The following is a 115,343-nucleotide window of genomic DNA, read 5'->3' on the forward strand; positions in this document are numbered from 1 at the left end:
GGCTACCTAACCCCAGCCGAGTACGCTCGGCAGTGCACCCATCAAATGGAAACCGGCGACTCACAGAACGTCCGGACCGAATGAAGGGGGCGGCTCAGAACCTGATGGCCGAGGCCGCCCGGCAGACCACCGGCTACAGGTTCGCCTCCACCGAAGACCGGGAAGCGATCGTCGGCCTCGTGGTCGACGCCGCCGAGTCCGTGTCGCTGCGGCTGACCCCGCCCGAGCTCGCTTCGAGCCCCGCGGCGTTCCGCCGCCCGGATGGCACATCAGTGTTCCGGCCGAAGCACTCGGCCGTGTTCTCCTCCGAGGTTCTGCTGGCGGCCGAAGACCGCCTCCTCGAGCGCGCCCGCACCACTACCGGCCCGACCGTGCCGTTGGCGACGGTAGAGCGGATCACGGCCCGGCCCGACCGGGAGGGCCGCACCCTCGGCCCGGACCAGGCGGACGCGTTGGCGAGGATCGCGCTGTCAGGCCGGATGATCGACGTGCTCGTAGGGCCGGCCGGGGCTGGGAAGACGACGGCGATGAACGCGCTGCGCCGAGCGTGGGAGCACGAGCACGGCCGAGGCTCTGTCGTCGGCCTCGCTCCGTCCGCGGTCGCGGCGCACGTCCTCGCCGACGACCTCGGGATTGCCGCCGAGAACACGGCGAAGTGGCTGGACACCCACGACCGCACCGGGGCCACGTTCCGCCGGGGGCAGCTCGTCATCGTCGATGAGGCGTCGATGGCCGGCACCCTCGCCCTCGACCGCATCACCGCCCTCGCCACCGCGGCCGGGGCGAAGACGTTGGTCGTCGGGGACTACGCTCAGCTCCAGTTGCCGACCGCGGCCGGCGCCTACGCGATGCTCGTCCACGACCGGGATGACGCCCCCGAGCTCACCGCCGTGCACCGCCTCGCCCACGCCTGGGAGAAGACTGCCTCCCTCGGCCTGCGCCACGGCGACACCAGCGTCATCAACGCCTACGCGGACCACGGCCGCATCGCCGAAGGCGACAGCGAGGCGATGGTCGAAGTCGCCTACCGGGCGTGGCGCGCCGACACGCTGGCCGGGCGGGCGGCGGTGCTCGTGGCCGACTCCAACGAAGCCGTGCTCGCCCTCAACCGGCGAGCCCGCGCCGAGCTGATCCTTGACGGCATCGTGAACGCCCTCCGCGAAGTCGAACTGCACGACGGCACCCGCGCCGCCGCCGGGGACACCGTCATCACCCGACACAACGACCGGCGCCTGCGCTCCGGGCGTGGCTGGGTCAGCAACAGCAACAGGTGGACGGTCACCGACGTCCGCGACGACGACTCCCTCGCCCTCCGCCGTGCTGGCCGGAAGCGAGGTGGCTCCGTCGTGATCCCGGCCGACTACGCGGCCGAGCATCTGGAGCTCGGCTACGCCGTCACGTCGCATTTTCGGAGAAGTATGAACGGTCTGGACGCCTGGGGGTCAAGAGGTCGTGGGTTCAAATCCCGCTAGCCCGACCACGTCGACGAAGCCGGAGTTCAGCAGTTCGGGGCTCCGGCTTCGTCGTACCCGGCGCGGAGCAGCCTGGTCCGCCACTCTCCGTCGGTCGGGCGGGGCGGTTCAGGACGCGAACAGCACGTGCGTGTCCGGCACGACGGCCCGGCCGCCAAGGGCCGTGAGCTCCAGCAGGCAGGCCGCGCCCACCACCTCCGCGCCCCGCGCCTCGATGAGCCGTCGGCCGGCGGCGAGGGTGCCGCCCGTGGCGAGGACGTCGTCGAGCAGGAGCACCCGTGACCCGGCCCGCAGGTCTTCCGACACCTCGATGCTCGCGTTCCCGTACTCCAGCGTGTAGTCCGCACGGGCCGCGGGAGCCGGGAGGCGCCCGGCCTTGCGCAGCGGCACGAGGCCGGTGCCGGTCAGGACGGCGGCCGCCCCGGCGAGCAGGAACCCGCGGGCCTCGAGGCCGGCCACGAGGTCGAACCGCCCCTCGAACGGCGCCACCAGGGCTTCGACGCACGCCCTCAGGGCGCGGGCGTCCGCGAGCAGGGGCGTGATGTCCTGGAAGGCCACGCCCGGGCTGGGATGGTCGGGGACCACGCGGATGAGGGAGCGGGCACGGGCGATCTCGGAGGTGACGGACACGGCCTCCACTCTAGGACGGACGCCGCGCGGGCAGCGGATGTGATCGGCGTCACCGGGCAGGGAGTTTGCCCTGACTCCCTCGGAGGAGGACAGTGGATCGGTGGAAAATCCCCAGAATCCTCTCGCGGGCCGCGTGCCCGACGTCGAGCCGCCCGCCCGCGTGGCGGCGTCGACGGCCACCCGTCCCGACGACGCCACCCCCGACTGGCGCGGCCGCCCGTTCCTCGGCCAGCCCGGCCCGCTGGCGAACCTGTTCTCCGTGGAGCTGTGGGAGCGCTTCTCCTTCTACGGCATGCAGGCCATGCTCGTGTACTACATGTCCTGGACCGCCGCGGAGGGCGGCCTCGGGATCGACCCGGCCGTGGCCACGGGCATCGTCGGCGCCTACGGCGGCATGGTGTACGTGTTCTGCATCCTCGGCGGCTGGGTCGCCGACCGCCTGCTCGGCTCCGAGCGCACCATGTTCATCAGCGCCGTCGGGATCATGTTCGGCCACATCGCGCTGGCCCTCGTCCCGGGTGTCCCGGGCCTGGCCCTCGGCCTCGTGCTCGTCGCCGTCGGCTCGGGCGGCCTCAAGGCCAACGCCACGAACCTCGTCGGCTCCCTGTACTCCCGCGAGGACCCCAAGCGCGACGCCGGCTTCTCCATCTTCTACATGGGCGTGAACATCGGCGCCCTCTTCGGCCCGCTGCTGACCGGCCTGGCGCGGGACACGCTGGGCTTCCACGTCGGCTTCGGCCTCGCCGCCGCCGGCATGGCCATCGGCCTGGCGCAGTACGCCCTGACCCGCAAGAACCTGCCCACGGACGTGCACCGGGTCCCGGATCCGCTGCCGCGGTCGCAGTACGGCCGCTGGGGCCTGATCGGCCTGGGGATGGTCGCCGTCGTCGTGGTCCTGTTCCTCACGGGCGTCGTCACCCTGGGCAACCTCTCCGACGCCGTCGTCGTGCTCGCCGCCGTCGCGGCCATCGCGATCTTCGCCGTCCTGCTGACCTCCACGAAGGTCACGGAGGAGGAGCGCTCGCGCGTGAAGGCGTTCATCCCGCTGTTCATCGGCACGTCCGTGTTCTTCGCCCTCTTCCAGCAGCAGTTCACCGTGATCGCGCTGTACTCCGAGCACCGCCTCGACCGGAACCTGTTCGGCTGGCTCATGCCCATGGAGTGGGTCAACTCCATCAACCCGATCTTCATCATCGTGTTCGCCCCGGTGTTCGCCGCGCTGTGGACCAAGCTGGGCGCCCGCCAGCCCGCCACCCCGGTGAAGTTCGGCATCGGCATCGTCCTGATCGGCATCGCCTTCCTGCTGTTCATCCCGGTGGCCGACGTCGTCGCCGTGCCGCTGCTGTGGCTGACGCTGATCCTCTTCGTCTGCACCATGGGCGAGCTGCTCGTCTCCCCGGTGGGCCTCTCCCTGGCCACCAAGGTCGCCCCGCGCAGCTACCCGGTGATGATGGTGTCGCTGTACAACCTGTCCGTCGCCCTGGGCACGGCCCTGGCAGGCTCCCTGGCCGGCTCCTACTCGGAGCAGAACGAGGTGGGCTACTTCGGCATGATCGGTGCGGTCACCCTGGGCGTGGGCCTGCTCGTGCTGGCCATCGCCAAGCCGGTGCGTCGCGGCATGCGCGGCGTGCTCTGAGCGCGCCAGTGGCGCGAATCACGCGCCGCTCGGTAGTCTGCGAGACGACGTCATCACTCCCGACCACACAAAGGACGCGCACTCCATGAGCTCCATCCCCGAAGGCCTGAAGTACTCCGCCGAGCACGAGTGGATCGCCGAGGCCGGTGCCGCCGGCACGGTCCGCGTGGGCATCACCGACTTCGCCCAGGATGCGCTGGGTGACGTCGTCTACGTGGACCTGCCGGAGGTCGGCACCGAGGTCACCGCGGGCACCGCGGTGGGCGAGGTCGAGTCCACGAAGTCCGTCTCGGACATCTACGCCCCGGTCTCCGGCACCGTGGCCGCCGTCAACGACGAGCTCGACGGCGAGCCCGGCCTGGTCAACTCTGCCCCCTACGAGGGCGGCTGGCTGTTCGAGATCACCCTCGCGGACGAGGCCCAGCTCGAGGGCCTCATGGACGCCGAGGGCTACGCCTCGCACACCAGCTGAGCCCCGTCCGCCGTCGCCCCGTCGCTGGCCGGCGGGGCGACGGCGTCCCCTTCGTCTCTCCATCCGGCGCCGCGGCGCCGGCCCCCGCACAGGAGCACCCCATGAACCAGCCCGGACGTGAACCGGACCTGTCCACCTCCGCCATCAACCTCACCGAGCTGGCGCCGCTGGTCTCGGCGGACCTCACCCGCGAGGAGTCGGACGCGATCCGCGCCCTCCCGGCCGGTTCCGCGCTGCTGCTCGCCCACGAGGGCCCGGACCAGTCCGCCCGCTTCCTGCTGGACGAGGACGTGGTCTCCGTGGGGCGCCACCCGGACGCGGACATCTTCCTCGACGACGTCACGGTCTCCCGTCGTCACGCGGAGTTCCGGGCCGAGGACGGCGGCCATCGGCTCGTGGACCTGAACTCCCTCAACGGCACCTTCGTGAACCACGACCGCGTGGACGAGATCCTGCTGCGCTCCGGGATGCACGTGCAGATCGGCAAATACCGGCTCACGTACTACGCCGCACCGGCGCGGGGCTGAGCCGTCATCCCCGTGACCGATCCGCGCCCGCGACCCGACGCCGTCCCCGCCGCCCGCCCTGCGGGCCGGCTGGGCATCGGCGAGGTCGTGGCCGCCCTCGAAGCCGAATTCCCCGGCGTCACCGCGTCCAAGGTGCGCTTCCTGGAGGACCGCGGCCTCGTCCTGCCCGAGCGGACTCCCGCCGGCTACCGGCGCTTCCGGCCCGGGGACGTGGACCGGCTCCGGTTCGTCCTCGCCCTGCAGCGCGACCACTTCCTGCCGCTCAAGGTCATCGCCGACCACCTGGCCGCGCTGGACCGCGGCGAACGCCCCACCGGCCTGCCCGGAACCGCGGCGGTCCCGGCGTCCTCGGACGCGGAGCGGCTCGGCCGCGAGGTCGCCGGGGGTCGCCGGTCGTGGACCCGCGCCGAGCTCGCCGCCGAATCCGGTGCGGGCGAGGAGCTGCTGGCCGAGCTGGATCAGTACTCGCTCCTGCCCGTCGATCCCGACGGCGGCTACCCGAGCCACGCGATGGACGTGGCCCGGGCCGCCGTCGTGCTCGCGGGCCACGGCCTGGAGCCCCGGCACCTCCGCCCGCTGCGGGCCGCGGCCGACCGCGAACTGGGCCTGGTGGAGCGCGCCGTCGCCCCGCTGCAGGCCCGCCGCGACGCCGGCACCCGCCCCCGCGTGGCCCGCTCGGCACGCGAGATCGCGCAGGCCAGCCTGCGGCTGCATGCGGCCCTCGTGGCCGTGGGACTGGAGCAGTGGGATGACTGAGCCGCGCCCCGTGCCCGCCGACGACGCCGGCGACGTGCCGCTCTCCGTGCTCGGCGTGCGTGTCGAGCTGCCCGAACAGCACCACGTGATCCTGCTGGTGGATCCGCCCGGCCGCACGATGGTCCCGCTGTGGGTGGGCGCGCCCGAGGCCGCCGCCGCCGCGCTCGCGCTCGAGGGCGTCCGCGCGCCCCGGCCCCTCACCCATGAGCTGCTCCTGGCCGCCGTCGACGCCCTGGGCGCCGAGGTCGTGCGGGTGCGCCTCACCGAGGTCCGGGACGAGGTCGTGCACGCCGAGCTCGTGCTCTCCACGGGCGCCCGGGTCGACGCCCGCGCGTCGGACGCCGTCGTGGTCGCCCTGCGCGCCGACGCCCCCGTGCTGGGCAGCCCCGCCGTGCTCGCGGACGCCGGCATGCCGGCGCGGACGGGGGAGGAGGACGCCGGCCAGGAGCGCGCCGTCGAGGACTTCCGCGACTTCCTGGACACCGTGCGCCCCGAGGACTTCGCCTGAGCGGAGCCGGCGCGACACGGCGCGGCCTCGCCGCCGGCTTCGTTGACCGCCCCCGGACCCGCGCGTACCTTCGAGGGGAAGAGGGCCCCGCCACCCGGGGCGCCTCCGTCGCCCTCCCCACGGTCACCGGGGAGCGCCGCCACGGTCACCGGCGGCACACGACGGTCGCGTCCCCCTCCCCGCACCGGGGGCCCCGCACCAGGAGGTTCCCCGTGACACCCACTGCAGGTCCTGGCCGGCCCCCCGCGCTCGGCACCCAGGGCACGCTCTTCGACGAGGGCGCGACCCGGGGCGACGACGTCGGCTTCCGCGGTCCCACCGCGTGCAAGGCCGCCGGCATCACCTATCGCCAGCTCGACTACTGGGCCCGCACGGACCTCGTGGTCCCCACGGTCCGCAGCGCCTCCGGCTCCGGCTCCCAGCGGCTCTACTCGTTCCGCGACATCCTCGTCCTCAAGGTCGTCAAGCGCCTCCTGGACACCGGCGTCTCGCTCCAGCAGATCCGCACCGCCGTGGGCCACCTGCGCGAGCGGGGTGTCGAGGACCTGGCGCAGATCACCCTGATGAGCGACGGCGCCTCGGTGTACGAGTGCACCTCGGCGGACGAGGTCGTGGACCTCGTCCAGGGCGGCCAGGGCGTCTTCGGGATCGCCGTCGGCCGCGTGTGGCGCGAGGTCGAGGGCAGCCTCGCCGAGCTGCCCCGCGAGAGCGTGGTCGGCGCCCCCGAGCCGGGGGACGAGCTGGCCGGGCGGCGTCGGGCCCGCCGCTCCGCCTGATCCTCCACCCCGGGGCGCCCCGGAGGGCCGAGTCAGTCATCTTTCGTCTCGCAGCGGTGACTGTGCGCGACATGAGGCGGAACTCCGGCGCGGTGTGACACACTCCCAACCATGACCGCACCTGTCGAGAACTTCACCCCTCCAGAGGACGCGGCCGGGTCGACCGGAGCCGGCGCCGTCTTCTCCAAGGTCTTGGTGGCCAACCGCGGCGAGATCGCCGTCCGCGCCTTCCGCGCCTGCTACGAGCTGGGCGCCCGCACCGTCGCCGTCTTCCCCTACGAGGACCGCAATTCGATCCACCGCCAGAAGGCGGACGAGGCCTACCGCATCGGCGAGGAGGGCCACCCCGTGCGCGCCTACCTCGACGTGGACGAGATCATCCGCGTGGCGAAGGACGCCGGGGCCGACGCGATCTACCCGGGCTACGGCTTCCTGTCGGAGAACGCCGGCCTGGCCCGTGCCGCGGCTGAGAACGGGATCACCTTCGTCGGCCCGCCCGCCGACGTCCTCGAGCTGACCGGCAACAAGGTCGAGGCCCTGCGCGCGGCCAAGCGTGCGGGCATCCCCACCCTGGCCTCCTCGGACCCGAGCGCCGACGTCGAGTGGCTCCTGGAGCAGGCCGAGGAGATCGGCTTCCCCATCTTCGTCAAGGCCGTCGCCGGCGGCGGCGGCCGCGGCATGCGCCGCGTCGAGCGCCGCGAGGACCTGCGCGGCTCCCTCGAGGCCGCGATGCGCGAGGCGGACACCGCCTTCGGCGACCCCACCGTGTTCCTCGAGCAGGCCGTCCTGCGGCCGCGGCACATCGAGGTGCAGATCCTCGCCGACGGCGAGGGCAACGTCGTGCACCTCTTCGAGCGGGACTGCTCGCTCCAGCGCCGCCACCAGAAGGTCATCGAGATGGCCCCGGCCCCGAACCTGGACGAGGAGATCCGGCAGGCCCTGCACCGGGACGCCGTCGCCTTCGCCAAGGAGATGGGGTACGTCAACGCGGGCACCGTCGAGTTCCTCGTGGACACGGCGGGCGAGCGTGCGGGCCAGCACGTGTTCATCGAGATGAACCCCCGCATCCAGGTGGAGCACACCGTGACCGAGGAGGTCACGGACGTGGACCTGGTGGGCGCGCAGCTGCGCATCGCCGCCGGCGCCACCCTGCCCGAGCTGGGCATCACCCAGGACGCCCTCCAGGTCCGCGGCTTCGCCATCCAGTGCCGCATCACCACCGAGGACCCGGCCAACGGCTTCCGCCCGGACACCGGCACCATCACCGCCTACCGCTCGGCCGGCGGCTCCGGTGTGCGCCTCGACGGCGGCACCATCTACGCCGGTGCGGAGATCAGCCCCCACTTCGACTCCATGCTGGTCAAGCTCACCTGCCGCGGACGCGACTACGCCACGGCCGTGCGCCGCGTGCGCCGCGCCCTGGCCGAGTTCCGCGTGCGCGGCGTGGCCACCAACATCCCGTTCCTGATGAACGTGATGGACGACCCGCAGTTCGTCAGCGGCGACGTCGCCACGGACTTCATCGACAAGCACCCCGAGCTGGCCACGGTGAACCGCTCCCAGGACCGCGGCTCCAAGGCCCTGCAGTACCTCGTGGACGTCACGGTCAACCAGCCGCACGGCCCGCGCATCGAGGGCATCGACCCCCGCGACCGCCTCCCGGAGCACCCGGGCGACAAGCACCAGGAGCCGGACCGCTCGCCCTTCGACGGCCCGAGCCGGAACGAGGACGCGGCGCCCCCGCACGGCTGGCGTCAGGTGCTGCTGGAGCAGGGCCCCGAGGGCTTCGCCCGCACCCTGCGCGAACAGACCGCGCTGGCCGTCACGGACACCACGTTCCGCGACGCCCACCAGTCCCTGCTGGCCACCCGCGTCCGCACGCGCGACCTGCTGGCCGCCGCGCCCGCCGTCGCGCACACCCTGCCGGGGCTGCTCTCCGTGGAGGCCTGGGGCGGGGCGACGTACGACGTCGCGCTGCGCTTCCTCCACGAGGACCCGTGGCAGCGCCTCGAGCTGCTGCGCGCGGAGCTGCCGAACATCCCGATCCAGATGCTGCTGCGCGGCCGCAACACGGTGGGCTACACGCCGTACCCCACCGAGGTGACGGACGCGTTCGTGGCCGAGGCCGCGGCGTCCGGCGTCGACGTGTTCCGCATCTTCGACGCCCTCAACGACGTCGAGCAGATCACCCCGGCCATCGAGGCGGTGCGTGCCACGGGCACCGCCGTGGCCGAGGCGGCCCTGTGCTACACGGGCAACATGACGGACCCGAAGGAGACGCTCTACACGCTCGACTACTACCTGGGCCTCGCCCGCCGGATGGTCGACGCCGGCGCCCACGTCCTGGCGATCAAGGACATGGCGGGCCTGCTGCGGCCCGCCGCCGCGCGCGAGCTCGTCACCGCCCTGCGCGCCGAGTTCGACCTGCCCGTGCACCTGCACACGCACGACACCGCCGGCGGCCAGCTGGCCACCCTGCTCGCGGCGGCGGAGGCCGGCGTGGACGCCGTCGACGCGGCCACCGCGTCCATGGCGGGCACCACGAGCCAGGTGCCGCTGTCCGCCCTGGTCGCGGCGCTCGAGCACACCGAGCGGGACACCGGTCTCGGCCTCGAGGCCGCCACCGCGATGGAGCCCTACTGGGAGTCCGTCCGCTCGGCGTACGCGCCCTTCGAGGCGGGGCTGCCCGCCCCGACCGGCCGCGTGTACCACCACGAGATCCCGGGGGGCCAGCTGTCCAACCTGCGCACGCAGGCGATCGCGCTCGGCCTGGGGGAGCGGTTCGAGGCCATCGAGTCGATGTACGCCGCGGCCGACGACCTGCTCGGCCACCTCGTCAAGGTCACCCCGTCCTCCAAGGTGGTGGGCGACCTGGCGCTCCAGCTGGTCGGTTCCGGCGTGGACCCGAAGGAGTTCGCGGAGCGTCCGCAGGAGTTCGACATCCCGGACTCCGTGATCGGCTTCCTGCGCGGCGAGCTCGGCGACCCGCCCGGCGGCTGGCCGGAGCCCTTCCGGACCAAGGCCCTCCAGGGTCGCCGCGAGGGCGCGGGCATGGTGGAGATCTCCGCGGAGGACTCGACCGCCCTCGCCGAGGCCGGACAGACCCGCCGCGCGGTGCTGAACCGCCTGCTCTTCCCCGGCCCCACGAAGGAGTTCGAGGCGCACCGCGAGGAGTTCGGGGACACCGTCACCCTGCACACCCGCGACTTCCTCTACGGCCTCGTCCCCGGGCGTGAGCACGTCATCTCGCTCGGACGCGGTGTCCGGCTGCTCGCCACCCTCATGTCCGTCTCCGAGCCGGACGAGAAGGGCATGCGCACGGTGATGGTCACCCTGAACGGCCAGCTGCGCCAGATGACCGTCCGGGACCGCTCGATCGAGTCCACCGTGCGGACCGCGGAGAAGGCGGACCCCGGCACCCCCGGCCACGTCGCCGCCCCGTTCGCGGGCTCGGTCACCGTCCAGGTGGCCGAGGGCGACGCCGTCGAGGTCGGCCAGGCGGTGGCCACGATCGAGGCGATGAAGATGGAGGCCGCGATCACGGCCCAGGCCGCGGGCACCGTGCGCCGCGTGGTCACGGAGGGCGTCACGCCCGTCAACGGCGGAGACCTGCTGCTCGTGATCGAGTGAGCCCCGCGTGAGCCCGCCGCCGGCGGGCCGCCCCACGGGCCCGGACGCCACCGCGTCCGGGCCCGTGCCTATCCTGGGAGGCATGGCCACCTCTGCGGAACACCACGACCTGCTCATCATCGGCTCCGGATCGGGGAACTCCCTGATCAGCGAACACTGGAAGGGCCGGAGCGTCGTGATCGCCGACTCCGGCACGTTCGGCGGCACCTGCCTGAACGTCGGCTGCATCCCCACCAAGATGTACGCCTACCCGGCCGGCCTGGCCGCGCTGCCCCCCGAGGCCCGGAGCCTCGGGGTGGGGCTGGAGTTCACGGGCGCCGACTTCCCGGCCATCCGGGACCGCATCTTCACGCGCATCGACGGCATCAGCCGGGACGGGCTGCGCTACCGCCGGGACGATCTGGACTACACGAGCGTGATCCAGGAGGAGGTGCGCTTCGTCGGTCCCCGCCGCGTGCGCACCGCCTCGGGCCGGGAGATCACGGCGGACCAGGTGGTGGTCGCCGCGGGGTCGCGGCCCACCCTCCCGGAGATCCCGGGCCTGGACCTGCCGTCGGTGCACACCTCGGACACCGTGATGCGACTGGATCGGCTGCCGCGGCGGCTGCTCGTGGTGGGCGGCGGGTTCATCGCCTGCGAGTTCGCCTCCGTCTTCGCCGGGCTGGGGACCGAGGTCGTCCAGGTCAACCGCGGCCACCGGCTGCTCAAGCAGCACGACATGTCCGTGTCCACGACGTTCACGAAGATCGCTGCCCGACGGTGGGACCTGCGCACGGGGTGGACCCCGGCCGGGATCGAACCGGTCGAGGACGCCGAGCGGGCCGCGGACGGCTGGGTCCGGGTGCGCCTGGATCGCGCGGAGGGCCAGGAGCAGACCGGCATCGTGGAGGAGGCCATCGAGGCGGACACGGTGCTGATCGCGGTCGGCCGGACGCCGAACACGGACCGCCTCGACCCCGCCGCCGCGGGACTGGACGTCACCGACGACGGCGTCCTGGCCAGCGACGAGCATCAGCGCGCACTCTCCGACGGTGCTCCGGTGGAGGGGGTCTACGTGCTCGGGGACGTCGCCAACACGTGGCAGCTCAAGCACGTAGCCAATCACGAGGCCCGCGTCGTCGCGCACAACCTGGAGCATCCGGACGATCTCCGCGCCAACACGCTCGGCCCCGTGCCGGCGGCCGTGTTCACCCATCCGCAGGTGGCCTCCGTCGGTCTCACGGTGGAGCAGGCGCTCGCCGACTACGGCGCGGACGCGATCACGGTGAAGACCCAGTCCTTCGGGGACGTCGCCTACGGCTGGGCCATGGAGGACACCGAGGGCGTGTGCACCGTCGTCGCGGAGAAGGCCACGGGACGGATCCTGGGCGGGCACATCCTGGGGCACGAGGCCGCGAACCTCATCCAGCCGCTCGTGACCGGCATGGCGTTCGGCATCGACGCCCACCGGCTCGCGCGGGGCCAGTACTGGCCCCACCCGGCCCTCACCGAGGTCGTCGAGAACGCGCTGCTGGGCCTGGACGTGCCGGACTCCGGTCTGCTCTGACCGGAACCGCGGGGACGACGACGCCCGGCCGCGGGGCCGGGCGCCGTCGTCGAGGGGGCGTTCAGTTGTGCGGGGCGGGCTCCCCGTAGATGTCCGCGATCTGCGCGGCGAAGTCCTTCATGATCGCCGACCGGCGCATCTTCAGGGACGGGGTCACATGGCCCTCCTCCAGGGAGAAGTCGCGGTCGAGGATGCGGAACTCCCGGATCCCCTCGGCGCGCGAGACCAGGCTGTTGGCCTTGTCCACGGCCTCCTGGATGTGGCGGCGCACCGCGTCCTCGCGTGCGGCCGCAGCGACGTCGAGGTCCTTCGGCAGCCCGTTCGCGGCGAGCCACGCGGGCAGGGTGTCGGTGTCGAGGGTGACGATCGCCGCGATGAAGGGCTTGCCGTCGCCGACCACCATCACCTGGGAGACGAGCGCGTCGCTGCGGATCGCGTCCTCGAGCATCGCCGGTGCCACGTTCTTGCCGCCGGCCGTCACCAGCAGCTCCTTCTTGCGGCCGGTGATCGTGAGGAAGCCGTCGTCGTCCAGGGCCCCGAGGTCGCCGGTGCGGAACCAGCCGTCCTCGAAGGCCTCCTCGTTCGCCTCCGGCCGGTTGTGGTAGCCGCGCATCAGCGAGGTGCCGCGCGTGAGGATCTCGCCGTCCTCGGCGATCCGCACCTGGTTGCCGCCGAGGGGGTGTCCGACCGTGCCGATCTTCAGCCGGTCCGGCCGGCCCACGGTGATGGGGGCCGTCGTCTCGGTGAGGCCGTAGCCCTCGAGGATGGTCACGCCCACGCCGCGGAAGAAGTGCGCCAGGTCGGGGGAGAGGGGGCCGCCGCCGGAGACCGCGTACGCCAGCCGGCCGCCCATGGCCGTCCGGATCCGGCGGTAGATCAGCGCGGAGTAGAACGCGCGCTGCAGTCGCAGGGGCGCCGTCATCTGGCCCGAGTCCAGCGCCCGGGACCAGCGGATCGCCACGTCCGCGCCACGGCGGAAGATCTTCTCCTTGCCGCCGCTCTGGGCGTTGAGCAGCGCCGCGTTGTAGATCTTCTCGAACACGCGCGGCACGGCCAGCACGAAGCTCGGCTGGAAGGTCTGCAGCGAGACCGAGAGCCGCTTGATGTCCGAGACGTGCCCGCAGCGTGCGCCCGCAGCGACGGTGAGCACCGAGACGAAGCGCGCGAACACGTGCGCCAGGGGGATGAACAGCACGGTGGAGGTGTCCTGGCGGACGACGTCGCCGAGCGAGGAGGACAGGGTCTGGTTGACGAGCTCCGCGAAGTTCTCGTGCGTGAGCTCGCAGCCCTTGGGCCGGCCCGTGGTGCCGGAGGTGTAGATGATGGTCGCCAGGTCGGCCAGGCCGGCGGAGGACCGGCGCGTCTCGAGCTCCTCATCGGTGACATCCGCGCCCAGGGCGACGAGCGCCTCGAGGCCGGAGCCGGGGGCGCCGTCGGCCGGGTCCATCGTCCACAGGCCGATCAGCTCCGGCAGGCCCTCGCGCTGCACCGCGTCCCGCACCGTCTTGGCGAGGTCCTCGTTCCCGGTCACGACGGCGCGCACGGCCGAGTCCTCGATGATCCAGGACACCTGGCTGACGGAGGAGGTCTCGTACACGGGCACGGTGACCGCGCCGGCGTACCAGATGGCGAAGTCGACCAGTGTCCACTCCAGGCGGGTGGAGGCCAGGAGACCGACCGTCTCCCCGGGCTGGATCCCGGCGGCGATGAGCCCCTTGGCCAGGGCCCGCACGCGCTCGCGGGCGTCCCGGGCGGAGACGTCCGTCCACTGATCCTGCGCGTCCGCCACCGCGAAGAGGCCGTGGTCGGGACGCTCCGTGGCCTGGCGTTCCAGGAAATCCGTGATGTTCGCCTCCGGGGACAGGCGGGGCTGGTACGGCTCGCTGATCTCGTGCATGGGACTCCTCGGGCGTTGGGTCGGTCCCGCCGACCGGTGGTCGGCAGAACGGAAGTAAGTGTGAGTCGTGTCACGCACACTCTACAACCGGGAGCGTCAGGGTCTGGGCGCGACTCAGTGCGTCGTCATGGCGGCGACCGCGGTCCGGCCGTGGTCGATCAGCAGCGGCAGGTCGTGGTCGAGCGTGGCCACGTGGCGGCTGCGGGGCAGTCCCACCACCTCCACGGGGGCGTGGCGCAGGCCCCGCACCAGGGTCCGGTGGCTCGAGGCGGGCACGACGGCGTCGCGGGCGGACCGGTAGACCGTCACGGGAGCGGTGATCCGCGGCAGGGCGCGGCGGGCGGCCCGCTGGATGCGGCCGACGGCGGCGACGCCGGCCATCGGCGTGCGGGGGTAGGCGCGCTCGCGCGCCGTCGGGTCCGCGATGTCGTCCGCGATCGGGGCGACCGTGGGGACGAACGGGGCCAGCAGCGGGGCGAAGGGGGCGAGCGGGCTGGCGAAGCGCAGCGCGGGGTTCACCACGAGCACCCCGGCCACGGGTCGGTGGGCGGCGGCGTCGAGCGCGAGGGCGCCGCCCATCGAGATGCCCGCCATGACCACGCGGCCGTGTCGGGCGAGCTCGAGGTCCACGACGGCCCGGACGGCGGCGCGGATCTCGTCCGCACCGGTGGCGGCGAGGTCCTCCCACCGGGTGCCGTGCCCCGGCAGCAGGGGCACGCTCACGGGGGAGCTGCCTGCCGCGAGCCCCTCGGCCCAGGCGCGGACGGAGGCCGGAGTCGAGGTGAACCCGTGCAGGAGCACGACGCAGTGGTCGCGCCGGGCGGGAGCGGCGGGCATGAGACGCAGGGGCAGGTCTTCGGGGGCGACGGCGACGGGGCGGGGCATGGTGCCAGGGTAAGGCAGGCGGACCGTACGATGGGCAGGCACCCGACCGCCCCGACCGGAAGGCCCTCGTGTCCACGTTCTACTGGTCCGCCAAGACGTTCGCCGTGGCTCCGGCCACCCGCCTGCTGTTCCGCCCCTGGGTGAAGGGCCTCGGGAACGTGCCGGCCGAGGGCCCGGCGATCCTGGCCAGCAACCACCTGTCCGTCTCGGACTCGGTGTTCATGCCGGCCATGCTCGACCGCCAGGTGCACTTCCTGGCCAAGCACGAGTACTTCACCGGCCCGGGCGTGAAGGGCTGGGTCACCCGCCGGTTCTTCGAGGCCGCGAACCAGCTGCCCATGGACCGCTCCGGCGGAGAGGCGTCCCTGCGCTCGCTGGACGCGGGCCTCGCGGCGCTGCGGGAGGGCCGGCTGCTCGGGATCTACCCGGAGGGCACCCGCAGCCCGGACGGGCGGCTGCATCGCGGCAAGATCGGCGTGGCCAAGCTCGCGCTGGCCTCGGGCGCGCCCGTGGTGCCCATCGCGATGATCGGCACGGACCGGGTCCAGCCGATCGGCCGCACGCTGCCGCGGATCCGGCGCCTGGGCATGATCTTCGGTGAGCCGCTGGACTTCTCCGACCGTGCCGAGGCCGTCGGCGACCCCCGGGTGCTGCGGGAGGTGACGGACGAGATCATGGAGGCCATCCGGCGCCTGTCGGGCCAGGAATACGTGGACACCTACGCGGCGGACGTGAAGGCGGGCCGTACGGCCGCTCCGCCGCGCGCCCGCGACTGAGCGGGGCCCGCGCGTCGTCATCCGGGGACGCCCAGACCGGGGCGCGGCTCGCGGCCCCTAGCCTGGTGTGCATGACTGAAGACCCCCGCGAGAAGATCCTGGCCTTCGGCACCGCCATCTCGGAGGGCGCCGCCGACATCCCCGGCCTGGACCACTGGCGCTCGCTGCCGATCGCACAGGCGCCGTCCTGGGCGGACGAGGCCGACCACCGCGCCGCCGTCGCCGAGCTGAGCGCCCTGCCCCCGCTCGTCTTCGCGGGCGAGGTCGACCTGCTGCGCGCCCGTCTGGCCGACGTCGCCCAGGGCCGCGCGTTCCTCCTGCAGGGCGGCGACTGCGCCGAGACGTTCGCCGGGTCCACCGCCAACCGGATCAGCGCCCGGGTGAAGACCATCCTGCAGATGGCCGCAGTGCTGACCTACGGCGCCTCCATGCCGGTCGTGAAGATGGGCCGGATCGCCGGCCAGTTCGCCAAGCCGCGGTCCTCGGACACGGAGACCCGCGACGGCGTCACGCTGCCCAGCTTCCGCGGCGAGATCGTGAACGGCTACGAGTTCACCGAGCAGGCCCGCCGGCACGACGCCCGGCGGATGGTGCAGGCGTACCACACCTCCGCCTCCACCCTGAATCTGGTCCGCGCCTTCACCCAGGGCGGCTTCGCCGATCTGCGCAGTGTGCACCAGTGGAACCAGGGCTTCATGGCCAACCCGGCCTACGCCCAGTACGAGGAGATGGCCGCCGAGATCGACCGCGCGGTCCGTTTCATGAACGCCGCGGGCGTGGACTTCGAGGCCATGCGCCGCACCGAGTTCTACTCGGCCCACGAGGCGCTCCTGCTCGACTACGAACGCGCCCTGACCCGCGTGGACTCGCGCAGCGGCGACCCCTACGCCACGAGCGCCCACTTCCTGTGGATCGGCGAGCGCACCCGCCAGGTGGACGGCGCCCACGTCGACTTCCTCTCCCGGGTCCGCAACCCGATCGGCGTGAAGCTCGGCCCGACCACCACGGTCGCGGACGCGCTCGAGCTCGCCGAGCGGCTGGACCCGGAGCGCGAGCCGGGCCGCCTGACCTTCATCACCCGCATGGGTGCGGAGCGGATCCGGGACGTGCTCCCCGGCATCGTCGAGGGCGTCCGGGACGCGGGGCTGGAGCCGGTGTGGGTCACCGACCCCATGCACGGCAACACCGTGACCGCGGCCAACGGCTACAAGACCCGCCGGTTCGAGGACGTGATGGACGAGGTCAGCGGCTTCTTCGAGGTGCACCGCGAGCTCGGCACGCACCCGGGCGGCATGCACGTCGAGCTGACCGGCGACGACGTCGCCGAGTGCCTGGGCGGCTCCGACCCGATCAACGAGGCCGACTTCGACGCCCGCTACGAGACGCTGTGCGACCCGCGGCTGAACCACCAGCAGTCCCTGGAGATGGCGTTCAAGGTCACCGAGGCCCTCTCCCACCCCGAGCGCCGCGCGCCGCGGGCCTGACCGCGCGGCCGGGCACGCCCCGGCTCAGCCGACCCAGACGTGGACCGCGGTGCCCTCGGGCAGGGCGGTCCCGGCGGCGGGGGACTGGTGCAGGACCCGGGACTCGCCCCGGCCGGAGAGCGGCAGCGGCAGGCGATGCACGCGGGCGTCCCAGCCGTCGTCCGCCAGCGTCGTGCCCGCCATCTCCGGATCCTGCCCGGTCACGTCCGGCACCGGGCGCACGGCGCGGCCTTCGGAGAGCACCACGCGGACCGCGGTGCCCGGCGTCGCCTGCTCGCCGGGGGCCGGGTGCTGCTCGATCACGGCCCCGGCCGGCACTGCGGGATCGGTGCGGCGCTCCGCGACCTCCACGGTGAATCGGGCGTCCCGGGCCACGCCGTGGGCCCGCCGGATCACGACGCCGGTCAGGTCCGGCACCGGCACCGGCGCGGGGCCGGCGGAGACGGTGAGCTCGACGGGGGTGCCGCGCCCCGCCGGCTCCCCGGCCGCGGGCGAGCTGGCGACGACCGTGCCCTCCGTGCGGAGTTCGTCGTGCCGGGCCGTGACCGCCGCGGTGAAACCCGCGGCGGTCAGCCGTTCCTCCGCCGCCTCCCGGGCCAGCCCGTCGAGGTCGGGGACCACCGCCACACCTCCGACTCCGAGGCCGCCGGAGCCCAGCGTCCAGCCCAGCAGCAGGGCGACGCCGGTGAGCAGCAGGGTCACGGCCGCGCCGATCGCGGCGGTCCGGCCGGTGCCCTGGCCGAGGTCGAGCGCGGGGCGGCGGGCCGCCCGACGCAGCCGCCGCTGGGAGCTGCGCCCCGGATGCCGGTCCGCCGGAGCGGGGTCGAGCCCGAGCGGGCCGATCGGCTCCGCCGGGCGCGCGGCGGGCCGCGGGTCGCCCCCGTGCGTCGCCACACGGGTGTCGATGACGTCGGTCATGTCCTCGTCGAGGGCGGACTCGGCCAGGGCGGGGAGCACGCGCGTCGCGTGGTGGTCGCCGGCGTCGAGGACCCGGGTCTCCAGGTTCCCGTCCGGGGCTGCGTCCTCGAGGCCATCGGCGGCGGGGTCGGCCGGCGCCGGGTCCGCGCCCGGGCCCTCGGCGGGGCTGCGGTCCGGTTCGTCGGGGTCCAGGCCCGCCGCCACGGCCTCGATGCGGTGCAGGAGCTCGCCGGCACCGGCGGGCCGGTCGACCGGGTCCGGCTCGGTGCACCACAGCACGAGGTCGTCGAGGTCCTCGGGGAGCCCGGGGTGCAGCGTGGACGGCACGGGGACCCGCTCGTGGACGTGTCGGTAGGCGACCTGCAGCGCGGTCGCCGCGGTGTACGGCTGGCGGCCCGTGAGCAGCTCGAACAGGATGATGCCCACGGCGTACACGTCGGAGCGGGCGTCGGCGGGCGCCCCGGCGATGTGCTCGGGGGCGAGGTAGGCGGGCGTGCCCACGACGGCCTGCCCGGCCATGGTGTGGGCCGTGGCGGCGCGGGACAGGCCGAAGTCCGCGACCGTCACCCGGCCGTCGTCGCGGACGAGCACGTTCTCGGGCTTCACGTCCCGGTGCACCAGCCCGGCGCGGTGCGCGGCGGCCAGGCCGTCGACGAGCGGACGCAGGAACCGCAGCGCCTCCCGGGGTGAGAGCGGGGCCCGGTCCCGGATGACGGTGCGCAGCGTGCGGCCGGGCACGTGCTCCATCACGAGGTAGGCCAGCACGTCGCCGTCCTCGGCCTCGGTGTGGCCCTGGTCCAGGACCGCGACGACGTGCGGATGGGACAGCCGCGCCGCCGTCTTGGCCTCCTGCTCGAATCGGCCGACGAGGACGGGGTCCTCCGCCAGGTGCGGGTGCATGACCTTGAGCGCCACCTGGCGGTCGAGACGCTCGTCCACGGCCAGGTAGACGGTGGACATGCCGCCCCGGGCCAGCCGCTCGACGACCCGGTAGCGGCCGTCGACGATGTCCCCCACGAGGGGGTCCCGGCGTGCGCTGCTCATCGTCCCAGGGTAGGACAGGCGGCGGACCCCCTCGGGGCGGTCCGCCGCCGGCGGATCAGAACATCGCCATCGCGGCGCGCACCTTGGCCACGTAGTCCCGTGCCTCCGGGTTCAGGCCGCTGTCCAGCACTCCGCCGAGGCCCTGGTAGTAGGCCCCGATGCCCTGGTCGAGGGTGGGGGTGCGGTCCTGCACGTACTTGATGAACGCGACGCCGGCCACCGCGTTGTCGTAGGGGTCCAGCAGGTTCAGCTCGCGGCCCACCAGCTCCGAGGCGAACTCGCCCGTGATCGGGATGACCTGCATCGCCCCCACGGCGTTGCCGGGGGAGACCGAGGCCATGCGGAAGCGGGACTCGGTGTACGCGTGGCCCAGGGCCAGGCGGGGGTCCACGCCCATCCGCTCGGCGGTCTCGCGGACGATCTGCTGCATCTGCTCGGGGGTGGGCTGCGGGACGGAGCGCAGCAGGCGCAGGTTCTCGTTCGCCGAGGCCGTCACGTGCGGCGCGTAGGTGCGCCCGAGGAAGGTGTCGCCGACCGCCTGGACGGCCGAGACCGGCTCCACCTCGAGGGTGCCGTCGGAGATCACGAGCACGTCGCCGGGATGCAGCGTCGAGGCCCGCGTCAGGCCGTTGAGCTCGCGCAGACGGGGGATGGAGACCTCGAACCGCTGGGAGATCCTCCAGAGGGAGTCGCCGGAGACCACGGTGTACCGGACCGTCCCGCCGGCCGCCGCCGGGGCCGTCGACGCCGGCGCGGAGGCCGGGGTCGTGGCCGGGGTGGTCGACGTGGGGGCCTTCGGCGCGGGGCCCGTGCGCTGCGTGGTCAGGACCATGCCCGGGTGGAGCATGCTCGACGCGCTCATGCCGTTGAAGCGCTGCAGCTGCTCGGCGGAGACGCCGGTGCGGCGGGCGATGATCCACCACCCGTCGTTCGGCTGCACCGTGTAGGTCCCGGCGGCCGGGGCCGGGGCCGCCGCGCCGGTCAAGCGGAGCTCGTCACCCGGGTAGAGCACGGTCTCCAGGCCCAGGCCGTTGAACCGCAGCAGGTCGGCGACGGAGACGCCGCGGGCGGCCGAGATCCGGGTGAGGGTATCGCCCGGGCGCACGGTGTGCACCGCCGCCTCCTGGGCGTGGGCCTGGGCGGGCAGACCGGTGAGCAGCAGCAGGGGCACCGCACCGCCGGTCAGGGCGGAGCGCAGTCGGCGGGAGCGGACGGGGGTGTGGGACACGGCAGACCTCGGCATCGGATCGGACGGATGGAACACGACGGGGAAGTGACGGGTGGGACCCATGGCCCCCGCGGTCGACCGACGACGTCGGCGCCCGGCCGTGGAGCCTCGGCGATGTTATCGGAATGTGATCTTCGTGACCGTACTGAGATCTATGCCGTCCGAGGCACGGCGGGCCGGGCCCGTCGGCGGCCGCGTAGGCTGGCGCCCGTGAGCACCACTTCCTCCGACACCCCGGTCCCCGCTGACGCGATCCCCGCCGAGCTCGACGCCCTCGTGGGCGAGTGGCTCTCCGTGCCCGACGTGGCGGAGCACCTCGACCAGCGCGTGACCCGCGTCCACAACCTCGTGCATGATCGCCGCCTGCTGGCCGTGCGTCGTCCCGAGCCCGCGGTGCGGTCCGTGCCGGCCCTGTTCCTCACCGAGACCGGCGTGCTCGACTCCCTGCAGGGCACGCTCGTGCTGCTGGCCGACGCCGGCTTCTCCGACGAGGAGGCCCTCCGTTGGCTGTTCACCGAGGACGAGTCGTTGCCCGGCCGGCCCATCGACGCGCTCCGGGACGGCCGGAAGACCGAGATCCGGCGTCGCGCCCAGGCCCTGGCCTGGTGAGCCGGCCCCGCGGGCGGCCTTAGCCCGCGGGGTCCGTGCCGCTCAGTGGCGGCGCGACGTGTAGGCGTCGATCAGCTGCGTGAGCTCGGCGCTGACGTCCTCGGGGACGCCGTGCGCGAGCAGGCCCGCCACGGCCCCGGCCGCCTCGTGCGAGAGCGCCGCGACCCGCTCTTCGACGGCCCGGCGCGCGCCGCACGCCTCGAGGACGCCCTGCCAGTGGGCCACCCGGTCCGCACCGAGGTCCGGGTCGCCGAGGTCCGCGTCGAGCGCGGCGGCCTCGTCCGGGGCGAGCAGCTCGACGGCGCGGGCGATGAGCACGGTCTGCTTGCCCTCCCGCAGGTCGTCGCCCGCGGGCTTGCCCGTGGTCGCCGGGTCGCCGAACACGCCGAGCAGATCGTCCCGGTACTGGAAGGCCACGCCGAACGGCAGCGACACCCGGGCGAACGCGGTCACCAGCCCGTCGTCCGCCCCCGCCAGCAGCCCCCCGAGGGCGAGCGGGTGCACCGCCGAATAGCGCGCCGACTTGTGCTCCACCACCGCCTCGGCGGCCGCCTCGGCCTCGCGGGCATCGCGCGCCGCCGGGGCCATCTCGGCCACCACGTCGAGGTACTGACCCGCCATCACGCCGAAGCGCATCCGCTCGAGCTCGGCCCGCGCCCGGTCCTCCCGGGGGGTGCCGGCGAGGACGCGCGCGAAGGCCGTCTCGCTCATCCCCAGGGCGACGTCGCCGGCGAGGATCGCGGCGGAGACGCCGAAGTGCTCCGCGGCGTGGCGCCAGCCCGCCTCCCGGTGGAGGGACTCGAAGCGGCGGTGCACGCTGGGCATCCCGCGGCGGGTGTCCGAGCGGTCCAGGATGTCGTCGTGGATCAGCGCCGCGGCCTGGAACAGCTCGAACGCCGCCCCCGCCTCGGCGATGCGGGGGTCCTCCGCCTCGCCACCGGCCGCCCGCCAGCCGAGCCAGGCCAGGACGGCGCGCAGGCGCTTGCCGCCCGCGGTCAGGTCCGCGATCGCGTCCACGAGGGGCGCGGTCAGCGGGTGGACGTCCCGGGCGAGGTCCCGGTGCTCCGCCAGCAGGCGGTCGAGGGCGTCGGCGACGGCGGCGCGGAAGCGGTCCTGGTCGGCGGGACGGGGGCGGGGGACGGCGACGTCGGCGGGCATGGCCCCACCCTAGCCGCGCCGCGCGACGGATCGCCCGTCCCGATAGGCTCGGTCCATGTCCGAGACCGCGCCCGCTGCACCCCGCGATGAGGCGACGATCCTCCACGTGGACATGGACGCGTTCTTCCTGTCCGTCGAGCTGCGCGAACGGCCCGACCTCGAGGGGCGTCCCGCCGCCGTCGCCGCCCCGAGCGGCCGGTCCGTGGTGCTCTCCGCCTCGTACGCGGCGCGGGCCTACGGGGTCCGCTCGGCGATGCCCCTGGCGCACGCCCGCGCCCTGTGCCCGCCCCTCGTGGTCATCCCGCCGCGCCAGCAGCTCTACCGGGCCGTCTCCGCCGAGGTGATGGCCGTGCTCGCGGACGTGACCCCCGTGATGGAGCAGCTCAGCGTGGACGAGGCGTTCCTCGACGTCGCCGGCGCCCGCCGCCGGCTCGGCCCGCCCGAGCACATCGGCCACCTGATCCGGGAGCGCGTCCGCTCCGCGCTGGGGCTGCCGTGCACCGTGGGCGGCTCGGCCGTGAAGTTCGTGGCCAAGACGGCGTCCACCGCGGCCAAGCCCGACGGCCTGCTGATCGTGCCGCCGCAGCGCACCCTGGACTTCCTCCATCCGCTGCCCGTGGGCCGGCTGTGGGGCGTGGGCCCCAAGGCGGCCGAGCGGCTCGCCCGGCGGGGGGTGGCGACCATCGGTGACCTCGCCCGGGTGGACCCCGCGCGGCTGGAGGCGTCGTTCGGGGCCGCCGGCCGGGAGTGGGCGTCGCTCGCCCGGGGCATCGACCCGCGCCCCGTCGCCCCGCGCCCGGCGGCCCGCAGCATCGGGGCGGACCACACCTTCGACGTCGACCCCGTCGACGTCGCGGGCGTCGACCCGGAGGTCCTGCGCCTGTGCCACCGGGTCGCGGCCCGGCTGCGTGCGGAGCAGGTCACCGCCGGCGCGGTCACAGTCCGCCTCAAGGCGCCGGACGGGTCGGTCCGCAGCCGCACCGCCCGCCTCGCCCGGCCGACCGCCACGGGCCACGACCTCCTCGGCCCGGCGCGGCGGCTCGTCCGCGAGCTGCACGCCGAACGGCCGCATCCGGTCCGGCTCGTGGGCGTGCGCGCCGAGCGCCTCGGGGACGAGGCCGATCAGCCCCCGGCCCAGGAGGCGCTCTTCGGCGGTCCCGCCTGGGGGACGGAGGGCGAGGCGTCGGAGGCGGGCGACTGGGCCGGTGCCGAGGCCGCCCTGGACGCCGTCGCCCGGCGCTTCCCGACGGCGGCCGTGCGGCCGGCGTCGCTGCTGGGTCGCCGCGAGGCCCGCGCCGACGCCCGCCGGGACGCGCCGCGGCCGGGCCCCGGAGGCCCGGACCGGGAGTGAGGGGTTCCGGGGCCGGCGACGTCGCCACCTGGCTGGGGTGGGGCGGCAGGTCCTATCCTGGAGGGCAAGTCGGACGCGCGGGCGTCCCCTCCCGGTCCCGGAGGTGTCGGAGGCCGCGTTCGAAGGAGTCGCCATGCCCCTCTCAGAGCATGAGCAGCGGATGCTGGACCAGCTGGAGCAGCAGCTGCGCACCGAGGACCCCCGGCTGGCCACCCAGATGGCGGACACGGGGCGGCATCGGCTGCCCGTGGGCCGCGTGGTGGCCGGGGCCGTCCTCGCAGTGGTCGGGCTGCTCGTCGTGGTCCTCGGGGTCGCCAACCACGCGATCCTCCTGGGCGTGCTCGGCGTCGTCGTCATCGGGGCAGGCATCTTCCTGCTGACCACGCGGCCGCGCGCCGTCGCCTCCGGGCCGGTGGCCCGACGGTCGGGCGCACCGCGGCGGCAGGGGGGTGGCGACTTCATGGGCCGCCTCGAGCGGCGCTGGGACGAGCGGCGCGCCCGAGGCGACTGAGCGCCTGGCCCGCCGGGCCCCCACCCTCCTCCACTCCAGGCCCCGATCCGCTCCGGATCGGGGCCTTTCCGCTGCCCGAGGCCCCGTCGTCGCCGCGGCCCTCCACCGGGGGCCCACCGGTCCTCCGCTTCCCTCCACGGCGACGCCGGCCCCGGGACCCGCGGGATGGTGCGCCGGACGCGGGGGGCCTCGACACGCCCGTGGCGCCGGGACCCGCGTTCCTGGGTTGATGGTGGAGGGAAGTGGGGTAATGTGGAGGGAAGGAGAGAGCATGGGTCCCGACCTTGGTCGGGAGGGACCGCTCGACGAGTCAGGGGGTGTGCCGTGTTCTTGGGCACGTACACCCCCCGGCTCGACGAGAAGTCCCGGCTGATCCTCCCCGCCAAGTTCCGCGAGGAGCTGGCGGAGGGGCTGGTCCTGACCCGGGGTCAGGAGCGCTGCATCTACGTGTTCGCCGCTCGTGAGTTCGAGCGGGTCCACGAGCAGATGAGGTCGGCTCCACTGTCCTCCCGCCAGGCCCGTGACTACATCCGCGTCTTCCTCTCGGGGGCGTCGGACGAGGTCCCGGACAAGCAGGGTCGGGTGACCGTGCCGGCGCCGCTGCGGCAGTACGCGGGGCTGGACCGGGACGTGACCGTGATCGGCGCGGGGACGCGAGTGGAGATCTGGGACTCGGAGTCCTGGAACACCTACCTCGCCGAGCAGGAAGCCGCCTTCTCCGAGACCGACGAGGACGTCCTGCCCGGCGTCTTCTGACCGTGACCACCCGACCTCGAGCGAGACCTCCAGCCGACGCCGCCGCACCTGACCCGTCTTCCCCTGGGCCAGGCGCGGCGGCGGACGGATGGGGATCCCGCCCGAGGTCCGCCAGGACCGCGATGTGAGCAGGAGGTCGAGAGTGGACGCAGGCCAGCCGCGCCCCGAGGACCGCCACCTGCCCGTGATGCGGGACCGCGTCGTCGACCTCCTCGCCCCCGCCGTCCAGGCCGCGCTCGAGGCCGGCCGCACGCCCGTCGCCGTCGACGGCACGCTGGGCATGGGCGGGCACACCGAGGCCCTGCTGACCCGGTTCCCCCACCTGCGCGTCATCGGCATCGACCGCGACGTCCACGCCCAGGCCATGGCCGCCGAGCGCCTCGGCCCCCTCGCCGACCGTCTGATCCCCTTCCACGGCACCTACGACCGGGTGCCCGAGGCCATGGCCGCCGCGGGCGTCACGAAGGTCGACGCCGCGCTCTACGACCTCGGCGTGTCCTCCTATCAGCTGGACGACCGGGAACGCGGCTTCGCCTACTCCTACGACGCTCCGCTGGACATGCGCATGGACGACACCGCCGAGCGCTCCGCCGCGACGCTCGTGGCGGAGCTGGACGAGCAGGAGCTGCGCCGCATCATCCGTCGCGACGGCGAGGAGCGCTTCGCCGGCCCCATCGCACGGGCCATCGTCCGAGCCCGCGACGAGGCCCCCATCGAGACCACCGGCCGCCTCGTCGAGGTGATCCGCTCGGCCGTCCCCGTCGCCGCGGGGGCCACCGGCGGGCACCCGGCCAAGCGCACCTTCCAGGCGCTGCGCATCGCCGTGAACGAGGAGCTCGACATCCTCGACGCCGCCGTGCCCGCCATCCTCGACGCCCTCCACGTGGGCGGCCGCCTCGTGGTGATGAGCTACCACTCCCTCGAGGACCGGATCACGAAGCGGCACCTGAGCGCGTGGGCCACGTCCACGGCGCCCCCGGGGTTCCCGGTGGTGCTGGAGGAGCACGAACCCGTGGTGCGGGTGCTCACCCGCGGCACCGAGAAGCCCACCGAAGAAGAAATCTCAGAGAACCGTCGCGCCTCCTCCGCGAAAGTGCGTGCGGTTGAGAAGATCAGGACGTCCAGGACCACGGCATGACGCTGCACGAGGAGATGAGCATGGCCGCACACGCACGGATCGCAGAGTCGCTGCGCCCCGGGTCGACCCCCGTCGCCCCCGCGCGGCCGGCTCCGCAGGAGCGCACGCCGCTCTCGGTGGTGCCCGCCCCGCTGCCCCGATCCCGCTCCGGCGTGACCGTGCTGTGCGTCCTCGTGGTGCTCGCCGCGCTCGCGGCGGTCCTCGTCATGAACATCACCATGTCCAACCGGCAGTACGCCCTCCTGGACCTGCGCCAGGAGCAGCAGGCCGTCACCGAGACCAATGAGCGGCTGGCCGAGCAGGTGGGCCACCTCGAGGCGCCGCAGAACCTGGCCGCGCGCGCCGACGCCCTCGGGATGGTCGCCCCCGCCGGCACCGCCTCCGTGGACGCGGGCACGGGCCAGTTCGGCGGCGAGGCCCAGGCGGCCCAGGACGGCGACATCTCCGCCACCTACGTCGCGCCGCCGGCGGACGCGGACGCGGTCCGCCAGGGGGCGTCCGACGACGGCCAGGACGAGATCGAGGGACCGCGCACCTTCAGCGGCGCGGACGCCTCCGCCGCCGCCGACCAGGACGCCGCCGACCGTTGATCGACCGTCCCGCCTCGCACCTTCCCCGCGGCGGATCGACGGTCGGGCCCGCTCCCGGGCACCCTGCCGTGCGCACCCGCATCCTGCTGCTGCTCGTCTTCGTCCTGCTCGGCGGGCTCGCGCTGCGGCTCGTCTACGTGCAGGGCATCGACCCCACGGGGCAGGCCGCGGCGGCCATGGATCAGCGCCTGACCCACCAGGAGACCCTGCCGCAACGCGGGTCCATCCTGGACCGTGACGGCGACGTGCTGGCCGCCAGCGTGCGCCGATACGACATCGTCGTGGACCAGCGCCTCGTCAAGGACTTCAACGAATGGGACCGCGAGGCCCGGGAGACCGTGCTCGTGGACGTGGACTCCCGCCTGGCCAGCCTGGCCGCGGTGCTCGGCATGACGGAGGAGGAGGTGCGCGAGGCCACCATCGGCTCCCGCCCGTACGCCGTGGTGCGTCGCTCCGTGACCCCGGAGGTCCGGGACAAGGCCATGGCGCTCAACGTGCCGGGCCTGCTCTCCGAGGCGGTGGACCGCCGCACCTACCCGAACGGGTCGGTCGCCGGCAGCATCATCGGCTTCATGGGCGGTGACGGCACCGCCCTCGAAGGCCTCGAGCTCAGCCAGGACGACGTCATGACCGGCACCCCGGGCACCCGCACGTTCGAGGTGGGCGCGGACGGCATCCGCATCCCCAACGCCCCGCTCGAGGAGGTTCCGGCCGTGGACGGCGCCGACCTGCGCCTGACCGTGGACAAGGACGCCCAGTGGTTCGCGCAGGAGACCCTCGGCGCCCTCGCCGCCGAGTACGACGCGGAGTGGGCGAACGCCGTCGTGATGGACGTGAAGACGGGCGACGTGATCGTCATGGCGGACTCCACCACGGTGGACCCCGCCGACCCCGACGCCACCGAGGGGAACTTCCGCACCTCCACCGTGATGAGCACGCCGTACGAGCCGGGCTCCACCGGCAAGGCACTGCCGATCGCGGCCGCCGTCGACGCCGGGAAGGTCACCGCCACGGACGGCTTCACCGTCCCCAGCAGCCAGGACTTCGACGGGCAGACCATCCGGGACTTCTCCCCGCACCCGACGTTCGACATGACCGCCGCGGGCATCTACGCGCGCTCCTACAACACGGGCACGGTGCAGATCGCCGAGAAGATCACGGACGAGCAGCGCTACGAGTACATGCGCTCCTTCGGGGTCGGCCAGCCCATCGACCTCGGCCTGCCGCAGCAGGCGGGCAGCGTCCTCGTCCCGCCCGAACAGTGGGACGGCCGCCAGCGCCTGACCACGGCCTTCGGCCAGGGCTACACCCAGACCACCCTGCACACCGCCCAGATGTACCAGGCCCTCGCCAACGGCGGCATGCTGATCCCGGCCCGGCTGATCGACGCCACGGTGGACGGCGACGGCGCGGAGAAGCGCTGGGAGTCGTCCGCCGAGCCCCACCGCGTGGTCTCCGAGGAGACGGCGGCGCAGATGCTCCGCATGATGGAGACCGTCGTGACGCAGGGCACCAGCAAGGCGGCCGCGATCCCCGGGTATCGCGTGGGCGGCAAGTCCTCCACCGCCGAGGCCGCGAGCGACACCGGCAAGTACGACGGCTACAACTTCGGCTTCACCGCCGTCGCCCCGCTCGACGACCCCCGCTTCGTGGTGTCCGTGTCCATGCATCGGCCGCCGTCGAAGCAGGGCTCCCGGGACGTGTCCATCGCGGCCGCCACGATCATGGAGTACATGCTCCGCCAGGCGGACGTGCCCGCCACCGGAGCCGAGCCGAACGACTACCGCGTCTTCGTGGACGATCCGCAGGACCGGCCGTGGTGACCCACGCCTCCAGCCCCGAGCACCCCAGGAGCACCCCCATGACCACCCCGAGCGACCCCCCTGCTCCGCTGACCCCGGCCCAGCAGGACGCCGCCTTCCGGCCCTCCGACACCCCCGCCACGCCCTGGCCCGTCCTCGCGCAGGCGCTGGCCGAGGCGGGGATCGCGGCCCATGTCCACGGCGCGGCCCCGGCCGACGGCGTCACGGGGGTCAGCCTCGACTCGCGTGTCGTGCGCCCGGGCGACCTCTACGTCGCCGTTCCGGGGGCGCACGCCCACGGTGCCGCGTTCGCGGCCACGGCGCTGGAGGCCGGCGCCGTCGGCGTCCTGACGGACGCGGCGGGCCGCGCGCTCCTGGCGGGGCAGGGCCTGGTCGACGCCCCGGTGCTCGAGGTCGACGCCGTGCGCACCGCCGCCGGCACCGTGGCGGCCCGCGTCTACGGCGGCGGGCGCGACGCCCGCCCGCGCCTGGTCGGCGTGACCGGCACCAACGGCAAGACCACCACGAGCTTCCTCGCCGCCGCCCTGCTCGAGGCCCTGGGGCGCCGGTCGGGCATCGTGGGCACGATCCTGATCCGCGCGGGGGAGCGGGAGGTCCCCTCCACGCTCACCACGCCCGAGGCCACCCAGCTGCACGCCCTCATGGCGCTCATGCGCGAGGAGGAGGTGGACACCGCCGTCATGGAGGTCTCCTCCCACGCCGTGGCGTACCAGCGGATCGCCGGCCTGCGCTACGCGGTGGCCGGGTTCACCAACCTGACCCAGGACCACCTGGACATGCACGGCTCGATGCAGGAGTACTTCGCGGCCAAGGCCGGTCTGTTCGACCCCGCCCGCACCGACCACGCCGTCATCACGCTCGACGGCGGCGAGGGGCCCCGCTGGGGCGTCGCCATGGCCCGGGCCGCCGGCGCTCCCGTCACCACGCTCGCCCTCGGGCCGGCCGCGCCGACGCCGGGCGCCCTGGCCGAGCACGACCCCGGCCTCCGGGCGGACTGGGAGGTCGCCGAGCTCGCGCCGGACGGCCTCGGCCACCGCTTCACGCTGCGCCACGCGGCCACGGGCCGGGAGCTGCGGGCCTCCGTCGGTCTGCCGGGCCGCTTCAACGTGGCCAACGCGGCCCTCGCGGTCCTGCTCGTGCTGCACGCCGTGGGGGAGGAGCACCTGGACGCGCTCGCCGCCGTCCTGGACGTGCCCGCGGGCGAGGGCCCGCTGGCCGCCGCCGTCCCGGGACGGATGGAGGTCGTGGGCCGCGAGCCGGACGCCGTCGTCGACTTCGCGCACAACCCGGACGGCATGGTCCAGGCGCTGCGCTCCCTCGCCGACGCCCGGGCGGCGGCCGGGACGCGCGGGCGCACCCTGATCGTGTTCGGCTCCGCCGGTGACCGTGACCGTGACAAGCGGCCCGTGATGGGCGCGATCGCGGCCCGGGCGGCGGATGTGGTGATCGTCACCGACGACACCCCCCACACGGAGGACCCGGCCCCGATCCGTGCCCACATCCTCGCCGGCGCCCGCGCCGAGGCCGACCGCATCGCGCGGGAGGAGCGCCGCACGGTCGTGATCGAGGAGGTGGCCGACCGTGCCGCGGCCATCCGCCGCGCCGTGGAGCTGGCGGGGCCGCAGGACGGCATCCTCCTGGCCGGCCGCGGACACGAGACCACGATGGACTACGACGGCGAGCTCGTCCCGCTGGACGATCGGGTGGCCCTCCGCGAGGCCCTGGCCGCCCGTGTCGCGGCGGCCTCCGCCTCGGGCTCCGGCCCCGCCCGCGAGGGTAAGGTCATCGAGTCATGATCGCTCTCACCGCAGCCCAGATCGCCGAGGCCGTGTCCGGCACGCTCTCGGCCACCCTCGACCCCGCCGCCGTGCTGGTGCACGTCACCCCCGACTCGCGGGAGGTCACCGCCGAGGGCACGCTCTACGTGGCGAAGCCGGGGGAGCGCGCCGACGGCCACGACTTCATCGACGCCGCGCTGGGCGCCGGCGCCGCCGCCGTGCTCGCCGAGCGCGCCACGCACGCCCCCGACGGCGCCGCGCACCCGGCGATCATCGTGGAGGACGCCGTGCTCGCGATGGGCGCGCTCGCCCGGGAGGTCGTGCGCCGCGTCCGGGAGCACTCCCCGACCACCGTCATCGGCATCACCGGCTCGGCCGGCAAGACCACCACGAAGGACCTGCTCGCCGCCCTGCTGGCCACCCAGGGCCCCACCGTCGCACCGGTCGGCTCGTACAACGGCGAGGTCGGCGTGCCGCTCACGGTGTTCCGGGCGGAGCCGGACACGCGCTTCCTCGTGGTCGAGATGGGCGCGGACCACGTCGGCAACATCGCGTACCTCTGCGACATCGTGCGCCCGGACATCGGCGTCGTGCTCATGGTGGGCACCGCCCATGCGGGCAGCTTCGGCGGCGTGGCGAACATCGCGCGCACCAAGGGCGAGCTCGTGGAGGCCCTCGGCCCCGAGGGCGTCGCCGTCCTCAACCTCGACGACGAGCGTGTCGCCGGCATGGCGGCGCGGACCGCCGCCCCGATCACCTGGTTCACCGCGGACGAGCGGGGCGTCGCCCGCGCGGCCGAGGACGTGTCCGCCGGCCGCGCGTCAGGCCTCGTCGCCGCACGGGACGTGCGCGCCGACGACCAGGAGCGCCCCGTCTTCGACCTGCAGGTCGGGACGGATGGGGCCGCCGTGCGGCATCCGGTCGCCTCCGGACTGACCGGCCTGCACCACGTGCACAACGTGCTGGCCGCCGCGGCGGCCGCCCACGCCGCCGGCATGGACCCGGCCGAGATCGCCCGTGGTCTCGACGGGCTCGGGCCCGCCAGCCGCTTCCGGATGGAGCGCACCGACCGCGCGGACGGCGTCACGATCATCAACGACGCGTACAACGCCAACCCCGAGTCCATGCGCGCCGCGCTGCGGACGCTGGCCACCCTCGGCCGCTCCAGCGGCCGCCGCACCTGGGCCGTCCTGGGGGAGATGCTCGAACTCGGCGATGCCCGCGTCCGTGAGCACACCCTCGTGGGCGAGTCCGTGGTGCGCCTGAACATCGCCCAGCTGCTGGTGGTGGGCGCCGGGGCCCGGCCGCTCTACATCGGCGCCCTCAACGAGGGCAGCTGGGGCGAGGAGGCGCACTTCGTCGACGACGCCGCGCAGGCCGAGGCGTTCCTCGCCGAGCACCTGCGCCCCGGCGACCTCGTCCTCGTCAAGTCCTCCAACGGCGTCGGGCTCGCGGCCCTCGGCGAGCGCCTCGCCACGGCCGACGCCGTCGCCGCCCCCTCCGCCTCCCCGAAGGAGTCCCGACCGTGATCGGACTGCTCATCGGCGGCGTGCTCGGCCTGGTCCTCTCGGCCGCCGGCACCCCGCTGTTCATCCGGTTCCTCGTCAAGCGCGGATACGGCCAGTTCGTCCGCGACGACGGCCCGACCACCCACAAGACCAAGCGCGGCACGCCCACGATGGGCGGCGCGGTCATCATCGGGTCCCTCGTGCTGGCGTATCTGATCACCCACGGGCTGCTCGCGGTGCTCGGCGTCGACTTCGGCGGGCCCACGGCCTCCGGCCTCATCCTGTTGCTGCTCACCGTGGGCATGGCCTTCGTCGGGTTCGTGGACGACTTCACGAAGATCACGAAGCAGCGCTCGCTCGGCCTGACGCCGCGCGGCAAGATCATCCTCCAGGCCCTGATCGGCACCGCCTTCGCCGTCCTCGCCCTGAACTTCCCGGACGAGCGGGGCCTGACCCCCGCCTCGACGGCGATCTCCTTCGCCCGGGACGTCCCGTGGCTCGACCTGGCCTTCGCCGGACCCGCGATCGGCGTCATCCTGTTCGTGATCTGGTCGAACCTCATCACCACCGCCACCACGAACGCCGTGAACCTCACGGACGGCCTCGACGGGCTCGCCACGGGCGCCACCGCCATGATCACGGGCGCCTACGTCCTGATGTCGCTCTTCCAGGCGAGCCAGTCGTGCGCGCTCGAGGGCACACGCGGCTGCTACGAGGTCCGCGACCCCATGGACCTCGCCCTGCTCGCGGCGATCCTCACGGGCAGCCTGCTGGGCTTCCTCTGGTGGAACACCTCCCCGGCCAAGATCTTCATGGGGGACACCGGCTCCCTGGGCCTGGGCGGCGCCCTGGCCGGCTTCGCGATCTTCACGCGCACCGAGATCCTGGTGGCCGTGCTGGCCGGCCTCATGGTCGCGATCACCCTCTCCGTCATCATCCAGGTGGGCTGGTTCAAGGTCTCCGGCGGCAAGCGCGTGTTCCTCATGGCGCCGCTGCAGCACCACTTCGAGCTCAAGGGCTGGGCCGAGGTGACCGTCGTGGTCCGCTTCTGGCTGCTGTCCCTGATGTGCGTCACCGTGGGGCTCGCGATCTTCTACGGCGACTGGCTCATCCGCCAGGGCGGCCTCGCGGGGGTGACCCCGTGACCGGCCCCGCGTCCGACGCCGCGCCCGCACCGGTGCGCCGGCCCCGCGCCGACACCGCCCGCACCGCCGACCTCACGTCCTGGGACGCCCCGGGGTGGGCCGGCCTGCGCGTCGTCGTCACGGGCCTGGGCGTCACCGGCTTCTCCGTGGCCGACACCCTGGCCGAGCTGGGCGCCGCCGTCGTGGTGGTGGACGGCGACGACGGCCCCGAGAACCGGGCGCGCGCCGAGACCCTGCGGATCGTGGGGGTCCGCGAGGTCCTGCTCGACCGGGCGGCCACGCAGGCGCTGCCCGAGGTCGACGGCGCCGCCGCGGACCTCGTCGTGACCTCCCCGGGCTGGCGTCCGGACCAGCCGCTGCTGATGGCCGCCCACGCGGCGGGCCTGCCGATCTGGTCCGACGTCGAGCTGGCCTGGCGGCTGCGCGAGCGCGCCGGCCGGAAGACCGCCGACTGGGTGTGCCTGACGGGCACGAACGGCAAGACGACCACCGTGACGATGGTCGAGGCCATCCTGCGGGCGGACGGCCGTCGGGCGGTGGCCTGCGGCAACGTCGGCACCCCCGTGCTCGACGCGATCCGCGACCCGGAGGGCTTCGACGTGCTCGCCCTCGAGCTCTCCAGCTTCCAGCTGCACTGGACGCACGGACTGGCGCCGGCGTCATCGGCGGTGCTGAACCTGGCCGAGGACCACGTGGACTGGCACGGCTCGATGGACGAGTACGCCGCCGCCAAGGGCAAGGTGTATGCGAACACGCGGGTGGCCTGCGTGTTCAACGAGCAGGACCCGCTGACCCGCACCCTCGTGGAACGCGCGGACGTCCAGGAGGGCTGCCGCGCGATCGGCTTCACCACGGACACCCCGGGCCTGTCCGACATCGGCGTCGTGGACGGGATCCTCGTGGACCGTGCGTTCCTGGACAACCGGCGTCACGAGGCGATCGCCCTGGCCGAGCGCGCCGACCTGGGCCCGGTGGCGCCGCGCCACACCATGGCCAACGCGGCCGCCGCGGCGGCGCTGACCCGGGCCGTCGGGGTGAGCCCCGCGGCCGTGGCCGAGGGCCTGCGCGCCTACGACCGCGGCGAGCACCGCATCCAGCTCGTGGCCACCTCCCGCGACGTCATGTGGGTCAACGACTCCAAGGCGACGAACCCGCACGCCGCGGACGCGTCGCTGGCGGCGTTCAGCTCCGTGGTGTGGCTGGCCGGCGGCCTGCCCAAGGGCGTGACCTATCACGAGCTGGTGGCCGCGCACGCCGACCGGCTCCGCGCGGTGGTGCTCCTGGGCAGGGACACCTCGGCCCTGCGCGCGGCCCTGGCCGCGCACGCCCCCGAGGTCCCCGTCCACGCCCCCCTCACCGCGGCCGACGGCACCGGCCCCGCCGACGGTGCGGCCGTGATGGCCGAGGCGGTGCGCGTGGCCGACGGCCTGGCCCGCCCCGGCGACACCGTGCTCATGGCGCCCGCCGCGGCGTCGATGGACCAGTTCCGCTCCTACGCGGCCCGCGGCGAGGCGTTCATCGAGGCCGTCGCCGGGCTGATGCGCGAGCACGGCTGGGACGTGCACGACGACGCCGCGCCCGACGCCGACTGACCCGCCGCCCACCCGACCGTCTCGCTTCCCCCGTGAGGAGGGCCATGTCCCCGATCGAGCTCCGCCCGGTGCGCTCCGGCGCGGACGACGACGCCCCCGAGCACCGGGAGCGGCTCCTGCGCCGGATGTGGCGGGTCCTCGAGGGTCGCCGCGCCCTCGACCTGTCGGTCCTGCTCATCAGCGGCTGCACCGCCCTGCTCACGGTGCTGGGCCTCGTGATGGTGCTCTCCTCGTCCTCCGTCGAGGCGATCGGCACCGGCGGCGGCTCGTACGCTCTGTTCCTGCGCCAGACCGCCTGGGCGGTGGCGGGCGTGGCGGCCCTGCTCGTGTTCTCGCGCCTGCCGGTGCGCGTCTTCAAGGCGCTCGCCTGGCCGGCGTTCGGCGTGGCCGTGATCCTGCTCGCGCTGGTCGCGTTTTCCCCGCTCGGGGTCACCGTGGGCGGCAATCGCAACTGGCTCGGCATCGGCGGGTTCCGGATGCAGCCCTCCGAGGCCGCCAAGCTCGCCCTGGCCCTGTGGGCGGCGGCGGTCCTGGAGCGCAAGCACCGCCTTGTCACCCAGGTGCGGCACGCGCTGATCCCGGTGCTGCCCGGCGGCCTGTTGCTGCTGGTCCTGGTGATGGCGGGCAGCGACCTCGGGACCGCGATCATCCTCGCGCTCGTGCTGGCCACGGTGCTGTACGTGGCCGGCACCCACTGGGGGGTCTTCCTCACCTTCCTGGCGCTGAGCGTGCTGAGCATCCTGGCCCTGACCCTCCTCGCCCCGCACCGCATGGTCCGGGTGCAGGCCTGGCTGGGGGACTGCTCCGACGCCACCGACCCCTGCTTCCAGCCGGCGCACGGGATGTACGCCCTGGCCTCGGGCGGCTGGTGGGGCGCGGGCCTCGGCCAGTCCCGCCAGAAGTGGAGCTACATCCCGGAGGCCGAGAACGACTTCATCTTCACCATCCTCGGCGAGGAGCTCGGGCTCGTGGGCACGCTGGTGGTGCTGCTGGCCTACCTCGGCCTGGCGATCGGCATCTACCGCGTCGCCGCCGGGACCACGTCCACGTTCATCCGCCTGTCCACGTGGGGGATCCTGGCCTGGCTGGTGGGCCAGGCGTCCGTCAACATCGCGATGGTCTCCGGGATCATCCCCGTGGTGGGCGTCCCGCTGCCCTTCATCTCCTATGGTGGTTCCGCGCTCACCCTGTCCTTGAGCGCGGTCGGCATCGTGCTGGCCTTCGCCCGCCACGAGCGTCGCCGTGCCGCGCAGCCGGACGCCCGCCCGCAGGCGGAGGAGCCGGACACCGACCCCCTCCCCGTGATCCCCACCCCCGTCCTCCAGGAGCCCCGATGACGCAGACCTCTCATCCCTCCGGACCCCTGCGGGTGGTGCTGGCCGGCGGCGGCACCGCCGGCCACATCTCCCCGATGCTCGCGATCGCCCGCGCCCTGGAGGATGACGGCGGCGGCCCCGTCGAGTGCACCATGGTCGGCACCGCCTCCGGCATGGAGACGCGTCTCGTCCCCGAGGCGGGCTACGAGCTCGACCTGATCGACCGGGTCCCGATGCCGCGCCGCCCGTCGATGGACGTCGTCCGCTTCCCGGCCCGCATGCGCGCCGCGGTCGCCACGGCGGCCCGGATCCTGCGGGACCGGCGCGCCGACGTCGTCGTGGGCGTGGGCGGCTACGTCGCCACCCCCGTGTACCTCGCCGCGTTCCGGGCCGGTGTGCCCGTGGTGGTCCACGAGGCCAACGCCCGCCCCGGCCTGGCCAACCGCATCGGCGCCCTGCGGGCCACGCACGTCGGCACCGCCCTGCCGGACACCCGCCTCCGCGGCGCCCGCTGGGTGGGCATGCCGATGCGCCCCGAGATCTCCGGCCTGGACCGGGCGGCCGCCGGCCGTGCCGCCCGTGAGGCCCTCGGCCTCGACCCGGACCGGACCACCGTCGTGGTGACCGGCGGCAGCTCGGGTGCGCTGGCCGTGAACCGCACCGTGCGCGCCGCGCTGGGCGACCTCCTCGACGCCGGTCTGCAGGTCTTCCACCTGACCGGGCGGGACAAGGCCCTCACCGAGGACGACGGCAGCCTCCTGGTCCGGGACGGCTACGTCCAGCGGGAGTACCTGGCGGGCATGGAGCAGGCCTACGCCGCCGCCGACCTGATCGTCGCCCGCTCGGGCGCCGGCACGGTCTGCGAGGTGTCCGCGGTCGGCCTGCCCGCCGTCTACGTCCCCCTGCCCATCGGCAACGGCGAGCAGGCGCTCAACGCCCGCCCCGTGGTGGAGGCGGAGGGTGCGCTGCTCGTCCGCGACGACGCCTTCGGGCGCGCGTGGGTGCAGCGTCAGCTGATCCCGCTGGCGACCGACCCCGAGCGTCTGGCGCGCATGGGGGAGGCGGCCGCCCGCTTCGGCGTCCGGGACGCGGACGTCACCATGGCCGGCCTCGTGCGCTCGGCCGCCCAGGAAGGAGCCCGGCGATGAGCCGCGACGAGAGCACCCGTCCCGCGGCCGAGGGCCGCTTCGCCGACCTGGGCCGCGTGCACCTGCTGGGGATCGGCGGCGTGGGCGTGTCGGGGGTCGCCCGCATCCTCCAGGAGCAGGGCGTCGCGGTGTCCGGCTCCGACGCGAAGGACCTGCCCGTAATGCGCGAGCTCGCCGCGGGCGGCGCCCGGATCACGGTCGGCTACGACGCCGCGCACCTCGGCCGGGACGTCACCACGGTGATCGCCTCCTCGATCGCCGGGCCGGGCAACCCGGAGCACGACGCCGCCGTGGCACGCGGACTGCGCGTGCTGCACCGTTCCGAGGGCCTCGCCCTGGCCATGCGCGGCCACCGGGTGCTGGCCGTCGCCGGCACGCACGGGAAGACCACCACGTCCTCCATGGCCGCCATGGCCTTCTCCGACGCCGGCTGGGACCCCACGTTCGCCGTCGGCGCCGCCGTCGCCGGGCTCGGCACCAACGCCCGGGCGGGCCGGGGCGAGTGGTTCATCGCGGAGGCCGACGAGTCCGACGGCACCCTGGTGAACTACCCGAGCACGATCGGGATCGTCACGACCGTGGAGGCCGACCACCTGGACCACTACGGGACCGAGGAGGCGGTGCACCAGGTCTTCCGGGACTTCGCGGGCGGGCTGCCAGCCGCCGCCCAGGGCGGGGTCCTCGTGGCCTGCCTCGACGACGCCGGCGCGGCGGAGCTCGCCGCGTGGGCCCGTGACAACGCGGCCGCCGACGTCGTGACCTACGGCACGGCGCCCCGCGACGGCGTGGTGCCGGACCTGCTGGTCACCGACCTCGCGGTGGAGCCGGGCGAGACCGGAGTGGGCCAGCGCGCCACGTTCCGGATGGCGGACGGGCCGGAGCGCACCCTGCACCTGCAGGTGCCCGGCCGGCACAACGCGCTGAACGCCGCCGCCGTGGTCCTGGCCGCCGTCCGGGCGGGCATGGCCTTCGAGGCCGCCGTGCGGGGCGTCGAGGCCTTCCGGGGCACGGCCCGCCGATTCGAGTTCCGTGGCGCCGCGCGCGGCGTGCGGGTCTTCGACGACTACGCGCACCATCCCACGGAGGTGGCCGCCGCGGTCTCCGCCGGCCGTGCCGTGGCCGGTGACGCCCGCGTGCACGTCCTGTTCCAGCCCCACCTGTTCTCCCGCACCCGGGACTTCGCCGCCGAGTTCGCCGCCGCCCTCTCCGGGGCGGACGTGGTGCGCGTGCTGCCCGTGTACGCGGCCCGGGAGGAGCCGATGCCCGGCGTCGACTCGTCCCTCATCGCCTCCCGCCTCACCACGGGTGCCGCCGAGGACCGTGTCGTCGCCGAGGACCGCGCCGAGGCGGTGCGCTCGCTCGCGGCGGGCGCCACGGCCGGCGACGTCGTCCTGACGATGGGCGCGGGGGACGTCACCGCCCTGGGTCCGGACCTGCTGGCCGAGCTCGGCCGGGACGCGGCGCCCGGCGTCGCCCACCCGTGAGGCGCGGCCGCGGGACGCCGCCGCCGGCCGGAACCGACGCCTCCACCGTCGTCCAGTTCCCGGGCCGCACCGCGCGCCGGCGCCGCGCCACCCGCTGGGGTGTGGCGGCCGCGGTGCTCGCGGTGCTGGGCGCCCTGGGCTCGGTCGTGTTCTTCTCGCCCGTGCTCGCGGTGGACCGCGTCGAGGTCACCGGCACCCGCCACGTCTCCGCCACCGACGTCCAGGAGCGCCTGGAGCCCGTGTACGGCGTGCCGCTGTCCCGCGTCGGCGCCGGCCGCGTGCGCGAGCTGGTCGGCGGTCTGCCCGGGGTGGCCGAGGTCCAGACCGTGCCCCGCCTGCCCACCGGCCTGGAGGTCGTGGTCCGGGAGCACGAGGCGCGGGCCCGGCGGGACGGCGACGACGGCGTGCAGCTGCTGCTCGCGGACGGCACCGTCCTGACGGGAGTGCCGGAGGAGCGGCTCGAGGGGGAGGACCTCCCCGCGTTCTCGGAGGAGCTGGCGCACCGGGCGCAGGAGGAGCGCGCCGAGGTGGCCGAGGTGCTGGCCGCGCTGCCGGAGTCCGTGGCCGATCGTGTCGAGACCGCGGACTCTCGGGGCCCGGGCCAGGTCCGTCTGGCGCTCGAGGGCGGGGTGACCCTGGTCTGGGGCGACGCGCAGGACGCCGGTCTCAAGGGGTCCGTGGCCGAGGCGTTCCTGGCGGACGAGCGGCACGGATCCGCGGCGGGCGGCGTCGCCGAGATCGACGTCTCCGTGCCCACGCGGCCGATCACGCGCTGAACCGGGGCCACAGGAGTCTCCAGTAGAACGTGAAGGTGAAGGTCGGGGCGCGGGACCTCGTGCGAGTCGGGGGGTCCTCACCGCGGCTGCTGGTCCTTCGAGTCTCACGTGAAAGTTGATGTTGAGGCCGTCTTTTCCGCGTGGACACGCCGTTTTCTTTTGCACGTGACGCGGGCCTCCCAGTACGGTGGACCCGAACGCGCGCGAGGCTCGCTTCACGCTGTGCTTGAAGGTGTCCACCCCGGGTGGCCGCCGATCACCGGGGCGATGTGCCTCGCGCTGACCTCTCGAGATCTCGAACAAAGGGAACCAACACCGTGGCTGCACCCCAGAACTACCTGGCCGTCATCAAGGTCGTCGGCATCGGCGGCGGCGGCGTGAACGCCGTGAACCGCATGATCGAGGTGGGGCTCCGCGGCGTGGAGTTCATCGCCATCAACACGGACGCCCAGGCGCTGCTGATGTCGGACGCGGACGTGAAGCTGGACGTGGGCCGCGAGCTCACCCGTGGACTCGGCGCGGGCGCGAACCCCGAGGTCGGCCGCCAGGCCGCCGAGGACCACGCGGAGGAGATCGAGGAGGTCCTGCGGGGCGCGGACATGGTGTTCGTGACCGCGGGCGAGGGCGGCGGCACCGGCACCGGCGGAGCGCCCGTCGTGGCCCGCATCGCGCGCTCGCTCGGCGCCCTGACCATCGGCGTCGTGACCCGTCCGTTCACGTTCGAGGGCCGCCGTCGCGCCGGCTCCGCCGAGGCGGGCATCGACGCCCTGCGGGACGAGGTCGACACCCTCATCGTGATCCCGAACGACCGCCTGCTGTCCATCTCGGACCGCAACGTCTCGGTCATGGACGCCTTCCGTCAGGCGGACCAGGTGCTCCTCTCCGGCGTCCAGGGCATCACCGACCTGATCACCACCCCGGGCCTGATCAACCTCGACTTCGCGGACGTGAAGTCCGTGATGCAGGGCGCGGGCTCCGCGCTCATGGGCATCGGCCACGCGCAGGGCGAGGACCGCGCCGTCAAGGCGGCCGAGCTGGCGATCGCCTCGCCGCTGCTCGAGGCCTCCATCGACGGCGCGTACGGCGTGCTGCTCTCCATCCAGGGCGGCTCCGACCTCGGCCTCTTCGAGATCAACGAGGCCGCGCGACTGGTCCAGGAGGTCGCCCACCCGGAGGCCAACATCATCTTCGGCGCGGTCATCGACGACGCCCTCGGCGACGAGGTGCGCGTGACCGTGATCGCCGCGGGCTTCGACAAGGTGGACGTCACCTCCGCCCCGGCCGCCCCGCAGGCCGCGCAGCAGCAGCAGGCGGCCCCGCAGCGGGCCGCGGCCCCCGCGCAGCCGCAGCCCGTCCCCGCCCAGCCGCAGCCGGCCGCCCCGGCCCCGCCGCAGCAGGCCGAGCGCCCCGCCGTGCGCGGCACCGTGCCGCTGGCCCCGCAGGAGCAGCAGCCGCGCCGCCAGCAGGACCTGCCCACCGTGGTGGAGCCGGACCTCGGCGCCGGGTCCTCGGACCTGGACGTCCCGGACTTCCTCAAGTGACGGCCGCGGAGGGGCCGGCCGGGACCACACGGGTCCCCGCCGGCCCCTTCGTGCACCGCGAGACCGTCCGCACCGCGACGGGCGCCGTGCACGTCGCCTGGACCTCCGTGGCCGCCGGCAACCTCGCGCTGCACGTGGTCCCGCCGGACGAGGCCGAGGGGCTCGCTCGCGTCAGCGCCGCCCGTCGCGCCCTGGAGCGCGTGATGGGGGTCCCCGAGGGCGCCACGCTCTATCTGGACCAGGTGCACTCGGCCGACGTCGTGTGGGCGGACGGGCCCGGGCGCGGCGGTGCCCCGGCCCCCGTGGCCGACGCCGCCGTGAGCCGCGACGGGTCCCGGCCGCTGGCCGTCATGGTGGCCGACTGCCTCCCCGTGGTCCTCGTCGACGAGACGACCGGCGCGACCGCCGTGGCCCACGCCGGGCGACGCGGGCTGCTGGAGGGCGTCCTGGAGGCGACCGTCGATCGGCTGCTCTCCCTGCGTCCGGAGGCCGACCGGGCCGGTCCCGGCCTGCGCGCCTGGATCGGCCCCGGCGTGTGCGGCCGCTGCTACGAGGTGCCCGCGGCCATGCGCGACGACGCCGCCGCCCGCCTCCCGGCGACCGCCGCCACCACGTCCTGGGGCACCCCCGCCCTCGACCTGCCCGCCGGCGCCGCGGAGGTCCTCCGTGCCCGCGGGGTGGCCGCCGCGACGATCGACGTGTGCACGCGGGAGGACGAGCGCCTGTTCTCGCACCGTCGGGCGCCCGGTGAGGGCCGGTTCGCCGGCCTCGTCTGGCGCGCCGACCCCGACGCCACCACCCCGAGAGGAGACGCATGACCGCCCCCGCCACCGCCGGGCCGACCCCGACGGACCCCCGCGCCCGGGAGATCGCCGACGCGCTCGCCGCGGTGCACTCCCGCATCGCCGACGCCGCGCGGGACGCCGGGCGCGAGGCGGAGCCCGCGCTCGTCGTCGTGACCAAGACCCACCCCGCCGAGGACGTCGTGCGCCTCACCGCGCTCGGCGTGACCGACGTGGGGGAGAACCGCGACCAGGAGGCCCGGCCCAAGGCCGAGGCCGTCGCTGCGGCCCTGGGGGCGGACGCCCCGCGCTGGCACTTCGTGGGCCAGCTGCAGACCAACAAGGCCAAGTACGTGGTGCGCTACGCGTCCGTGGTGGAGTCGGTGGACCGACCCGAACTGGCCGAGGCGCTCTCGCGGGCGCTCGTGCTGCGGCGCGAGCGCGAGCCCGAGGCCGCGATCCCCGACCTGGAGTGCCTCGTGCAGGTGGATGTCGACGACCGCGCCGACGAGGACCGTCCCGAGGGGATCGGCCCGCGCGGCGGCGCCCGCCCCGAGGACGTCCCCGCCCTCGCGGCCGTCGTCGCCGGCCTGCCGGGCCTGCGGCTGGGCGGGCTGATGTGCGTGGCACCGCGCGGCCTGGACCCGGAGGACGCGTTCCGCCGGCTCGCCGCTCTCGGCGGGCGCGTGCGGCAGACGCATCCGGAGGCCACCGCGCTGTCCATGGGGATGAGCGCGGACCTCGAGGCGGCCGTGCGCGCAGGGGCGACACAGGTGCGCATCGGCTCCGACGTTCTGGGGGCCCGGGACGCGGTGGGCTAACGTTGACCCCGCGCGTCCCGGCGGGACGCGACAGGACCGTGCGGACGCATGCGCACCGACGACGAACGACGGCGGCCCCCGGGGCCGGAGGACGTGGTGAAGGAAGACTCATGGCTGGTGCCCTGAAGAAGACGATGATCTACCTCGGCCTGGCCGACGGCGACGAGTACGACGAGCAGCCCCGTGCCACCGAGCGGGAGGCCGCGACCCGACACGAGGTCGTCGAGGCGCGACGCCCCGCGGAGCCGGACACCGACCCCCACATGGAGGCCGTCCGCCCCGCTGCGGTCCGCGATCCCGAGCCGGCCGAGCGGCCGGAGCCCGTGATCCCGTCCGGCTCCACCGCGGCCGAACCCGTCGAACCCCGGCGTCCGGCGCGTCCCGAGCCGGTCGACCCGGGCTACCGGGCCCCGGTGACCCCCATCAAGCGAGCCGCAGCGTCGTCTGCCGAAGGAGCCTCCGTGCACACCCTGTCCACCGTCCACCCCCGCTCCTACAACGACGCGAAGGCGATCGGCGAGGCCTTCCGCTCCGGCGTCCCCGTGATCATGAACGTGACCGACCTCGGTGAGAACGAGGCCAAGCGCCTCGTGGACTTCGCGGCCGGCCTCGTCTTCGGCCTGCACGGCTCGATCTCCCGCATCACCAGCAAGGTGTTCCTGCTGACCCCGGCCACCGTGGACGTCGTCGGCGCCGAGCAGGGCGAGTCCGGCGCGGTCGACTCCCCGTTCGACGGCGACTGAGGCGCCCATGCAGCTGCTCCTCGCCCTCGCCTACCTCGCCCTGACGGTGGTGCTCGCGGCGCTGACCGTGCGGATCGTCCTGGACGTCACGCAGTCGTTCGCCCGCCACTGGCGCCCCACCGGGGCGGCCCTCGTGCTGGCCAGCGGCGTGTACGGGGCCACCGACCCGTTGCTGCGCCCCGTGCGTCGTGCCGTGCCGCCGGTGAACCTGGGCGGCATCGGCCTGGACGTGGCCTTCCTCATCGTGTTCCTCGGCGTCGTCCTGCTGCGGGTCCTGGTGCTGAGCCTGGCCGGCGTGGCCTGACCCGCGGCCCGGGGCGGCTGTCGGCCCCGGTGGTAGTCTTCGCGGCAGGATCGGCGCCGCCCCTCACCGGCGCGCCGGCCGTCGACGCGCCGGGCCGCCCGGCCGTCCCCGAGCACCGAGCAGAGAGCGAGACGGTTCCATGGCGCTGTCCTGGGAAGACGTGGTCAACAAGCAGTTCCAGCCCACGAAGTTCCGCGAGGGCTACGACCAGACCGAGGTGGATGACTTCCTCGACGAGATCGTGGCGGAGTTCAAGCGCCTGATCGCCCTCAACGAGCAGCTCGAGTCCGAGAACGCGGAGCTGCGCGCCGGCGGCGCCGCCCCGGCCGCCGGCCCCGCTGCGGACACCCCGCAGGCCGCCGCGACGCCGGCCTCCGTCGAGGAGGCGGCCCCGGCCGCCGCCCCCGAGTCCGCCGACGCGGCCGCGACCTCCGCCGCCGGCGTCCTGGCCATGGCCCAGCGGCTGCACGACGAGCACGTCGCCGCGGGCGAGCAGCGCAGCACCGAGCTCGTGGCCGAGGCCGAGGCCACCGCGGCCCGGCTCGTCAGCGACGCCGAGGAGCAGAAGGCCCGCACCCTCGAGGCCCTGGCCGAGGAGAAGGCCGGTCTGGAGGGCGAGGTCGAACAGCTGCGCAGCTTCGAGACCGACTACCGCAGCCGCCTCACCTCCTACATCGAGGGCCAGCTGCGGGAGATCCGCGCCCAGAAGCGCGTCGAGCCCCCCACGCCCACGGCGTGAGTCGTGCCGTCGACGCCGCGCCGGCCCCGCGATCCCCTCGCGCGGGCCGGCGAGCCGTGCTCACCGCCCTCATCGTGGCGGTGCTGGCCTACGCCCTCGACCAGCTGACCAAGTACGCGGTCGAGAGCACGATGCAGCTGGGGGACTCCGTCACGGTGATCCCCGGGGTGCTGCGCTGGCACTACATCCTGAACCCGGGCGCGGCCTTCTCCATCGGCGAGGACCACACCTGGGTGTTCACCGTCATCCAAGCCGTGGTGGCGGTGGCCGCCCTCGTCGGGATCGCCCGCGTGCGCTCGACGCCGTGGGCCCTGGCGTTGGGCGGGCTCGCCGGCGGCGTGCTCGGCAACCTCACGGACCGGCTGTTCCGGCCCCCGGCGTTCGGGCGCGGCCACGTGGTCGACATGATCTCCGTGCCGCACTTCGCGATCTTCAACGTGGCGGACTCGTTCATCGTCTGCTCCGTCATCGGCGTCGCCCTGCTCGTGATGACCGGCCGCCGCCTGGACGGCACACGGGAGGCGTGAGGACATGGGCATGAGACCGGGACTGACCGAGCGGCTCGAGGTCACCGAGGCCGAGGCGGGCCGGCGGGTCGACGCGGTGCTCGCCGACGCGTTCGGCGTCTCCCGCTCGCTGCTGGCGGACTGGTTCACCCGGGGCCTGGTGCGGGCCGAGTCGCGCTCCGGCCGCCGGGACCGCGTCCTGGCCAAGTCCGCGAAGGCCGTGGCGGGGGAGACCCTCGCCGTCGACGTCCCCGACGACCCCGACCCCCTGGAAGTGAGGGCAGAGCGCGTGGACGCGCTGAGCATCCTGTACGAGGACGAGGACCTGGTGGCCGTGGACAAGCCCACCGGCGTGGCCGCACACCCCTCGCCCGGCTGGGTCGGGCCCACCGTGGTGGGCGCCCTGGCCGCCCTCGGCTACGACATCACCACCTCGGGCGCCCCCGAGCGCCAGGGGATCGTGCACCGGCTCGACGTCGGCACCACCGGGGTCATGGTCGTGGCCAAGACCGAGCGCGCCTACACGGCCATGAAGGACCAGTTCCGCGAGCGCGTGCCGGAGAAGGTCTACCACGCCGTGGTCCAGGGCATCCCGGACCCGCTGAGCGGCACCGTGGACGCGCCCATCGGGCGGCATCCCGGCCATCACTGGAAGTTCGCGGTGCTCGAGGACGGCCGGCCGTCCGTGACCCACTACGAGACGCTCGAGGTGTTCGGCCGGGCCACCCTGCTCGAGGTCCACCTGGAGACCGGGCGCACCCACCAGATCCGCGTGCACACCTCGGCGCTGCGCCACCCGTGCGTCGGCGACCTCACGTACGGGGCGGATCCGCGCCTGGCGGCCGAGCTCGGGCTGACCCGCCAGTGGCTGCACGCCCACCGGCTGGCGTTCCCGCACCCGGTCACGGGGGAGCCGGTGACGATCACCTCCCCGTATCCGGAGGACCTCGCCCACGCCCTGGCGGCGCTGCGCGGCGACGAGGACTGAGCCTGCACCGTCGACGTGACCCCCGTCCCGGTCCGGCCCCGCCGCCCGGGCACCACGAGTAGGCTGGTGCGGCCCCGCTGTCCTCCCCGTCGAAAGGCCCACCCCGCATGACCGTGTCCGCCGACGCCCGCGCCGACGCCGTGAAGGACGGCGGCTTCGTCCACCTGCACACGCACACCGAGTACTCCATGCTCGACGGCGCCGCGAAGCTGGACGACCTGTTCGCCGAGGCTCAGCGGCTGGGCATGGACTCGCTGGCCATCACGGACCACGGCTACCTCTTCGGCGCCTACGACTTCTGGTCCAAGGCGAAGGCGGCGGGCGTCAAGCCGATCATCGGGCTCGAGGCCTACGTGGCCCCCGGGCATCAGCACCGCACGGACAAGGAGAAGACCCGCTGGGGCGAGCCCCACCAGCGGGGGGACGACGTGTCCGGCGGCGGTGCGTACACGCACATGACGCTGCTGAGCGAGACCACCGAGGGGATGCACAACCTGTTCCGGATGGGCTCGATCGCCTCGCTGGACTCGGTGTACGCCAAGTGGCCGCGGCTGGACCGGGAGCTGCTGAGCCAGTACTCGAAGGGCCTGATCGCCACCACGGGCTGCCCCTCCGGCGAGGTGCAGACGCGCCTGCGCCTGGGCCAGTACCGGGAGGCGATGCAGGCGGCCTCGGACTTCCGGGACATCTTCGGCAAGGACAACTACTACTGCGAGATCATGCACCACGGCCTCGACATCGAGCGCCGGGTGATGACGGACCTGCGCCGGCTCGCCAAGGACCTGGGCCTGCCGTTCGTGGCCACGAACGACCTGCACTACACCCACGAGCACGACGCCAAGGCGCACGAGGCGCTGCTGGCCCTGCAGTCGGGCTCGAAGCTCAACGAGCCCAGCTACGACCAGGGCGGCTCCCGCTTCGCGTTCTCCGGCACCGAGTACTACCTGAAGTCCCCGCGGCAGATGCGCGAGCTCTTCGCGGAGCTGCCCGAGGCCTGCGACAACACGCTGCTCATCGCCGAGCGGTGCGAGGTCGAGTTCGACACGAAGGCCAACTACATGCCGGTCTTCCCCACGCCGGAGGGCGAGGACGAGACCAGCTGGCTCATCAAGGAGGTCGCCTCCGGTCTGGCCTACCGCTACCCGGACGGCGTGCCGGACCACGTGCGCAAGCAGGCGGACTACGAGCTGGACGTCATCATCTCGATGGGCTTCCCCGGGTACTTCCTCGTCGTGGCCGACTTCATCAACTGGGCCAAGGAGAACGGCATCCGGGTGGGCCCGGGCCGTGGCTCGGGCGCCGGATCGATGGTGGCGTACGCGCTGCGCATCACGGACCTGGACCCGCTCAAGCACGGGCTGATCTTCGAGCGGTTCCTCAACCCGGACCGCGTGTCCATGCCCGACTTCGACGTCGACTTCGACGACCGCCGTCGCTCCGAGGTGATCGACTACGTCACCCGCAAGTACGGCGACGAGCGCGTCACCATGATCGTCACGTACGGCACCATCAAGACCAAGCAGGCCCTGAAGGACTCGGCCCGCGTGATGGACCAGCCGTTCTCGATGGGCGAGTCCCTCACCAAGGCGCTGCCGCCGGCGGTGATGGCCAAGGACATCCCGCTCAAGGACATCGAGGACCCCGCGGCCCCGCGCTACGGGGAGGCCGCGCCCTTCCGCGAGCTGATCGCCACGGACCCGGTGGCGAAGGAGGTCTTCGAGACCGCCAAGGGTCTCGAGGGTCTGAAGCGGCAGTGGGGCGTGCACGCGGCCGGCGTGATCATGTCCTCGGTGCCGGTGATCGACGTCATCCCGATCATGCGTCGTCTCCAGGACGGCCAGGTCATCACCCAGTTCGACTACCCGATGGCGGAGTCCCTGGGCCTGATCAAGATGGACTTCCTGGGGCTGCGCAACCTCACGATCATCTCGGACGCGCTCGAGAACGTGAAGGCGAACCAGGGCGTGGACCTGGACCTGGAGACCCTCGACGTGGACGACCCGGCGGCCTACGAGCTGCTGGCCCGCGGCGACACCCTCGGCGTGTTCCAGCTCGACGGCGGCCCCATGCGCTCGCTGCTGAAGATGATGCGCCCGGACAACTTCGAGGACATCTCGGCGACCATCGCCCTGTACCGCCCCGGCCCCATGGGCGCGAACTCGCACACCAACTACGCGCTGCGCAAGAACGGGCAGCAGGAGATCACCCCGATCCACCCGGAGCTGGAGGAGCCGCTGCGGGAGATCCTGGACACCACCTACGGCCTGATCGTGTATCAGGAGCAGGTCATGGCGATCGCCCAGAAGGTGGCGGGCTACTCGCTCGGCCAGGCCGACATCCTGCGCCGCGCGATGGGCAAGAAGAAGAAGTCGGAGCTGGACAAGCAGTACGAGGCGTTCCACCAGGGCATGCTGGACCGCGGCTACTCGGAGGCCGCGGTGAAGGCCCTGTGGGACATCCTGCTGCCCTTCTCGGACTACGCGTTCAACAAGGCGCACTCGGCCGCCTACGGCCTGGTCTCCTACTGGACGGCCTACCTCAAGGCGCACTACCCGGCGGAGTACATGGCGGCGCTGCTCACCTCGGTGGGCGACGACAAGGACAAGCTGGCCATGTACCTCAACGAGTGCCGCCACATGGGCATCACGGTGCTGCCCCCGGACGTGAACGAGTCCCACCTGACCTTCACCCCCGTCGGCCGGGACATCCGCTTCGGCATGGGCGCCGTCCGCAACGTGGGCGCCAACGTGGTCAAGGGCATGGTCCAGGCGCGCGAGGACAAGGGCTCGTACACGGGCTTCGGCGACTTCCTGGCGAAGGTGCCGCTCGTGGTGTGCAACAAGCGCACCATCGAGTCCATGATCAAGGCCGGCGCCTTCGACTCCCTCGGCTACGCCCGCCGCGCCCTGCTGGCCGTGCACGAGGAGGCCGTGGACGCCACCGTGGCGCAGAAGCGCAAGGAGGATCACGGCGAGTTCACCTTCGACCTGTTCGCGCTCGGCGGCGGCGACGAGGACGACTCCGACGCCGCGGACGGCGTCGCCGTCCCGGACCTGCCGGAGTGGGCCAAGAAGGAGAAGCTCGCGTTCGAGCGCGAGATGCTGGGCCTGTACGTGTCCGACCATCCGCTGCAGGGCCTCGACGGCGTCCTGGCCCAGCACGCCGACGTCCAGATCACCCGCGTGCTCGACGACGACGGGCCCGCGGACGGCGCGATCGTCACCATCGCGGGCCTGGTCACCACGCTCGAGCGCCGCATCGCCAAGTCCTCGGGCAACGCGTACGCGCGCTGCGAGATCGAGGACCTCGGCGGCTCGATGGACGTCATGTTCTTCGGCCAGGTGTACGCGCCCATCGCGATGATGCTGGCCGAGGACCTCGTCGTCGCCGTCAAGGGCAGGGTGCAGCGCCGGGACGACGGGTCGGTGTCCCTGTCGGCGATGGAGCTGACCATCCCGGAGCTCTCGGACGGCCCCGGCGGCCCCGTGCGGATCACGCTGCCCGCGTTCAAGGCCACGGAGCAGGTCATGGGCCAGCTGGCGGACGTGCTGCGCACCCACGAGGGCTCCTCGGAGGTGCGGCTGTCCCTGGTGGGCCAGCGTGCCACGCAGGAGTTCCAGCTGGGCCCGCAGTTCCGGGTGAGCCCGAACCCGGCGCTGTTCGGGGACCTCAAGATCCTGCTGGGTCCGGCCTGCCTCGGCTGAGCGGACGTAGCATGGGAGTGCCCCGCCCAGGAGGAGAGAGCTGATGCACTGCCCGTTCTGCCGTCATGAGGACTCGCGCGTGGTCGACTCGCGCTCCCTCGACGACGGCTCCGCCATCCGTCGGCGTCGGCAGTGTCAGGCCTGCGGGAAGCGGTTCACCACCATGGAGACCACCGCCCTGACCGTCGTCAAGCGCTCCGGGGTGGCGGAGCCGTTCGACCGCTCCAAGGTGATCAACGGCGTCCGGAAGGCGTGCCAGGGGCGGCCGGTGACGAGCGACGACCTGGCCATGCTCGCCCAGGAGGTCGAGGAGACGGTCCGTGCCACGGGCAACGCCGAGGTGGACGCCCACGACGTCGGCCTGGCCATCCTCGATCCGCTGCGCCGTCTCGACCAGGTGGCCTTCCTGCGCTTCGCCTCCGTCTACCGGGACTTCGAGTCCCTCGACGACTTCGAGGAGGCCATCGCGGAGCTCCGGGCCGGTGACGGGGACGACCGCGGCCGTCCCGCCGTGCAGCCGCGGCTGTTCACCCGCTGACCTGGGCCGATGCGACGGCGCGGCCGGGATCGACGCTGCAGTGGTGCGCACGGCCTCCAGGCGCTACAGTGATCCCCGGGTCGACCTCGGTCGGCCCGGCAAGACTGCCGAGGGCGGTTCCGGAGGGGAAGCCGGAACCGCCCTCGGTGTCTGCGCCCTCAGTTGCCGTCGGCGAGCGAGCCGTGCGCGGCCAGGGCGGCGCCCACGATGCCCGCGTTGTTCTGCAGCTGGGCCGGGACGATCGGGGTGCGCAGGCGCAGCAGCGGCAGGTAGTCGTCCGGCCGCTTGGAGATGCCGCCGCCGACGATGAACAGGTCGGGCGAGAAGATCCGCTCCACGTGGGAGAAGAAGCGCTGCAGTCGCTCGGCGTACTCGGCCCAGCTGAGCTGATCGCGCTCCCGGGCCTTCGCGGAGGCCCGCGACTCGGCCATCACGCCGTCGAGCTCCAGGGATCCGACCTCGAAGTTCGGGACGAGCACGCCGTCGTGGATCATCGCGCCGCCGATGCCGGTGCCGAGCGTGATCACGTGCACCAGGCCGCGCACGCCCCGCCCGGCCCCGTAGCGGGCCTCCGCGAGGCCGGCCGCGTCGGCGTCGTTGACCACGGTCACGGGGCGGCGCAGGTGCTCCTCGAACGTGCCGCGCAGATCGGTGCCGATCCACGAGTGGTCGATGTTGTTCGCGGACAGGCACACCCCGTCCTTGACGATCGAGGGGAAGCACACGCCCAGCGGGGCGGAGGGCTTCGGCGCCTTCTCGCGCCCGTCGAGCTCGGCGGTGATGGCCGCCAGGGTCGCCGCCACGGGCTCGGGCATGGCCGGCTGCGGCGTGGGGATGCGGAAGCGGTCCCCGCGCAGGGTGCCGGCCTTCGGCCCCGACCCGAGGCGGACCAGGCCGCCCTTCATGCCGGTCCCCCCGACGTCGATGCCGATCGTCGTGGGGTACTTGGAGGAGCGCTGGGCGGTGCTGGTGTGCGTCGTCACGGCCCCCAGCTTAGTGCCGGGTCACGGCAGCGTGAGAATCTCCGCGCCGTCGTCCGTGACCACGATCGTGTGCTCGAACTGCGCGGTGCGACGGCGGTCGCGGGTCACCACGGTCCAGCCGTCGTCCCACTGGTCCCACTCGATCGTGCCGAGGGTGAGCATCGGCTCGATGGTGAACACCATGCCGGGCACGAGCAGGCGGTCGTGGGCCGGGGCCGCGTCGTAGTGGGGGATCACGAGGCCGGAGTGGAAGTCCACGCCCACGCCGTGGCCGATGAAGTCGCGCACCACGCCGTAGCCGAAGCGCTTGGCGTAGGACTCGATGGCGCGGCCGATCACGTTGACCTGACGGCCGGGCTTCACGGCGCGGATGCCGCGGCGCAGGGCCTCCTCGGTGCGCTCGACGAGCAGCCGGGACTCCTCGTCCACGTCGCCGACCAGGTAGGTGCGGTTGTGGTCCCCGTGGACGCCGTCCAGGTACGCGGTGATGTCCAGGTTGACGATGTCCCCGTCCTCCAGGACGGTGCCGTCCGGGATGCCGTGGCAGATGACCTCGTTGATCGAGGTGCAGATGGACCGCGGGAAGCCGCGGTAGCCCAGGCAGGACGGGTAGGCGCCGCGCTCCACGAGGAAGGCGTGCGCGATCCGGTCCAGCTCGTCCGTGGTGACGCCCGGGCGGATGTGGGCGGCGGTGTGCTCCATGGCCTGCGCGGCCAGGCGGCCGGCGGCGCGGATCCGCTCGACGCCGGTGGCGTCGTAGACGTCCGAGGCGTTGCCCTCGTCCGGGGTGGCCCTGCCGACGTACTCGGGGCGCGGGATCGCGGCCGGCACGGGCGGGGCGGGGGACGGGGCCCCGGGCGTCAGAGTGCCGACGGGGGCGAGCGACCCGGGCTCCGGTGCGGTGGGGCCCGCGGGGCGGGGACCGTTGTGGCTGGACGGGGCGGCGGGGTTCTGACGCTGGGACATGTCCTCCAGCCTATCGGCCCGGCTACTGTGGCCCCCATGACCGAGACGAGCGAGTTCTGGTACAACGTCAACACGCATCAGGTGGAGGTGGGCGCCCAGTCGGACTGGTCCCAGCTGCTGGGCCCGTTCGGCACCCGTGAGGAGGCCCAGGCCGCGATGGACCGCGTGCGGGCGAACAACGAGGCCGCCGACGCCGAGGACGCGCGCGACGACGACTGGGACAGCCGTCCCGTCGACGACGCCTCCTGACCGCGGCACCGGACGACACCGGGCCCCCGTCCCTCGGGACGGGGGCCCGGTCGTCTCAGGGGGCGGGTTCAGCCCTCGAAGCCGTGCTCCGGGGCCGGGAACGCGCCGTCGAGCACGTCCGCGCGATAGGCCCGGACCGCCTCACCCACGACCTCGTGCAGGCGGGCGTACTGACGGACGAACCGGGGCACCCGTCCCTCGCGTAGACCGAGCATGTCCTGCCACACGAGCACCTGGCCCGTGGTGCCCGGGCCCGCGCCGATGCCCACGGTGGGCACCCGCAGTGCGGCGTCGACGGCGGCGGCGACGTCCGAGGGGACCATCTCCATCAGGACGGCGAACGCCCCCGCGGCCTCGAGGGCCTGGGCCGACACGGTCATCCGCTCGGCCGCCCCCGCGCCGCGGCCCTGCACCCGGTAGCCGCCGAGCACGTGCTCGGACTGCGGGGTGAAGCCGATGTGGGCCATGACCGCGACGCCGGCGGCCGTCATCGCGGCCACGTGCTCGGCGAAGCGCTCGTCGCCCTCCACCTTGACGGCGTGCGCGCCGGACTCCTTCACGAGGCGGACGGCCGACTCGACGGCCTGCCGCGGGGAGGCCTCGTACGAGCCGAAGGGCAGGTCCGCGACCACGAGGGCACGCTCGGCACCGCGCACCACGGCCTGGGTGAACAGGATCATCTGGTCCAGGGTGACCGGCAGGGTGGTCGGGTGGCCCAGCATGGTGTTGCCCACCGAGTCGCCCACGAGCAGCACCTCGACGCCGGCCTCGTCGAACAGGGCCGCCGTCATCGCGTCGTAGGTGGTGAGCATCGCGAAGCGCCGGCCCTCGTCCTTGGCCCGCTGCAGGTGGACCGTCCGGTACCGGGACGGGGCGGGCGGACCGTAGGGGGCGGTGTCGTCAGGCTGCCGGGGGGACTGGGGAGCAGACATGGGCCGGAGTCTACGCGGCGCGTCTAGAGTGGCGGCATGGATCGACAGCAGGACTACGTGCTCCGCACCATCGAGGACCGGGACGTCAGGTTCGTCCGGCTCTGGTTCACGGACGTGATCGGCACCCTGAAGTCGGTGGCCCTGTCTCCGGCCGAGGTGGAGAACGCCTTCACGGAGGGCCTGGGCTTCGACGGCTCCTCGATCGACGGATACACCCGCATCTCCGAGTCGGACATGCTGCTGCAGCCCGACCCCTCGACCTTCCAGATCCTGCCGTGGCGCGGCGACCAGGGACAGAGCTCCCGGATGTTCTGCGACGTGCTCACCCCGGACGGCCGCCCCGCCCCCGCCGACCCGCGGCACGTGCTGCGCCGCGTGCTGGACCGGGCCGCCGACCGGGGCTTCACGTGCTTCACCCACCCGGAGATCGAGTTCTACCTCCTGCAGTCGGACCAGCCCGGCCCGGACGGGGAGCCGGTGCCCGTGGACCGCGCGGGCTACTTCGACAACGTGCCCGGCTCCGACGCGGCCGACTTCCGCCGCGACGCCGTCAGCCTCCTCGAGGGGATGGGCATCTCCGTCGAGTTCAGCCACCACGAGAACGGCCCCGGCCAGAACGAGATCGACCTGCGCGCGGCGGACGCGCTCACGACGGCGGACAACGTGATGACGTTCCGGACCGTCGTCAAGGAGGTCGCCGCCGCCCAGGGCACCTACGCCACGTTCATGCCCAAGCCGTTCTCCCACCACCCGGGCTCCGGCATGCACACCCACTTCTCCCTCTTCGAGGGTGACGCGAACGCGTTCTACGACCCCGCGGACGAGTTCCGGCTCTCCGTCACGGGCCGCCGGTTCATCGCGGGCCTGCTGCGCCACTCCGTGGAGATCACCGCGGTGACCCACCAGTTCGTGAACTCCTACAAGCGCCTCTGGGGCGGGGGAGAGGCCCCGTCGTACACCTCGTGGGGGCACAACAACCGCTCCGCCCTCGTGCGCGTGCCCCTGTACAAGCCGGACAAGGCCGGCTCGGCCCGCATCGAGTACCGCGGCATCGACGCCTCGGCCAACCCGTACCTCGCCTACGCCCTGCTGATCGCGGCCGGGCTCAAGGGCATCGAGGAGGGCTACGAGCTGCCCGAGTCCGCCGCCGAGGACATCAGCGCGCTGACCACCCACGAGCGGCGCGTGCTCGGCCACGTCCCCCTGCCCGGCACCCTGCACGACGCCCTGCGCGCCGCCGAGGAGTCCGAGTTCGTGGCATCCGTTCTGGGCGAGCACGTCTTCGACGCCCTGCTGCGCAACAAGCGCCAGGAGTGGGACGACTACCGGGTGGAGGTCACGCCGTACGAGCTGCGGCGCTACCTCTCCGGCCTCTGAGGCGCCGGCCGTGTCCGCCCTGCCCGACGCGGCGACCGCCGACGCCCCGGACCGCCGCACCCTCGCGCACGCCGGCGTCGCCGACGCCGGCCGCGTGCAGACGCTGCTCACCTCGCCCGAGTTCGAGGGCGTGGACGTGCGTCCCCTTGTCGAGCTCCTCGGCCACGCCGCCGATCCCGACCGGGCCCTGCTGCTGTGGGTGCGCCTGGCCGAGCGCGAGCCCCGCGTCCACCACGCCCTCCGGGACCCCGAGACGACGGCCCGCCTGCTGCGGCTGCTCGGCGCCTCCGAGGCCCTCGGCGAGTTCCTCATCCGCCGTCCCGAGCAACTGGACCTCGTCCTCGACCCGGACGCGGCCGCCGCCACCGCACCCGCCCTCGCCCAGCCCGACCCGACCGCCGGCGAGCCCTGGGGTGATGCGTCCGCCGCCCTGCGCCGCCTGCTCCTGGACTCGGTGGACGCCGACCCGGACGCCGACCGCCCCCTCGCGGCCGTCACCGGCAAGGACGCCGCCGTCGCCTTGCGCCGCGCCTACCGCCGCCAGCTGGCCGCGATCGCCCTGCGCGACCTCGACTCCGCCGAGCCCACGGCGGCCATGCCCTCGGTGGGCCGCTGGCTCGCGGACCTGGCCGGCGCCGCCGTGGACGCGGCGCTCGCCGTCTCACGGGCCGTCCTCACCGAGCGGGAGGGCCCCGTGGTGGACCGCGTGGACCTCGCCGTGATCGGCATGGGCAAGTGCGGCGCCGGCGAACTCAACTACGTCTCAGACGTGGACGTCGTGTTCGCCCACGCCGTCCGCGAGGCCGCGGACGGCGCGGACCCCGACGCCGAGGTCCCGGACGGGCCGCGCGCCGCCGCGCTCGCGGCCGAGCTGGCCGCGGGCATCGGCCGCGTGATCCAGGGCGCGGCCCCCGAGCCGGGACTGTGGGAAGTCGACGCCAACCTGCGTCCCGAGGGCAAGGACGGCGCCCTGAGCCGCACCGTGGAGTCCCACGCCGAGTACTACCGCCGCTGGGCCCACGGCTGGGAGTTCCAGGCCCTGCTCAAGGCCCGCCCCATCGCGGGCTCGCCACAGCTCGGCGAGCGCTACATCGCGGAAATCTGGCCCCGGGTGTGGGAGTCCTCCGCGCGCGACGGGTTCGTCGAGTCCGTCCGGGCCATGCGCGCCCGGGTCCTGGACACCCTCGCCCCCGCGGAGCGCGAGCGGGAGATCAAGCTCGGGCCCGGCGGCCTGCGCGACGTCGAGTTCACGGCCCAGCTGCTCCAGCTCGTGCACGGCCGTGCGGACGAGTCGCTGCGGGTGCGCGGCACGCTCGACGCGGTGCGGGCGCTGCACGCCGCCTCCTACGTCACCACGCGAGACGCGCGGGCGTTCGACGAGCACTACCGGTGGCTGCGCACCCTCGAGCACCGCATCCAGCTCGTGCACCTGCGGCGCACCCACCTGATGCCGGTCAAGGAAGAGGCCCGCCGCGTCGTCGCCCGGTCGATGCGCGGCGCCGCCGACCGGGGCCCCGCCACCGGCGAGGACCTCCAGGCCGAGTTCACGCGCGTGCGCCGCGCCGTGCGCGGTCTCCACGAGACCGTGTTCTACCGGCCGCTGCTGTCGACGACGGCCGCCCTGTCCGCCGAGGACGTGCGGCTGTCCGCGGAGGCCGTCCGCGACCGCCTGGCGGCGCTGGGCTACCGCGACCCGCAGGGCGCCCTGCGGCACATCGAGGCCCTCACGCAGGGCGTCTCGCGCCGGGCCGCGGTCCAGCGGCAGCTGCTGCCGGCCATGCTCGGCTGGTTCGCGCGGGGCGCCGACCCCGACGGCGGCCTGCTCGCCTTCCGCCGGCTCTCCGAGTCGCTGGGCGGCACGGCCTGGTATCTGCGGATGCTCCGCGACTCCTCGGACGCCGCCCGGCGGCTGTGCCTGGTCCTGTCCGGCTCCCGGTTCGTGGGGGACCTGCTCGAGCACTCGCCCGAGGCCGTGGCCTGGGTGGGGGACGACCGGGAGCTCGACCCCCGGGGCGCCATACAGCTCTGGCGCCAGGTCGACGCGCGGCTCGACCGCCGCGTGGCCGCGGAGGAGGCCCCCGCGGCCGTGCGCCATGTGCGGCAGGTGCGCCGCAGCGAGACCCTGCGCGTGGCCCTGGCGGACATCTCGGGGCTGCTGGACCTCGAGGCCGTCACCGGGGCCCTGTCGGACATCGACCAGATCACCGTCGTCGGCGCCCTGCGCGTGGCCTCGCGCGCCGTCGTCGGGGACGCCGACCCGCTCACCGACGTGCTCGTGGTGGCCATGGGCCGCCAGGGCGGCCGGGAGATCACCTACGGCTCGGACCTGGACGCCCTGTTCGTGCACCGGCCACGCCCCGGCGTCGACGAGGGGCGGGCGCGCGAGCAGGCCGAGGAGGTCGTGCGGACGCTGATGTCCCTGCTGCACCGCCCCGCGACCCCGCCGCTGCCCGGCGAGCGGCCGCTCGAGGTGGACGCCGACCTGCGCCCCGAGGGGCGCCAGGGGCCGCTCGTGCGCACCCTGGACTCGTACCGGGAGTACTACGGGCGCTGGGCGGAGATGTGGGAGCGTCAGGCGCTGCTGCGCGCCCGGCCCCTGGCCGGCGACGACGACCTGGCCACCGACTTCCGGCGGTGGGCCGACGGGGTCCGCTACGCCGGGGACCTGACCACCGCGGACGCGCGGGAGATCCGGCGCATCAAGGCCCGTGTGGAGGCCGAGCGCCTGCCCCGCGGCGCGGACCCCTCCCGGCACGTCAAGCTCGGCCGCGGCGGGCTCTCGGACGTGGAGTGGCTGGTGCAGTCCCTGCAGCTGCGCCACGCGGGAGAGGTCGAGGACCTGCGGGTCACCGGCACGCTGCCGGCCCTGCGGGCGATCGCCCGGCACGGGCTGCTGCCCGAGGCCGAGGTCGCCGTGCTGGAGGAGGCGTGGCTGCTGGCCACCCGGATCCGCGCCGCCCTGCTGCTGTGGACGGGCAAGGTCTCGGACGTGCTGCCCACGAACATGCGCGACCTCGAGGCCGTGGCCCGCCTCAGCGGGGTGGGCACGGCCGGCGGGGAGCTCGAGGAGCGCTACCTGCGGGTGACCCGCCTGGCCCGTCAGGTGTTCGAGACCCGGTTCTACGGGCTCTGAACGACGCCGGCCCGCCACCTCGACGGGGTGGCGGGCCGGCCGTGCTCCGGTGTCGCGAGCGCCGGCTCAGGCGCGCACGACGTGCTCCCCGAGCAGCTCCAGGGTGCGTCGCCGCACGCCGGCGTCCTGGGCCGCCGTCGTGATGATCAGCTCGTCCGCCTGGACCCGCGCCGCGAAGTCGTGCAGCCACGCCGCCGTCGTCGGGCCGGTGCCCACGGCCGTGCACTCGAGCATCCCGAGCACCTGCTGACCGGCGGGGGAGTGCAGCAGCATCTCGACCTCGTCGTCGGTGAGGGTGCGGCCCCGGCCGAGCATCATCCGGATGCGCGCCCGCTGCGCGGCCTGCCACTCCCGCTCGGCCACCTCCTCGGTGTCCGCGGCGATCACGTTGGCCGCCGCGATGAAGTGCGGCTCCGCGAGGGCCTCGGAGGGCTCGAAGTGCTCCCGGTACAGGCGCGCCGCATGCTCGAGCATCTGCGGTGCGAAGTGGCTCGCGAACGCGTAGCCCAGGCCGAGCTGCGCGGCCAGCTGGGCGCCGAACGCCGAGGAGCCGAGGATGTACAGCGGCACGTTGGTGCCCTTGCCGGGGTAGGCGTCGATGCCGGGGATCAGGCTCTGGCCGGTGAGGTAGCCCTGCAGCTCGAGCACGTCCTGCGGGAAGCGCTCGGCCGCCGACGGATCCCGGCGCAGCGCCTGCAGCGTCCGCTGGTCGGTGCCGGGGGCGCGACCCAGGCCCAGGTCGATGCGGCCGGGGTGCAGCTCGGCCAGGGTGCCGAACTGCTCGGCGATCACCAGCGGCGAGTGGTTGGGCAGCATGACGCCGCCGGAGCCGAGGCGGATCGAGTCGGTGTGCGCGGCCACGTGCGCGATGAGTACGGCCGTGGCGGAGGAGGCGATGGAGGGCATGTTGTGGTGCTCCGCGTACCAGACGCGCCGGAAGCCGGCGGCCTCGGCGACGCGGGCCTGCTCCACGGATTCGGCGAAGGCTTCGCCCATCGGGGCGCCGTCGCGGACGAGGGCGAGGTCCAGCAGGGACAGCGGCAGGGGGGTGGGGGCGGTGTGCTCGGTCATGGTGCTCCTGGTCTGCGGGCCGCCCGGCCGGGCGGAGGTCTCCACAGATCCAGCGCCCACCGGCCCCGGACTATTCCGCGGCCGGGCACGACGACGGCCGCCCGCCTCCGGCGTGGGAGACGAACGGCCGTCGTCGGGGCCGCGGCGGGCGGATCAGACCGAGTAGTACAGCTCGAACTCGTAGGGGTTCGGGCGCAGGGCCAGCGGGGCGATCTCCATCTCGCGCTTGTACGCGATCCAGGTCTCGATCAGCTCCTCGGTGAACACGTCGCCGGCCAGGAGGAACTCGTGGTCCTCCTCGAGGGCGTTCAGGGCCTCGTCCAGGGTGGCGGGTGCCTTCTGGATGTCGGCGGCCTCCTCGGCCGGCAGCTCGTAGAGGTCCTTGTCGATCGGCTCGGCCGGCTCGATGCGGTTGCGGATGCCGTCCAGGCCGGCCATCAGCTGCGCGGCGAACGCGAGGTACGGGTTGCCCGAGGCGTCCGGGGCGCGGAACTCGATGCGCTTGGCCTTCGGGTTGGAGCCGGTGATCGGGATGCGGATGCCCGCCGAGCGGTTGCCCTGCGAGTAAACCATGTTCACGGGGGCCTCGAAGCCCGGCACCAGGCGGCGGTAGGAGTTCACCGTGGGGTTGGTGAAGGCCAGGACCGCGGAGGCGTGCTTCAGCAGGCCGCCGATGTACCAGCGGGCGGTGTCCGAGAGGTTCGCGTAGCCCTTCTCGTCGAAGAACAGCGGCTCGCCGCCGTTCCACAGGGACTGGTGGCAGTGCATGCCGGAGCCGTTGTCGCCGAAGACGGGCTTGGGCATGAAGGTCGCGGACTTGCCGAACATGTTGGCGACGTTCTTGACGACGTACTTGAACTTCTGCAGGTCGTCCGCCGAGTGGGTCAGCGTGTTGAAGCGGTAGTTGATCTCCGCCTGGCCCGCGGCGCCCACCTCGTGGTGGGAGCGCTCTACCTCGAGGCCGACCTCGGCCAGGACCGAGCAGATCTCGTCGCGCAGGTCGGCCTGCTTGTCCGTGGGGGAGACGGGGAAGTAGCCGCCCTTGAGGCCGGTCTTGTGGCTCAGGTTGCCGCCCTCGTCCTCGCGGGAGGCGTTCCACCAGGCCTCGTCCGAGTCCACGGCGTAGAACGAGCCGCGGGGGGAGGACTCGTAGCGGACGTCCTCGAAGATGAAGAACTCGGCCTCGGGGGCGAAGAACGCCGTGTCGGCGATGCCGGAGGAGCTCAGGTAGGCCTCCGCGCGCTGGGCCACGCCGCGCGGGTCGCGCAGGTAGGGCTCGCCGGTGCGGGGGTTCACGATGGAGAAGTTCATCGTGAGGGTCTTGCGGACCCGGAAGGGGTCCACGAAGGCCGTCGCGACGTCCGGGATGAGCTGCATGTCGGACTCGGCGATGCCGGCGAAGCCCCGGATCGAGGAGCCGTCGAAGAGCTGGCCCGTGACGAAGAAGTCCTCGTCGACGCTCGAGGCGGGCACGTTGAAGTGGTGCTGCATGCCGGGGAGGTCGGTGAAGCGGACGTCGACGAACTCGATCCCCTCATCCTTGATGTACGCGAGGACGTCCGCGGGGGAGGTGAACATGGTGCGCTCCTGTGGTCGTGACGATGGTGGCATGTCCGGCACGGCGGCGCTGGCGTGGCGGGTGTCATCACCCTACTTGCCCGGCGGCCTCCGTGGGCGTCGGTGACGCCCCACGGCGAGCCTCGCGGTTCCGCGCCGGTAGGCTGGGCCGGTGGCACGCAGAGCACCCGACCCCGCGCAAGAGCCCGAACCGACCCGCCGCGACGAGCCGCTGATCACCCGGCGCGACCTCGCCGGCTGGGTGGACGGTCCGGGCGGCGGCCTGGCCGGCGGCCGCTGGCCGGGGGACCTGCTGGGCCTGCCCGAGCACGGCCCGACCTCGATGGCCACTGCGGCCCGCCGCGCCGTCGCCCTCGTGATCGACTGGTTCCTGGCCCTGGGCGTGTCCTGGCTGCTCTTCGACTCCGACGCGATCGCCACCCTGATGGTCTTCGCCACCATGCACATCCTGGGCATCACCCTGCTGGCCACCACCGTGGGCAAGGCCGTGTGCCGCACCCAGGTGGTGCGCCTCGGCGGCCGGACCGCCCCCGTGCACCGCGTGGTGGTGCGCACGGCGCTGCTGTGCCTCGTGCTGCCGGCCGTCGTCGTCGGCCCGGACGGCCGCGGCATGCACGACAAGGTCGCCGGCACCGTCGAGATCCGCATGTGAGCGCACCGGCCCGCGCCGGACGACGCCGGATCCGACTCGACGCGAGGCCGGACACGACGAAAGGGGGGCGCCCCGCCGAATCCTCGGCGGGGCGCCCCCCTTTCGCGCGGGTGCGTCGGCGCTCAGCGGCCGCGCATGGCGCGCCGGCTCGGGCGCACCTTGTTCGGGTCGACGCCCTTGGGGATGGGCAGCCGGTTGGTGTTGAGCGCGGTCAGACGCTTGTCCACGGCCTGGACCTCCTGCGCCGTGAGGGCCTTCTTCATGCCCTTGAGCGTGCCGGGCAGCTCGTGCAGCGGGACCTGGCCCTGGCCGTTGCCGGACTCCACCACGGTGACGGGCACGCCGGGCAGGAAGCGGCGCATGGCCTTCTCCTCCTTGACCACCAGCGCGGCGACGCGGGGGGAGGGGCCCTCCGTCACCAGCACCACGCCCGGCCGGCCCACGGCGCGGTAGACGAGGTCCTGGGTCTTCGGATTCACGGCGGCCGGCTGCTCGGGCACGATCCAGCCGCGGCCCAGCGTGGAGAGCGCGGCGCCGGCGGCGCCGGGGCGGCCCTCGAGCTGGGCGAACCCGGCGCGGCGCGCCTTCCGGTTCAGGATGACGACGGCGGCGAGCACACCGAACGGGATCGCGATGAGCAGCCACGTGATCCAGTTGTCCAGCAGCAGGCCGATGACGAGGCCGACGACGAGGGCGGCCAGGAAGGCCAGCAGCATCCACAGACCGACCTTGGGGTCGTGCGCCTTGGTCATGGCGTAGGCCTGCTTGAGCTGGGAGATCACGCCCGGGCCCTTCGCGGCGCGCTTGTCCCGGCGCTGGGCCTTCGTCTGCTCCTTCTCGTGGCGGCGACGCTCGCGCTGCATGGCCTTGACCTCCTTGACCGTGGCGGAGGTGGAGCCGGAGGAGGATGCGGGGGGCTGGCTGTTCTTCGTCATGACGGGATCCAGTCTAGTCGGGCGGCTCAGGACATCTGGGCGACGACAGCGGAGGCCTCCTGGCGGGCGGTCTTCTCCCCGGCCAGGTGCGCCAGGTTCTCCGGCAGGGTCCGGCCGAGGCGCTGCATGGCCTGCGCGTAGAGCTTGCCCGCGCGGTACGACGAGCGCACCAGCGGGCCCGCCATGACGCCCTGGAAGCCGATCTCCTCGGCGCGCTGGGACCACTGGACGAACTCCTGCGGCTTCACCCAGCGGTCGATGGGGTGGTGCAGCTTCGAGGGCCGCACGTACTGCGTGATGGTGATGATGTCGCAGCCGGCCTCGTGCAGGTCCACCAGGGCCTGGTCGATCTCGTGGTCCTCCTCGCCCATGCCCAGGATGAGGTTGGACTTGGTGACGAGCCCGTCGGCCTTGGCCATCGTGAGCACCTTGAGGGACTTCTCGTATGTGAAGGCCGGGCGGATGCGCTTGAAGATGCGCGGCACCGTCTCCAGGTTGTGCGCGAACACCTCGGGCCGCGCGTCGAACACCTGCTGGACGAGCTCCGGCACCGCGCCGAAGTCCGGCGGCAGGATCTCGACGCCGGTCCCCGGGTTGAGCGCGTGGATGCGGCGGATGGTCTCCGCGTAGAGCCACGCCGCGCCGTCCTTCTGGTCGTCACGGGCCACGCCCGTGACGGTGGCGTACCGCAGGTCCATCTCGCGGATGTTCTCGGCGACCTTCTGCGGCTCCTCCATGTCCAGGGGACGCGGCTTGCCGGAGGTGATGTCGCAGAAGTCGCACCGGCGGGTGCAGATGTCGCCGCCGATGAGGAACGTGGCCTCGCGGTCCTCCCAGCACTCGAAGATGTTGGGGCAGCCGGCCTCCTCGCACACGGTGTGCAGGCCGGCGGACTTGACCTTGTTCTTCAGGCCGATGTACTCGGGGCCCATGTGGACCTTGGCCTTGATCCACTCGGGCTTGCGCTCGACGGGCACCTCGGCGTTGCGCGCCTCCACGCGCAGCAGGCGGCGGCCTTCGGGGGCGAGGCTCATGCGGGGATTCCTTCCGTGGGGGTGACGGCGATGTACGCCGGCCCGAGCTCGTCCAGATGACGGGTGAGCACCGGGACGACGTCGGCCGGCGTGATGGTCCGGCCCGTCTCGACCGACAGGGTGGTGGTGGCGGCGTCCGTGATGCCGCACGCGATGATCCCCTCGTAGGGGGCCAGGGAGTTGGAGCAGTTCAGCGCGAAGCCGTGCATGGAGACGCCGTCGTGGATGGACAGGCCGATGGCGCCGACCTTGCGGTCCGGGCGGGCCGTGCCGTCGTCGTCCCGGTCCGCGAGGACCCAGATGCCTGCCCGCCCGTCCACGCGGACGGCCGTGACGCCGAACTCGGCGGCGGTGCGGATCAGCAGCTCCTCGAGGAACCAGACGTAGTCCTTGACGTGGGCACGGTCGCGCAGCCGGACCACGGGGTAGCCGACCAGCTGGCCCGGCCCGTGCCATGTGATCTTGCCGCCGCGGTCCACGTCCACGACGGGGGCGCCGTCCGTGGGGCGCTCGGCGTCCTCGGTGCGACGACCGGCCGTGTAGACGGCTTCGTGCTCCAGGAGGAGGAATTCGCCGTCGGAGCGGCCGGCGACGACGTCCGCGTGCAGGGCGCGCTGGGCGTCCCAGGCGGCGTGGTAGTCCACCAGGTCGGGCGCCAGGCCGAGCACGCGCAGGGGCGGCAGGGGTGTCTCGGGCATGACGTCCACTGTAGTCCTCGGGCCCGGACCTGTGGACAACCGCCGTGACGCTCGGGGACATGCGGCACCCTGGGCTGGAACGGACGGCGCGGCGGAGAGGGGAGACCGATGCGGGACTGGGACGAGGCGGACGGCGGCGCGGCCGGACGCGTCGGCGGCGGGCCGGAGACCGAACCGGAGAGGTCGTCGGAGCCGGGCACGGCTGCGCCGCGCGCCCCGGGCTGGGAACCCGTCCGGCTGCTCGGCGCGGGCGCCCAGGCGGAGGTCTGGCTCGTCGAGGACGGTCGGGGCGTCCGGGCCGCCCTGAAGGTGCCCCGTGCCGGCGCGGCGCCGGATGCGCTGGCGGCGGAGGCGCAGGCCGGACGGGTCGCGCATCCCCATCTGCTGCGCGTGCTCGGCGTGGTGGAGACGGACCGGGGCCTCGGGGTCCTCACCGAGCACCGCGCGGCCGGCACGCTGCAGGACATGGTGCAGCGGGTCGGACCCCTGAGCCCGGGGCAGGCCGTCACCGTGCTCGTCCCGATCGCCCAGGCTCTCGCGTGCCTGCACCGCGAGGGGGTGGTGCACGGCGACGTGTCCCCGGCGAACGTCCTGTTCGGCGTCGACGGCAGCCCGGCCCTCGCCGACCTCGGCGTCGCCCGGGTGGTCGGCGGGGCGTCGGGGGCCGGGGCGACGCCGGGCTTCGCGGCCCCCGAGGCGCTCGCCGCGGTGGAGGGGGCCGGGGCGGAACCGGGGGCGTCTCCGGCGGTGGGGGCGCCGAGTGACGTCCATGCGTGGGCCGCCCTGGGCTGGTACGCGCTCACCGGTCGGGCGCCGGGCGCCGCCGGGCATCGGGCGCCGCTGCCCGTCCTGGTCCCCGAAGCGTCCCCCGAGCTCGCGCTGCTGCTCGATGCGGCGCTCTCCCCGGACCCGGCGGCGCGGCCGAGCGCGGAGGAGGCCGCCGCAGCCGTATACGCGACGGCCCGGCCCGAGCCGGTCCCGCTGGGAGAGGCCGCCCCCGCCGAGGTGGCGCACCTGCTGCCCACGGTGCTGCCGGGCTCCGGGCCCACGCGGCGACGCCGGGGACGACGCACGGCTCCGAGACGGCGCGCGCTCGCGCGCCGACGGGGGGCGGCGCCACGCCGGGGCGTCCTCGTGGCCGCCGGGCTGGCCACCGCGCTGGCCGTCGGCGGCGGCACCGCCGGGCTGTGGTGGCCGGCGTCCCTGGGCGACGCGACGGAGGGGGCGCCGGAGCCGGCGGGCGCGGTGCCGGCCGGCACCTCGGTGGACGCGGCGCGCCCGGCGGACGGGACGCCGGAGAGCGGGACGCCGGCGAGGGTGCCGGACGCGGGTGCCCCCGGGGAGGACGCCGCCGGGGAGGACGCCGTCGACGTGGGCGAGGCGCTGGCCGCGGTCGGCCACGCCCGGACTGCCGCGCTCATCGACCCGGAGCCTGCGCGACTGGACGCCTACGCCGTGCCCGGGGGACCGGCGTGGGAGAACGACCGGGATCTGCTGCGCCGGCTGACGGACGAGGGGTTCGCCTTCTCCGGCCTCGAGGTGACGGTGGAGCAGGCCGGACCCGCCCGGCGGGCCGGGGACGACGCGCTGCGTGTCGACGCCGTGCTCCGGACGTCGGCCCACACCGTGCTGGACCGCGCGGGACGCGTGGCGGCGCATCGGGAGGCGACGGCCGAGGAGGTCGTGCTGGTCCTGCGCAGCGGCCACGGAGAGGGCCCCGAGGGGCGGGACGGCGGCGCGGCGGGTCGGACGTGGCGGGTCGAGACCGTCGATCCGCGCTGACCCCGGGCCCGGATCCAGCGCCGGAGGCCGGCGGTCCAGACGGGGGGACGCCGCGGGCCCCGGGGAGAAGCTCCCCGGGGCCCGCGGCGTGGTGCGGCGTCAGCCGCCTGGGCTGATCACTGCCAGAGGACGGCGACCAGGATGTTCACCAGGCCCAGACCGCCCACCGCGTGGGCCAGGCCCGTGGGCACGACCTCCCCGCGGTTGGACTTGCGGCGGCCGATCAGGGCGGCCACGAAGACGATGACGCCGATCAGGAACTTGACGCCCAGCTTCATGTGGTTCGGCTCCCCGCTCATGGCGAGGCCGAAAAGCACCACGCCGGAGACGATCATGCCCACGGAGCCCCACCACTGCGAGGTGGTGACGGTCGGGTTGCGGAAGTGCGCGAACCAACCGCCCACGATCGCTGCGGCGGACACGATGTGCACGGCCACCAGGATGCTGTGCAGGATATCCACAGTCCTTCTCCCTTTCCGTCAGAGACCCAGCTCGTTGGCGAACTCGCCGCCCTCGAGACGCTGACGCAGCGTCGTCAGGAAGCGGCCCGCGTCGGCCCCGTCCACCAGGCGGTGGTCGTAGGTCAGGGACAGGTACATCATGTGGCGGATGGCGATCGAGTCGTTGCCGTCCGCGTCGGTCACCACCATGGGGCGCTTCACGATCGCACCGGTGCCCAGGATCGCGACCTGCGGCTGGTTGATGATCGGCGTGTCGAACAGCGCGCCCACGGAGCCGATGTTCGTGATCGAGAACGTGCCGCCCGAGAGCTCGTCCGGCGAGATCTTGTTCGTGCGGGTGCGCTCGGCCACGTCGGCGATCTTCTGGGCGAGGCCCGTCAGGTTCAGGGAGCCGGCGTCCTTGATGACGGGCACCAGCAGCCCCTTCTCCGTGTCCACGGCGATCGCGATGTCCTCGGACGCGTGGTAGGTGATCTCCTTGTTGTCCTCGGAGAACGACGCGTTCAGCTTGGGGTGCTGCTTGAGGGCCTCGGCGACCGCCTTGGTGATGAACGGCAGGTACGTCAGGTTCACGCCGGCCTGCTGCTGGAAGGAGGCCTTGGCCTTCTTGCGCAGCTGCACGATGCGGGTGACGTCCACCTCGTGCACCTGGGTGAGCTGGGTGGACAGGTCGAGGGACTCGCGCATGCGCTGGGCGATGACCTGGCGGATGCGCGGCGCCTTCTCCACCTCGCCGCGGACCGAGGGGTCCACGGAGGAGCTCGCGGCCGGGGCGGACGCAGCGGCCGGGGCCGACGACGGGGCGGCAGCCTCGGAGGCCTGCTCGGCCGGAGCCTCGGACCCGCCCGCGGCGGCCTGCGAGGCCAGCGCGGCGGCGAGCACGTCCTGCTTGCGGATGCGGCCGCCGACGCCCGTGCCGCGGACCGTGGACAGGTCCACGTTGTTCTGGTGGGCCAGGCGGCGCACCAGCGGGGTCACGTAGCCCTGGCCGGGCTCGGTGGCGGAGGGCGCCTCGGCGGACTCGGCCTGCGCGGAGTCGCGCTCAGCGGACTCGCGCCGGGAGGCCTCCTCGGACGGGGACGCCTCGGGCGTCTTCTCCGACTTCTCGGCGCCGGCGGCCTCGGCGGCCTCCTCGGTCTCCTCGGGGGCCTCGGCCTCGGTCGCCTTGTCCTCGATCTCCTCGGCGGACGCCTCGTCCTGACCGGAGGAGCCCTCCGACGGGGCGGAGCCGCCGCCGGCGGAGCCGGAGCCGACGAGCGCGAGGACGGCGCCCACCTCGACGGTGTCGTCCTCCTCCGCACGGATCTCCAGGAGGGTGCCCGCCACGGGGGAGGGGATCTCGGTGTCGACCTTGTCGGTGGAGACCTCGAGCAGCGGCTCGTCGACCTCGACCTCGTCGCCGACGGACTTCAGCCAGCGGGTCACGGTGCCCTCGGTCACGGACTCGCCCAGCGCGGGCAGGGTGACCTCGGAGGCCTCGCCGCCGGCCGACGGGGCCCCGTCCGAGCCCTGGTCGGTGGAGGCGCGCTCCTCCGGAGCCGGCTCGCCTGCGGGCTCCTGCTGGGCGTCGTCCTGCTGCGCCTCCTCGACGGCGGGCTCCTCGGCCGCGGCGTCGTCCTCCGACGCGTCGGCGGAGCCGCCGCCGGAGCCGTCGCCGATCGTGGCCAGCGGGGCGCCGACCTCGACCGTGTCGTCCTCCTCGACCAGGATCTCCTCGAGCACGCCGGCCACGGGGGACGGGATCTCGGTGTCGACCTTGTCGGTGGAGACCTCCACCAGGGGCTCGTCGACGGCGACCTCGTCGCCGACGGCCTTGAGCCAGCGGGTCACGGTGCCCTCGGTGACGGATTCGCCCAGGGCGGGCAGGTTCACGGTTTCAGACATGGTTCCGATGCTCCTCATGAGGGGTGGGCGCCGGGGGCGCCCACCCGGGGTTGCGAGGTGGGCCCGACGCACGGGCCCGGGATGGTCAGTGCGGTGGGTCAGCTGTGCAGCGGGTGGCCGAACAGGGCCATGGCGGCCTCGCCCAGGGCCTCGTTCTGCGTGGGGTGCGCGTGCACGAACTGGGCGACGTCCTCGGGGTAGGCCTCCCAGTTCACGATGAGCTGCGCCTCGCCGATCTGCTCGCCGATGCGCTTGCCGATGCCGTGCACGCCCACGATCGGGCCGTTCTTCTGGCGGATCATCTTGATGATGCCGCCGGTGCCGAGGATCGAGGACTTGCCGTTGCCGGCCAGGTTGTACTCGGCGACCTCGACGTTGTCCTTGCCGAACTCCTCCTCCGCCTTGGGCTGGGTGTAGCCCACGGACATGATCTCCGGCTCGGTGAAGGTGACCTTCGGGATGTTGATGTCCTCGACGACCATCGGCTTGTTGCCGGCGATCTCCTCGGCCACGAAGATGCCCTGCTGGAAGCCGCGGTGCGCCAGCTGCAGACCGGGAACGATGTCGCCCACGGCGTAGATGTTGCCGACGCCGGTGTGCAGACGCTCGTCGGTGAGGACGAAGCCGCGGTCCATCTTGACGCCCTGCTCCTCGTAGCCGAGGCCCTCGGTGTTCGGGCCGCGGCCGACGGCGACGAGGCAGACCTCGGCCTCGAACTCCTTGCCGTCCGCGAGGGTCACCTTGACGCCCGAGTCGGTCTCCTCGACCTTGTCGAAGAACGTGCCCAGGTTGGTCTTGATGCCCTTCTTCTTGAACTCGCGCTCGAGGACCTTGATGATCGCCGGGTCCTCGTTGGGGACCAGGGTCTTCAGGCCCTCGATGATGGTGACGTCGACGCCGAAGGAGTTCCACAGGGACGCGAACTCGGAGCCGATGACACCGCCGCCGAGCACGATGGCCGACTTCGGGGTGTAGTCCAGCTCGAGGGCCTCCGTGGAGGTCATGATCTTCTTGGAGATGGGCAGGCCCATGGTCTTGGCCACGGAGCCGGAGGCCAGCACGATGTTCTCCGCCGTGTAACGGGTGCCGTCGACCTCGACCTCGTTCTTCGAGACGAGCTTGCCCTCGCCCTCGATGACCTGGACCTTGCGCATCTTCAGCAGGCCGGCCAGGCCCTTGTGCTTGCCGGCGACGATGCCGTCCTTGTAGTCGCGCACCTTCGCCATGTCCACGGACTCGAGGGTCGCGTTGACGCCGAACTTGGCGGCGTTGCGGGTCTCATCGGCCACCTCGGCGGCGTGCAGGTAGGCCTTCGTGGGGATGCAGCCCCAGTGCAGGCAGGTGCCGCCGACCTTGGACTTCTCCACGAGGGCGACGGACTTGCCGTACTGCACGGAACGCAGGGCTGCGGCGTACCCGGCGGAGCCACCGCCGAGGACGAGGACGTCGAATTCCTGAGCGGTTGCCTTGTCGGCCACGGTGTTGCTCCTTGGTGCTGGGGTCGGTGGATCGTGGTGGTGGTGCGTCACCGCCACCCCCGGCCGTCGGCGGCGGGCCGCGCGGCCGGGGACGCGGTGGACATCGGGACCAACCTTACCGGGCACGCCCCTCGATGAGACCCACCAGGGTCCGCACCATCACGCCGGTGGCGTCCTGCGGGGTGTAGCCGTACGCGGCCGACTCGTTGAAGGAGGGGCCGGCGATGTCGAGGTGGGCCCAGGGGGTCCGTGCGGCGGCGTCGCCCTCCGACCGTCCGGCGTCGACGAATTCGCGCAGGAAGGTGGCGGCGGTCATCATGCCGCCGAAGCGGTCGCCCATGTTGGAGATGTCCGCAACGCGCGAAGTGAGCGAGGCGCGCAGCTGCTCCGGCAGGGGCATGCCCCACGCGAGCTCCCCGGCCGCGTCGGCCGCGGCGACGACCTCGTCGCGCAGCGCGTCGTCACCCATGACGCCCGTGTGGCGCACGCCGAGGGCGACCAGCTGGGCACCGGTGAGGGTGGCCACGTCGAGCACCGCGTCGGGTCGCTCGTCGGTGGCCGCCACGAGGGCGTCGGCCATGACGACGCGGCCCTCGGCGTCCGTGTTCATGACCTCCACGGTCTTGCCGCCGTACATCGTGATGACGTCGGACGGGCGGATGGCGGTGCCCGAGGGCATGTTCTCGGCCAGCGCCAGCCAGCCGGTCACCTTCACAGGGACGTCCAGGGCCGCGGCGGCGCGCACGACGGCGAAGACGGTGGCGGCGCCGGCCATGTCCGACTTCATCGTCATCATCGAGGCGGCGGGCTTCAGCGAGATGCCGCCCGTGTCGAAGGTGATGCCCTTGCCCACCAGCGCGATGTGCGCGGCGGCGTCGGCCGGCGCGTGCTCGATGCGCACGAGCCGCGGCGGGCGGGAGGAGCCCTGGCCGATCGCGAGGATGCCGCCGAAGCCCTCGGCGCGCAGGCGGTCCTCGTCCCACACGTCCACGCTCACGGACGAGTCCGCGAGGTCCTCCGCGACGGCGTCCGCGAACGTGGCCGGGTAGAGGTGCGAGGGGGCCGTGTTCACCAGGTCGCGCACGGCGCAGACCGCGTCGCCCACGACGGCGGCCCGGCGCAGCACGGGGTCGGCGTCCGCGGCGGCGAGCGGGGTGACGACCTCGACCTCGCGGACGGGACGGGACGTGTCCGTCTCGGCGCGGGCGCGCTCGGACTTCTGGGCGGTGAAGGCGTACGCGCCCAGGACGGCGCCCTCGGCGACGGCGGCCAGTCGGGCCGGGGTGTCGGCCGGCAGGGCCAGGGCCACGGCGTCGGTGCCGGCCAGGGAGCGCACGGCAGCCCCGGCGGCGCGGCGCAGGGACTCGTCCGCGGCCTCGCCGTCGTCGTCCAGACCGCCGACGCCGGCCAGGACCAGCAGCGGCACCGGCACGCCGCCCAGGCCCGGCAGGCGATGGACCTCGTCCTCGGCGCCCCGCACGCCCAGCAGCTCGAACGAGGCCTCGAGGGCGGTGGCCGCCTCGGCCGGCAGCGCGTCCGTCAGGAGCACGGGGCCGTCCGGGCCGGTGCCCACCCCCACCACGAGGGCGGAGGCGGTCAAGTCCTCCAGGGCGCGGGCGGTCAGGGTCGGGCGGTCCAGGGTGATCACGGACGGGCCTCTCTTCCGGGGGTGGGGGATGCGCCCGGCGGGGTGGGCCGGGCCGTCCCGCGTCATCCTAGCCAGAGGGCTCGCGCGCCCGTCCAGGGCGCGCGGGCGCGGAATAGGAGGGTGCCGTGCCGTGGTTGACTGACGCCAGAGGACAGGGAGGGATCCGCGTCCGCCGCCATCCGGGCGGCGGGGACGGCTCTCCCGCAGACGGACCACCGGAAGGGGAACGAGACGTGCAGGACGCCGCGCCGCTGTACACCCGTCATGAGGGGGCGCCCGTGCCCCCCGGCCTGGGCATGCTCGTGGCCCTGACCGGGCACATGGACGCGGGCCGGGTCGCTCGGCAGGTGCGGGCCGCGCTGCACGAGCACCTGACCCATCGGACCGTCGTCTCCTTCGACGTCGACTCGATGTTCGACTACCGCGCCCGGCGTCCCCGGCTCCGGTTCGACCGGGACCGCTACCGTGATCTGCGCCTGCCCGCGCTCGAGGTGCAGCTGGTCGAGGACCTGCTCGGCCACCCCTTCCTGCTGCTGTCCGGCCCCGAGCCGGACTTCCGGTGGCAGGCGGTGACGGAGGCCGTGCTCGGCCTCGCGCAGGAGTGGGAGGTGGACTCGCTCACCTTCCTCGACGCGGCCCCGCTGCCCGTGCCGCACACGCGGCGGCTCGGGGTCACGACCCACGGGTCCCGCGCCGACGCCGTCGAGGGGCTGTCCACCTGGAGCCCGGAGGCGGACATCGTCGCGGGGCTGCTGCAGATGCTCGAGCTGCGCGCCGAGGAGGCGGACCTGCCGACGGCGGGCTACACCGTCCATGTGCCGCACTACGTGGCCGAGGCGTCCTTCCCCCAGGCGGCCGTGGCCGCGCTCGAGTACGCGGGGGCCGCCATGGGGCTCATGCTGCCCTCGGACGACCTGCGAGACGCCTCGCGGGACATCGAGGCCGAGCTGGAGCGCCAGGTCTCCGGGTCCGGGGAGATCCAGCAGATGATCGCCGGCCTGGAGCGCAACTACGACCAGAACGCCGAGGACCAGGAGCGGTCGTTGCTCGAGACCGAGCAGGGCCTGCCCGACGGCGACGAACTCGCCTCCGCCGTCGAGGCGTACCTCGCCGCGCGGGACGCCGGCGGCGGGTCCGCTCCTGCACAGGAGGACGGACCCGGCCGTCCGTCCACCGGCGACGGGGACTGATCCCACCGCGGGCGCCCGGTCGGCCAGGGTGGCGGCATGGAAGCCCCCACCTCACTCGACGTCCCCGTCCTGCCGGCCCGCGGCCCGGAGGACCTGCTCGCCTACGTCGGCCACGCCCTCGGGCGGTTGCCCGAGGGCAGCCTGGTCCTCCTCACCCTGCGCGACGGGCGCCTGCGCGCCGTGGTGCGGGTCGACCTGCCTCCCGAGGAGGTCGACGTCGGCGCCTGGGCCTGCGCCGTGGCCGAGGTGTGCCGGCGGGACGCAGCCGCGGACGCGACGCTCTGCCTCGCGCTGCCGGACGGCGCCCGGGCCACGCTCGCCCGTCCCGGCTGGGCCGCGGCGCTCGACGACGCCCTGGCGTCCGCGGGTCGCCCCCTGACCGCGGCCTGGACGTGCGCGCGGGGACGGGCGCGCCCCTGGTGGGGGAGCGGCGTCGCCGAGGAGGGCCCGCTCGACCCCCGAGCCGCGCCGCTGTCCCTGCACCTGATGACCCGCGGTTCGGTCTGGGACCGTGCAGCAGTGCCCGACCCGGTCCCGCGCCGCGGTCCCGCGGCGGCCCGGGCCGACGACGCGCGGTGGCGGCCTCCCGAGCAGGACGCGCCCGCGGCACGCCGCGCGTGGCTGGCGCAGTGGGAGTCGGTGCTGACCGGCGCGGCTCGTGACCGCGGCGCGCCCGCACCGGCCGTGCTGGGCTCGCCGCTGACGCGTCCGGCCTGGCGCGACGGCCTGCTGCTCCATGCCGCCGCGCCGTCCGGCGCGGCCACGGGGGATCCGGGGGACGAGGAACGGATCCTCACCGCGGCCTCGGGCCGGGCGCCGGCCTGGGATCGGCTGGACGCCCTGCGGGCGGGGCTGCGCGCGCTCGTGCCCGTCGCGACGCCGGCTGTGGCGGCGCAGGCCCTGGCGCTGGCCGGGTGGGTCGGCTGGGCCCGCGGCCACGGCTCCGACGCGGACGCCCACCTGACCGCGGCGGCGGCGCTGAGTCCCGGCGACCCGTTCGTCTCCGTCCTGCGACGCATCGTGGCCGCGGGGTGCGTCGCAGGCTGGGCGACCGACCCGGCCACCGCGTGGCGGCCCGACGGTGGCCGCCCATGAGAGAATGATGCGGCTTCACGACGGCACGGCCGACCGCAGCCCGTTTCCCGGGTGCGGAATAGATCGGTCTCAGCCGTCGTTGGCACTCACGGACCCTGCAGTCGGCGGGCCCGGACGACGTCGGTCGTCCGAGGCCGCGACTTGACAGGGTCACGTGTCTATGGACTGCAAGGATCCGCGGGTGGCCGCGGACGAGACGGAAAGGCCTCGAGTGACCACTTCGACGACCAGCGGTGTGCAGGACGGCAAGGAGACCACTGCCTCCGAGGCCACGACCACGCGCACCCGCTCCACGGCAGCCAAGAAGTCGGCAGCCACGAAGAGCGCCACGACCAAGGGCGCCACGACGCGGACGACCGCGACGAAGTCGGCGGCGACCAAGACCGCTGCCACGCCGACGGCCAAGAAGAAGGCGACCCGGAAGCCCACCGCGGCCAAGACCACCGCCACGGCCAAGACCACCGCCGCGAAGAAGACCGCCACGACCGGGGGCAAGAAGGCCACCGCGTCCGCCGCCTCCGCCGAGCAGGCCGAGGACGACGAGGAGCTCGTCCAGGCGCGCGAGCGCACCGAGGCCGCGGACGCCGTCGAGGAGGACGTGGTGGCGGACGAGACCGCCACCGAAGACTCTGATGATGAGGACGCGGACGGCTCGGACGCTCCGGAGCGTCCGGCGATGGACGCGGAGGCCGTGACCGGCACGACGGCCGCCACAGGCCAGAAGGTGGCCCAGTCCAAGGGCGCGTTCGTCATGGACGACTCCGAGGACGACGCCCCGGTGCAGCAGGTGGTCGTGGCGGGCGCCACGGCGGACCCGGTGAAGGACTACCTGAAGCAGATCGGCAAGGTCGCCCTGCTCAACGCCGAGCAGGAGGTGGACCTGGCCATGCGCATCGAGGCCGGCCTCTACGCCGAGCACGTCGTGCAGCACGAGGCCTCCGACGACTACCGCGAGCGCCGGGACATCCAGCTGATCATCGCGGACGGGCGCAAGGCCAAGAACCACCTGCTCGAGGCCAACCTGCGTCTGGTGGTCTCCCTGGCCAAGCGCTACACCGGTCGCGGCATGCTGTTCCTGGACCTCATCCAGGAGGGCAACCTCGGCCTGATCCGCGCCGTCGAGAAGTTCGACTACACCAAGGGCTTCAAGTTCTCCACGTATGCCACGTGGTGGATCCGTCAGGCCATCACCCGCGCCATGGCGGACCAGGCCCGCACCATCCGCATCCCGGTGCACATGGTGGAGGTCATCAACAAGCTGGCCCGCGTGCAGCGGCAGATGCTCCAGGACCTCGGCCGCGAGCCCACCCCGGAGGAGCTGGCCAAGGAGCTGGACATGACCCCGGAGAAGGTCGTCGAGGTGCAGAAGTACGGCCGCGAGCCCATCTCGCTGCACACCCCGCTCGGCGAGGACGGCGACTCCGAGTTCGGCGACCTGATCGAGGACTCCGAGGCCGTCGTGCCCGCGGACGCCGTCTCCTTCACGCTGCTCCAGGAGCAGCTGCACTCGGTGCTGGACACGCTCTCCGAGCGCGAGGCCGGTGTCGTCGCCATGCGCTTCGGCCTGACCGACGGCCAGCCCAAGACGCTGGACGAGATCGGCAAGGTCTACGGAGTGACACGAGAGCGCATCCGCCAGATCGAGTCGAAGACCATGTCCAAGCTGCGTCACCCCTCCCGCTCGCAGGTGCTCCGGGACTACCTGGACTGAGTCGCAGCGGCATGACGAAGGGCCGGACCCCCGCGGGGGTCCGGCCCTTCGTCATGCCGGGCGCGTCAGGCGCCGGCGGTGAGGCGGTCCGTCTCGTCCTGCCACAGCGCGGCCTGGGGACGCAGCGCGTCCTCGACGGCGCGGGCGTGGTGGGCGCAGAACTGGAGGGCACCGCCCGAGTGCAGCACGGCGCGGACGTAGGCCTGCGCGCCGCAGCGGTCGCAGCGGTCGGAACGGGTGAGGGCGGCCGGCTCGGCCACGGCGGTGATGGACATGGTGTCCTCCTCGGGTCTCTCGGGGCTGGAGGGCGACGACGCCGGTGGGGCGGGTCGGTCCTCCTCTTGTCCCATGGAACAGCAAGGATGGCAGGGAACTTCCCCGCGCGCCCGCCCCGCACCCGCGTTTCGCCACCCGCGTACGCAAGCAGCCGGGCCGGGCTGCCCAGGGACGTCCGGCCCGAACCCTGGCGTGTCCGGCCCGCGGAGTAGGCTGGACCGGCCGCCGTCGTCCACCGAAAGGCCCGCCCCGTGCCCGCGAACACCGAGTACAACGCCCGCCACCTCTCCGTGCTGGAGGGGCTCGAGGCCGTCCGCAAGCGGCCGGGCATGTACATCGGCTCCACCGATTCCCGCGGCCTCATGCACTGCCTCTGGGAGATCATCGACAACTCGGTGGACGAGGCTCTGGCCGGCTTCGGGCAGTCGATCGAGATCACCCTGCATCCGGACGGCTCCGTCGAGGTCGAGGACAACGGGCGCGGCATCCCCGTGGACGTGGAGCCGCGCACCGGCCTGTCCGGTGTCGAGGTGGTGTTCACCAAGCTCCACGCCGGCGGCAAGTTCGGCGGCGGTTCCTACGCCGCCTCGGGTGGCCTGCACGGCGTGGGCGCGTCGGTGGTCAATGCCCTGTCCTCGCGCCTGGACGTGCAGGTGCTGCGCGGCGGCAAGGTCCACCAGATGTCGTTCCGGCGCGGCGAGCCGGGCCGCTTCCAGGACGGGTCGCGCCCGTCGCCAGACGCCCCGTTCGAGCCGTCCACGGACGCCTCGCCGCTGGACGTCGTCGGGAAGGCCAAGCGCGGGCAGACCGGCACGCGCGTGCGCTACTGGGCGGACGAGCAGATCTTCGTGAAGGACGCGACGTTCTCCGCCGAGGAGCTCCAGGCGCGGGCGCGCCAGACCGCCTACCTGATCCCGGGCCTGCGGATCACAGTCAAGGACCTGCGCCGCCGACCCGGCACGCCCGGCGCCGACGGCCCGGTCGAGGAGGTCTTCCAGTACGACGGCGGCATCTCCGAGTTCGTGGAGCACCTCACGCCCGCCACCCCGGTGACGGACGTGTGGCGGATCCAGGGCTCCGGCACCTTCAAGGAGCGGGTCCCGGTGCTCGGCGAGGACGGGCGCACCTCCATGCAGGATGTGCAGCGCACGTGCGAGGTGGACGTCGCCCTGCGCTGGGACGTCGGCTACGACACCGTGTTCCGGTCCTTCGTGAACATCATCGCCACGCCCAAGGGCGGCACCCATCAGTCCGGGTTCGAGGCGGCACTGCTGAAGGTGTTCCGGGCCCAGGTGGAGGCCAACGCGCGCCGGCTCAAGGCCGGGTCGGACAAGGTGGAGAAGGACGACGTGCTGGCCGGCATGACCGCCGTCCTGACGGTGCGGCTCGCCGAGCCGCAGTTCGAGGGGCAGACCAAGGAGATCCTCGGCACCTCCGCGGTGCGGCGGATCGTCTCCCAAGTGGTGGAGAAGCAGCTGACCGCCCGCCTCACCTCCACGGCCCGCGCCCAGAAGCAGCAGGTGCACACGCTGCTGGAGAAGGTCGTCGCCGAGATGAAGTCGCGCATCTCCGCGCGCACCCACAAGGAGAACCAGCGGCGCAAGAACGCCCTGGAGACCTCGACGATGCCGGCCAAGCTGGCGGACTGCCGCAGCAACGACGTCGCCTCCTCCGAGCTGTTCATCGTCGAGGGCGACTCGGCGCTCGGCACCGCCAAGCTGGCCCGGTCCTCCGACTTCCAGGCCCTGCTGCCGATCCGGGGCAAGATCCTGAACGTGCAGAAGGCCTCCGTCTCGGACATCCTGGCCAATGCCGAGTGCGCGGCGCTGATCCAGGTCGTCGGGGGTGGTGCGGGGCGCAGCTTCGACCTGGATGCGGCCCGCTACGGCAAGGTCGTGCTGATGACGGACGCGGACGTGGACGGTGCCCACATCCGCACCCTCCTGCTGACGCTCTTCTTCCGCTACATGCGGCCCATGGTCGAGGCCGGGCGCGTGTACGCGGCCGTCCCGCCGCTGCACCGGATCGAGGCGGTGACCCGGGGCGTCAAGGAACGCGAGGTCATCTACACGTACTCCGAGCAGGAGCTGCACGCGACGCTCGCCCGCCTGGAGCGGGAGGGCCGCTCGTATCGCGAGCCGATCCAGCGCTACAAGGGTCTGGGCGAGATGGACGCGGACCAGCTGGCCGAGACCACCATGGACCCGCGCCACCGCATGCTCCGCCGCGTGAACATCGCCGAGGTGGAGGCCGCCGAGCGCGTCTTCGACCTGCTCATGGGTTCCGCGGTGGCCCCGCGCAAGGACTTCATCGTCTCCCACGCCGACGAGCTGGACCGCGAGCGCATCGACGCCTGACCCTCCGCTTTCGTTCGGGAAACGGCGGCGCGGCCGCCGCCGTTTCCCGAACGAAAGCGGCGTGACCCGCGCCGTTTTCCGAACGAAAGCTCGGGACGGGCGCTCGTTCCGGCCGCGGCGGGCGTCAGCGGTCGCGGTAGTACGCCGCGACGCGGTGCAGGCCCTCGTCGATGCTCACGGTCGGCGTCCACGCGAGGACCTCACGGGTGCGACGCTGGTCGAACCAGTGGGCGGTCGAGAGCTGCTCGGCGAGGAACTCGGTCAGCGGCGGCTCGCCGTCGTCGGAGCCCACGCCCCGGGACCGCAGCCCGAACAGATCCCGCTCCCACGCCCGCTCGATCAGGGCACCGGCGCGCCGGGCCAGGCCCGCCGGGACGCGGCGTTCGGGCTCCGCGGCGCCGCCCGCCAGCGCGATCTGGCGGATCAGCTCGCCGACCGGTCGCGGCTCGCCGTTGGTGACCACGAGGGCCTCGCCGTGGTGCACGTCGGCCGCGGACACAGCCGCCACCACGGCCTCGACGGCGTTGGCCGTGTACAGCGTGTCGACCAGGGGAGCGCCCGTGCCGAGCACGGGCATTCGCCCGGCCCGCGCGCGCTGCACGATCCGGTCGGTGAGCTGCAGGTCCCCGGGCCCCCACATCAGGTGGGGGCGCAGCACCAGGACGCGGAAGTCGTCGCGGTCGGCGGCCAGGGCCAGTCGCTCGCCGGCCGCCTTCGTGCGCGCGTAGGGTCCGCGCGCGTGCTCGGGGCTGGCGGCTCCGGCGCCCTCGCCGACGATGGAGTCGCCGGCGTGCGCCACGGAGGGGGAGGAGACGTGGACGAAGCGTCGCACGCCGTGGCGCTGTGCGGCGTGCAACAGGATGCGCGTGCCCTCCACGTTCACGGCCTCGTACTCGTGCTCGGGGCCGGACACGGACACCTTCGCGGCCACGTGCACCACGGTGTCCGCGCCGGTCAGGGCCTCCTCGACGGCGGCCGGGTCGGTCACGGACCCGCGCACGTCCCGCGCACCGGGCACGCCCGACGGACGCCGCTGCAGGGTGGTCACGTCGTTGCCGGCATCGGCGAGCACCCGGGCGACGCCCGCACCCAGCAGCCCCGAGGCGCCGGTCACCAGGACGCGGCGCGACGCGAGGCGCTCGACGAGGTCGGGCATCCCGGCGGCGTCGAGGTCGACGTCGTAGCCGAAGCCGCTCACAGCGCACCCACCTTCCCGCCGGCGAGCACGGCCTCCGCCCAGTCGGCCACCCGGGCGCGGTCGATCTTGGAGTTGTGCCGGATGTCCGTGGGGATCTCATCGGCCACGAGCACCGCGGCCACCGGCAGCGGCTCGAGGGCCGCGCGCACGGCGGAGGCCAGCGCGGTCGGGGCGAGGCCCTGCTTGGGCCGGCCGTCCCGGTGGTGACCCGGGCGCCGCGCCGGGCGCGTGGCCGGCACGGCCGCCTCCACGACGACGACCACGGCCTGCGTGCCCCGGGGCCCGACGCCGACGACGGCGCTGCGTCGCACCGGCCCGAGCGCGTCGACGGTCTTCTCGGGCCCACCCGGACCGACCGGGCCCTCGGGCGTGGTGATCACGTGCTGGAGCCGACCCTCGAGCCAGACGCGGCCCTCGGCGTCGAAGTGGCCGACGTCGGCGGTGCGGTGCCATACCCGGCCGTCCCGCCGCCACAGCCCGTCGCGCTTGCTCTGCTGGTCGGTGTGCCAGAGCGCGTCGTAGCGGTCCTTCAGGTGGGGGGCGCTGACCACGATCTCGCCGAGGACGCCGTGGCCCCGCGCGGGGTCGAGGATGACGTCCTCGGCGCTGCCGTCCTCGAGCAGCGGCGCGATGGCCAGGGACACCGTGGGCAGCGCGGAGCCCACGCAGACGCCCTCGTCGTCGGCGGCGCGCAGGCGCTGCACCTCGGCGCCGTCGATGTCCGTGAGCAGCAGCCCCTCGGTCATGCCCCACGGCGTGTGGACCCGGGCGTTCGGCATCAGGTCCGAGACCTGACGCATCAGCTGCGGGTGCACGGGGGCGCCGGCCGAGAGCACGAGACGCACGGCGTCGAGCGCCTCGCGCCGGGGCGCGTCGAGGCCGTCGGCGGTCGCGACCACGTTCGCCAGGGCGGCGGGGGAGGCGAACAGCACGCTCGACTGCCCGGCGATCGCGGCGTCGGCCAGCTTCTGCGCGGTGAGGGTGGCTGGCTGGGTGACATCCATGTCCGGGGAGACGGACGCGGCGCCGAGGGCGGGTCCGAGCAGCGCGAACGGGGCGAAGCCGGCCAGCAGGGAGCCGCCCGGGCGGATGCCCAGGGTGCGGGAGATCAGCGCCACGAGGCGGCCCAGCCGCTCGTGCGTGTACACGACGCCCTTGGCCGGGCCCGTGGAGCCGGACGTGAACAGCACCGCGGCGTCCGCGTCCAGGGCGGGCTCGGGCAGCACGGTGCCGTACTCGTCGACGGCGTCGCCCGTGGCCGGGTCGCGGTGGCGGTCCACCATCGCGTAGAGCGAGTCGGAGACGTCGAGCAGGCGGCGCTGGGCGGCGCCCGGCTCGGTCACGGAGATCCGGGTGCCCGGCCAGGACTGGGCGCGGGCCAGCGTCAGACCGGGGGTGCGGCCGATGATCCAGCGGGGGCGGGCCGACTTCATCGCCCGGGTCATGCCCTTGACCCCGAGGCCCTGGTCCGCCACCACGGCGACGGCGCCCACGCGCAGCACGGCGTACAGGGCCGCCGACAGGTCGCGACCCGGCGGCACGAGCATGGCGACCCGGTCGCCCGGTCGCATGCCCGCGGCCCACAGCCCGGTCGCGATGGCCGAGACCATCTCCTGCAGCTCACCCCAGGTGACGGCCACGGGGCGGCGGGCGGTGCCCACGAGCGAGCGGCCGGCCTGGGCGCCGGCCATGTCCACCAGCGCGGTGTACTCGCGGTGGTCCGAGCCGGGGGCGCCCCAGTCGCGCAGGTGGTCCCAGAGCCGGACCACGCCGGGCTCGCGGGCTCCGGGCTCCTCCCCGAGGTCCACCTCCAGGCCCGGGTCGGCGGCCGCGTCGGCGGTGGCGTGCGGGACGGGGCCCGGCAGCCCCGAGGCGGGGTCGGAGAGCTGGCCGCCGCGCAGCAGCTGGGCCCACTGCAGCAGGGGCGCGGTGATGTCGCGGTCGTCCACGAGCAGGTGCCCCGCCCGCTCGTAACGCTGCACGCGCGCGTGGGGCAGGCGGTCGCGGAGGTCGTCGAGGTAGCGGTCCAGGAAGACCGGGTCGTCGGCGCCCCACAGGATGAGGGCGGGCACGTCGGTACGGCCCAGGGCGGCGAGGTCCTCGCCCACCCGCTGCAGTTCGGGATGGCTGCCGTGGCCGGGGTCGGCCGGGATGTCCGCGACGAAGCCGCCGACGCCGCCGCGTCGGGCCGCCGTGTCGTAGGGCAGGTGGTAGGCGGCCCGCGTCTCGCGGTCGAGGGCCGGGGTGGCGAGGGAGGTCGTCACGGAGAGGAAGGCGTCCGTGGTGACGGTGGAGGCCGGCAGGACGGGCCCGGCGAGGGCGGCCTGCAGCGGGGCGGGGATCGGCGCCCCCTCGGGCTGGTGGACCGCGGTGTTCAGGGTCGCGACGCCGGCCACCAGCTCCGGATGACGCGCCGCCCAGCCGAGGGACACGACACCGCCCCAGTCGTGGCCGAGCGTGATCAGCGGGTGGCCGGTGGCTGCCAGGTCGCGCAGCCCGAGAGCCGCCAGCAGGGCGTCCAGGTCGGCGATGCGGCCGCCCAGCGTGCGGTAGGTGTCGCCGGCACGGCCCATCGACGCGGCGGACGGGGAGCCCGCGTGCGCGAGGCGCTCGGAGAAGCCCATGTCCAGCTGGTCCGGCGCCACGACGCGCCACGCGGCCATGCCCCGGCGTGCCCGGCGCACGGTCTCCGCGAGCAGGGACCGCCACAGCCAGGACCACGTCGGGTTGCCGTGCACCGCCACGATCGTGCCGACGATCTCCGCCCCGGCCGCGGCGAGCACGGGACCGGTGTCCGCCACGTGCAGCGTCCGCACGGTCCCCTCCGGGTCCGCGGCGGAGCGGATCTCCACGAGGCGGGACCACGCCGGGTCCCAGCCGGGCAGTCGGTCGGCCGGCGGCAGGGCGGCGGGGGCGGCGGGGATCTGGGGCATGGCTCTGGCTCCTTCAGCTCACCATTCGATCTCGAGCATCGCGGTGTTCAGGCCCGAGCCCACGCCCAGGCAGACCACCGTGTCCCCGTCCTCCAGGGCGTCCATCTCCCGCACGAGGGTGATGGGCAGCGACGCCGGGCCGACGTTGCCCAGCGTGGGGAACGTCGTCGGGATGCGCGCCGGGTCCAGGTGGGCGGACTCCGCGATCGCGTCGGTGTGCATCTGCGAGACCTGGTGGGTGATGAACCGGTCGGCCTCCGGCCACGCCCACTCCGCCGGGACGTCGTGCCACGCGTCCATCACGAGCTCGAGACCGTCCTTGAGCAGGGCGGTGGAGTCGGTGTACATGCCGTGGTGGTCGCCCACGCACAGGCCGTGGTGGTCGGTGCCGGCGCGGGTGATCCCGCGGACGATCCGATGGGCGTCCGGGTGGTCCTCGATGCGGCCGACGACGGCGGCGGCGGCCCCGGAGCCCAGCGTCAGGGACGCGAACTGCTCCATGAAGTTGCCGCGGTGCGTGGTCTCGGCGTGCAGGTTGGCCACGGTGGCGGCCTGCACCTTCGAGGCGTCCTCGGCGGCGACCACGACCGCGTAGTCGATCTGGCCGGCGTCCACGAGGGTGGAGGCGAGCATGAGGCCGTTGACGAACCCGAGGCACGCGTTCGTGATGTCGAAGTTGGTCGCCGAGGTCGGCAGCCCCATGAGGTGATGGATCCGCACGGCCACGGAGGGCTCGAGCGTGGCCCGGGTGACCGACGTGTTCACGAGCAGGCCCACCCGCTCCCGGGGGACGCCGGCCTGCTCCAGGGCCGCGACGCCGGCGCGGGCGGCGGCCTCCTGGAAGTCCTCGGTCTCGTCCCAGTTCCGTCGGCTGCGCACACCGGCCACCCGCTCCAGGAGGGAGCCGGGCAGGCGCAGGCGGGTGAGCACCTCCGCCAGCTGGTCGTCGAGGTCCCGCGAGGTGACTTCGACGGGGGCCTCCACCTCGGTGACCGCCAGGAGGGCGGCGCGGGAGTACTCGTAGCTGGCGTTGCCGGACACGTTCGTCACCAGGACCAATCTGCGGGGGGTCGGGGGAGGGGGGCGCTCACCTGCGGTGAGACGACAGCCCACTGTATCGGAGGGGTCGGGCGGGGCGCCCATCCGGGGCGTCGATCGGCCCGAGGCGAACAGGCTCGCCCCGGACCGGGGTCAGTCCGCGGACACGGCCACGGCGTCGTCCTCGGCGGGCGGGGCCGAGACGAGTTCGGGGGAGGCGCCGGCGCCGACGGCCTCGATGCGCTGGTCCACGGGCACGCCCGAGCCGTCCCGGCGCCCATACTCGATCGGCAGCGCGCGGGCCACGCCGGCCCGGGAGGCCGCGAGCGCGGGCGCGGCGCCGATCCAGCCGAGCTCGAGGCCGCTCTCGCCCTTGAGCAGCCGGTGGGCGCGCACGCCGCCGGTGCCGCGGCCCTTGGCCGGATACTCCCCGAGCGGGGTGACCTTGACGGAGCCCGGGGCGGAGCCGAGCACGTCCGCCTCGCCGTCCGTCACGGTCACCACGACGGCGGGCCGCGGGTGGGCCGCGGCGTCCGCACCGGTCTCGGTGAGGGAGGCGGCGGGGGCCACCCCGAACGCGAGCACCGTGTCCCCGGCGGCCAGCCGGATGCCCGCGACACCGCCGCCGGCCGGGCCCTGGGGGCGCACGGCGGAGGCGGCGTAGCGCAGCAGCTGGCCGGTGCGGGTGAGGAAGACGAGCTGGTCGGCCTCGTCCGGGGCGGGGGCGGCGCCGACCACCGCGTCGCCGTCCTTCAGGGCGACGGCGTCGACGACCTGGCGGTTCAGGGGCCATTCCGGCCGGACGCGCTTGACGACCCCGTGGGCGGTGCCCAGCGCCAGGACGGCGTCCAGGGGGACCAGGGCCACGAGCGTCTCGCCCTTGGCCAGGGGCACCAGCTCCGCGACGGGGACGGCCGCGGTCATCGCGGGGGCCGCGGACGGCTCGCCGGCCGCCGGCAGGTCGACCGCCTGGAGGCGGTGCAGCGCGCCGGCGGAGGTGAGGGCCCCGATCTCGCCGCGGGCCGTCGTCGGGACCACGGAGGTGAAGGCGTCGTGCTTGCGGCGCCGGCCCTGCGGGGCGATCGGCGTGCGGTCCGCGGTGCGCAGCAGGCGTCCGGAGGTGGAGAGCAGGGCCCAGCACGCCGTGTCGGGGACCATCAGGTCCGCCCCGGCCTCCGCGGCGCCGGCGGGGGTGGGCCCGGACGGTGCGGGCCCGGCGGCGGGGGCCGCGGCGGTCTCGGCCTCGAGCAGGACCGTGCGCCGGTCGTCGCCGTGCTCGTCGGCCACGGCCTGCAGCTCGGCCGAGACCACCTCGCGCAGCCGCGCGTCGGAGGCGAGGATCGCCTCGAGCTCGGCGATCGCGGCCTGCAGCTCGTCGCGCTCGGCCTCCAGCTCGATGCGGGAGAACTTCGTCAGCTGGCGCAGCCGCAGCTCCAGGATGTGGTCGGCCTGCACCTGGGTGAGGTCGAAGACGCCCATGAGGCGGGTGCGCGCGGCCGCGGTGTCGTCCGAGGAACGGATGATCTCGATGACCTCGTCGATGTCCACGAGCGCCAGCAGCAGGCCCTCGACGAGGTGGAGACGATCGCGGTGCTTGCCGAGGCGGTGCCCCGTGCGGCGCCGCACCACGTCCAGACGGTGGTCCACGTAGACCCGCAGCAGGGGCAGCAGGCCCAGGGTCTGCGGCTGCCCGTCGACGAGCGCGACGTTGTTGATCCCGAACGTCTCCTCGAGCGGGGTGTGCCGGTACAGGGCGGCCAGCACGGCCTGGGGGTTGAACCCGGACTTGAGCTCGATCTGCAGGCGCAGCCCGTTCTTGCGGTCCGTCAGGTCCACGACGTCGGCGATGCCGCTGAGCTTCTTCGCGTCGACGCCGGCCTTGATCCGCTCGATGACCTTCTCGGGGCCCACGCCGTACGGCAGCTCGGTGACGACCAGGCCGGTGCGACGCGCGGAGACCTGCTCCACGGCGACAGCGGCTCGCATGCGGAACGTGCCGCGGCCGGTCGCGTAGGCGTCGCGGACGCCGTCGAGCCCCACGATCCGGCCGCCCGAGGGGAGGTCGGGGCCGGGGATGTGGGCCATGATCGCCTCGAGGTCCGCCTCGGGGTCCGCGAGCAGGTGGCGCGCGCCCGCCACGACCTCGCGCAGGTTGTGCGGGGCCATGTTCGTGGCCATGCCGACGGCGATGCCGGTGGTGCCGTTGACAAGCAGGTTGGGGTAGGCGGCGGGCAGCACGGCCGGCTGCTGGAGCTGGTTGTCGTAGTTGGGGACGAAGTCCACGGTGCCCTCGTCGAGGTCCGCGGTGAGCGCCAGGGCGGCCGGGGCCATGCGGGCCTCCGTGTAGCGCGGGGCCGCGGGGCCGTCGTCGAGCGAGCCGAAGTTGCCGTGCCCGTCCACCACGGGCAGACGCAGGGAGAACGGCTGGGCGAGGCGGACCATCGCGTCGTAGATCGCGGCGTCGCCGTGGGGGTGCAGCTTGCCCATCACCTCGCCTACCACCCGGGCGGACTTCACATGGCCGCGGTCCGGGCGCAGGCCCATGCGGGCCATCATGTAGAGGATGCGCCGCTGCACCGGCTTGAGGCCGTCGCGCGCGTCCGGCAGGGCGCGCGAGTAGATCACCGAGTAGGCGTACTCGAGGAAGGACGCCTCCATCTCCTCGGAGACGTCGACGTCGACGATGTTCTCCTGCTCCAGCGGCAGCGGGCGCGGGGCGTCCTGCTCGGCGGGGCGGGAACGGGATGAACGGGCCATCATGGTGGTCGGGGAGTCCTCACGGCGTCGGGGATTGTCTACAGTGATCCTATGGGTGAGACCGAAGCCGTCCGCGGATATCCCTCCCACTGGGAGGCCGATGTGGTGCTCCGTGACGGTGCGACGGCCCACCTGCGGCCCATCTCGCCCGAGGACGCCGCCGAGCTGCAGCGCATGCACGCCGGGCAGTCCGAGAACTCCATCTACCTGCGCTACTTCACGTACAAGTCCGAGCTGAGCGCCAAGGACCTGGACCGGTTCACCCACGTGGACCACCGGGACCGGGTGGCGTTCGTGATCACCCGGGGCGGCCGCCTGCTGGGCGTGGGCCGCTACGACCGCTACGGGGACTCCGACGCCGCGGAGGTCGCCTTCAACATCTCCGACGCCGCGCAGGGCCGCGGGCTGGGCTCCATCCTCATGGAGCACCTGGCCGTGGCCGCCCGCGAGAACGGCATCCGCCGCTTCACCGCCGAGGTCCTGCCCGAGAACCGCAAGATGCTCTCGGTGTTCCAGGAGTCCGGCTTCGAGGTGACCCGCCGGTTCGAGGACGGCGTCGTGGCCGTCGAGTTCCCCATCGACCCCACCGCCCGGTGGCGCGCCGTCGTCGAGTCCCGCGAGCACCGCGCCGAGTCCCGCAGCGTCGCCGAGCTGGTCGAGCCCGCGTCCGTGGCCGTCGTCGGCGCCTCCCGCGATCCGCAGGCCGTCGGCTCGCTCGTGCTGCGCCACGTCCTCGAGGCGGGCTTCACGGGAGCCGTCCACGCCGTGAACCGCGCCGCCGAGGACGTCCAGGGCCTCACCGCCCACCGCTCCCTGGCCGACATCGGCGAGCCGGTCGACCTCGTCGTCGTCGCCGTGCCCGCCGACGAGGTCGAGGCCCTCATCCCCGAGGCCGCCGCGGCCGGGGCCCAGGGCCTCGTGGTCCTCACCTCGGGCTACGCCGACGCCGGCGCCGAGGGGCTCGAGGCCCAGCGCCGCCTGGTCTCCCGCGCCCGCGCCCACGGCATGCGTGTGATCGGCCCGGCCTCGGCCGGCCTGGTCCGCACCGACCCCGCGATCCGCCTCAACGCCTCCCCGTCCCCGGGCCTGGCCCAGCGCGGCCCCGTCGGCCTGTTCAGCCAGTCCGGCGCCGTCGGCGCCATGGTCTCCGCCGGCGTCAAGCGCCGCGGGGTGGGGATCTCCACCTCGATCAGCGCCGGCAACCGTGCGGACGTCTCGGGCAACGACGCCATGCAGTTCTTCGAGGCGGACCCCCACACCGCCGCCGTCGGCGTGTACCTCGAGTCGTTCGGCAACCCGCGCAAGTTCTCCCGCATCGCCCGGCGGCTCTCCCGCACCAAGCCCGTCGTGGTGGTCCGCTCCGACGTCACCGGGCGCTTCCTGCCCCCGGGCCACGAGACCCGCACCACCCAGGCCCCCGAGGGCGCCGTGGACTCGATGCTCGACCAGACCGGCGTGCTCGAGGCCCACACGCACGAGGCCATGCTCGACATCCTCATGGCCGTGGCCAGCCAGCCGCTGCCCACGGGCCACCGCGTCGTCCTCGTGGCCGACTCGCTCGCCCTGGACCGGCTGGGCCGCGACGCCGCGGCCGAGGCCGGGCTGGAGGTCACGGCCACCGTCGGCCTCGTCGGCAGCGAACAGGGCATCGCCCCGCCCGCCGAGACGCTGGTCTCCGCCGTCCGGGACGCCGTCCGCCACGAGCAGGCCGACGCCGTCGTGGTGCTGGCCCGCCTCGGCCTGCACCAGGCGGACGACGAGCCGGAGCGGCTGGCCCACGCCCTCGCGGACGCGACCCGGGACGCCCGCATCCCCGTGCTCGGCTGCCTGACCGACGTCGTCTCCCCGCGCTACCGCGGCGCCACGCTCGGCGCCACCGGGCCCGTGGGTGACGACGCCGAGCCCGGCTCCCTGCAGCCCGGCCTGCCCTTCTACCCGTCGCCGCAGCAGGCCATGACCGTGCTCGGCGCGCTCGCGGACTACGTCCACTGGCGCCGCCAGGAGGTCGGCGAGCCGCTCGAGCCGACCGGCCTGCACCCGCACGAGGCCGAGGAGCTCGTGGAGGCGGCCGCCGCGCGTGCCGAGGGCACCGAACTCGTCCGGCTCTCCGACGAGGAGACCGAGACGCTGCTGGGCCACTACGGGATCACCGTGCTGCCCTCGGCCCGGTTCGAGACCGCCGACGAGGCCGTGGCGGCCGCCGAGCGGCTCGGCTTCCCCGTGGCGCTCAAGGCCGTGGACCCCCACCTGCGGCACCGACTCGACCTGGGCGGCGTCCGCCTGAACGTGGTGGACGCCGATTCCCTGCGCCGCAACGTCGAGCACATGCGCCGTCTGCTCGCGCCGTTCGGCGTGCGCGAGCTCGAGGTCCAGGCCATGGCCCCCGCCGGCCAGGCCTGCATGCTCACGGCGCTCGAGGACCCGCTGCTGGGCCCCGTGGTCTCCTTCGGCATCGCCGGCGACGCCACGGACCTGCTGGGGGACTGGGTGCACCGCGTGCCCCCGCTCACGGACCGGGACGTGGCCCGCATGGTCCGCGCCCCCCGCGCCGCCGTGAAGCTGCGCGGCACCGGCGGGGTGCCCTCCGTCGACCTCGCCGCGCTGGAGGACCTCGTGGGCCGCGTCAGCGTCCTCAAGGACGACCTGCCGCAGGTCGCCCGCCTGCGCTTCGCGCCCGTGCTGGCCGCCCCCGAGGGCGTGACGGTGCTGCAGGCCGAGGTGCACGTCGCCAACGCGGCCCGCCGCACCGACTCGGCCCGGCGCGCGTTGCGCGGCCGCTGACCGGGCCGTCCACAGCGGGCCCGGACGGCCCGGCGCCGGACCCGTAGCATGGGGGACATGAGCCCGTTCCGCAGGAGTCACGAGCCAGGCCGTCCCGACCACCGCCCCGACGCCCCCGAGGCCGAGGGCCGGCAGCGCGAGGCCCGCACCCTGGACGGCAGCGGCGGCCTCGACGCCTCACTCGTCCGCGCCGGCTTCTACCCGGACCTCGTGGCGCACGCCATCGCCCTCGAGCTCGAAGGCCGCACCCCGGACGCGCACCTCGTCCACGTGGACACGCACTTCGACTACGAGGAGATCCACCGGCACATCACGGCCCTCGTGCTCGCCGGGGACACCCTGCTGGCCGTCCACCTCGACGACCACGCCGCCGACCCGGCCGGCCAGGCGGTCCTCGCCCAGGTCTCCACCGAGATGGTCCCGGTCCGCGCCCTCGGCTCCGTGGTCCTGACCACCGGCCACGCCGACCCCGCCCGCTTCCGGCCGTCCGACCCCGTGGCCGAGATGACCCTCGGGCTGATGTGGGCCGGAGGCCAGCGACTGGACCTGCAGCCCGCCGGCTGCGCCGACCCCCAGTGCGACCTCGACCACGGCTACACCGGCACCGCCACCCGCGAGGACCTCGTGATCCGCGTCGCCGCCGACGCCGACGGGCAGGGGGCCGTCGACGGCGCCCTGGCCTTCGCCCGGGCCCTGCGCCGCGCCCACCTGGCGGCCACCACGTGACGGGGCCCGCCCTCCCCGACGGCGTGGTCCCCGCCGACCGTGCCCTGCGCTCCGTCCTGACCTCCGCCGCGGCCGCCCTCGGTGTCCCGGGCTGTGAGAACGCGCTCGCGGTCCCGGCGGGCCGCCGCGTGGTCGTCGCCCTGGTGGACGGCCTCGGACGGTCCCTCCTGAAGCGCTTCGGCGGCCACGCCCCCACGCTGCGCTCGGCGATGGCCGACGGCGGCCGCGTCCTCGAGGCGGCCGTGCCCACCACGACGGCCGCGTCCCTCACGAGCCTGGGCACCGGGCTGGACGTCGGGGAGCACGGCGTGGCCGGCTACGACGTGCTCGACCCGGACCGGGACGTGGTGATCAACCAGCTGGGCGGCTGGGACGAGGCCACCGACCCGGTGGGGTGGCAGCCGAAGCCCACCGTGTTCGAGCGCGCCGCCGCGGCCGGCGTGGACGCCGTCACGGTCTCGCTGCCCGCCTTCGAGCGTTCGGCCCTGACACGGGCGGGGCTGCGTGGCGGCCGGTTCGTGGCCGGCCGCGCCCTGATCGCCCGCGCCCAGGCCGTCGAACGCGTGCTGAAGGACGCCCGCGTGCCCACGCTCGTCTACTTCTACGTCAACGAGCTGGACAAGGCCGGCCACCGGGACGGCGTGGGCTCGGACCGGTGGCTGCACGCCCTCGAGGAGATCGACGCGGCGGTGCGGCGCCTGGTGGACCGCGTGCCCGCCGGGACGGTGGTGCTCGCCACCGGCGACCACGGCATGGTCGACGTGCCGCCGTCGCGCCGCGTGGACTACGCCGCCCTGGACGAGGCCGGGGAGCTCGCCGACCCCGCGCTGCTCGAGGGGATCGCGCACACCGCGGGGGAGCCCCGCCTCGTGCAGCTGCACTTCCGATCCGACGCGGGTCCGGACGTGCGCGAGAGGGTGCGGCGCACCTGGGCCGAGCGCTACGGGGCGCACGCGTGGGTGCTCACGCGGGACGAGGCCGTCGACGCCGGCTGGTTCGGCGCCGTCGTCGAGGACCGGGTCCGTGCCCGCATCGGGGATCTGCTCGTCGCCGTGCACGGGGATCTTGCCCTCTACGACGGCCGGCGGGTGCCCCCGCACGCCTTCGAGATGGTGGGCCAGCACGGCGCGCCCACGCGCGCCGAGCGGGAGGTCCCGCTGCTCACCTGGCACCGCTGAGCCCGCCCCGCGGCCGGGGCCGGGCCGGGGTCAGTCGCCCTTGCGGCCGAAGACGATCTCGTCCCAGCTGGGCACGGACGCGCGGCGAGCGGCCGAGCGGGCCCGGGGGCGCGGCGTGACGGCCGGCATGGCAGGGCGCGCGGCACGCTCGCGAGGCGCGGGCTCCGCCCCCTCGTCCTCGACACCCGCGTCCGCGACCTCCGCGTCCGCGACGTCTGCGGCAGTGTCCTCGGCGCGGTCGGTCTCGGCGGCCGGTTCCGGCTCGTCGATGCCCGGGGCGTCGTCGGCGGTCGTCAGGGCCCCCTCGGCGTCGACCGGGGCGAGCGGCTCGGGCGCCTGGGCGGCCTCGCGCCGACTCCGGTCCTGGTGCTCGCGGGCGATCAGGTGCGCGAGCGTGTCGTCCGACTCCAGGTCCGCGCCCACACGCTGACCCCGGCGCACCCGCAGGATCTCCAGCAGATCGGCGTCGCGGTCGGCGGCCGGGGAGTGCGCACCCGCGGGGGTCACGGCGTCCTCGGCGTCCACGTCGTCCGTCACCGGTTCGGCCGCGGGGGCGCGGGGGACCAGGTCCCAGGCCTCCGCCTCGGACAGGGCGCGGGCCCAGGCGTTCTCGGGTTCGAGGTGGCGTCCGGCCGGGCGGAACGTCCAGAGCGCCGGCGGCTCCTCGCGGGTGGGCAGACTCCCCGCACCGGACACGGCGAACCGGGCGGCCACGGTCCAGCCGGCCTGGTCCTCGCGCCACGCGTCCCACTCGAGGCTCGCCTCGTCCACGCCCAGCTCGGCGAGCCGGTGCGCGGCGAGCTCACCGAGCGTCGTGGGGCCGCCGTCCTGGACGAGGTCCGAGTAGAGGTCGGGCCCGCCGACCCAGACCTCGACGGCGCGGGCCTGCCGGGCGATCCAGTCGCGCTCGGCCAAGACGGGGTGACCGTAGGTGCGGATGCGCGAGAACGCGTTCCCGCTCTCCCGGGCCACCTGCTCCACGGAGGCGCCCGCACGGATGCGCTGCTGGATCTCCCGGGGGGTGAGGGGCACGGCCTCCTGGGTCGCGGCGGCCTTGACGGACTCCTGGTCGGTCAGCGGCGCCGGGGTCGGTCCGTCCGCGGTCGAGTCGTCGGCCACGGGCCGCGGGTCGATCCGCGGGGTGAGCGCGAGGTCCTCGTCCGGCCGGGCCGGGCCGGAGGGCGCCTCGGGAGCCCGCTCGTCCTCCTCCGCGGCATCGTCGGCGTGCGTCGCCGCGTCCACCGGTCCCTCGGCGTCCTCGTCGTCCGCCCCGGGGACGTCCATCTCCGTCATGTCGTGCCAGGCCGCGGGGCCGTCCTCGGCCGGTCGCCCGTCCTCGGGCGCGGCGCCCTCGATGACCAGCCGGCGCAGATAGGGGGAGAGGGGGAGCGTGTGCTCCTCGCCCTCGGGCCCCGACAGGCGCAGCGCGTCGCCGTCCTCGGTGGGTCCGGTCAGTCGCAGCTCTGCCATGGCGGTGGTCCCTCCCACATCGTGTTCTGGTCACCGGGCATGCGGACGCCCGGCCGGGCATGCCCCGATCCTAGCCGCCGGGCCGCAGACCACGGCCCGGGCGAGGGGCGCGCGCCCGCGCGAATCCGCCCTGGGCGAGCATGCCGGTCAACATTTGGCACGGGTTCGGCCATGGTGCACAATCTACGCGCAACGGCGCAGGCCGGTGATGCGTGGCCCGCCCACGACGCCGCCTGCGCAGTGCCGGCACCGGTCCCGGTGCCGTCCCCCACCAGCGGAGCGTGAAACCCCATGGCCACTGACTACGACGCCCCTCGCAAGAACGAGGAAGAGCTGAGCCAGAACTCCATCGAGGAGCTGAAGGCACGGCGCACGGACACCCAGTCCGCCGTCGTGGACGAGGACGAAGCGGAGGCCGCCGAGGGGTTCGAGCTGCCCGGCGCCGACCTCTCGGGTGAAGAGCTGATGGTGCGGGTGCTGCCCGCCCAGTCGGATGAGTTCACCTGCGCCTCCTGCTTCCTGGTCCGCCATCGCTCGCAGGCCGCGCGTGAGAAGAACGGCCTGATCTACTGCACCGACTGCGAGGGCTGAGCCCCCGCCGCCGGGGCGGTCAGCGGCCCTCGGCCGTCCCCTCCTGCCGGGCCATGGTCCCGCCGAGGGCCGCGACCAGCTCCTCCGGACGCCGGGTGCTGGTCAGCCAGTAGGGTGTGCGGTCGCGCTCGTCGGTCAGCTGGATCCGCACGACGGGCGCGATCCAGCCGCGCACGTTCACGAAGGCCAGCCCGTGCAGCAGCGGGCCGCGCTGGGCCCGGGCGTCCTCGCCGCGATACCCCGTGACCTGACCGACGTGGTGCCGTTCGATGCTGGCGCGGCCCACCTGGAGGGTGCGTTCGCGCACCACGATGCGCGGGGTGGTGGCCACCAGGATCAGGACCTCGACGGCGAAGAACGCGACGGCGGCCGCGATGCCCACCCCGAGGTCGATCGGCGCGAACACGAGTATCGTCAGCGCCGCCAGCATGAGCGCCACGGCCCAGACCCCCGGGGAGGGCGTCAACCGCTCCTCGAACAGGACCGGATCGGGTCCCGCCGCAGCGCCCTCGGGGGCGCGGCGGGAGGCATCGGCGACGGGGTGCTGCTGGGGATCACGCATGGGTCCCAGCTTCCCACATCCGGACTCCGGTCCCGCCGCGCGGCACCGGTGAGGGCGCCCGCCCGGCCGCCTCGACGCGGCCCCGGGCCGACGGGTGCTCGTGTAGGGTCGGGCCTCGTGACCGACTCCGCCGAGCTGCCCGTGCCCCTGCACGCCCTCGATCCGGGCCTGGCCCCGCCCGCCTACGCGCAGCCGGGCGACGCGGGCGCGGACCTGCGCACCGCCGTCGACGTGACCCTGGCCCCGGGTGAGCGTGCCCTCGTGCCGACCGGCGTGGCGCTGGCCATCCCGGAGGGCCACGCGGGGTTCGTGCACCCCCGCTCGGGCCTCGCGGTCCGCCACGGCCTGAGCGTCGTCAACGCCCCCGGCACCATCGACGCCGGCTACCGCGGCGAGATCAAGGTGCCCCTGATCAACCTGGACCCGACCGAGCCGATCGTGCTGCGCCGCGGCGACCGGATCGCCCAGCTCGTGCTGCAGCCGGTCGTGCGGGCCCGCTTCGAGCCCGTGGACGCGCTGCCCGACTCCGAGCGCGGGGCCGGCGGCTTCGGCTCGACCGGCGGCTTCACCGCCGACACCACCCCTGGGAGGACGTCGTGATCTTCGGACGCAACCGCACCGTGCGCCACGAGCAGGTCAGCCTGCCGGCCGAGCTGCTGGAGGAGCGCGACCTCGAGATCGCCGCCGCGCCGGAGGCAGCCGACGTCGGTCCGCACGACGTCGCCACCCGCCCGGATCCCGCCGGCATGATCGACCTGGGGTCGCTGCGCCTGCGGGCGGTCCAGGGCATGAAGCTGCGCCTCGACGTCGAGGACGCGACGAAGCGGATCGTCGCCGCCACCGTCAGCCTCGGCCGCTCGGCGCTGCAGGTCCAGGCGTTCAGCGCCCCGCGCCGCACGGGCCTGTGGGACGACCTGCGCGCCGAGCTGCACGACTCCCTGTCGACCACCGCCCACGCGACCGTGCAGGAGCAGACCGGCCGCTTCGGCATCGAGATCCTCACGCGCGTGCCGGCGGCGCTGCCGGACGGCTCGCCGGGGTGGAACGTCGCCCGGTTCGTGGGCGTGGACGGTCCGCGCTGGTTCGTCCGCGGCGTGTTCCACGGCGAGGCCGCCTTCCAGCCGGAGGCCGCCGAGCCGCTGGAACAGGTGTTCTCCGACCTGGTCGTGGTGCGGGGCGACGAGCCGCTCCCGCCGCGCGAGCTGCTGCCCCTGCGTCCGCCTCCCAACGCGCGCCCGCTGCAGCGTCGCCGCCCGGCCCCGGACGAGGGCCGGGACGTGCTCGCGGACACCGCCGCCGGCCCGGGGGACGGCGCGGCACCGGAGGCCACCGCGCTGCCCGAGCGCGGTCCGGAGATCACGGAGACCCGGTGAGCCCCGCCGTCGCAGCCCGCCCGACCGGCGCCGCGGGCCGCATCGAGCGCCGCGGCGTCATCGCCTCCGTCACACTGCCCGGCGCGGACGAGGCGACCGTCTTCCGCGCGGTCTTGGCCGACCGCCTGCCCGCGCCCGGGAGCATGGCGCCCGCGGAGACGCTGCAGCTGGTCTGGCACGGGCGGCGCCGCGTGCCCGGCGTCATGCCGGGGGAGTGGCTGACGGTCCGCGGCCGCGTCACCCAGATGGACGGCGTGCCCACCCTGCACAACCCCGAGTTCGACCTGGTCGACGCGCCCGAGGCCACGCGCTGAGCACGGCCCCGAGAGGAGAGCCCATGACCGAGCCGCGTGGCCCCGTCACCGCCGCCCCGGACGGGGCCGGCCCCCTGCCGTCTCGAGCCCGCCTGGACGAGCGCGGCCGCCTCGACGCGCTGGGCAGCGTCGGTGGCTGGCGCGGCATCGTCGAGGCCTCCCTGCCCACCCTCGTCTACATGGTCGGCTACGTCGCCACCCAGCAGGTGTGGCCCTCCGGCGTGGCGGCCGTCGCGGTCGCACTCGTGCTGGGCGTCGCGCGCCTCGTCCAGCGCCAGTCGCCGGTCCAGGTGCTGGCCGGCCTCGCCGTCGTCGTCCTGTCCGTCGTGGTCTCCCTGACCACCGGCCAGGCCCGCGACTACTACCTGTGGGGCTTCGTCACCAACGCCGCCTACGGCCTCGCGTTCGCGGTGTCCGTCCTCGTGGGCTGGCCCGCGGCGGGCCTGGTGCTCGGCCTCGTGCGCGCCGAGGGCACCCGCTGGCGGGCCCACCGGCGTCGGCGCCGCGCCTACGCCGCGGCCACCTGGATCCTCGTGGCCGTGTTCGCGCTGCGCCTGGCGGTGCAGGTGCCCCTCTACCTCGGGGACGCCGTCACCGCGCTCGGGGTGGCCCGCCTGGTGATGGGCCTGCCGCTCTATGCCCTGGGGCTCTGGCTCGCCTGGTCCGTCAGCTCGCCCGGTCAGGACGACGGCGTGCCGGCAGACTCCGCCGCCTCCGAGCGTCCCTGAGCGCGGCCCTCGCCGACGAGGAGGCGACGCAGGGCCGGCTCGGCGGAGCCGGCGGCCAGGAAGAAGAGCTCGTCGCCCACCTCCAGGACCTCGTCCGCCGACGCCTGCCGGGGGGCGCCGTCGCGCACGACCGCCACGAGCGGAGCCTCCTGCGGCCAGGACACGGTGCCGATGCGCCGGCCCTCGAGCCAGTGCTCCGCCGGGACCCGGAACTCGGACAGCGCCGCGCCGCCGGCCTCCAGTCTGAGCAGGCGCACGAGGTCCCCGGTCTCCACGGCCTCCTCCACGAGCGCCGTCATGATCGAGGGGGTGGACACGGCCACGTCCACGCCCCACGACTCGTCGAAGAGCCAGTCGTTGAGCGGGTTGTTGACGCGGGCCACGGTGCGGCCGACGCCGAACTCCGAGCGGCTCAGCAGGGAGCACACGAGGTTGACCCGGTCGTCGCCGGTCGCCGCGACGAGCACGTCCGCCTCCAGGGCGCCGCACTGCTCGAGCACGGTCAGGTCGCACGCATCCCCGAGGACGAGGCGTGCGCCGCCGACGTCGGCCTTGCGGGCCGCGTCCGTGCGCGCCTCGACGACGACCACCTCGTGGCCGTGCGCGTGCAGCTCCCGCGCGATGGAGGCGCCCACGGCGCCGGCTCCGGCGATGACGGCCCTCATGCCCGTCCCTCCTCGTCCTCGTCCGTGCCGTCCGGCACGCGTGCCTCGCCCTGCAGGGCGGCCTCCACCTGGTCCCGGCGGTCCACCGGGTAGACGGCGTGCAGCACGTCGCCCTCCTGCAGGCGGTCGCCCGGCCGGGGCAGCTGGCCGTCGCCGAGCCGGGTGAGGTAGGCGATGCGCATCCCCACCGTGGACTCGACGTCGGTCAGCCGACGGCCCCACCACGAAGAGTGGGGGACCAGCTCGGTCACGAGCAGCCGGCCGGAGGCGTCGCGGTGCTCCGCGTCGGCGGTGCCGGCCGGCAGCAGCCGGTGCAGCACCTGGTCGGCCGTCCACTGGATCGAGGCGACCGTGGGGATGCCGAGGCGCTGGTACAGCCGGGCCCGGTCGGCGTCGTAGATGCGCGCCACCACGTCGTCCACGTGGAAGGTCTCGCGGGCCACGCGGGCGGCGATGATGTTCGTGTTGTCGTCCGCGGTCACGGCCGCCAGGCCCTGCGCGCGGTCGATGCCGGCGGCGAGCAGCGCGGAGCGGTCGAAGCCCACGCCGGCCACGAGCTCGCCGGAGAAGCCGGGGGCCAGCCCCTCCACGGTCCGCGGGTCGCGGTCCACGAGGGCGACGCCGTGACCGGCCGCGTCCAGCGCGGCCGCCAACCGGGTGCCCACCCGTCCGCCGCCGACGATCACGTAGTGGGCCATGCCCGTCCCTGCCTCTCGTGCGGTGCTCCGTGCGCCGGGGAGCCGACGCGCGCTCCATCCTCGCATCCGGCGGGCACGTCCGGGAGCATCCGCGTCGCCGCGGCGTCCGGGCCCGGCGGGGGTACCGTGGTGCGGTGGCCACGCTGTCCTCCCTCCTGCGCCGCGGCCTCCTCGGTCGCCCCGTGACGTCGCACGCCGCCGACGAGCCCCGCATGAACCGGTGGCGGGCGCTGCCCGTGACGTCGTCGAACGCCCTGTCCTCCCTCGCCTACGCCCCGGACGAGGTCATCCTCACCCTGGTCGCGGCCGGCACGTCCGCGCTCGCGCTCGGACCCGCCGTCGGCTGGGCCGTCGTCGCGGTGATGCTGCTCATCGTCGTGTCCTTCCGCGCCGCGGTCGCCGCCGTTCCGCACGGCGGCATCTATCACATGGCCGGCATGAAGCTGGGCCCGAGGGCCGGCGTCGTCGCCTCGGCCGCGCTCCTGCTGGACTTCGTGTTCACCGCCGCGGTCTCCGTGGCCGCCTTCGCCCACTTCGTGGCGGCGCTGGCCCCCGGACTCACCGTCGGCAGCCGCGTGCTGGTGGCCTCGGCCGCGCTCGTGGGCGTACTGCTGGCCGCGCTCCGCGGGGTGCGGCTGTCCCGGTGGGTGCTGCCCGTGCTCGTGAGCGTGTTCGTCGCCCTGACCGCGCTGCTCGTCCTGGCGGGCCTGTGGCAGGAGGGCCGTGGGCTGCTCGGCGCGGCGCCGACGGCCGGCTGGACGCAGGAGGGCGCCGGGGTCGGCGGGACCGTCAGCACCGTGGCGACGGCGCTGCTCGCCCTGCGCGCGTTCAGCGCGGGATCGGTGCTGCTCACCGGCGTCGAGGTGCCGGTCTCGAGCACCCGCCTGATGGCCCGGCCGGCCGTGCCCACGGTGCGGTGGGTGCTCACCGTGATGGCCCTCACCCTCGGCGCGCTGACCGTGGGCGTCATGCACCTGGCTCAGCGCACCGGCGTCGTCGTCGGGCTGGAGCTGGAGAACCTCCGGGACGCCGCGGGTGCCGAGGTCACGCCCGACCGCGCCCCCGCCCCCGTGCTCGCCCAGCTCGCGGACACCGTGTACGGCCCGGGCAGCATCCTGTCCGTCGCCACCATCGCGGCCACCGCCCTGCTCCTGCTGTTCGCGGCCAAGTCGGCGTTCCGCTCGTTCCCCGCCCTGGCCGCGCGCGTGGCCGAGGACGGCTACCTGCCCCGGCAGCTGAGGGTCCGCAGCGACCGGCTGGTGCACACGTGGAGCGTCCTCGGGATGGGGGCCGTGGCCCTCTCGCTCGTGCTGTTCTTCGAGGCCCGGACCGCCCTGCTCGTGCAGCTTTACGTCATCGGCGTGCTGCTGGCCTTCACGCTCGCGCAGGCCGGCATGCTGCGGCTGTGGCGCCGCCGGCTCGTGCACACACCGGGCGCCCGGGCCCGCGCGGCCGTCCGGCTGCGCCTGATCATCACGGCGGTGGCCTGGGTGGTCACGGCGCTGGCGGGCGTCGTCGTCCTGGTCACCCGCTTCACGCAGGGCGCGTGGGTGGCGCTGCTGGCGATCGTGCTCGGCTCGCTGGTGATGGGGCGGATCCGCCGCCACTACGCGGACGTGGACCGCGAGCTCGCACCGGACCCCCAGGACGACGCGCGGGCCCTGCCCTCGCGGGTCCACGTGGTGGTCGTCGTGACCACGCTGGACCGGCCGGCGCTGCGGGCGCTGGCCTACGCCCGCGCGTCGCGGCCGTCCTCCCTCGAGGCCGTCGTCGTGGACGCCGAGCGCGCCGCCACCCTGGAGGTGATCGACGCCTGGGAGCGTGCCGGCCTGCCGATGTCGCTCACCGTGATCGCCTCGCCCTACCGCGACACGGTGGCCCCCCTGGTGCGGCATGTGCGCGAGCACCGACGCCGCTCCCCGCGGGACCTGACCATGGTGTTCATCCCGGAGTACGTGGTCCGGCCGGGCTGGCGCACGCTCCTGCACAACCGGACCGCCACCCGCCAGACGCGGCGACTGCAGCGGGAGCCGGGCGTGATGGTGGGCTCGGTGCCGTGGCAGGTCCACGAGGGCCAGGGCTCTTGACCGCCCCGGCGCCCCCGGGGAGCGGCGGATGACGCCGTCCGACGGCGCGCCCACGATCGAGGCGACACAGCCGCATCGGTCTGCAAGGATGATGATGATCTGACCAGTCGATGCTCAGGGCAAGACCTGAAGCGCGCTGCGATGCGAGAGGAGCCAGACATGGCAGTCGTCGACACGTCCACAGACGTCACCGGGATCGGGAGGACCATCGAGGTGGAGGTCGGGGCCATGGCCCACGGCGGCCACTGCGTGGCCCGGCACGAGGGGCGGGTCGTCTTCGTGCGCCACGCCGTGCCCGGCGAGAAGGTCCGGGTGGCCCTGACCGAGGCCGAGGACGGGGCCCGCTTCTGGCGCGGCGACGTCGTGGAGGTGCTGCGGCCCTCCGAGTTCCGCCGCATCCACCAGTGGAAGCTCGCGGACATGCTGCGCGCCCACGCCTCGGGTCGCCCGCCCGTGGGCGGCGCCGAGTTCGGCCACATCGTGGTCCCGCACCAGCGCCGGCTCAAGGCCCAGGTCTTCCGGGACACGGTGCACCGCATCGCCGACCTCGCGGTGGAGCCGGAGGTGTGCTTCGCCGGCTCCGAGGACGAGCCCACCGGCCAGCGCTGGCGGACCCGGAACGCGTTCGCGGTGACCCCCCAGGGGCACATCGCGATGCACGCCTACCGTTCGGCGACCCTCCTACCCGTGCGCAACATGCCGCTCGGCGTGCCGGCCCTCGATGCGCTCGCCCTGTGGGACTGGGACTTCACCGGAGCCGCCCGCGTGGACGTCGCGACGCCGGCCTCCGGCTCCCGCCCCCTCGTGCTGGTGACGCCCACCCCGCAGACGCGGGCGGACGAGGTCAAGCTCGGCCGGCTGCGCACCCGGATCCGCCAGGCGGCCAATGCGTGCGGCGTGGACGTCTCCACCGGCCTGGCCCTGCCCGGCCCGAAGCAGTTCCAGCCGGTCAAGGTCGAGCGCATCACCGGCAAGACCTGGGTCGAGGAGACCGTGGAGTCCGAGCGCGGCGGCACCAAGCGCTTCCGCGTCACGGGTGACGGCTTCTGGCAGGTCCACCAGCACGCCCCGGCCACCCTCGTGGACGCGGTGCTCGAGGACGCGCGCGTCGAGCCGGGCCAGGTCGTGGCCGACCTCTACGGCGGCGCCGGCCTGTTCAGCGCGTACCTGGCGGACGCCGTGGGACCCGAGGGCCGCGTGTACTCGGTGGAGGCCTCCCGCCAGGCCTCGAAGGACGCCCGCCGCAACCTGCACGACCAGCCGCAGGCCTCGGTGCTCAACGGCCCCACGGACAAGGTGCTCGGCAGCTGGCTGAAGTACCCCGAGCGTCCCGTGGCGGACGGCGGCCTCGGCGGTGCCGCGCTGGACACCGTCGTCCTGGACCCGCCGCGGGCGGGCGCGGGGCGGCGGGCGATCGAGCGCATCCTCGCGCTCGAGCCGGGCCGCATCGTGTACGTCTCGTGCGACCCCGCCTCGTTCGCCCGCGACCTGGCGTGGCTGCGCGACGGCGGCTACGAGGTGGAGCGCGCCCGCGTGTTCGACCTCTACCCGGACACCCACCACCTCGAGTCGGTGACCGTGCTGGTGCCGGCCGCCCAGAGCGCCCCGGCCGCGGCCGTCGTCGAGATCTGACCCGGCATCCGCGTGGCGGCCTGCGGGCCGCCGCGCGCCATGCCCGCGTCACACGGGACCGGCGCGGTACCCTGGGACGCAGTGCGGCACCTGTGACGCAGACGACGCCCGTCCCGGACGGGGCGCGGTCCGCGGCCGCGGGTGACCACCCCCCACTGGACGAGCGCCCGGAGGAAACCGGGCGGGAAGAGGAGTCCTCTCGTGACCACCGTCGACAGCTTCGGCTCCAAGGGCGTCCTGGACGTCAAGGGCGCCGAGTATGAGATTTTCCGTCTGAACAAGGTCGAGGGGGCGCAGAAGCTGCCCTACTCCTTGAAGGTGCTGCTGGAGAACCTGCTGCGCACCGAGGACGGCGCCAACGTGACCGCCGACCAGATCAAGGCCCTGGCCGCCTGGGACCCGAACGCCCAGCCGGACACCGAGATCCAGTTCACGCCGGCGCGCGTGATCATGCAGGACTTCACCGGCGTGCCCTGCGTCGTGGACCTGGCCACCATGCGTGAGGCCATCCAGGACCTGGGCGGCGACCCGGAGCGCGTGAACCCGCTCTCCCCGGCCGAGCTCGTGATCGACCACTCCGTGCAGATCGACTCCTTCGGCAACGACGCCGCCATCGAGCGGAACATGGAGATCGAGTACGAGCGCAACGGCGAGCGCTACAAGTTCCTGCGCTGGGGCCAGACCGCCTTCGACGACTTCAAGGTCGTCCCCCCGGGCATGGGCATCGTCCACCAGGTCAACATCGAGAACCTGGCCCGCACCGTGATGACCCGCGAGGTCGACGGCGTGCTGCGCGCCTACCCGGACTCCTGCGTCGGCACCGACTCGCACACCACCATGGTCAACGGCCTGGGCGTGCTCGGCTGGGGCGTCGGCGGCATCGAGGCCGAGGCCGCGATGCTCGGCCAGCCCGTGTCCATGCTGATCCCGCGGGTCGTGGGCTTCAAGCTGACCGGCAGCATCCCGTCCGGCGCCACCGCGACCGACGTGGTGCTGACCATCACCGAGATGCTCCGCCAGCACGGCGTGGTCGGCAAGTTCGTCGAGTTCTACGGCGAGGGCGTCGGCTCCGTGCCCCTGGCCAACCGCGCCACCATCGGCAACATGTCGCCCGAGTTCGGCTCCACCGCCGCGATCTTCCCGATCGACGAGGTCACCCTCGACTACCTGCGCCTGACCGGCCGCTCCGAGGAGCAGGTCGCCCTCGTGGAGGCGTACACCAAGGAGCAGGGGATGTGGCACGACCCGTCCTCCGAGGTCGCCTACTCCGAGTACCTCGAGCTGGACCTGTCCACCGTGGTGCCCTCCATCTCCGGCCCGAAGCGTCCCCAGGACCGCATCGAGCTCACCGACTCCAAGGACCAGTTCCGCAAGGACCTGCACAACTACGCCACGCAGGACGAGGCCGGCGAGGGCCGCCCGTCCAAGCTCGTGGACGTGGCCATGCCGGACGGCCGCCAGTTCCAGCTGGACCACGGTGCCGTGTCCATCGCCTCGATCACCTCGTGCACCAACACGTCAAACCCCTCCGTGATGATGGCGGCCGGCGTGCTGGCCCGCAACGCGGTCGCCAAGGGCCTGAAGTCCAAGCCGTGGGTGAAGACCTCCGTGGCCCCGGGCTCCCGCGTGGTGACCGACTACTACGAGAAGTCCGGGCTGCGCGAGTCCCTCAACGACCTCGGCTTCAACGTGGTCGGCTACGGCTGCACCACCTGCATCGGCAACTCCGGCCCGCTGGAGTCCGAGATCTCCGAGGCCATCCAGGAGAACGACCTGTCCGTGACCGCGGTGCTCTCCGGCAACCGCAACTTCGAGGGCCGCATCAACCCGGACGTGAAGATGAACTACCTGGCCTCCCCGCCGCTGGTGGTCGCCTACGCCCTGGCCGGCACCATGGACTTCGACTTCGAGAACGAGGCCCTGGGCCAGGACACGGAGGGCAACGACGTCTTCCTCAAGGACATCTGGCCGGACCCGACCGAGGTCCAGCAGATCATCGACGCGTCGATCGACACCGAGATGTTCACCTCGCAGTACGCCACGATCTTCGACGGCGACGAGCGCTGGCAGTCCCTGGAGACCCCCTCGGGCTCCACCTTCGAGTGGGACGAGAAGTCCACCTACGTGCGCAAGCCCCCGTACTTCGAGGGCATGACCATGCAGCCGGACCCGGTGTCGGACATCTCCGGCGCCCGCGTCCTGCTCAAGCTGGGTGACTCCGTGACCACGGACCACATCTCCCCGGCCGGCTCCTTCAAGTCGGACACCCCGGCGGGCCGCTACCTGCTGGAGAACGGCGTGCAGCGCAAGGACTTCAACTCCTACGGATCCCGTCGTGGCAACCACGAGGTCATGATCCGCGGCACGTTCGCGAACATCCGCATCAAGAACCAGCTGCTCGACGGCGTGGAGGGCGGCTTCACGCGCGACTTCACCCAGGAGGGCGCCCCGCAGGCCTACGTGTACGACGCGGCGCAGAACTACGCCGAGCAGGGCACCCCGCTGGTGGTCCTGGGCGGCAAGGAGTACGGCTCCGGCTCCTCCCGTGACTGGGCGGCCAAGGGCACCGCGCTCCTGGGCGTCAAGGCCGTGATCACGGAGTCCTTCGAGCGCATCCACCGCTCGAACCTCATCGGCATGGGCGTGCTGCCGCTGCAGTTCCCGGAGGGTGAGAACGCCGACTCGCTGGGCCTGACCGGCACCGAGACCTTCGACATCTCCGGCATCACCGCCCTCAACGAGGGCACCACGCCGAAGACCGTGAAGGTCACGGCCACCGGTGAGGACGGCAGGGTCACCGAGTTCGACGCGGTCGTCCGCATCGACACCCCCGGTGAGGCCGAGTACTACCGCAACGGCGGCATCCTGCAGTACGTGCTCCGTCAGATCGCCGCGAAGGCCTGATCCACGGGACACCGCCCGCGCGCGGGCACCACGACGACGGCGGCCCGCCGCCCTCCGCACGGAGGGCGGCGGGCCGCCGTCGTCGTGGCCGCTGGGGCCGACCCCGGTGCACGACCGCTCTTCATCCCCCAGTTCAGAGTCCGGCTCACCCTCGGGCCAGACGGGCCTAGGGCGTGTCTGACAATGAATCCAGGGTCGGCTGGCGCCCTCGAAGACACGTCCCGGTTCCAGATGCTCTCCCACGCCCCCACAGGCCGGCAGGGCCGGCCGTTCGCCGATGCCGTCACGATGGTCGACGCCATCATCCACCGGGACAGGTGCTTCGATCCCGTGGCGGGACCTGCCCGAGGTCTCCGGGCCCTGGCTGAGTAGTGTGGACCTGGCACGGCCGCATGGCCGAAGAGGGCACCTGGGACACGGTGCTGGCAACACGGACCACCTGCAGCGGATGCCGAAATCCTGATCGATTGGTCGGTCTCGGTCGACTCCACGATCGCCCGCGCCCATCAGCACGCGAGGAACACCACCCGGCTCAGAGGGGCTGGATCGAACGACAAGGAATCCGCGTGAAGAGCCCGCCGATCACGGCCTCGGGCGCTCACGGAGCGGGCTGAGCACGAAGACCCATCAGCTGGTCGACGGTGCTGGGCGAGAGGGCGTACTCATCGCGGGCGATCGGCACCCATCTGCGCGCCGGTGGCATCAAGGCCGTTCTCCCCAACCGGCTGACCAGCAGGGCCACCGCAGACGCCGCGGCTCGGCCGGCGGCCGACCCGTGGGCCTGGACTCGGAGGCTTACACGGGCCGGAACGTGATCGAGCGCCAGGACGCGCACCTGAAGCAATGGCCGGGCCTGGCGAGCAGGTACGACGAGTACGCGATCGTGTACTGGGCTGCCGTGGTCCTGAATGCTGTGCTCGCGTGGTCGACGGCATTGTCGGACACGCCCGAGTGGCGTGTTCGAACTGATCGACGATCCAGGTCAAGTGCTCGAGAAGCTCGGCGAGGCTCAGCACCGGCAGGTATGAGCGTGAGGACCTGGACAGAGAGGATCCCCCGAAATGCACATCGTGAAACAGAGTGAGCGATGTAGTGCTCTTCAGTTGGCACTGGTTGATATTGGTCGACGAGGCTTCAGCCCGGTCTGGTGATGCCCTGCGATGACTCTGAAGCCGGCTCTCGGGCGAATCCTCACATCGGGACGCCGAGACCCTGTGGGAGTCCAAGGATGGGACGTCTCGACGCCTGATCTGTCGGCGCTGCAGAGGAGCATGAGACCTGGGCCTTAAACCAGCTGAAGACCGGTCAAGCAGGTGGGGTCGTCGGGGCGGGTCGAGATGGCCTTTTTCGCGGTGCGGCCTTCAGCTGAGACAGTGAGAGTAGCGTCAATTCCACGCGGCAGCCAGACCCCGACGAATCCGTTGTCGTACGTCGTCAGCGTTTCATCGAGGAGGGTCTCCCCGGACGTCGCCTCGACCACGGTGACGTGGACGTCAGTATTGGCGAGTTCGCCGGTGCAGGTCGTGAGGCTGTGGAAGTAGCATTCGTGAGTCTGGCTGCGATACGGGGCGATAGAGACGTAGAATTCGTCTTCTGGCATCGGCAGGGTGGTCTGATTGTTCTGGTCGTCGGTCAGTACAAGCTGGTCCGGTTCAATCGACGCGATGAATTCAGACGAGCGATCTGTCACCTTCGTTGAGTCGAGGCGCTTGATGATCTCGCGAGCATTCAATCCGTCTAGATTGTGCTCGACCACCAGTGAGTGATCGGATCCTGCATCAGCGGACGGTCCCGCATCAGCACAGCCGCTGAGCAGGAGGACGGCGCTGGTCGCCAGACCGGTCAAGGCCGCGCAGATCCTCAGGCGGCTCCTGGAGGACTGGATCGGAGCAACAATGGCAAGTGGCATGCCCAACTCTTTTCTCAGGTGAACGTGTTCATGTCGTCAGGTTAGACAGAAGGCATCCCGAGTTCGCCGGTGCCAAGGGCGCGACGACGTGCAAAGCACGCCTGCCCGGAGACATCAAGAGCCTTGTCCTGATCTGGGGCCCACCGGTCCGAGGCACCCTGTGTTGACGAAATCGGATGGTGTCAGGAGCGCACGAGGCGATTGATGGCGTCGGTGGCCTCCTGGATCTTGGCGATGGCCGCGTCTTCATCGCCTTTCTTGGCGGCGTCGAGCACGCAGTGCTTGAGGTGGTCATCGAGCAGACCGGTCGCCACTCCCTGCAGGGCGCGGGTGAGGGCCGAGACCTGGGTGAGGATGTCGATGCAGTACTTTTCGTCGTCGATCATCTTCGTGATGCCGCGGGCTTGGCCTTCGATGCGCTTCATGCGGTTGCGGTAACGGTCCTTGTCACTGATGTAGCCGTGCCGATGGGCTCCGGTGTCGGCACCGGTCTCATCGGCTGCAGTTTCAGTGGTCACGAGTGCGTCCTTCACTTCTGGTGCTCCAGGACGGAGCGGGTGCTGGCATCTGGGGCGAGGTCGATGCGACGCAGCAGCTGGGCGTTGAGCGCGACGACGACGGTGGAGATCGACATCAGGATCGCGCCTACTGACATCGGCATGACGAAGCCGACGGGTGCGAGCACGCCAGCCGCGAGCGGCACAGAGAGCAAGTTGTACCCTGCGGCCCACCACAGGTTTTGCCTCATTTTACGGTATGCGGCACGGGAGAGCTGGATGACCGAGAGGACGCTACGCGGGTCGGAGCTGGCGAGGATGACACCTGCAGAGGCGATGGCGACGTCGGTGCCGGCCCCGATGGCGATGCCGACGTCGGCCTGGGCCAGGGCAGGGGCGTCGTTGACGCCGTCGCCGACCATGGCGACCTTCTTGCCCTCCTTCTGCAGCTGGTCGACCTTGGCGGATTTGTCCTCGGGGCGGACGCCGGCGAAGACCCGGTCGATGCCGAGCTCTCTTCCCACCTCGTTCGCCACGGCTTCCGCGTCGCCGGTGATCATGACGACCTCGACGCCGAGCTGATGGAGCGCATCGACGGCGTCGCGGGACTCTGGGCGAACCTCGTCGGCGAGCTTGAGACCGCCGATGACCTTGCCGTCGCGGAGGACGTGCAGGATGATCGCACCCTCTGCCCGCCATTCGTCGGCGACACCGATCTCGTCCTGGCCGGTCTCCTCGAGCAGACGGGGTCCGCCGACGCGGATCTCATGGTCGGCCACCGTCGCGGTGACGCCGACCGCCGGGGAGGAGGTGAACCCGCTGGCCGGTTCGACGGCGAGGCCCTTCTCCTTGGCGGCGGTGACGATGGACCGGGCGAGGGGGTGCTCACTGTCGGCCTCGGCGGAGGCGGCCAGGGCGAGGAGCTGTTCGGCATTCAGGCCGCCGGTCGGCTCCACGCCGGTGACGGTGGGCTCGCCCTTGGTCAGGGTGCCGGTCTTGTCGAAGAGCACCGCGTCGACCTGGCGCATGGACTCCAGGGCGAGGCGGTCCTTGATCAGGACGCCGCCGCGGGCGGCGCGCTCGGTGGCGATGGACACGACCAGAGGGATCGCCAGACCCAGCGCATGGGGGCAGGCGATGACGAGGACAGTGATGGTGCGAACGACCGCGTCGTCGGGGAGCCCGAAGAGCGTCCAGACGACGGCGGTGATCAGCGCAGCTCCGAGGGGGAACCAGAACAGCAGGGCCGCAGCCCGGTCGGCGATGCGCTGGGCACGGGAGGATGAGCCCTGCGCCTCGGCGACGAGCCTGTTGATGCCCGCCAGAGCCGTGTCGTCGCCGGTGGCGGTGATCTCTACGCGCAGGCCGGAGTCGGTGGCCACGGTGCCGGCGGTGACGTTCTCGCCCTCGCCGCGGGCGACGGGGTGTGATTCGCCGGTGATCATGGACTCGTCCATGTCGGCGCGGCCGTCGACGATGGTGCCGTCGGCGGGGACGCTGCCGCCAGGCCGGACGATGACGACGTCGCCGACGCGCAGCTCTGCCGGGTCGACCTTGACGACGTCGTCTCCCTCTATACGCTCAGCCTCGTCAGGGAGCAGCGCGGCGAGGGAGTCCAACGCCGAGGTGGTCTGGGCCAGTGAGCGCATCTCGATCCAGTGGCCCAGCAGCATGATGACGATCAGCAGCGCCAACTCCCACCAGAACTCGAGCTCGGGGTGGACGAGACCGACAGTGGCGGCCCAGGAGGCGAGGAACGCTACGGTGATGCCGAGCGCGATGAGCAGCATCATCCCCGGCTGGCGGCTTTTCAGCTCGCTGACAGCACCGGTGAGGAACGGGGTGCCGCCCCAGGCGTACATGACGGAGCCGAGGACTGCGGCGACCCAGCCCGCCCAGCTGGGGACCGAGTAGCCCAGGAGCATGGCGAACATGGGGGAGAACGCGACCACCGGGATGGCGATGATCAGGTTGATCCAGAACAGCCGCCGGAACTGGCCGACGTGGTCGCCGTGGCCCGCGTGACCACCGCCGTGATGACCGTGCCCGGCGTGGTCACCGTGTTCCATGGTGTGGTCTTCGTTCTCGGCGCGCGAGTCGTCACGGTGGCCGGACTCGGTGGTCGCGACGCCGGCGTGGTCATGGTGATGCGTGGTCGGGTCCGTCATGCTCTTCGCTTCCCCTCGTCATTCCCCGATCTTTCCTTCGATCGGGTCGTATTTCGCCGCGGACCTTCAGCGCGCCCGCGGCGATCGGCTCAGGAGGCCGGCTTGAGCTCGCTCTCGACGACCCACTTGTGGTTGGTCATCGTCATGCCGTCGGACTCGTAATCGACCATGTAGACGGTCTCCTCGGTGGAGGAGGCGATGGTCGCCTTCGCGCCCTTCATGCCTTCCATGTGTTCGGCCTCGAGAGTGACCTCGGTGCCGTCGGCCAGACGTTCATCTCCGGCGTCCTTGATCTCCTGCTGGACGACCCACTTGTGATCCTTGACCGGCTCCCCGCCTGCGGACGGCGTGAAGTCCACCGCATAGGTGTACGTGTCGTACGCGCCGGCGATCGTCGCGTTCGCACCGTCCATGCCCTCCATGTGGTCGGCGGTGAGCGTGACCTCGGTGCCGACCGGGTATGTGGGCGACGCAGCCGTCTCGATGCCCTCGGGGGCGGGGCCGCCGTCCATCGGATGCTCCATCCCGCCGCTGTCAGAGCTGCTGCCGTGGCCCTCGTGCTGGCTGGTCGTCGAGGGGGTCCCTTGGTCCTGGCCGCCGCCGGTGCTGCAGCCGGTGAACACGAGCGCTCCTCCGAGCACTCCTGCGGCGACGGTGGTCATGAGGTGCTTGCGCATGAAGTCTCCTGTTCGTTCTGGTCCAGTCAACGCTATACCCCTCCCGGGTATCAAGTCGATGTCGATCGGCGGGCGTGGAATCGCCCGGCCAAGATCCAATCGACCCGGGGTGGCAGCGCTGAGGCTGCGATGGAGAACATCGGCTCGGCGGCTCTGGTCGCAGATGGAATCGAGGCCCGAACGGACGGGCTCACCTCGCTCGCCGTCGTGACGGGATCAGCTGCGTCGTCTCGTGAACATCACCGTGGTGAGAAGACGATCCCAGTACCGCCGATCACCCAAGAGAAATTGGTCTTGTCCGGTTGCATCGTCGGGCGTCCCATCGAGACAGGGATCCTGAGAGCCGACGGAAGCTGTGCGACTATCGCCAGGCAGAGCGAAGCATGTCTCAGTACGTGCTCCGTCAGATCGCCGCGAAGGCCTGATCCACGGGGCCCGCCCGCGCGGGCCGCCGCCCGCGTCCCGCCCGGGTGCGGAGCCGCGGAGTAGGCTGGTCGCACCATGGAACATCTGCCCCCCACGAGCCCCGGCGCCCCGCTGCTGCCGCAGATCGCCCGCCCGGCGGACCTGTCGGCCCTCACGGAGGACCAGTTGACCGCGCTGGCGGCGGAGATCCGCGCCTACCTGATCGCCCACGTCTCCAAGACGGGCGGCCACCTCGGACCGAACCTGGGCGTCGTCGAGCTGACGCTGGCCGTGCACCGCGTGTTCGAGTCGCCCAAGGACGCGGTCATCTTCGACACGGGCCACCAGTCGTACGTGCACAAGCTGCTCACCGGACGCCAGGACTTCACGACGCTCCGCCAGGAGGGGGGTCTGTCCGGCTACGGCGACCGCACCGAGTCCGAGCACGACGTGGTGGAGTCCTCGCACGCCTCCAGCTCGCTCTCCTGGGCGGACGGCATCGCGCGGGCCTGGGCGCAGACCGGGCAGGGGGACCGCACCGTGGTGGCCGTGATCGGCGACGGTGCGCTCACGGGGGGCATGGCCTGGGAGGCCGTCAACAACATCGCCGCCGGCCGGGACCGGCGCGTGGTGATCGTCGTCAACGACAACGGCCGCTCGTACGCGCCCACCGTGGGCGGCGTCGCCGAGCACCTGGGCGGACTGCGCCGCGGGGTGCTGGACAAGGTGCGCACCCACCACCGCTACGAGCAGACCCTCGACTACCTCAAGCGCCGCCTCCAGGAGGCTGGCCTCGCGGGGGAGCTGGTGTACCGGCCGCTGCACGCGGCGAAGAAGGGCCTCAAGGACCTCTGGGCGCCGCAGGGCCTGTTCGAGGACCTGGGCATGAAGTACATCGGCCCGGTGGACGGTCACGACCTCATCGCCATGGAGGAGGCCCTCGAGGACGCGCGGGCGTACGGCGGGCCCGTGATCGTCCACGCGATGACCGAGAAGGGGCACGGCTATCCGCCGGCGGTCGCGCACGAGGCGGACCAGTTCCACGCGATCGGCGTGATCGACCCCTCCACGGGCGAGCCCATCACCTCGTCGACGGCCCAGTCCTGGACCTCCGTGTTCGGCGAAGAGATGGTCGCGATCGCGGACGAGCGGCCGGACGTCGTGGCCATCACCGCCGCCATGCAGAACCCCGTGGGCCTGGCCCCGATGGCGCTGGCCCACCCGGACCGGGTGTTCGACGTCGGCATCGCCGAGCAGCACGCGGTCACGTCGGCCGCCGGCATGGCCTTCGGCGGCCTGCACCCCGTGGTGGCCGTCTACGCGACCTTCCTCAACCGCGCCTACGACCAGGTGCTCATGGACGTGGGCCTGCACCGTGCGGGCGTGACGTTCGTGCTGGACCGCGCGGGCGTCACCGGGCCGGACGGCCCGAGCCACCACGGCATGTGGGACCTGGCCCTGCTGCAGTCGGTCCCGGGGCTGCGGATCTCCGCGCCCCGCGACGCGGACACGCTCCGGGAGGAGCTGCGCGAGGCCGTCGCCGTCGAGGACGCGCCCACCGTGGTGCGGTTCGCGAAGGGCTCGGTCGGCGAGCCGGTGCGCGCCCTGGAGCGGCTGTCGGACGGCACGGACGTGCTCGCCCGGCGCGGCGAGGCCGGCGGACGCGACGGCGCCGAGCGGGACGTGCTGATCGTGGCGGTGGGCGCGATGGCCGAGCTCGGCCTCGACGTCGCCGAACGGCTCGAGCGGCACGGCATCAGCGCCACGGTGATCGACCCGCGGTGGGTCCTGCCCGTGGCCCGGTCCGTGATCGACACGGCCGCCCGCCACCGGATCGTCGTGTGCCTCGAGGACGGGGTGCGGGCCGGCGGCGTCGGCTCGCGGATCCGGCAGGAGATGCGCGCGGCCGGCGTGGACACCGCCCTGAACGAGGTCGGCCTGCCGGTCGAGTTCCTCGCCCACGGCAGCCGCGAGCAGGTGCTGGCCCGCGTGGGCCTCACCGCGCAGCGCATCACCCAGGACACCGTCGCCCAGGTCCTCGGCGCCAAGGTCCCGTACGCCCGGCCCGTCCCCGAGGACGCGGCCGCCCCCCACCACCAGGAGCAGGCATGAGCATCGTCCGGCTGTACCGTGATCGCGTCGGCGACGACGGCGCCCGGCTCTTCGAGTACCGCGAGGCATGGGCCGACGCGGAGGCCGGGGAGTTCGTGGTCCACCACGGCCGGGTCGGCCAGCCCGGCACCGTCGGGGAGCAGCCCCTGGCCGACCAGGCCGAGGGTGATCAGCTGCTGGCCGCGTTCGTGGCGCAGGGCGCGGAGGAGGGCTTCGCCGAGGCGGACCCCGCGACCTTCGCCGTGCTGCCGGTGGCCTACCGGCTCCGCGGCCGGGAGGCCACGGTGATCGAGCGGCGCACCGTGGAACGGCTGCGCGTCGAGGTGACCCACCAGCTGGCCTGGCGCGGTCTTGGCGAGGTCGAGGACGTCGTCGAGGAGGCCGGTGCCCTCGTGCTGCGCGTCCGGACCCCCCACGCCCGCAAGGCCGCCGCCGAGATCCCGGCGGCCGCCAAGCGCGCCGACGGCGTGCAGCCGAACAAGGTGGACGTCCGCACCGCAGAGCAGGAGGGCTGACCCGTGCGCCACACCCGTCTCGGCCGCTCCGGGCTGACCGTCTCCGTCGTCGGCCTGGGCTGCAACAACCTCGGCCGCCCCGGCACCGCCACGCTGGAGCAGGCCGGCACCGACGCCGTCGTCCACGCCGCGCTCGACGCCGGCATCACCTTCTTCGACGTCGCCGACGTCTACGGCGCCGAGCCCGGCCTGTCCGAGGAGCGGCTCGGCCGCGCCCTGGGCGCCCGCCGCGACGAGGTGGTGATCGGCACCAAGTTCGGCATGGACATGGGCGGTGTCGCCGGCGACGACGGCGGCGCGCGGGGCTCCCGCCGGTACATCGTGCGCGCCGTCGAGGACTCCCTGCGCCGCCTCGGCACCGACTGGATCGACCTCTACCAGTTCCACACCCCGGACCCGGCCACGCCCATCGAGGAGACCCTCCGCGCGCTCGACGACCTCGTGCGCGCCGGCAAGGTCCGCTACGTGGGCCACTCGAACCGGGCCGGGTGGCAGATCGCCCAGGCCGAGTACGTGGCCCGCGAGCTGGGCGTGGAGCGCTTCGTGTCCGCGCAGAACCACTACAACCTGCTGGACCGCCGGGCCGAGCTCGAGGTGGTCCCGGCGGCGGCCGAGTTCGGGCTCGGCGTCCTGCCGTACTTCCCGCTGGCCAACGGGCTGCTCACGGGCAAGTACTCGCAGGGCGACGCCCCCGAGGGCTCGCGCCTGTCCCACGTGCGCCAGCACATGGTGGCCGACGCCGACCTGGAGCAGCTGGCCGCGTTCGGCCGGTTCGCCCGGGAGCGGGGGATCACCGAGGTCCAGGCCGCGATCGGGTGGCTGGCGGCGCAGGGACCGGTGTCCTCCGTGATCGCCGGCGCCACCCGTGCCGAGCAGGTCGTGGAGAACGCGGCGGCGGCCGACTGGCTCGCCACCGCGGAGGACCTGGCCGAGCTGGACGCCCTGTTCCCGGGCCCGGAGAAGGTCGCGCTCTTCTGATGGCCGGCGCGCTGACCGGCGCGGCCGCCGCGACCCCGCTCGTGCCGACGCCGGGGGAGGCCGCCCTGGGCTGGACCGTGTCCGTCGTGGCCGGTGCGCTGTGGGTGGCCGGCTTCGTCTCGCTGGGCCGCAGCCCCCTGGACGCCCGGGCGCGCCTGCCGTGGGTCGGCCTCATGCTGCTGCTGCCGGTGCTGGGGGCGCTCATCTGGTTCTGGTGGCGGCACCGCTACTACCCGGCGCGGCGGCGCGAGCAGCCGGCGTGGGACCCCAACGACCGCTCCGCCGTCGTGGTGCCCCCGCGCCGGCGCTACGGCGCGCCGGAGGAATGAGCCGGGCTCAGAGCTTGACGACGATGCGGTCGTCGACGACGGCCGCGTCGTAGTCCATGAGGGCCTTGCGGGCCGGGCCGCCGAACGGCTTCCCCGAGGTGACGTCGAAGTGCGAGCCGTGGCAGGGGCAGGCGTAGGCCGGGCCCTCCTGCCGGTCCACGACCTGGAGCAGGCAGCCCTGATGCGTGCACACGTTGGTGAAGGCGGTCACCGTGGTCTCGTCCACGCGATGCATCATCAGCGTCCTACCCTGCACCTGCACCTCCCGGGAGGCGCCCACGGGCAGCTCGGCGGCGGGCAGCGCGTCGACGGCGTCGGAGCCGGTGTAGTGGTCCTGCGCGGTGTCCTTCTCACGCAGCCGGTCCGTGCAGCCGGCCAGCGCGAGTGTGCCGGCACCCGCGGCGGCGACGGCGGCGCCGCGGCCCAGGACGGTGCGGCGGGAGGTGTCCGGGCGGGCGTGGTCGTCGCAGCAGCCGGACCGGGAGGAGTTCGGGGTGAGGGGGGAGTCCTGCGTGGTCATCGACCCATTATCGCCCGTGGCGAGGGCGGATGCGACCGGGCCCGACGGGTGCGAGGATCGGGGGGACGGACCCCCGAGCCCCAGGAGCACCGCCGTGACCCACCCCGCCCCGCGCCCCACCGGCGCCGCCCGTTTCGACCTCACTCCCTTCGAGCGGTGGGAGGCCGTGACCCTCGACGACGTGCACGTCGGCTTCCTGCACCGGGTGCTGGAGGACGGCGTGCTGACCACCCGCATGGGCTTCGCCCCCACGCCCGCCCAGCGCGCCGCCCGCGGTGGACTGCCCGAGCGCTACCTCGCCCAGACGCAGGTCGGCTTCACGCCCGACGGGGACGGCTGGGCATGGACGACCCACGAGGACTCCGCCGGAGCCCAGCGGGTGCGCATCGACCGTGAGCGGGCCGGCATCGACGCCGCGGTGCTGCCCTCGTACGCGGAGTACCTCCTCCTCGCGCGGGTGGCCGCCGAAGGCCCGCTCGCCGTGGACCGGCTCGAGGAGGCCTCGCCCCTGCAGGGCGGGCTGCGCGTGCCCCGCGCCGAGCTGCGCCCGGCGGACGCGGGCGGGTCGGACGTGCGGGTGGCCGTCGTCGCGGACGGCGTGGAGCTGGGGGCGCACCTCGTGCGCGAGGGCGCCGTGGTCGCCTCCGACTGGGGCGGGGGCACCGCCTCGACCCCCGTGGCCGACCAGGCCGCGGCGACCGCCGGGCTCGACGCGCACGTGGTGACGTTCGCCGGGCTGCCGATCGCCTGAGCCGTGGGCCGGGCCGTCGCGGACGGCCCGGCCGGGGCCGGTCAGGCCTGCGCGGCCGGGTGGAAGCGCCGCCCGTTCACCCGCTCGGCGGCCCCGCAGTCGTCCAGGTACGGCGTGATGCCGCCCAGGTGCAGGGGCCAGTTGGCGCCGAGGATCATGCACAGGTCCACGTCCTCGGGGGCCGCGACGACGCGCTCGTCCAGGAGCAGGCCGATCTCCTCGGCCAGCGCGTCCTCGACCCGGCGCAGCAGCTCCTCGGAGGTCTGCGGGGTCGAGCCCTGCTCCAGCAGGGCCGCGGTCGCCTCCGGGATCTGCTCGCCGGTCGCGCCGGCGGCCTCCTCGTCGCGCCGGTCGGGGCGGACGTCCTTGGCCCAGATCGCGGTCTTGCCGGCGTCGATCAGGCGCTGCAGGTTCGCCGAGACCGGGAAGCGCTCCGCGCCGAAGGACGCGGAGAGGGACTCGGACACGTGCTGGGCCACGGGGATGCCGACCATGGCCAGGAGGGTGAACGGCGTCATCGGCAGGGCCAGCGGGTCCAGCGCGTGGTCGGCCTCGTGCGCGTCGGTGCCCTCGTCGAAGGAGTTCTGCACCTCGCCCATCATGCGCAGCAGGACGCGGTTGACCACGAACGCGGTGGCGTCGTGGACGAGCACGCCGGTCTTGCGGAGCCGGCGGGTCAGTTCGAACGCGGTGGCCACGACCTCGTCCGTCGTCGCCTCGGTCCGCACGATCTCCACGAGCGGCATGACCGCCACCGGGTTGAAGAAGTGGAAGCCCACGAGGCGCTCGGGATGCTCGAGGACCTCGGCCATGGCGGCCACGGACAGGCTCGAGGTGTTGGTCATCAGGATGGCGTCCTCACGCACGATGCCCTCGAGCTCGCGGAAGACGGTGCGCTTGACCTCGAGCTCCTCGAAGACGGCCTCGATGACGATGTCGGCGTCCGCGTACACCGCCTTGTCCGTGTCCGCGGTGATCAACCCGGCCAGGGCCTCGCCGTCCTCGGCGGAGAGCCGTCCACGGGAGACCATCTTCTCGACCTGCGCGCGCACGCCCGCCAGGCCGCGCTCGACACGCTCGGCGTCGATGTCCGTCATCACGACGGGCACCCGCAGGTGCCGGGCGAAGACGAGGGCGAGCTGGCCGGCCATCAGGCCCGCACCGACGATGCCGACCTTGCGGACCTCGCGGGCGAGCTCGCGGCCCGGGTCGCCGGCGGGGCGCTTGGCGCGGCCCTGGACGAGGCCGAGGAACGCGTACACGGTGCGCCGGAACTCGGGGGAGTGCAGCAGCGTCCCGAGGGCGTCCGCCTCGGCCTGGGCGGACTCGGCGCGGGTGCGCGTGCGGGCGCCGGTGAACAGGTCCTCCAGGTGACGGCGCGCCGGCAGGTGGCGTCCGGGGCGAGCGGCCTGCAGCCGCTCCAGCGCCGCCAGGGCGCGGTCCCAGGCGGCGTCGGACACGTCGCGGTCGCGGTGGGCGGCCAGTTCGGCCGCCACGGACTCGTCCCCGGCGACCAGGGCGGCGGCGAGCTCGAGGCCCGCGTCGAGGAGGTCCCCCTCCACGATCCGGTCCATCAGGCCGAGCCCGTGCGCCGCGCGGGCGTCGAGCATGCGGTTGTCGTCGAGGGGGTTCTTCAGCACGACGTCGACGGCGGCCTCCGGGCCGATCAGATGGGGCACGCGCCACACGCCGGACCAGCCGGGGATCAGGCCGAGCCGGACCTCGGGCAGGCCGAAGCCCTTCGCATCGGCGGCCACCACGCGGTGTCCGGCGGCCAGGGCCAGCTCGAGGCCGCCGCCGAGGGCGAGGCCGTTCACGAGCGC

93 protein-coding genes and 2 pseudogenes (1 of these 95 running past the window's edge) are annotated in these 115,343 nt (G+C 73.7%); 62 read left to right on the forward strand and 33 right to left on the reverse strand.

The window, feature by feature from the left end; genetic code table 11:
• Positions 1-98: 98 nt before the first annotated feature.
• Positions 99-1,406, forward strand: a pseudogene (locus tag NR073_RS02775) (AAA family ATPase); the annotation flags it as partial.
• A 174-nt stretch (positions 1,407-1,580) separates the two neighbouring features.
• Here the strand turns inward: NR073_RS02775 and NR073_RS02780 are convergent.
• Complete coding sequence (locus NR073_RS02780) at positions 1,581-2,102, reverse strand: adenine phosphoribosyltransferase (RefSeq protein ID WP_036316668.1); 522 nt, start codon at positions 2,100-2,102, stop codon at positions 1,581-1,583.
• Positions 2,103-2,202: 100 nt separating this feature from the next.
• On the opposite strand from NR073_RS02780, the gene NR073_RS02785 reads away from it, so the two are divergent.
• The 8 genes from NR073_RS02785 to NR073_RS02820 all read left to right on the forward strand — a co-directional run bounded on the left by NR073_RS02785 (position 2,203) and on the right by NR073_RS02820 (position 11,953).
• Positions 2,203-3,738: a peptide MFS transporter gene (locus NR073_RS02785; RefSeq protein WP_134377088.1), complete on the forward strand. Its 1,536-nt coding sequence runs from the start codon at positions 2,203-2,205 to the stop codon at positions 3,736-3,738.
• 85 nt (positions 3,739-3,823) lie between these two features.
• Entirely contained in the window at positions 3,824-4,210 is a 387-nt protein-coding gene (gene gcvH / locus NR073_RS02790) for a glycine cleavage system protein GcvH (protein WP_002854607.1), read from the forward strand.
• Between the two features lie 101 nt (positions 4,211-4,311).
• Complete coding sequence (locus NR073_RS02795) at positions 4,312-4,737, forward strand: FHA domain-containing protein (RefSeq protein ID WP_049146965.1); 426 nt, start codon at positions 4,312-4,314, stop codon at positions 4,735-4,737.
• Positions 4,738-4,749: 12 nt separating this feature from the next.
• Positions 4,750-5,493, forward strand: coding sequence for a MerR family transcriptional regulator (locus tag NR073_RS02800; protein ID WP_060974307.1), 744 nt, complete (start codon positions 4,750-4,752; stop codon positions 5,491-5,493).
• Complete coding sequence (locus tag NR073_RS02805; RefSeq protein WP_073116584.1) at positions 5,486-6,001, forward strand: bifunctional nuclease family protein; 516 nt, start codon at positions 5,486-5,488, stop codon at positions 5,999-6,001. Before NR073_RS02800 ends, NR073_RS02805 begins: the two co-directional genes overlap by 8 nt.
• A gap of 212 nt (positions 6,002-6,213) precedes the next feature.
• Positions 6,214-6,777 carry a MerR family transcriptional regulator gene (locus NR073_RS02810; RefSeq protein WP_036384587.1) on the forward strand — a complete coding sequence of 188 codons (564 nt, stop codon included), beginning with the start codon at positions 6,214-6,216 and terminating at the stop codon, positions 6,775-6,777.
• Between the two features lie 111 nt (positions 6,778-6,888).
• Entirely contained in the window at positions 6,889-10,407 is a 3,519-nt protein-coding gene (locus tag NR073_RS02815) for a pyruvate carboxylase (RefSeq protein ID WP_134377089.1), read from the forward strand.
• 82 nt (positions 10,408-10,489) lie between these two features.
• On the forward strand, positions 10,490-11,953 hold the full coding sequence (locus NR073_RS02820) for a mycothione reductase (RefSeq protein WP_049146974.1): 1,464 nt from the start codon (positions 10,490-10,492) through the stop codon (positions 11,951-11,953).
• Positions 11,954-12,014: 61 nt separating this feature from the next.
• Here the strand turns inward: NR073_RS02820 and NR073_RS02825 are convergent, their stop codons facing one another.
• Positions 12,015-13,850 (reverse strand): long-chain fatty acid--CoA ligase, encoded by a 1,836-nt coding sequence (locus NR073_RS02825; RefSeq protein ID WP_256748598.1) that lies wholly within the window; start codon positions 13,848-13,850, stop codon positions 12,015-12,017.
• A gap of 114 nt (positions 13,851-13,964) precedes the next feature.
• Positions 13,965-14,735: a carboxylesterase gene (locus NR073_RS02830; RefSeq protein ID WP_136940929.1), complete on the reverse strand. Its 771-nt coding sequence runs from the start codon at positions 14,733-14,735 to the stop codon at positions 13,965-13,967.
• 68 nt (positions 14,736-14,803) lie between these two features.
• Between NR073_RS02830 and NR073_RS02835 the strand changes: the two genes are divergently transcribed.
• A complete protein-coding gene (locus NR073_RS02835; protein ID WP_145031539.1) occupies positions 14,804-15,511 on the forward strand; it encodes a 1-acyl-sn-glycerol-3-phosphate acyltransferase in 708 nt (235 codons plus the stop codon).
• Between the two features lie 71 nt (positions 15,512-15,582).
• Entirely contained in the window at positions 15,583-16,995 is a 1,413-nt protein-coding gene (locus tag NR073_RS02840) for a class II 3-deoxy-7-phosphoheptulonate synthase (RefSeq protein WP_036316682.1), read from the forward strand.
• Positions 16,996-17,019: 24 nt separating this feature from the next.
• Here the strand turns inward: NR073_RS02840 and pknB are convergent, their stop codons facing one another.
• Positions 17,020-18,957 (reverse strand): Stk1 family PASTA domain-containing Ser/Thr kinase, encoded by a 1,938-nt coding sequence (pknB, locus tag NR073_RS02845; protein ID WP_256748599.1) that lies wholly within the window; start codon positions 18,955-18,957, stop codon positions 17,020-17,022.
• 55 nt (positions 18,958-19,012) lie between these two features.
• A complete protein-coding gene (locus NR073_RS02850) occupies positions 19,013-20,185 on the reverse strand; it encodes a LysM peptidoglycan-binding domain-containing protein (RefSeq protein ID WP_145031543.1) in 1,173 nt (390 codons plus the stop codon).
• A gap of 210 nt (positions 20,186-20,395) precedes the next feature.
• Between NR073_RS02850 and NR073_RS02855 the strand changes: the two genes are divergently transcribed.
• Complete coding sequence (locus NR073_RS02855; protein ID WP_044659490.1) at positions 20,396-20,794, forward strand: Rv2175c family DNA-binding protein; 399 nt, start codon at positions 20,396-20,398, stop codon at positions 20,792-20,794.
• 42 nt (positions 20,795-20,836) lie between these two features.
• On the opposite strand, the gene NR073_RS02860 is transcribed toward NR073_RS02855, so the two are convergent.
• The gene (locus NR073_RS02860; RefSeq protein ID WP_145031545.1) at positions 20,837-21,952 is read right to left on the reverse strand and encodes a polyprenyl synthetase family protein; all 1,116 of its coding nucleotides are present in this window, start codon (positions 21,950-21,952) and stop codon (positions 20,837-20,839) included.
• Positions 21,953-22,007: 55 nt separating this feature from the next.
• Here NR073_RS02860 and dinB point away from each other — a divergent pair, with 55 nt between their 5' ends.
• From dinB to nrdR, 24 genes are all read left to right on the forward strand, one after another.
• Positions 22,008-23,303: a DNA polymerase IV gene (gene dinB, locus NR073_RS02865; RefSeq protein ID WP_101962596.1), complete on the forward strand. Its 1,296-nt coding sequence runs from the start codon at positions 22,008-22,010 to the stop codon at positions 23,301-23,303.
• A gap of 133 nt (positions 23,304-23,436) precedes the next feature.
• Positions 23,437-23,814, forward strand: a complete 378-nt coding sequence (locus tag NR073_RS02870; RefSeq protein WP_145031548.1) for a DUF3040 domain-containing protein — start codon at positions 23,437-23,439, stop codon at positions 23,812-23,814.
• Positions 23,815-24,138: 324 nt separating this feature from the next.
• Positions 24,139-24,570 (forward strand): division/cell wall cluster transcriptional repressor MraZ, encoded by a 432-nt coding sequence (mraZ, locus tag NR073_RS02875; RefSeq protein WP_145031551.1) that lies wholly within the window; start codon positions 24,139-24,141, stop codon positions 24,568-24,570.
• A 142-nt stretch (positions 24,571-24,712) separates the two neighbouring features.
• Complete coding sequence (rsmH, locus tag NR073_RS02880) at positions 24,713-25,708, forward strand: 16S rRNA (cytosine(1402)-N(4))-methyltransferase RsmH (RefSeq protein ID WP_036334283.1); 996 nt, start codon at positions 24,713-24,715, stop codon at positions 25,706-25,708.
• Between the two features lie 20 nt (positions 25,709-25,728).
• Positions 25,729-26,298, forward strand: coding sequence for a hypothetical protein (locus tag NR073_RS02885; protein WP_223246409.1), 570 nt, complete (start codon positions 25,729-25,731; stop codon positions 26,296-26,298).
• Positions 26,299-26,366: 68 nt separating this feature from the next.
• Positions 26,367-28,121 carry a penicillin-binding protein 2 gene (locus NR073_RS02890; protein ID WP_256748600.1) on the forward strand — a complete coding sequence of 585 codons (1,755 nt, stop codon included), beginning with the start codon at positions 26,367-26,369 and terminating at the stop codon, positions 28,119-28,121.
• A gap of 38 nt (positions 28,122-28,159) precedes the next feature.
• Positions 28,160-29,917, forward strand: a complete 1,758-nt coding sequence (locus NR073_RS02895; RefSeq protein ID WP_256748601.1) for a Mur ligase family protein — start codon at positions 28,160-28,162, stop codon at positions 29,915-29,917.
• On the forward strand, positions 29,914-31,428 hold the full coding sequence (gene murF, locus NR073_RS02900) for a UDP-N-acetylmuramoyl-tripeptide--D-alanyl-D-alanine ligase (RefSeq protein ID WP_256748602.1): 1,515 nt from the start codon (positions 29,914-29,916) through the stop codon (positions 31,426-31,428). Before NR073_RS02895 ends, murF begins: the two co-directional genes overlap by 4 nt.
• On the forward strand, positions 31,425-32,552 hold the full coding sequence (gene mraY, locus NR073_RS02905; protein WP_060973595.1) for a phospho-N-acetylmuramoyl-pentapeptide-transferase: 1,128 nt from the start codon (positions 31,425-31,427) through the stop codon (positions 32,550-32,552). The genes murF and mraY overlap by 4 nt, the downstream gene beginning before the upstream one ends.
• Positions 32,549-34,144: a UDP-N-acetylmuramoyl-L-alanine--D-glutamate ligase gene (gene murD / locus NR073_RS02910; protein ID WP_060973594.1), complete on the forward strand. Its 1,596-nt coding sequence runs from the start codon at positions 32,549-32,551 to the stop codon at positions 34,142-34,144. The genes mraY and murD overlap by 4 nt, the downstream gene beginning before the upstream one ends.
• A 44-nt stretch (positions 34,145-34,188) precedes the next feature.
• Entirely contained in the window at positions 34,189-35,481 is a 1,293-nt protein-coding gene (gene ftsW, locus NR073_RS02915; protein ID WP_044659504.1) for a putative lipid II flippase FtsW, read from the forward strand.
• Positions 35,478-36,608, forward strand: a complete 1,131-nt coding sequence (gene murG / locus NR073_RS02920; RefSeq protein WP_041102719.1) for an undecaprenyldiphospho-muramoylpentapeptide beta-N-acetylglucosaminyltransferase — start codon at positions 35,478-35,480, stop codon at positions 36,606-36,608. The genes ftsW and murG overlap by 4 nt, the downstream gene beginning before the upstream one ends.
• Entirely contained in the window at positions 36,605-38,092 is a 1,488-nt protein-coding gene (murC, locus tag NR073_RS02925) for a UDP-N-acetylmuramate--L-alanine ligase (protein ID WP_060974016.1), read from the forward strand. The genes murG and murC overlap by 4 nt, the downstream gene beginning before the upstream one ends.
• A complete protein-coding gene (locus NR073_RS02930; RefSeq protein ID WP_233437070.1) occupies positions 38,089-38,868 on the forward strand; it encodes a cell division protein FtsQ/DivIB in 780 nt (259 codons plus the stop codon). The genes murC and NR073_RS02930 overlap by 4 nt, the downstream gene beginning before the upstream one ends.
• A 317-nt stretch (positions 38,869-39,185) precedes the next feature.
• Positions 39,186-40,409, forward strand: a complete 1,224-nt coding sequence (ftsZ, locus tag NR073_RS02935) for a cell division protein FtsZ (protein ID WP_049146932.1) — start codon at positions 39,186-39,188, stop codon at positions 40,407-40,409.
• Entirely contained in the window at positions 40,406-41,227 is an 822-nt protein-coding gene (locus NR073_RS02940) for a polyphenol oxidase family protein (RefSeq protein ID WP_060974345.1), read from the forward strand. Before ftsZ ends, NR073_RS02940 begins: the two co-directional genes overlap by 4 nt.
• Entirely contained in the window at positions 41,224-42,012 is a 789-nt protein-coding gene (locus NR073_RS02945) for a YggS family pyridoxal phosphate-dependent enzyme (protein ID WP_256748603.1), read from the forward strand. The genes NR073_RS02940 and NR073_RS02945 overlap by 4 nt, the downstream gene beginning before the upstream one ends.
• A gap of 110 nt (positions 42,013-42,122) precedes the next feature.
• Positions 42,123-42,755 carry a cell division protein SepF gene (gene sepF / locus NR073_RS02950; RefSeq protein ID WP_127435625.1) on the forward strand — a complete coding sequence of 211 codons (633 nt, stop codon included), beginning with the start codon at positions 42,123-42,125 and terminating at the stop codon, positions 42,753-42,755.
• Positions 42,756-42,762: 7 nt separating this feature from the next.
• Positions 42,763-43,059, forward strand: a complete 297-nt coding sequence (locus tag NR073_RS02955; protein WP_049146938.1) for a YggT family protein — start codon at positions 42,763-42,765, stop codon at positions 43,057-43,059.
• Between the two features lie 139 nt (positions 43,060-43,198).
• A complete protein-coding gene (locus tag NR073_RS02960; protein ID WP_073116553.1) occupies positions 43,199-43,798 on the forward strand; it encodes a DivIVA domain-containing protein in 600 nt (199 codons plus the stop codon).
• 56 nt (positions 43,799-43,854) lie between these two features.
• A complete protein-coding gene (gene lspA / locus NR073_RS02965) occupies positions 43,855-44,325 on the forward strand; it encodes a signal peptidase II (protein WP_115166288.1) in 471 nt (156 codons plus the stop codon).
• Positions 44,326-44,329: 4 nt separating this feature from the next.
• Entirely contained in the window at positions 44,330-45,292 is a 963-nt protein-coding gene (locus NR073_RS02970; RefSeq protein WP_082067607.1) for an RluA family pseudouridine synthase, read from the forward strand.
• A 107-nt stretch (positions 45,293-45,399) separates the two neighbouring features.
• Complete coding sequence (gene dnaE, locus NR073_RS02975; RefSeq protein ID WP_044659512.1) at positions 45,400-48,996, forward strand: DNA polymerase III subunit alpha; 3,597 nt, start codon at positions 45,400-45,402, stop codon at positions 48,994-48,996.
• A gap of 43 nt (positions 48,997-49,039) precedes the next feature.
• The gene (gene nrdR / locus NR073_RS02980) at positions 49,040-49,534 is read left to right on the forward strand and encodes a transcriptional regulator NrdR (protein ID WP_002855838.1); all 495 of its coding nucleotides are present in this window, start codon (positions 49,040-49,042) and stop codon (positions 49,532-49,534) included.
• Positions 49,535-49,692: 158 nt separating this feature from the next.
• Here nrdR and ppgK read toward each other — a convergent pair whose 3' ends face one another.
• Positions 49,693-50,517 (reverse strand): polyphosphate--glucose phosphotransferase, encoded by an 825-nt coding sequence (gene ppgK, locus NR073_RS02985; protein ID WP_049146942.1) that lies wholly within the window; start codon positions 50,515-50,517, stop codon positions 49,693-49,695.
• Between the two features lie 21 nt (positions 50,518-50,538).
• Entirely contained in the window at positions 50,539-51,483 is a 945-nt protein-coding gene (gene map, locus NR073_RS02990) for a type I methionyl aminopeptidase (RefSeq protein WP_127435149.1), read from the reverse strand.
• A 36-nt stretch (positions 51,484-51,519) separates the two neighbouring features.
• Between map and NR073_RS02995 the strand changes: the two genes are divergently transcribed.
• The gene (locus tag NR073_RS02995) at positions 51,520-51,732 is read left to right on the forward strand and encodes an SPOR domain-containing protein (protein ID WP_036340724.1); all 213 of its coding nucleotides are present in this window, start codon (positions 51,520-51,522) and stop codon (positions 51,730-51,732) included.
• Positions 51,733-51,800: 68 nt separating this feature from the next.
• Here the strand turns inward: NR073_RS02995 and panB are convergent, their stop codons facing one another.
• Positions 51,801-52,664, reverse strand: a complete 864-nt coding sequence (panB, locus tag NR073_RS03000; protein ID WP_044659514.1) for a 3-methyl-2-oxobutanoate hydroxymethyltransferase — start codon at positions 52,662-52,664, stop codon at positions 51,801-51,803.
• Positions 52,665-52,700: 36 nt separating this feature from the next.
• On the opposite strand from panB, the gene NR073_RS03005 reads away from it, so the two are divergent.
• Both NR073_RS03005 and NR073_RS03010 read left to right on the forward strand, forming a co-directional pair.
• Complete coding sequence (locus NR073_RS03005; RefSeq protein WP_044659515.1) at positions 52,701-54,041, forward strand: glutamine synthetase family protein; 1,341 nt, start codon at positions 52,701-52,703, stop codon at positions 54,039-54,041.
• A gap of 10 nt (positions 54,042-54,051) precedes the next feature.
• Positions 54,052-57,174: a bifunctional [glutamine synthetase] adenylyltransferase/[glutamine synthetase]-adenylyl-L-tyrosine phosphorylase gene (locus NR073_RS03010; protein ID WP_082067608.1), complete on the forward strand. Its 3,123-nt coding sequence runs from the start codon at positions 54,052-54,054 to the stop codon at positions 57,172-57,174.
• A gap of 66 nt (positions 57,175-57,240) precedes the next feature.
• Here NR073_RS03010 and NR073_RS03015 read toward each other — a convergent pair whose 3' ends face one another.
• The gene (locus NR073_RS03015; RefSeq protein ID WP_036314199.1) at positions 57,241-58,245 is read right to left on the reverse strand and encodes an LLM class flavin-dependent oxidoreductase; all 1,005 of its coding nucleotides are present in this window, start codon (positions 58,243-58,245) and stop codon (positions 57,241-57,243) included.
• A 153-nt stretch (positions 58,246-58,398) separates the two neighbouring features.
• A complete protein-coding gene (gene glnA, locus NR073_RS03020; protein ID WP_036314201.1) occupies positions 58,399-59,823 on the reverse strand; it encodes a type I glutamate--ammonia ligase in 1,425 nt (474 codons plus the stop codon).
• Between the two features lie 151 nt (positions 59,824-59,974).
• Between glnA and NR073_RS03025 the strand changes: the two genes are divergently transcribed.
• Positions 59,975-60,475 (forward strand): RDD family protein, encoded by a 501-nt coding sequence (locus NR073_RS03025; RefSeq protein WP_049146950.1) that lies wholly within the window; start codon positions 59,975-59,977, stop codon positions 60,473-60,475.
• 122 nt (positions 60,476-60,597) lie between these two features.
• Here the strand turns inward: NR073_RS03025 and NR073_RS03030 are convergent, their stop codons facing one another.
• The 3 genes from NR073_RS03030 to lipB are packed head-to-tail and all read right to left on the reverse strand — an operon-like array spanning position 60,598 to position 63,142.
• A complete protein-coding gene (locus NR073_RS03030) occupies positions 60,598-61,410 on the reverse strand; it encodes a DUF4191 domain-containing protein (protein ID WP_044659516.1) in 813 nt (270 codons plus the stop codon).
• A gap of 26 nt (positions 61,411-61,436) precedes the next feature.
• Complete coding sequence (gene lipA / locus NR073_RS03035; protein ID WP_002857341.1) at positions 61,437-62,444, reverse strand: lipoyl synthase; 1,008 nt, start codon at positions 62,442-62,444, stop codon at positions 61,437-61,439.
• Positions 62,441-63,142, reverse strand: coding sequence for a lipoyl(octanoyl) transferase LipB (gene lipB / locus NR073_RS03040; protein ID WP_036314221.1), 702 nt, complete (start codon positions 63,140-63,142; stop codon positions 62,441-62,443). Before lipB ends, lipA begins: the two co-directional genes overlap by 4 nt.
• A 108-nt stretch (positions 63,143-63,250) precedes the next feature.
• Here lipB and NR073_RS03045 point away from each other — a divergent pair, with 108 nt between their 5' ends.
• Complete coding sequence (locus NR073_RS03045; protein ID WP_230277972.1) at positions 63,251-64,924, forward strand: serine/threonine-protein kinase; 1,674 nt, start codon at positions 63,251-63,253, stop codon at positions 64,922-64,924.
• A 116-nt stretch (positions 64,925-65,040) separates the two neighbouring features.
• Here the strand turns inward: NR073_RS03045 and NR073_RS03050 are convergent, their stop codons facing one another.
• The 4 genes from NR073_RS03050 to NR073_RS03065 all read right to left on the reverse strand — a co-directional run bounded on the left by NR073_RS03050 (position 65,041) and on the right by NR073_RS03065 (position 70,395).
• Complete coding sequence (locus NR073_RS03050; protein ID WP_010078527.1) at positions 65,041-65,385, reverse strand: hypothetical protein; 345 nt, start codon at positions 65,383-65,385, stop codon at positions 65,041-65,043.
• 18 nt (positions 65,386-65,403) lie between these two features.
• The gene (sucB, locus tag NR073_RS03055) at positions 65,404-67,269 is read right to left on the reverse strand and encodes a 2-oxoglutarate dehydrogenase, E2 component, dihydrolipoamide succinyltransferase (protein WP_044659522.1); all 1,866 of its coding nucleotides are present in this window, start codon (positions 67,267-67,269) and stop codon (positions 65,404-65,406) included.
• 98 nt (positions 67,270-67,367) lie between these two features.
• Positions 67,368-68,747, reverse strand: a complete 1,380-nt coding sequence (gene lpdA, locus NR073_RS03060) for a dihydrolipoyl dehydrogenase (protein WP_036383063.1) — start codon at positions 68,745-68,747, stop codon at positions 67,368-67,370.
• Positions 68,748-68,862: 115 nt separating this feature from the next.
• Positions 68,863-70,395 (reverse strand): leucyl aminopeptidase, encoded by a 1,533-nt coding sequence (locus NR073_RS03065; RefSeq protein ID WP_044659535.1) that lies wholly within the window; start codon positions 70,393-70,395, stop codon positions 68,863-68,865.
• A 233-nt stretch (positions 70,396-70,628) separates the two neighbouring features.
• Between NR073_RS03065 and NR073_RS03070 the strand changes: the two genes are divergently transcribed.
• From NR073_RS03070 to NR073_RS03080, 3 genes are all read left to right on the forward strand, one after another.
• Positions 70,629-71,585, forward strand: a complete 957-nt coding sequence (locus tag NR073_RS03070) for a PAC2 family protein (RefSeq protein ID WP_044659523.1) — start codon at positions 70,629-70,631, stop codon at positions 71,583-71,585.
• Positions 71,586-71,621: 36 nt separating this feature from the next.
• A complete protein-coding gene (locus tag NR073_RS03075; protein WP_044659524.1) occupies positions 71,622-72,680 on the forward strand; it encodes a DUF4192 family protein in 1,059 nt (352 codons plus the stop codon).
• 160 nt (positions 72,681-72,840) lie between these two features.
• Positions 72,841-74,391: an RNA polymerase sigma factor gene (locus NR073_RS03080; protein ID WP_239074670.1), complete on the forward strand. Its 1,551-nt coding sequence runs from the start codon at positions 72,841-72,843 to the stop codon at positions 74,389-74,391.
• Positions 74,392-74,456: 65 nt separating this feature from the next.
• On the opposite strand, the gene NR073_RS03085 is transcribed toward NR073_RS03080, so the two are convergent.
• Positions 74,457-74,666: a hypothetical protein gene (locus NR073_RS03085; protein ID WP_002858172.1), complete on the reverse strand. Its 210-nt coding sequence runs from the start codon at positions 74,664-74,666 to the stop codon at positions 74,457-74,459.
• Positions 74,667-74,918: 252 nt separating this feature from the next.
• On the opposite strand from NR073_RS03085, the gene NR073_RS03090 reads away from it, so the two are divergent.
• Positions 74,919-77,024 carry a type IIA DNA topoisomerase subunit B gene (locus tag NR073_RS03090; RefSeq protein WP_044659526.1) on the forward strand — a complete coding sequence of 702 codons (2,106 nt, stop codon included), beginning with the start codon at positions 74,919-74,921 and terminating at the stop codon, positions 77,022-77,024.
• A gap of 124 nt (positions 77,025-77,148) precedes the next feature.
• Here NR073_RS03090 and NR073_RS03095 read toward each other — a convergent pair whose 3' ends face one another.
• The 4 genes from NR073_RS03095 to NR073_RS03110 form a co-directional block, all read right to left on the reverse strand.
• Complete coding sequence (locus tag NR073_RS03095) at positions 77,149-78,222, reverse strand: NAD(P)-dependent oxidoreductase (RefSeq protein ID WP_044659527.1); 1,074 nt, start codon at positions 78,220-78,222, stop codon at positions 77,149-77,151.
• Positions 78,219-81,155 (reverse strand): alpha/beta fold hydrolase, encoded by a 2,937-nt coding sequence (locus tag NR073_RS03100; protein ID WP_061867234.1) that lies wholly within the window; start codon positions 81,153-81,155, stop codon positions 78,219-78,221. The genes NR073_RS03095 and NR073_RS03100 overlap by 4 nt, the downstream gene beginning before the upstream one ends.
• Positions 81,156-81,173: 18 nt before the next feature.
• On the reverse strand, positions 81,174-82,205 hold the full coding sequence (locus NR073_RS03105) for a 3-oxoacyl-ACP synthase III (protein WP_044659529.1): 1,032 nt from the start codon (positions 82,203-82,205) through the stop codon (positions 81,174-81,176).
• A gap of 141 nt (positions 82,206-82,346) precedes the next feature.
• Complete coding sequence (locus NR073_RS03110) at positions 82,347-84,953, reverse strand: DNA topoisomerase (ATP-hydrolyzing) subunit A (protein WP_102708619.1); 2,607 nt, start codon at positions 84,951-84,953, stop codon at positions 82,347-82,349.
• Positions 84,954-85,001: 48 nt separating this feature from the next.
• Here NR073_RS03110 and NR073_RS03115 point away from each other — a divergent pair, with 48 nt between their 5' ends.
• From NR073_RS03115 to NR073_RS03125, 3 genes are read left to right on the forward strand one after another with little or no spacing between them, the layout of a single operon-like run.
• Complete coding sequence (locus tag NR073_RS03115) at positions 85,002-87,731, forward strand: GNAT family N-acetyltransferase (protein WP_044659531.1); 2,730 nt, start codon at positions 85,002-85,004, stop codon at positions 87,729-87,731.
• A gap of 57 nt (positions 87,732-87,788) precedes the next feature.
• Positions 87,789-88,457 (forward strand): DUF5998 family protein, encoded by a 669-nt coding sequence (locus NR073_RS03120; protein WP_044659536.1) that lies wholly within the window; start codon positions 87,789-87,791, stop codon positions 88,455-88,457.
• The gene (locus NR073_RS03125) at positions 88,454-89,635 is read left to right on the forward strand and encodes an alkaline phosphatase family protein (RefSeq protein ID WP_044659532.1); all 1,182 of its coding nucleotides are present in this window, start codon (positions 88,454-88,456) and stop codon (positions 89,633-89,635) included. Before NR073_RS03120 ends, NR073_RS03125 begins: the two co-directional genes overlap by 4 nt.
• A gap of 30 nt (positions 89,636-89,665) precedes the next feature.
• On the opposite strand, the gene sepH is transcribed toward NR073_RS03125, so the two are convergent.
• Positions 89,666-91,105, reverse strand: a complete 1,440-nt coding sequence (sepH, locus tag NR073_RS03130; protein WP_044659533.1) for a septation protein SepH — start codon at positions 91,103-91,105, stop codon at positions 89,666-89,668.
• A gap of 291 nt (positions 91,106-91,396) precedes the next feature.
• Here sepH and NR073_RS03135 point away from each other — a divergent pair, with 291 nt between their 5' ends.
• On the forward strand, positions 91,397-91,696 hold the full coding sequence (locus NR073_RS03135) for a DUF4193 domain-containing protein (protein WP_002858157.1): 300 nt from the start codon (positions 91,397-91,399) through the stop codon (positions 91,694-91,696).
• Between the two features lie 19 nt (positions 91,697-91,715).
• Here NR073_RS03135 and NR073_RS03140 read toward each other — a convergent pair whose 3' ends face one another.
• A complete protein-coding gene (locus tag NR073_RS03140; protein WP_036382817.1) occupies positions 91,716-92,258 on the reverse strand; it encodes a DUF3093 domain-containing protein in 543 nt (180 codons plus the stop codon).
• 117 nt (positions 92,259-92,375) lie between these two features.
• Here NR073_RS03140 and dut point away from each other — a divergent pair, with 117 nt between their 5' ends.
• Genes dut through NR073_RS03160 form a run of 4 tightly spaced genes read left to right on the forward strand, consistent with a single transcriptional unit; the run spans position 92,376 to position 94,673 of the window.
• Positions 92,376-92,858, forward strand: coding sequence for a dUTP diphosphatase (dut, locus tag NR073_RS03145; RefSeq protein ID WP_036382821.1), 483 nt, complete (start codon positions 92,376-92,378; stop codon positions 92,856-92,858).
• Positions 92,855-93,631 (forward strand): DUF3710 domain-containing protein, encoded by a 777-nt coding sequence (locus NR073_RS03150; RefSeq protein WP_044659534.1) that lies wholly within the window; start codon positions 92,855-92,857, stop codon positions 93,629-93,631. Before dut ends, NR073_RS03150 begins: the two co-directional genes overlap by 4 nt.
• Positions 93,628-93,945 carry an OB-fold nucleic acid binding domain-containing protein gene (locus tag NR073_RS03155; protein ID WP_020625078.1) on the forward strand — a complete coding sequence of 106 codons (318 nt, stop codon included), beginning with the start codon at positions 93,628-93,630 and terminating at the stop codon, positions 93,943-93,945. Before NR073_RS03150 ends, NR073_RS03155 begins: the two co-directional genes overlap by 4 nt.
• Before the next feature lie 23 nt (positions 93,946-93,968).
• The gene (locus NR073_RS03160) at positions 93,969-94,673 is read left to right on the forward strand and encodes a DUF3159 domain-containing protein (protein ID WP_020625079.1); all 705 of its coding nucleotides are present in this window, start codon (positions 93,969-93,971) and stop codon (positions 94,671-94,673) included.
• On the opposite strand, the gene NR073_RS03165 is transcribed toward NR073_RS03160, so the two are convergent.
• Complete coding sequence (locus tag NR073_RS03165) at positions 94,625-95,338, reverse strand: TrkA family potassium uptake protein (protein ID WP_036382825.1); 714 nt, start codon at positions 95,336-95,338, stop codon at positions 94,625-94,627. The genes NR073_RS03160 and NR073_RS03165 overlap by 49 nt on opposite strands.
• Positions 95,335-96,036, reverse strand: a complete 702-nt coding sequence (locus tag NR073_RS03170) for a TrkA family potassium uptake protein (protein ID WP_256748604.1) — start codon at positions 96,034-96,036, stop codon at positions 95,335-95,337. The genes NR073_RS03165 and NR073_RS03170 overlap by 4 nt, the downstream gene beginning before the upstream one ends.
• A gap of 134 nt (positions 96,037-96,170) precedes the next feature.
• Between NR073_RS03170 and NR073_RS03175 the strand changes: the two genes are divergently transcribed.
• From NR073_RS03175 to NR073_RS11320, 4 genes and pseudogenes are all read left to right on the forward strand, one after another.
• Entirely contained in the window at positions 96,171-98,123 is a 1,953-nt protein-coding gene (locus NR073_RS03175; RefSeq protein ID WP_020625082.1) for an APC family permease, read from the forward strand.
• A gap of 159 nt (positions 98,124-98,282) precedes the next feature.
• Complete coding sequence (locus NR073_RS03180) at positions 98,283-99,755, forward strand: class I SAM-dependent RNA methyltransferase (RefSeq protein WP_020625083.1); 1,473 nt, start codon at positions 98,283-98,285, stop codon at positions 99,753-99,755.
• 201 nt (positions 99,756-99,956) lie between these two features.
• On the forward strand, positions 99,957-102,659 hold the full coding sequence (acnA, locus tag NR073_RS03185; protein WP_020625084.1) for an aconitate hydratase AcnA: 2,703 nt from the start codon (positions 99,957-99,959) through the stop codon (positions 102,657-102,659).
• Between the two features lie 183 nt (positions 102,660-102,842).
• Positions 102,843-103,608: pseudogene (locus tag NR073_RS11320) on the forward strand (transposase); the annotation flags it as partial.
• A 336-nt stretch (positions 103,609-103,944) separates the two neighbouring features.
• Here the strand turns inward: NR073_RS11320 and NR073_RS03195 are convergent.
• From NR073_RS03195 to NR073_RS03210, 4 genes are all read right to left on the reverse strand, one after another.
• Complete coding sequence (locus NR073_RS03195) at positions 103,945-104,568, reverse strand: CueP family metal-binding protein (protein ID WP_044659994.1); 624 nt, start codon at positions 104,566-104,568, stop codon at positions 103,945-103,947.
• A gap of 182 nt (positions 104,569-104,750) precedes the next feature.
• Complete coding sequence (locus NR073_RS03200) at positions 104,751-105,086, reverse strand: metal-sensitive transcriptional regulator (RefSeq protein WP_270618289.1); 336 nt, start codon at positions 105,084-105,086, stop codon at positions 104,751-104,753.
• 11 nt (positions 105,087-105,097) lie between these two features.
• Positions 105,098-107,233, reverse strand: a complete 2,136-nt coding sequence (locus NR073_RS03205; protein WP_256748605.1) for a heavy metal translocating P-type ATPase — start codon at positions 107,231-107,233, stop codon at positions 105,098-105,100.
• Between the two features lie 89 nt (positions 107,234-107,322).
• Positions 107,323-107,910, reverse strand: a complete 588-nt coding sequence (locus tag NR073_RS03210; protein WP_036382830.1) for a YdhK family protein — start codon at positions 107,908-107,910, stop codon at positions 107,323-107,325.
• Positions 107,911-108,411: 501 nt separating this feature from the next.
• Between NR073_RS03210 and dxs the strand changes: the two genes are divergently transcribed.
• From dxs to NR073_RS03230, 4 genes are read left to right on the forward strand one after another with little or no spacing between them, the layout of a single operon-like run.
• Positions 108,412-110,427 carry a 1-deoxy-D-xylulose-5-phosphate synthase gene (gene dxs, locus NR073_RS03215; RefSeq protein WP_044659995.1) on the forward strand — a complete coding sequence of 672 codons (2,016 nt, stop codon included), beginning with the start codon at positions 108,412-108,414 and terminating at the stop codon, positions 110,425-110,427.
• A complete protein-coding gene (locus NR073_RS03220; protein ID WP_044659996.1) occupies positions 110,424-110,942 on the forward strand; it encodes a hypothetical protein in 519 nt (172 codons plus the stop codon). Before dxs ends, NR073_RS03220 begins: the two co-directional genes overlap by 4 nt.
• A gap of 3 nt (positions 110,943-110,945) precedes the next feature.
• Positions 110,946-111,920 carry an aldo/keto reductase gene (locus NR073_RS03225; RefSeq protein WP_020627855.1) on the forward strand — a complete coding sequence of 325 codons (975 nt, stop codon included), beginning with the start codon at positions 110,946-110,948 and terminating at the stop codon, positions 111,918-111,920.
• Complete coding sequence (locus NR073_RS03230; protein WP_020627854.1) at positions 111,920-112,249, forward strand: PLD nuclease N-terminal domain-containing protein; 330 nt, start codon at positions 111,920-111,922, stop codon at positions 112,247-112,249. Before NR073_RS03225 ends, NR073_RS03230 begins: the two co-directional genes overlap by 1 nt.
• Positions 112,250-112,256: 7 nt before the next feature.
• On the opposite strand, the gene NR073_RS03235 is transcribed toward NR073_RS03230, so the two are convergent.
• Positions 112,257-112,769, reverse strand: a complete 513-nt coding sequence (locus NR073_RS03235; protein ID WP_020627853.1) for a Rieske (2Fe-2S) protein — start codon at positions 112,767-112,769, stop codon at positions 112,257-112,259.
• A 94-nt stretch (positions 112,770-112,863) separates the two neighbouring features.
• On the opposite strand from NR073_RS03235, the gene NR073_RS03240 reads away from it, so the two are divergent.
• Positions 112,864-113,520 (forward strand): hypothetical protein, encoded by a 657-nt coding sequence (locus NR073_RS03240; RefSeq protein ID WP_036382836.1) that lies wholly within the window; start codon positions 112,864-112,866, stop codon positions 113,518-113,520.
• A gap of 41 nt (positions 113,521-113,561) precedes the next feature.
• Here NR073_RS03240 and NR073_RS03245 read toward each other — a convergent pair whose 3' ends face one another.
• Positions 113,562-115,343: the 3' portion of a 3-hydroxyacyl-CoA dehydrogenase NAD-binding domain-containing protein gene (locus NR073_RS03245; RefSeq protein WP_036317899.1), read on the reverse strand. The gene runs 390 nt beyond the window's last position; the window shows 1,782 of its 2,172 coding nt (coding positions 391-2,172); the start codon falls outside the window, past its right edge; it ends in the stop codon at positions 113,562-113,564.

This window comes from Micrococcus sp. Mcc28, from assembly GCF_024519775.1.
GTDB classification, from domain to species: domain Bacteria; phylum Actinomycetota; class Actinomycetes; order Actinomycetales; family Micrococcaceae; genus Micrococcus; species Micrococcus luteus.

What these genes read in the sequence shown, in the direction of transcription:
- gcvH (WP_002854607.1), top strand. Translation starts at nt 3,824, where the DNA reads ATGAGCTCCATCCCCGAAGGCCTGAAGTACTCCGCCGAGCACGAGTGG.
- NR073_RS02795 (WP_049146965.1), top strand. Translation starts at nt 4,312, where the DNA reads ATGAACCAGCCCGGACGTGAACCGGACCTGTCCACCTCCGCCATCAAC.
- NR073_RS02805 (WP_073116584.1), top strand. Translation starts at nt 5,486, where the DNA reads ATGACTGAGCCGCGCCCCGTGCCCGCCGACGACGCCGGCGACGTGCCG.
- NR073_RS02815 (WP_134377089.1), top strand. Translation starts at nt 6,889, where the DNA reads ATGACCGCACCTGTCGAGAACTTCACCCCTCCAGAGGACGCGGCCGGG.
- NR073_RS02820 (WP_049146974.1), top strand. Translation starts at nt 10,490, where the DNA reads ATGGCCACCTCTGCGGAACACCACGACCTGCTCATCATCGGCTCCGGA.
- NR073_RS02825 (WP_256748598.1), bottom strand. Translation starts at nt 13,850, where the DNA reads ATGCACGAGATCAGCGAGCCGTACCAGCCCCGCCTGTCCCCGGAGGCG.
- NR073_RS02830 (WP_136940929.1), bottom strand. Translation starts at nt 14,735, where the DNA reads ATGCCCCGCCCCGTCGCCGTCGCCCCCGAAGACCTGCCCCTGCGTCTC.
- NR073_RS02840 (WP_036316682.1), top strand. Translation starts at nt 15,583, where the DNA reads ATGACTGAAGACCCCCGCGAGAAGATCCTGGCCTTCGGCACCGCCATC.
- pknB (WP_256748599.1), bottom strand. Translation starts at nt 18,957, where the DNA reads ATGAGCAGCGCACGCCGGGACCCCCTCGTGGGGGACATCGTCGACGGC.
- NR073_RS02860 (WP_145031545.1), bottom strand. Translation starts at nt 21,952, where the DNA reads ATGCCCGCCGACGTCGCCGTCCCCCGCCCCCGTCCCGCCGACCAGGAC.
- dinB (WP_101962596.1), top strand. Translation starts at nt 22,008, where the DNA reads ATGTCCGAGACCGCGCCCGCTGCACCCCGCGATGAGGCGACGATCCTC.
- NR073_RS02870 (WP_145031548.1), top strand. Translation starts at nt 23,437, where the DNA reads ATGCCCCTCTCAGAGCATGAGCAGCGGATGCTGGACCAGCTGGAGCAG.
- NR073_RS02885 (WP_223246409.1), top strand. Translation starts at nt 25,729, where the DNA reads ATGGCCGCACACGCACGGATCGCAGAGTCGCTGCGCCCCGGGTCGACC.
- NR073_RS02895 (WP_256748601.1), top strand. Translation starts at nt 28,160, where the DNA reads ATGACCACCCCGAGCGACCCCCCTGCTCCGCTGACCCCGGCCCAGCAG.
- murF (WP_256748602.1), top strand. Translation starts at nt 29,914, where the DNA reads ATGATCGCTCTCACCGCAGCCCAGATCGCCGAGGCCGTGTCCGGCACG.
- ftsW (WP_044659504.1), top strand. Translation starts at nt 34,189, where the DNA reads ATGTCCCCGATCGAGCTCCGCCCGGTGCGCTCCGGCGCGGACGACGAC.
- murG (WP_041102719.1), top strand. Translation starts at nt 35,478, where the DNA reads ATGACGCAGACCTCTCATCCCTCCGGACCCCTGCGGGTGGTGCTGGCC.
- murC (WP_060974016.1), top strand. Translation starts at nt 36,605, where the DNA reads ATGAGCCGCGACGAGAGCACCCGTCCCGCGGCCGAGGGCCGCTTCGCC.
- NR073_RS02945 (WP_256748603.1), top strand. Translation starts at nt 41,224, where the DNA reads ATGACCGCCCCCGCCACCGCCGGGCCGACCCCGACGGACCCCCGCGCC.
- sepF (WP_127435625.1), top strand. Translation starts at nt 42,123, where the DNA reads ATGGCTGGTGCCCTGAAGAAGACGATGATCTACCTCGGCCTGGCCGAC.
- NR073_RS02955 (WP_049146938.1), top strand. Translation starts at nt 42,763, where the DNA reads ATGCAGCTGCTCCTCGCCCTCGCCTACCTCGCCCTGACGGTGGTGCTC.
- NR073_RS02960 (WP_073116553.1), top strand. Translation starts at nt 43,199, where the DNA reads ATGGCGCTGTCCTGGGAAGACGTGGTCAACAAGCAGTTCCAGCCCACG.
- NR073_RS02970 (WP_082067607.1), top strand. Translation starts at nt 44,330, where the DNA reads ATGGGCATGAGACCGGGACTGACCGAGCGGCTCGAGGTCACCGAGGCC.
- dnaE (WP_044659512.1), top strand. Translation starts at nt 45,400, where the DNA reads ATGACCGTGTCCGCCGACGCCCGCGCCGACGCCGTGAAGGACGGCGGC.
- nrdR (WP_002855838.1), top strand. Translation starts at nt 49,040, where the DNA reads ATGCACTGCCCGTTCTGCCGTCATGAGGACTCGCGCGTGGTCGACTCG.
- map (WP_127435149.1), bottom strand. Translation starts at nt 51,483, where the DNA reads ATGTCCCAGCGTCAGAACCCCGCCGCCCCGTCCAGCCACAACGGTCCC.
- NR073_RS02995 (WP_036340724.1), top strand. Translation starts at nt 51,520, where the DNA reads ATGACCGAGACGAGCGAGTTCTGGTACAACGTCAACACGCATCAGGTG.
- panB (WP_044659514.1), bottom strand. Translation starts at nt 52,664, where the DNA reads ATGTCTGCTCCCCAGTCCCCCCGGCAGCCTGACGACACCGCCCCCTAC.
- NR073_RS03005 (WP_044659515.1), top strand. Translation starts at nt 52,701, where the DNA reads ATGGATCGACAGCAGGACTACGTGCTCCGCACCATCGAGGACCGGGAC.
- NR073_RS03015 (WP_036314199.1), bottom strand. Translation starts at nt 58,245, where the DNA reads ATGACCGAGCACACCGCCCCCACCCCCCTGCCGCTGTCCCTGCTGGAC.
- glnA (WP_036314201.1), bottom strand. Translation starts at nt 59,823, where the DNA reads ATGTTCACCTCCCCCGCGGACGTCCTCGCGTACATCAAGGATGAGGGG.
- NR073_RS03030 (WP_044659516.1), bottom strand. Translation starts at nt 61,410, where the DNA reads ATGACGAAGAACAGCCAGCCCCCCGCATCCTCCTCCGGCTCCACCTCC.
- lipA (WP_002857341.1), bottom strand. Translation starts at nt 62,444, where the DNA reads ATGAGCCTCGCCCCCGAAGGCCGCCGCCTGCTGCGCGTGGAGGCGCGC.
- lipB (WP_036314221.1), bottom strand. Translation starts at nt 63,142, where the DNA reads ATGCCCGAGACACCCCTGCCGCCCCTGCGCGTGCTCGGCCTGGCGCCC.
- NR073_RS03045 (WP_230277972.1), top strand. Translation starts at nt 63,251, where the DNA reads ATGCGGGACTGGGACGAGGCGGACGGCGGCGCGGCCGGACGCGTCGGC.
- sucB (WP_044659522.1), bottom strand. Translation starts at nt 67,269, where the DNA reads ATGTCTGAAACCGTGAACCTGCCCGCCCTGGGCGAATCCGTCACCGAG.
- NR073_RS03075 (WP_044659524.1), top strand. Translation starts at nt 71,622, where the DNA reads ATGGAAGCCCCCACCTCACTCGACGTCCCCGTCCTGCCGGCCCGCGGC.
- NR073_RS03080 (WP_239074670.1), top strand. Translation starts at nt 72,841, where the DNA reads ATGGACTGCAAGGATCCGCGGGTGGCCGCGGACGAGACGGAAAGGCCT.
- NR073_RS03085 (WP_002858172.1), bottom strand. Translation starts at nt 74,666, where the DNA reads ATGTCCATCACCGCCGTGGCCGAGCCGGCCGCCCTCACCCGTTCCGAC.
- NR073_RS03100 (WP_061867234.1), bottom strand. Translation starts at nt 81,155, where the DNA reads ATGCCCCAGATCCCCGCCGCCCCCGCCGCCCTGCCGCCGGCCGACCGA.
- NR073_RS03110 (WP_102708619.1), bottom strand. Translation starts at nt 84,953, where the DNA reads ATGATGGCCCGTTCATCCCGTTCCCGCCCCGCCGAGCAGGACGCCCCG.
- NR073_RS03115 (WP_044659531.1), top strand. Translation starts at nt 85,002, where the DNA reads ATGGGTGAGACCGAAGCCGTCCGCGGATATCCCTCCCACTGGGAGGCC.
- NR073_RS03120 (WP_044659536.1), top strand. Translation starts at nt 87,789, where the DNA reads ATGAGCCCGTTCCGCAGGAGTCACGAGCCAGGCCGTCCCGACCACCGC.
- sepH (WP_044659533.1), bottom strand. Translation starts at nt 91,105, where the DNA reads ATGGCAGAGCTGCGACTGACCGGACCCACCGAGGACGGCGACGCGCTG.
- NR073_RS03135 (WP_002858157.1), top strand. Translation starts at nt 91,397, where the DNA reads ATGGCCACTGACTACGACGCCCCTCGCAAGAACGAGGAAGAGCTGAGC.
- NR073_RS03140 (WP_036382817.1), bottom strand. Translation starts at nt 92,258, where the DNA reads ATGCGTGATCCCCAGCAGCACCCCGTCGCCGATGCCTCCCGCCGCGCC.
- NR073_RS03160 (WP_020625079.1), top strand. Translation starts at nt 93,969, where the DNA reads ATGACCGAGCCGCGTGGCCCCGTCACCGCCGCCCCGGACGGGGCCGGC.
- NR073_RS03165 (WP_036382825.1), bottom strand. Translation starts at nt 95,338, where the DNA reads ATGAGGGCCGTCATCGCCGGAGCCGGCGCCGTGGGCGCCTCCATCGCG.
- NR073_RS03170 (WP_256748604.1), bottom strand. Translation starts at nt 96,036, where the DNA reads ATGGCCCACTACGTGATCGTCGGCGGCGGACGGGTGGGCACCCGGTTG.
- NR073_RS03180 (WP_020625083.1), top strand. Translation starts at nt 98,283, where the DNA reads ATGGCAGTCGTCGACACGTCCACAGACGTCACCGGGATCGGGAGGACC.
- NR073_RS03195 (WP_044659994.1), bottom strand. Translation starts at nt 104,568, where the DNA reads ATGCCACTTGCCATTGTTGCTCCGATCCAGTCCTCCAGGAGCCGCCTG.
- NR073_RS03205 (WP_256748605.1), bottom strand. Translation starts at nt 107,233, where the DNA reads ATGACGGACCCGACCACGCATCACCATGACCACGCCGGCGTCGCGACC.
- NR073_RS03210 (WP_036382830.1), bottom strand. Translation starts at nt 107,910, where the DNA reads ATGCGCAAGCACCTCATGACCACCGTCGCCGCAGGAGTGCTCGGAGGA.
- dxs (WP_044659995.1), top strand. Translation starts at nt 108,412, where the DNA reads ATGGAACATCTGCCCCCCACGAGCCCCGGCGCCCCGCTGCTGCCGCAG.
- NR073_RS03220 (WP_044659996.1), top strand. Translation starts at nt 110,424, where the DNA reads ATGAGCATCGTCCGGCTGTACCGTGATCGCGTCGGCGACGACGGCGCC.
- NR073_RS03230 (WP_020627854.1), top strand. Translation starts at nt 111,920, where the DNA reads ATGGCCGGCGCGCTGACCGGCGCGGCCGCCGCGACCCCGCTCGTGCCG.
- NR073_RS03235 (WP_020627853.1), bottom strand. Translation starts at nt 112,769, where the DNA reads ATGACCACGCAGGACTCCCCCCTCACCCCGAACTCCTCCCGGTCCGGC.